Raw genomic sequence first — 108,339 nt, 5'->3', positions numbered from 1 at the left:
AGGTGCGTGCAGCGGTTCTTAGACAGCTCCACTCTCGCAACAGGAGGCCTTCACCTGTCAGCGAGTCACGCAACAACGTCCCTGGACATCACAACTAGGGGGACCGCAGCGGGCCCGGACCCGGCGGTCCACACCGCACCGGGCACCACCTCAGCGGGCTGCGCCGTCCTCACCGACCAGGCGCCGGTGCGCGGCGGCCAGGCGGATGAAGCCCTCCACGTCCAGCGCCTCGCCTCGGGTCCGCGGGTCGATGCCGGCGGCCACCAGCGCCGCCTCGGCGGCCTGCGCCGAGCCCGCCCAGCCCGCGAGCGCGGCGCGCAGGGTCTTGCGCCGCTGGGCGAACGCGGCGTCCACGCAGGAGAAGACCTCCTCACGCCGCACGCCCACGGCCGCCTCGTCCCGCGGGGCCACGTCGATGCGGGCGAGCCCGGAGTCCACGTTGGGCGCCGGCCAGAACACGTTGCGGCCGATGCGGCCGGCCAGCCGCGTGGGGCCGTACCAGGCGCACTTGACGCTGGGCACGCCGTACACCTTGGAACCCGGTGCGGCGGCCATGCGCTCGGCCACCTCCAGCTGCACCATCACCAGCACGGTCCGCAGGCTGGGGAAGCGCTCCAGGAAGGTGAGCACCACCGGCACGGCGATGTTGTACGGCAGGTTGGCCACCAGTGCCGTGGGCGCGGGGCCGGGCAGCTCCGTCACCTGCAGCGCGTCGTCGTGCACCACGCGCAGGTCGGCAGCGCGGTCGGGCGCCATCGCGGCCACGGTGCCGGGCAGCGCCTCGGCCAGGCGCGGGTCCACCTCCACGCAGGTCAGCGAGGCCACCGACGGCAGCAGCGCGAGGGTCAGCGAGCCCAGACCGGGCCCCACCTCCACCACGTGGTCCTGCGCGCCCACCCCGCTGGACCGCACGATGCGGCGCACGGTGCCCTTGTCGATGACGAAGTTCTGCCCCCACTGCTTGGTGGGGCTCACACCGAACCGGTCAGCCAGCTCGCGGATCTGGGCGGGGCCCAGCAGGCCCTCGTCGGGCGCCTCCACCGGCACCGTCCCCTCGGGCTGCGGGGTGGTCACCACGGCCCGTACACCCGCTCGGAGTTCTCCGAGATCGCCTGGCACAGCTCGGGCACGGACACGTTGAGTGTGCTGGCCATGGTGCGCACCGTGAGCGGCACCAGGTAGGGCGCGTTGGGGGCGCCGCGGTGGGGGTGCGGCGTGAGGTACGGCGCGTCGGTCTCCACCAGCAGGTTCTCCAGCGGCACCACGGCCAGGGCGTCGCGCAGGTCGCGAGCGTTCTTGAAGGTCACCGTGCCGGCGAAGCTCAGCATGTAGCCGCGCTCCACGCACTCCCGCGCCATGGAGATGTCGCCGCTGAAGCAGTGCAGCACCGTCCTGTCCGGCGCCCCCTCCTCGGCCAGGATGCGCAGCACGTCCTCGTGCGCGTCGCGGTCGTGGATCTGCAGCGCGAGCCCCAGCTCCTTGGCCCTGTCGATGTGCCAGCGGAAGCCCTCGGCCTGCACCGCGCGCCCCTCCGGCGGGGTGCGGAAGTAGTCCAGCCCGGTCTCCCCCACCACCCGGATCCGGTCGCCGCGCAGGAGCCGGTCGATCTCCTCCAGCGCCGACTCCAGCTCACCGCGCTCGGCGAGCACCGGCACCTCGTTGGGGTGCAGCGCCACGCCACCCAGCACCTCGGGGTGGCGGGTCACCACCTCGGCGGTCACCCGCGCGGACTCCAGCTCGCACCCGATCTGCACCAGGCGGTCCACGCCCACGGCCCGGGCGGCCTCGATGACGCCGCGCACGCCGCCACCGGCCCCCTCGCCGCCCATGACCACACCGTCCCGCTCGATGTCGACGTGCGTGTGGTTGTCCACCACCGGGATCGGCAGCGGCTCGGGCAGCGGCGGGGCCTCGGTGCGCCGGGGGCTGGTGTGCGGCACTCAGCGCTCCCCGGTGGGGCCCTCGGCCGGGGCCGAGGTGGTCAGCTCGCGCTCGCGCTGCACGGCCTCGTCGTCGAGCTTGCGGAAGATCGGCGTCGGCTTGGCCACCGGGGCGCCCACCACCACGTCGCGTGGCTCCCAGCGCACCCCCGTGGTGTAGTCGCCGGTGATCACCGGGTAGACGCGCGAGGGGTCGTCCAGGTCGGTCACCTCGTCGATGCGGGGCAGCGGCGCGACGGTGGCCCCGCCACCCAGCGCGGCCTCCACCTCGTTGGCCGAGTGCGGCAGGAAGGGCGCCAGCATCGTGTTGAGGTCGGTGACGGCCTGGGCACAGGTCCACAGCACGGTGGCCAGGCGCTCGCGCTGGTCCTCGCCCTTGAGCTTGAACGGCTCGGTGGTCGAGATGTACGCGTTGGCCTCGCCCACCAAGCGCATCGCCTCGGCCAGGGCCTGGCGGTTGCGGAAGCGCTCGAGCAGCTGCCCCACGGTCGCGAACCCGCCGCGCACGGCATCGAGCAGGGCGCGGTCCTCGTCCTGCAGCTCCGCGGGCGCCGGCACCTCGCCGAAGTTCTTGGCGATCATCGAGGCGGTGCGGTTGACCAGATTGCCCCAGCCGGCCACGAGCTCACCGTTGGTGCGGCGCGCGAACTCCTCCCACGAGAAGTCCGCGTCACTGGTCTCCGGCGCCACGGCCGAGAGGTAGTAGCGGATGGCGTCGGGCTGCTGGCGCTCCAGCACGTCGCGCACGTAGATGACGTGCCCGCGGGAGGTGGAGAACTGGCGACCCTCGAGCGTCATGAACTCCGAGGAAACCACCGCGGTGGGCAGGTTGAGCTCGCCGAACGGCCCCGGCTCCCCGCCCTTGCTGCCCTGCCCGTTGTGGGCGAGCAGCTCGGCCGGCCAGATCTGGGAGTGGAAGACGATGTTGTCCTTGCCCATGAAGTAGGCGCTGACGGCCTCGGGGTCGTTCCACCAGGCGCGCCACGCCTCGGGGTCACCGCTGCGGCGGGCCCACTCGATGGAGGCGCTCAGGTAGCCGATGACGGCGTCGAACCACACGTACAGGCGCTTGGGAGCGTCCTCCCAGCCCTCCAGCGGCACCTTGATGCCCCAGTCGATGTCGCGCGTCATGGCGCGGGGACGGATCTCCTTGAGGATGTTGCGGGAGAACGCGATGACGTTGGGGCGCCACGCACCGGAGGCCTCGCGGCCCTCGAGCCACTCCCCCAGCGCCTCAGCCAGGGCGGGCAGGTCGAGCAGGAAGTGGTTGGTCTCGACGAACTCCGGGGTCTCGCCGTTGATGCGCGAGCGCGGGTCGACCAGGTCGGCCGGGTCGAGCTGGTTGCCGCAGTTGTCGCACTGGTCGCCGCGGGCGGAGGTGTCGCCGCAGATCGGGCAGGTGCCCTCGATGTAGCGGTCCGGCAGGGTGCGGCCCGTGGACGGGCTGATGGCGCCCAGCTGGGTCTGCTCCACGAAGTAGCCGTTGTCGTGCACGGCCGTGAACATCTGCCGCACGACCTCGTGGTGGTTCACCGTGGTGGTGCGGGTGAACAGGTCGTAGGACAGGCCCAGGGCGGTGAGGTCCTCGCAGATGGCCCGGTTGTTCTCGTCGACGAACTCCTGCGGCGTCTTCCCCGCGGCCTCGGCCTGCACGAGGATGGGCGTGCCGTGCTCGTCGGTGCCGGAGACCATGAGCACGTCGTGTCCGGCCATGCGCATGTAGCGCGAGTAGACGTCCGAGGGCACCCCGAAGCCGGCGACGTGGCCGAGGTGGCGGGGACCGTTGGCGTAGGGCCAGGCGACGGCCGAGAGAACCTTGCTCATGGCGCCCGAGTCTACGAGGCGAAGGGCGCGTACTCCCGGTGCGGGCGGCGACGACCCGACAGGCGCTTGAACCGTCGCCAGAGGGACCACACGATCCACCCCAGCACCACCAGCACCACGAGCACGAACAGCGGCGCGAAGACCGCCACCACGCTCAGCGACACCGCGGCCACGTCCTCGGCGAGGGAGACCACCGGCGTGCCCACGCCCACGGTACTGGCGTTGACCGCCGGGCGCGCGGCCGCCTTGCCGGAGTGCACGATGCCGGCCACCACGATGCCCGCGATGACGCCCACCCACGGGTGCTCCGCCATCCACTGCGAGTTGTCCAGGCTCTCGGCGGCGGAGGTGGCGGCGAAGACCAGCCCACCGGTCATCGGCCGGATGAAGGTGCCCACCGCGTCGTTGACGTGGTCCACCACCGCCACCTTGTCCACGGTGACCTCCACCAGGAGCAGCACCGCCGCGCCCACGATGGCCCACCAGGACTCGATCCAGGCGAAGGAGGGCGGCAGCGTGACGAAGGTGGTGAAGCGGGCCAGACAGGCCACGATGAGGAAGGGGATGTAGGCGTTGAAGCCCGCAGCGGCGGACAGGCCGAGGCCGGTGAGGGCTGCAAGCACGTGGGTCTCCTGAACGTGGTGGCGACGGGGGCACCTCTGTGCTCCGTGGGCGCCGCCCCCATGGAATCGCACCGGGGGACGCCGCCTTCCCCGCTTTGCCATTTCGTGCCCGGTTCGTTGCAGAGTTGTGACGTCGGGCGATGATGGGCGCATGACCTCCGGAGCCCTCGTCCTGGCCGCGACCCCCATCGGAGACCCGGCGGACGCCGCCCCGCGCCTCTCGACCGAGCTGGCCGGTGCCGACCTCGTGGCCGCCGAGGACACCCGTCGCACGCAGCGGCTGGCGGCCGCCCTGGGCGTCACCGTCTCGGCCCCGCTCGTGAGCTACCACGAGCACAACGAGGCCTCCCGCACCCCCGAGCTGGCCGACCGCATCGCCGCCGGGGACCGCGTGGTGCTCGTGACCGACGCCGGCATGCCCTCGGTGAGCGACCCCGGCTACCGGCTGGTGCAGGCCTGCGTGGAGCGCGACCTGGTGGTGACCTGCGTACCCGGGCCCAGCGCCGCCCTCATGGCGCTGGCGGTCTCCGGGCTGCCGGTGGACCGCTTCTGCTTCGAGGGTTTCCTGCCGCGCAAGGCCGGCCCCCGCGTCGCCGCCCTGCGGGAGCTCGCCGAGGAGCGCCGCACGATGCTCTTCTTCGAGGCACCCCACCGGCTGGCCGACACCCTGGGTGCCATGGCCGAGGCCTTCGGTGCCGACCGCCCGGCCGCCGTCTGCCGCGAGCTCACCAAGACCTACGAGGAGGTGCGGCGCGGGCCGGTGGCCGAGCTGGCGCAGTGGGCCGTCGAGGGGGCCCGCGGCGAGATCACAGTGGTGGTGCAGGGCGCGGCGGCCCGCGCGGCCGACCCCGAGCAGGCCGCCGCACAGGTGCAGGAGCTGGTGGCCCAGGGGGTGCGCCTCAAGGACGCGTGCAAGCAGGTGGCGGCGGCCACCGGGCTGCCCTCCCGCGCGCTCTACGAGGCAGCGCTCACCGCATCGGACTGAACTCACCGCCTCGGGCCGAGGGGTACGGCCCCCGCCCGGCCCACGCGAAGGGGCCCCGTCCACCGGTGCGGTGGACGGGGCCCCTTCGGGCGCTGCGGGTCAGCGCTGCTTGCGGTCCCAGTGACGGAAGCCCGCCGCCACGGCCGACTCCTCGTCGGCGAACCAGACCTCGGCGCGGGTGTTGGCGTAGCCCGGGCTGTCCTCGGTGTGGAACAGGCCCGAGTCGGCGTTGCCCTTGATGGCCCAGCCCTCGGGGCCGGAGCCGTCCTCGGCGGGGAGCGCCGAACCGGGGCCGTAGGGCGAGTCGGCGTCGGCCGCGTCCTCGCCGTCGACCACCGGGATGGCCTGGGTGTGGTCGGACGCGCCGGTCACCGGCTGCACGTCGTCGTCCAGGTCGTCCTCGCCCAGCGGGTGGGCGCCGGCGCCCTCCTCGTCGTGGACGTCGACCCGGTCGGCGTCGGCGTCGGCCTCGACCAGCTCGGCGTCCTCGTCGTGGACCTCGTCGGCCACCACGGCGTCCTCGTCGTCACCCAGGGCGTGGGCACCGTCGGTCTCGGCGTCGACCAGGTCGACCTCGTCCTCGCGGACGTCGTCCCGCTCGGTGTAGAAGCCGCGACGGTCCGCCTCGGCGTCCTCGTCCACCTCGATGCGGTCGGCGTCGTCGTCGACCTCCACCTCGTCCTCGTCGTCCACACCCAGGGAGGCCAGGTGGGCGTCGTACTCACTCGCCGGGATCACCCGCGTGACCGTGCGCACGGACCACAGCCAGGTGACCAGGGCGCCCAGCGCGAAGGCCAGGAGCATCAGCAGCCAGTTCACTCGTCGTCTCCGATCTCACGTGCGCCGGGAAGGTCGGCGAAGGCGGCCTCCTCGGAATCCGCCGGGACGGTCATGCCCACGACCACGTACATCGCCAGCGCGCCGACGACGAACGCCACGAGGTACCAGAGCCACTCCATCAGGAATTCACCCATCGGTCCTCTCCTCTCACTTCACCTGGATGGTGACGCGACGGTTCTTGGCCCGCCCGTCCTCGGTCTTGTTGCTCGCGACGGGCTGCGACGCGGCCGCGTTCTTCTGCTCGATGCGGCTGTTGTCCACACCGGCCACCACGAGGGCCTGCGCGACCTTCTCGGCGCGGTAGGCGCTGAGCTTCTCGTTCACGTCGCCCCCGACGTTGTCGGTGTGCCCGATGACCACGACGTCGAAGTCGCAGCCGGCCAGCTTGGCACCGATCTGGCCCGCGGCCAGAGCGGAGTCGCCGTACAGGGCGTCGCTGCTGGACGGGAAGCGGATCGGGTTGGCCGCGTTGACGCGGTCCATCGAGACCTTGGCGTTCTCACAGGTGAGGTCGCCGATGGCGGACACCGGGGCCGGGCCGGACGGGCTCGGCTTCGGGGTGGTCGGCTCGGGCTTCGGGGCCTCGCTGGTGGGCGACGGCTCCGGGGCGGAGGACTCGGTGGGCTCGGACGTGCTCGGCTTCGCGGTGGGCGACGGCTCGGCCGGCTTGCTGGACTCGGTCGGCTCCGAGGCACTGGGCTCCGGGGCCTCGCTCGAGGACTGCGACGGGCTCGGCTCGGCGGGCTTGCTCGACGCGGCCGGCTCCGACGGGCTCGGCTCGGCCGGGGCCGGCTTGCCGCCGACGGTCAGCTCGTTGGTGATCCTGGCGTCCGGGTAGACGGTGGCGAACTCCTTGGCCACGGTCTTGCGGGCGGCCTCGTCGGCGACCTCGCCGGAGAGCGTCAGGGCGGAGGCGTCACCGGACACCGTGAGGCCCTCGCCACCGGCCTTCAGCGCGTTGGTCAGCGCACCCAGCTGGGCGCCCTCCACCAGCGGCGCCTTCTCGTCCACGGACACCTGAGCGTCCACGGTGCGGCCCTCGTTGGCGTCCTCGACGGCCTTGACGAGCGCGTCCTTGTCGGACTCGCTCGGGGCGGAGGCCGTGAAGGTGACCTTGTCCTTGTCGCCCTCGTAGGAGACCGAGTCGGCCGCCACGGCGTCGCCGGAGTCCTGCACCGAGGAGGAGGTCTCGGCCGCGGTGGTGGTCTTCTCCTCCGCCGGCTCGTCACCGCCCTTGTCGAGCAGGCTGCCCAGCAGGGCCAGCAGCAGCGGGATGGCCAGCAGCGCCAGCCACCACCACCCACCCAGTCCACGGCGGTAGCGGCGGGAGACCTCGTACCACTCCTCACCCCCGTCGTCGACCGCGTCGTAGCGGTCGACCTCGTCACCGTCGCGGGCATCGAGGTGGTCGCCCTCGCCCCACTTGTCACTCATGAGTGCTCCTTCGTCCGCCGTGCTGGGAGTGGCCGGTCTCGTCCCCCGCGGCGGCCCGGGGGACAGAAGTCCTGGGCAGAGGATATCCGCTGCACCCCACGCTTCCGGGGCGGGCGCGACGGCGGTTCGCCACGCCCTCGCGGCCCCGTCCCGGGCGGCTCGGCCCGGCCCGCGTGCGCGGTTTGTGAACTTGGTGGCGCAGACTGCTCCGTGGCCCCACCCCCGATCCGAGGACGTCCATGCACCGCATCACCCGATCCCCCCGCTGGGCCCTCCCGGCCGTGGCCCCGGTGCTGCTGGCCGCCTGCTCCGGCGCCGACGAGGTCCCGCAGTCCCACGGCGCGGAGACGAGCACCAGCGCCCCCTCCGCCTCCGGCGTCGGCCAGGCCGAGGCGGCCGGGGGCGACCACGCCTCGACGGAGCCCGAGCCGCAGGTCCTCGACTGCCTCGGCGAGGGCACGATGGTGCGCCCGCCCACCCTCAGCCTCGACTGCCAGGACACCAACGCCACCCTGAGCAAGCTGCAGTGGGCGGAGTGGGACGCCCGGAGCGCCAAGGGCACCGGGGAGTTCAGCGTGAACAACTGCCAGCCCAACTGTGCCGAGGGGACCCTGGAGAGCTATCAGGTGGAGGTGGAGGCCCCCGAGGTGAAGACCTCCGAGGCCGGCAGCGTCTACACCTCGATCGTGGTCCACTTCGTGGACGGGCGGCCGCTGGGCTCCACCTCGCAGGAGACCTACGAGCTGCCCCACTGAGCGTCGGCGGCCTGGAAGCGCAGCACCGTGCGCGCCCCGCCGGTGCGGGCCCGGTCGAACTCCACCGTCGCCCCCATCGTGGCCGCCTGCTTGGAGATGATGGTCAGGCCGAGCCCGGTGCCCTTGCTCGCCCCGCTGCCGTGGAAGCGCTGCGGGCCGTGCTCGAGGATCTCCGCGGGGTAGCCGTCCCCGAAGTCGTCCACCACCACCGCGCGGCGCACCACGGTGATCACGCAGTGACCGCCCCCGTGGCGCTGCACGTTGACCAGCAGGTTGGCCATGATCCGCTCGAAGCGCCGCGGGTCGATGAGGACCTGCTGCGGCGACTCGCCCCGCAGCTCCACCCGCTCGCACGGGGCGGAGACCGCCAGGAAGCGCACCGTGCGGTCCACCACCTCGCCGAGGTCGTGCTCCTCCAGGGTGGCCACCTCCGACCCGCTCTCCAGCCGGGAGACCTCCAGCAGGTCCTCCACCAGGCGCCGCAGCCGGCCCACCTGCGTGCGCACCAACGTGGCCGGGCGCCCCTCGGGGAGCAGCTCGACGGCACTCACGAGCCCCGTCACCGGGGTGCGCAGCTCGTGCGCCACGTCCGCCGTGAAGGCGCGCTCTGCCGCCAGGCGGCTCTGCAGGGTCACCGCGAGGGTGTCCACGGCCCGGGTGAGCGCGGCCACCTCGTCACGTCCGCCGGTGTCCGTGCGGGCCGTGGTGTCCCCCTCTGCCATGGCCGTGGCGGCCGTGGCCGCGCTGCGGAGCCGGCTCGAGAGGGCGTTGCCGAGCGTCCAGGCCGCCGCCGCGGAGATGGCCGAGGCCAGCGCCAGGGAGAGCAGCAGGGTCCGCAGCCGCTCGGCGTCCTGCTGGCGCAGCATGTCGTCGTCCAGCTGCACGGTGAGCAGCACGTCCTTGCCGAGCCGCTCGGTGGCCCACATCGTGTCGCCGTCGTAGTAGCTCCGCCGCTCCCCCTGCTCCATGCCCTGCACGAGCTCCCGGGGCGGCACGTCCGGGTCGGCCGTGGCACCGCGGCGCACACGCCCGTCCAGCCGGTAGGAGGCGCTCACCGTGTCGAGCCGGCTCACGGCCTGCTGGCGCAGGTTCTCACGCGCGGCGTCCGAGGCCTGCGAGGCCAGGAGCACCCCCAGGCCGGCGCTGGTGACCATCGAGACCAGCAGCACCGCCAGTACGATCCGGGTCCGGATGGAGTCACGCCAGCGGGTGCCCCCCAGTCGCTGGTCCCGACGAGCGCTGCGGCCGCTCACCCGCATCGGGCCGGTCACCGCCGCGTCGAGGCGGTGGGTGGGGATGCCGCCGGTGCGGCGCCTGGGGGCCTCGGGGTCCCCGGAACGGTCCGGGCTCACGCATCCACCAGCTTGTAGCCCGCTCCGCGGACGGTGACGATGCGCTCGGCGCCGATCTTGCGGCGCAGGCGCTGCACGGTGACCTCCACGACGTGGGTGTCACCCCACGAGCCGATGTCCCACACCATCTCCAGCAGCTGGTGGCGCGAGAGCACCCGGCCGCGGTGGTCCAGCAGCACCTCCAGCAGGCGGAACTCGGTGGCGCTCAGGCTGATGGTCTCCCCGGCCTTCTGCACCACCATTCCGTCGCGGTTCACCGTCAGGTCCGCCACCCGGATGGTGGTGGTCGTCGGCTCGGTCGGCACGGTGTCCACCCGGCGCAGCACCGCGCGGAGGCGGGCGGCCAGCACCTCGCCGTCGAAGGGCTTGGTCACGTAGTCGTCCACGCCCACCTGGAAGCCGGCGAGCTGGTCGTGCGGCAGGTCGCGCGCGGTGAGCAGCACGATGGGCAGGTCGGAGTCCTCCCGCACCTTGCGAGCGAACGTGATGCCGTCCATGCGCGGCATCATCACGTCCACCACCGCCACGTCGAAGCGCTCACGGCGCAGCGCGTCCAGGCCGTCCACGCCGTCGGCGGCCGTGGACACGGAGAACCCCTGGCGCTCCAGCACCAGGGCGGTCGTCTCTCGGAGCATCTCGTCGTCCTCGACCAGCAGGACGTGGACGTTCTGGTTCACGGTCACGGGGCCACAGTAGGAGGCGGGCGTGCTCACGCGAAAGTTGTGAACGTCCTGTGAGCAACGCGTGCGAGACGTGAGATGTGGCCGGGTTTGTATGGGACACATCGAGAGCGAGGGACACGTTCTCGGCCGCCGGCCTTCTGGAGGAACGCCGGAGCGGCACACAAGGGACAGGGAGCCACCGTACTGAGGGGTCCGGTGGCTCCCTCTCTTGTGCCCCTCGACCGGGTGGGGGAGCACGTACGGTGGGGGGCGTGAACTTCGAGAAGGTCGTCTTCGGTTTCTTCGTGCTCCTGGCCGCCACCCTCAACCTGGGTTACGTGACGGGGGACATCAGCGATCCCGACCTGCACAACTCCTACGAGCTCTACGCCGCCCTCGTGGTCAACCTCGTGGCCGCCGTGCTCAAGCTGGGCGACCGCACCCACGTGGGCGCGGTGCACCTGGCCGCCAGCCTCGTCTCCTGCCTGCAGCTGCTCGCCGCCACCGCCGTCTGGGTGTGGATCGACCAGGGCCGGGACGCCCCCATCGACGCGCAGGCCATGTCGTCCGTGGTGTCGCTGGCCATCGGCGCGCTGCTGGCCAACCTCGTCTCGCTGGTGATCCTCGTCATCGAGACCGTGAACTACCGCGGCCGCTGAGGTCCACCCCGTGGTCAACCCCCTGACGCGGATGACCGCCCACCACCGGGCGGCCCGCCCCGAGTCCCGCCGCCGCCGCGAGGTGGAGGTGCCCGTGGACGACCAGGCGCGGGAGGTGGTCAACGCCACCCTGCGCGGCCTGCGCGCACCGCTGCTCATGATCGTGGCCGTGTTCACCTTCTGCGTGGTGGGCCTCTCGCTCATGCCCGGCGTGGACGCCGACGGCAACCCGCACCGGCTCTCACTGTTCGACGCGTTCTACGTCATGAGCTACACGGCCACCACCATCGGCTACGGCGAGGTGCCCAACGAGTTCACCATCCCCCAGCGCATGTGGGTGGCCGGGTCGATCTTCGCCTCGGTGTTCACCTGGACCTACGCGGTGACCGCGATGTTCTACACGCTCACCGCCCCCGGCTTCCGCGAGGCCACCTCCGAGCTGCGGCTCATGCGCTCGCTGCGCCGCACGCGCGACCCGTTCTACATCGTGGTGGGGCACGGCCAGGCCGGCACGGGCGTGGTCGAGGGCCTCGTGGCGATCGAGCGCGACGTGGTGGTGGTGGACGGCGACGCCGAGCGGCTCGAGCGGATGGCGATGGGGCGCCGCGGCGGACGCGTGCTGGCCCTGCACGGCGACGCCCGCAAGGTGACCACCCTCGGCACCGCCGGGCTGGGCAGCCCGTGGTGCCACGGCGTACTGGCCATGACCGAGGACGACGAGACCAACCTCGCCATCGTCATGACCGTCAACCTGCTGCGCCCGGACGTGCCCGTCATCGCCCGGTCGACCAGCCGGGTCATGGCCGACCGGATGCAGGACTTCTTCCCGGAGCACGTCATCAACCCGCTGGACGAGTTCGGCACCTACCTGACGATGCAGCTGCGCAAGCCGTCGGTGCACCGCCTCGCCACCTGGCTCATGAGCCCTCCGGGCACCGAGCTGGAGGAGCCCCGGGAGCGGCTCGACGACGGGCCGTGGGTCGTGGTGAGCGACGGCGAGTTCGGCGAGGAGGTGAGCCGCGACCTCACGCGGGCCGGGCTGGAGGTGCGCGACGCGCGCCCCACCGGGGAGCTGGTGGACCTGCACGACGTGACCGGTGTGGTGGTGGGCGCCGAGAGCGACATCGTGAACCTCTCGGTGGCCGCCCGGGTGCGCGAGGCCAACCCGGACTGCTTCCTGGTGCTGCGGCAGAAGACGCTGGGCCGCCGCTCCACCGTGAAGGCCTTCGCCCCCGACGCCACCTTCCACCCGGCCGAGCTCATCTCCCGGGAGGCGCTGGCCTACCTGGTGAGCCCCAACTACTGGCACTTCGTGCGCAAGGTGATGGAGCGCGACGAGGAGTGGGGGGCCCGGGTGCTGGAGGACCTGCAGGCGCGCGTGGGCACGCAGACCCCGCAGGCCGCACGGCTGGACGTCACCGAGGAGAACGCCCCCGCCCTGGTGCGCTGGCTGGAGGGCGGGCACATCACCCTGGAGCAGCTGCTGACCCACCCCGAGAGCGGGGAACCGCTGGAGGTCTACCCGGCCGTGCACGGCCGCGGCCGGGAGCGCACCGCGGCCCCCGCCCCCGGCACCTCGCTGCACCTGGGCGACTCGTTGCTGGTGCTCGGCACGGCCGAGGGCCTGGGCGAGCTCACCTCCACGCTGTACAGCGACGCGGACGTGGAGAAGCTGGCCACGGGCGTGCACGTGCCGCACACGTGGGTGTTCCGCGCGCTGCGGGGCCGCCGGACCACCCCGCACCACACCCTGCCCAAGGGCGTGCGCCGGCGCCGGTCGCGCCTGGACGACCGCGACGACATCCGCCGCCTGGGGCGCTGAGGCTCAGCCGACCGGGGTCACCAGGCCGTCCGGCACCGCGCGCAGCCTCGCCCCCGCCGGGTCACGCCCCGCCCGCGGTACCGGCCGCCCTCGTCGTGGTCCGCGACACATCGACGGCGCAGTACCGTGCCGCGCCGGGGTGGGTCCGGCGGCGCGGACCGGACCGGCGGGACCGGCGCGTCCAGCAACCGGGGCTGACTCAGGGGCGCAGGAGGCACCACTCCGCCACACCCGTGGGCCCCGTGCGGTGGATGAGCTCCTTGCGCCGCCCGGTGTCGGTGAAACCCCGCTTGCCGTAGTACGCGATCGCCCGCTCGTTGCCCTCGAGCACCCACAGGTAGGCGGGCCCCATCGGGAGGGCTGCGGTCAGCAGGCGGTCGGCCAGGCCCGTGCCGTGCCAGGCCGGGTCCAGGTTGAGCGCCCACAGCTCCCTCGGCGCCGGGGGGTCGTCGTCACGGGGCGGGCCCACGGAGATGAAACCCAGCACGTGACCGTCCTGCTGGCGTGCCACTCGGGTGTCCGCGACCGGGGGTGGGCCGTTGCTGCCCAGTGGGTGGGCGGCACCGGTGGGGCCCTCGTCCGCGAGGCGCTGCGCGGCCTCCCGCCACCGGGCGGCCCCGGCGACGGGGTCGAGGGAGTCCAGCACCGCATCGGGGAGGAGTCCGGTGTAGGTCGCGCGCCAGATCATCCCGTGCACCCGGGCGAGGGACTCCACATCGGCCAGCCGCAGCCGATCAACCTCCACCTCGCCCACCGCCGGACTGCCGCGCTCCTGGTCCATGGCCCGATGGTGCCACCCCCCCTGCCGCGGCGTCAGGCCGGGGTGGCCAGGGGCGCGGGCACCGAGCGGAGCAGCTCGGCGAGCTCCGGCATGAGGTCGGCCTGCACCGAGGAGGCGTGCCACGCCAGCACGATGTCCCGATGGGGTGCTGGCGCGGTGAACTCGACCGTCGCCACTCCCCCGGGGCCGCCGGGGCGGTCGACCGCCATGCGGGGCATGAGGGTCACCCCGACCCCGGAGGCCACCATGTGCCGCAGGGTCTCCAGGGAGGTGGCGCGGAAGCCGTCCATCTCCACCGCGCCGGAGGAGCGGCAGACGTCGAGCGCCTGGTCCCGCAGGCAGTGGCCGTCCTCCAGCAGGAGCACCGACTCGTCGCCCAGCACGGAGGGGTCCACCGTCTCCTGCCCGGCCAGCGGGTGGTCCAGCGGCACGGCCAGCAGGAAGTCCTCACGGAAGAGGGGCTCCACCGCCAGTCCGGGGTCGGTCAGCGGGCCGGCGAGCACCACCGCATCGAGGGTGCCCTCCCGGAGCTGCCGCATGAGGTCCGGCGTGCGCTCCTCCACCAGCAGCAGGTTGAGCTCCGGGAGGGCCTCGCGGATGCCGGGCACCACGTGCGGCAGCAGGTACGGCGCGAGGGTGGGGAAGATGCCCAGCCGCAGCGAGCCGGCCCGGGGGTCGCGGGCCTGCTCGGCGATGCGCCGGATGGCGTCGCCGTGCCCGAGCATGCGCCGTGCCCGGCCGGCGATCTGCTCGCCGGCCGGGGTGAGGCGCGTGGTGCGGCCCGCACGCTCCACGAGCGCGCAGCCCAGGGCCGCCTCCAGCTTCTTGACCTGCGTGCTCAGCGTGGGCTGGCTGACACCGCAGGCCTCCGCGGCGCGACCGAAGCTGCCGTGGTCGCCCAGGGCGACCAGGTACTCGAGGTCGCGCAGGTTCACGACGAGGCGTCCGCGGTGTCGGCCACGTCGGTGGGCTCGGCGTCGGCATCGACCACCTTGGTGCGCGCCGCGGTGTCCTCCGCGTCGCCCTGGCTGGGCGCGGAGGTGCGGATGAGGTGGTCGAAGGCGCTCAACGAGGCGGTGGAGCCCGAGCCGAAGGCCACGACGATCTGCTTGTACGGGGTGGTGGCCACGTCGCCGGCGGCGAACACGCCCGGCACGTTGGTGGCACCCCGCTCGTCGATGACGACCTCGCCGCGGTCGGTCAGCTCGATGCCGGAGTCCTTGAGGAAGGCCGAGTTGGGCACCAGGCCGATCTGCACGAACACGCCCTCGAGATCGAGCTGCTGGGCCTCGCCGGTCTCGCGGAGCTCGTACCTCAGGCCGGTCACGCGGGAGCCGTCGCCGACGACCTCCTGGGTGGCCGCACCGAGCACGATGTCCACGTTGGGCAGGGAGCGCAGCTTGTCCTGCAGCACCTGGTCGGCGCGCATGGAGTCCATGAACTCCAGCACCGTGACGTGGCCGACGATGCCCGCCAGGTCGATGGCGGCCTCCACACCGGAGTTGCCGCCGCCGATGACGGCGACGCGCTTGCCCTTGAACAGCGGGCCGTCGCAGTGCGGGCAGAAGGTGACGCCCTTGTTGCGGTACTCCTCCTCGCCCGGCACACCCATGGTGCGCCAGGAGGCACCGGTGGCGATGACCAGCGAGCGGGTGCGCAGGGTGGCGCCGGAGGCGAACTCCACGCTGTGGTGACCGCCCTCGGTCCCGGCGGTGGTGACGCCGATGGCCACCTGGGACTTCACGAGGTCGACCTCGTAGTCGTTGACGTGGCGCTCCAGCGCGGCCGAGAGCTGGGGCCCCTCGGTGTGGGAGGTGCCCGAGAGGTTCTCGATGGACATGGTGTCGTTCACCTGGCCACCCATGCGCTCGGCCACCAGGCCGGTGCGGATGCCCTTGCGGGCGGCGTAGATGGCGGCCGTGGCGCCGGCCGGGCCGCCGCCGAGCACGAGCACCTCGTAGGGGTCGGCCTCGGAGAGGCGGTCCGCGGCGGCCTGCGCGGCGTCGTCGTCGATGCGCTCGACGATCTCCTCCAGGGTCATGCGGCCGGAGCCGAAGTCCTCGCCGTCGAGGAAGACGGTGGGCACGGCCATGACGCCGCGCTCGTCGGCCTCGTCGGGGAAGGCCGAGCCGTCGATGGCGGTGTGCGTGATGCCCGGGTTGAGCGTGGCCATGAGGTCCAGCGCCTGCACCACGTCGGGGCAGTTCTGGCAGGACTGGCTGAAGAAGGTCTCGAAGTGGTGCTCGCCGCGGATGTTCCGGACCTGCTCGATGGTGGCGGCGGCGGCCTTGGACGGGTGGCCACCGATGTTGAGCAGGGCGAGCACCAGCGAGGTGAACTCGTGGCCCATCGGCAGGCCGGAGAAGGTCACGGCCGCGGCGTGGTCGTCGGCGGCGCGGATGGTGAACGAGGGGGTGCGCTGCGCGCGCTCGTCGCCCTCGGCCTCACGGGCGGTGACGAGCTCGGACATCTCCGCGATCTCGGCGCACAGCTCGAGGGTCTCGCGGGTGGTGGCGTCGGTGGCGTCGGCCTCGACGGTGGTGAGCAGCTCGACCGGACGCTTCAGGTTGTCCAGGAGCTGACGGAGCTGGGTGGCGAGGTTCTTCTCGAGCACGGGGTCCTCCAGGGGTGCGTGGCGTGGCGTGGCGGGGACGAGGGCGCAGGGGCGGGTGCACCGCATCGGGTGCGGGTGGTGGGTGCACCGACGGCGGCCGACCGGCACCTGGCCGGCCCGACCGCCGTCGGGTCAGGGGTCGACGCCGTCAGGCGCCGAGGGCGGTGTCGCCGATCAGATCTTGCCGACGAGGTCCAGCGAGGGCTCCAGGGTCTCGGCGCCCTCCTCCCACTTGGCCGGGCAGACCTGGCCGGGGTTGTTGCGCACGTACTGGGCGGCCTTGACCTTGCGGACCAGCTCGGCGGCGTTGCGGCCGATGCCCTCGGAGGTCACCTCGGTGAACTGGATGACGCCGTCGGGGTCCACCAGGAAGGTGCCGCGGTTGGCGACGCCCTCGTCCTGGCGCAGGATCTCGAAGTTGTTGGCCAGCAGGTGGGTGGGGTCACCCAGCATCGGGTAGGTCACCTTGCCGACGGTCTCGGAGGAGCCGTGCCAGGCCTTGTGGGTGAAGTGGGTGTCGGTGGAGACACCGAAGACCTCGACGCCGAGCTTCTGCAGCTCCTCGTAGTGGTCGGCCAGGTCACCCAGCTCGGTGGGGCACACGAAGGTGAAGTCGGCCGGGTAGAAGAAGAAGATGGCCCACTTGCCCTGGATGTCGGCGTCCGAGTAGTCCTTGAACTCACCGTTCACGAAACCGGTGGCCTGGAAGGGCTTGATGGTGGTGTTGATCAGCGACATGCGTGCTCCCTCGTTGCGTTGTTGACGTCTGGGGGGTGCAGCCGACGTTCCCGACTGCGATAGCCACTGTATATGAGTCGGACGGTTTTGCATAGTCGACACCTATACCACCCCCCCACCCCCCGACCCCACCCCAGCGGCCCGTTGAGTCGTCGCTCCTCGGGGTCAACTCCCCCCATCGGCCCCAAGAGTCGACGACTCAACGGGAGGGGGGGTCAACGGGCAGCCACGCTCACTCCCCCGGCAGGGCGTGGACGATGTCGGTGACCAGACGGGCAGCGGCCTTGGCGGTGCGCGAGTCCACGTCCACCGACGGGTTGTACTCGGCCACGTCCACCACGCGAAGCTTCCCGGAGGCCGCCAGGCGGCGCACGACGGCGCTGCACACCCGCATCGGCACGCCGTAGGCCGCCGGCGCGCTCACACCGGGCGCGATGTCGGCGGGCAGCACGTCGAGGTCGATCTCCAGGTGCACGTGGTCCGCGCGGGCGAGCACCTTGTCCACCGCGGCCACGGCGGCCTCCTCGGTGGAGTCCACGTCGAGCAGCCAGGTGGCACCCAGCGAGCGCGCGGCGTCGAACAGGACGGCGGTGTTGCTCGACTCGGCGATGCCGATGACGGTGTAGTCCAGCCCGCGGCCGGCCCCCTGCTCGGCCTGCGCCATCTGCAGGAAGGGGGTGCCGCTGCTGGGCTCGGGGGCCTCGCGCAGGTCGAAGTGCGCGTCCAGGTTGACCACGGCGGTGCGGCCCATCGCCTCGGGGGTGCCGTAGCGCTGGGAGCGCGCGCGGCCCAGGTAGCAGCCCCACGCGGTCTCGTGGCCACCGCCGAGCACGACGGTGAGGTCGTCGGCGTCGAGCGAGGCGGCGATGGCGGTACCCACGGCCTCGTGACCGGATTCGAGGTCACGCCCCTCGTAGCCGGTGTCGCCGTGGTCGGTCAGCGCGAAGGGCCTGTGGGCGGCCATGCCGGCCAGGGCGCCGCGCAGCAGCGGCGGGGCCTCGGCCGCACCCTGGCGGCCCTTGTTGCGGCGCACGCCCTCGTCACTGGCGAAGCCGACCACGCCCACGCGCGGGCCGCCGTCCGTCGCCCCGGCCGCGACGTGGTGCCAGCGGCGGTGCTCGGGGCCGGGGCCGTCGTCGCGGCCGGTCCAGGGAGCGGGGGCGGAGGACTGCGAGGCGTCGGTGGTCATGGGGCCATTGTGGCGCGACCGGGCGGGGCGACCGCCAGCCGGCGAGGACCCTCCCATGTACTTAGGCAGTCTTACTATGAGATAGCCTCACTACCATGCGACACGGCCCCGAGGACCTCGCCACCGCCCACGCCCTGCGCGGCGCCCTGCGCGAGGTGGTGGTGATGATGCGCGGCCTCGACCACACCGAGGCACTCAGCACCTCCCAATCCACCGCGCTCACCGCCCTGCGCGAGGGGCCGCGCACCATGGGCGAGCTCGCCCGCATCGGGGGCATGCGCCTGCCCAGTGCCACGTCGATGGTGCGGCGCCTGGCCGATGCCGGGTACGTCACCCGCACCCGCGACGAGGCCGACCAGCGCGTGCAGCGCGTGCACCTCACCGAGGAGGGACGCGCCGCCCTGGCAGCCAGCGACGAGCGCCGCGCCGCCTACCTGGCCGATGCCATGGCCACCCTCAGCGCCACCGAGCGGGAGGCACTGGCCGCCGCGGCACCCGCCCTGCAGGCGCTGGCCGCCGCGGCCGAGCGCCCCTGAGCCTCGCCCACCGAGGAACCCGTCCCACCGAGAGGAGACCCGTGCCCACAGCCACCCACCACCCCTCCGCCGAGGAGGTCGCCGCCGCCGAGCGCACCTCGATGCTGCGCCAGCCGCCCGCCGTGTGGGCCACCGCCCTGGCCAGCGTGTTCGCCTTCATGGGCATCGGCCTGGTGGACCCGATCCTGCCCGCCATCGCGGAGAACCTGGACGCCACGCACTCGCAGGTCTCGCTGCTGTTCACCAGCTACTTCGCCCTCACCGCGGTGATGATGCTGGTGACCGGCTGGTTGAGCTCCCGCATCGGCGGGAAGCGAACGCTCCTGCTGGGCCTGGCCCTGGTGGCCGTCTTCGCCGCCCTGTCCGGCACCTCCTCGACGGTGGACCAGCTGGTGGGTTTCCGGGCCGGGTGGGGCCTGGGCAACGCCCTGTTCGTGGCCACCGCGCTGGCCGTCATCGTGGCCGTGGCCAGCGGTGGGTCGAGCGTCGCGATCATCCTCTACGAGGCCGCGCTGGGCGCTGGCCTCTCACTGGGCCCCCTCCTGGGCGCGGTGCTGGGCGGCTGGCACTGGCGGGCCCCCTTCTTCGGCACGGCCGTGCTGATGACGGCGGCCTTCGTGGCGCTGCTCGTGCTGCTGCCCGACCTGCCTCGCCCGGCGCAGCGCACGCGGCTGTCCGACCCCCTACGCGCCCTGGGACACGGCGGGCTGCGCATCGTCTCCACCAGCGGGGCGCTCTACTACTACGGCTTCTTCACGGTGCTGGCGTTCGTGCCGTTCGTGCTGGACGCGGGCCCGTACACGATCGGCGCGGTGTTCTTCGGGTGGGGCTTGGCGCTGGCCCTCACGTCGGTCTTCCTGGCCCCGGTGCTGCAGGCGCGGTGGGGCACGGCGCGCACGCTCGTCACGGTGCTGGTGCTGCTGGCCGCGGACCTCGGCGTGACGGCCGCGGCCGCAGCCGGTGGCTCCCGGGCGGTCGTCATCGCGTGCACCGTGGCCGCCGGCGCCCTCCTGGGCGTGAACAACACGCTCTACACCGAGCTGGCCATGGAGGTCTCCGACGCCCCGCGTCCGGTGGCCTCGGCGGGCTACAACTGCGTGCGCTGGATGGGCGGCGTGGTGGCCCCGTACGTCTCCACCCTCGTGGCCGAGCGGGCCGGCGTGGCCTGGCCGTTCGTCATCGCGGCGGTCGTGGTGCTGGTGGCGGCGGGGCTCATCGGCCGCGGGGCGCGGTGGATCGGCGGGCACGAACCGGCGGTCGTCTGACGGGTCAGGCCTCTCGCAGGTCGGCGGTGTCGGTGTGCCAGGCCGCGGCGAGGGCCTCGAGGTCCACGCGGTGGTCGGCGATGCGGCATCCCAGCCCGTTGGGCTTCCAGACGATGCCCTCGTCGGCCCAGTGCTCGGCGGCCCGCGGGCGCAGGTGCGGCGGGAGGTCCCCGTCGGAGTTGGTGACCCGCCACCAGCTCACGAGGTGCCCGTGGTGGGCCATCACCGCGCCGACCTGTCGGGGCCCGGCCCCCACGATGCGGCCGACCTCGCCGTAGGCCACCACCCGCCCCGCGGGCACCAGCTCCACGCAGCGCAGCACCTTCTCCACCAGCAGCTCGTCCACGGCGGCAGCCTGCCACGGGGTGGGGCGCCTTCGACGGGACGGCACCGGGCCGGGGCTGGGCCGCCCGCACGCGAAAACCCACCCGGCACGGGAAAGGTGCTGGCCGCACGGGATGTTTCCCGGGTGACCAGCACCTTTCGCATGCGGCCGGAGGTTTCCCGTGCGCGCAGATGAGGCGGTGCGATCGGGCCGCGGTGAGGCCGGGGCGGCACGCGTCGCCGGGCGGCGCGATCGGGCCGTGGGACCGTCGCGCAGCGACTCAGGCCGCGGGGCGGGCGGCGCGATCGCGCAGCATCATCACGGCCCACACCACCAGGCCCCCGACGGACAGCGCAGCCCCGGCCCACCCGGTGGAGTGCCAACCCCACCCGGCCGCGAGCGCCGCCCCCGCCACGGCCGGCCCCAGCGCGTTGGCCGCGTTGAAGGCCGCATGGTTCATGGCCGCCGCCATGGTCTGCGCCTCACCGGCCACGTGCATGAGCCGCGTCTGCAGCGGCACCACGAGCCCGCCGCCGAAGCCCACCACGGCCACCGAGAGCAGCATCAGCCACCAGTGGTCCACCGTGAGCGAGTAGACCAACGTGGCCACCCCGATGAACGCCTGGAAGGCGCCGGCCACGGGCAGCAGCCGCCCGGCGGGGGTGCGCCCGGCCGCGAGGTTGCCCAGGATGCCGCCCACGCCGTAGGCCATGAGTACCAGCGGGATGCCCCAAGCGGGCGCGTCGGTGTTCTCCAGCAGGGTGGCCGAGAGGAACGAGTACACGGCGAACATGCCACCGAACCCGATGGCGCCCATGGCCAGGGTGAGCAGCACGTCCGGGTTGCGCAGTGCGTTGAGCTCGTGGAACGAGGTGCCGCCCGAGCGCCCGCCGCCCGGCGGCACGAGACGCCAGAGCACGGCCGCCAGGAGCAGCCCACCCACGGCCACCAGGGCGAACGGCAGCCGCCAGGTGGTGGCCTGCCCGATGACGCTCACGGTGGGCACGCCCACCACGGTGGCCACCGTCAGGCCCATCATCACCCAGGCCACGGCCTGCGCCGCCCGCTCACGCCCCATGGCGGTGGCCGCCACCAGCTGGGCGATGCCGAACAGCGCACCGTGCGGCAGACCGGCCAGGAAGCGGGCGCCGACGAGCAACGGCATCGAGGGGGCGAGGGCGGCCAGCAGGTTGCCGGTGGCGAACATGCCCAGCAGCACCACCAGCGCGCGGCGACGCTCCCAGCCGCCCATGACCACCGAGAGCACGGGGGCACCCACCACCACCCCCAGCGCGTAGGCGCTCACCGCCCGCGACGCCTGGGGCTCGGTGACGCCGAACTCCCGCGCGTAGAAGGGCAGCAGGGTCATGGCGGCGAACTCCGTGAGCCCGATACCGAAGGTAGCCGCCGCGAGCCAGAGCACGAGCGTGCGGGCGCTGGTGCGCAGGTGGGCGGAGGGGGCGGCGGGGTGGGCAGACACGGGCACGCTCGGACCAACCGAGGGTCCGGGCGTGCCATTCCGCCGCGGTGGGGCGGGGTGGGTCACACCGTCGGGCGCGACCGCTGGGGTCGGGTCGCTCAGGCGGCGTCGTCGCCGGAGAGGGAGACCTGCAGGTTGTTGCCCTGCACGTACTCGCCGGGCAGGTCCATGCCGGCGTCCTTGAAGGTCATGATCTGCGGCTCGGCGCCGAAGGCCTCACCGTAGAAGCGCATGGCCTCCTCGGCGTTGCCGTCGAAGGTGATGTACGGGTTGGGCTTGGTGGCCGCGGGGCCCTCCTGAGAGAGACTGGATGTCAACGGCGTTCACGCCAGGACCCGCACCGTGCGGCGACAGGCCCCCGGAGCGTGACGCGCCACCCACTTCTGCGAGGGGGATGGAGCCGCCTCAGAGGTCCTGCCCGAGGACCCGCGCCCGCTCCAGGTAGGGCGCCGCCTCGGCGTCGCGCCCCTGCCGCTCCAGCGAACGGGCCAGCAGCACCGCGGCATAGGAGTCCTCGGGCCGCTCGGCCAGCATCTCCCGGGCCATGTTCTCCGCCCGCGTGAGCTGCGCGGAGTGGAAGTACGCGCGCGCCAGCAGCAGCCGCACCTCGGCCAGGCCGTGCACCGCGTCGGCCGTTCCCAGCAGGGTCTCTGCCTCCACGGCGGCCTCGCGGTAGAGCTTCTGCTCGAAGAGGAACTGCGCCCGGCGGAAGCGCTCGTAGTCGTCCAGCTCGGTCATCGGCGCTCCAGCAGGCTCTGCATCCTGCGGGTGATGAAGTCGGCCGCCCACCGCGGGGCGATGCGGCTCGCACGGTCCACGAACCTCGCGTCCTTCCCGATGACCACGCGGAAGGCCCCCTCCTCCAGGGCGCGCAGGATCGCCTCGGCCGCGTCGGGTGCGCTGGTGCGGGGGAAGGACGACGCCTCGGCCGCCGCGGGGTCGTCCGCCGCCGCCCCCACGGACACCCCGGAGTTGTCCGCGATGCCGGTCTCCACCGCCCCGGGGAAGGCGACGGTCACCGCCACCGGCCCGTCCTTGAGCTCGCAGTACAGCGCCTCGGTGAACAACTTCACCGCCGCCTTGCTCGCGCCGTACGCGGCCTGCCCCGGCACCGGGGTGAGCGCCCCCATGCTCGAGACGTTGAGCACCGCCGCCTCGGGGCGGGCCTGCAGGTGCGGCAGGAAGGCCTGGCAGGTGTTGACCACGCCCCAGAAGTTCACGTCCACCACGCGCCGCACGTCCTCGACGGCCAGCTCCCCGACGGTGACGAACGGCTGGATGACGCCGGCCACGTTGAGCAGGCCGTCCACCGCGCCGTGCTCGGCCACCACGGCCTCGGGCAGCGCCTCCACGGCAGCCCGGTCGGTGACGTCCACGGCGTGGGTGCTCAGGAACTCCCCGGCCCCCTCGTTCACCGCCTCGGCGCGCGTGGCGGCCAGCCCCTCGGCGGAGCGGTCGACCGCGGCCACGCGGGCACCGGCGCGCAGCAGCCCCAGCACCACCTCGCGGCCGATGCCGTCACCGCCGCCGGTGACGGCGAACACCTTTCCCTCGAGCTGCATCTCAGTCCTCCGTCCCGTGGTCGGTCCGCCACCAGGTGTGGAAGGGGGTGACGGGGGTGGTGCGCTTGTGCCGCGAGGTGCGCCACTTCTGCTCGATGCGCTCGGCCACCTCGGCGGGCACCTCCTCGCCCTGCAGGTAGGCGTCGATGTGCGCGTAGGTCAGGCCCAGCTCGTGCTCGTCGGAGCGCAGCGGCTGGTCGTCGAGCAGGTCGGCCGTCGGCTCCTTGGCCCACAGCTGCTCCGGCGCGCCCAGGTGGCGGGCGATCTCGCGGTTCTGCCCCTTGTCGAGCCCGTACAGCGGCAGCACGTCGGCCCCGCCGTCGCCGAACTTCGTGAAGAACCCGGTGACGGACTCCGCGCCGTGGTCGGTGCCGATCACCAGCATCCGCCGCTCCCCCGCGATGGCGTACTGCGCCACCATGCGCAGGCGGGCCTTGACGTTGCCCTTGGAGAAGTCGCTGACCTGGCTGCCCAGCGCGCGGGCGTACTCGGCCTCGAAGGCGTCGGTGGCCGCCCCGATGTCGAAGGTGACCTCCTCGTCGGCGGCCACGAAGCGCATCGCCTCAGCGGCGTCGGCCTCGTCGGCCTGCACGTGGTGCGGCAGGCGCACGGCCACGAACACGGCCTCGCCGCCCTGCTCCCGGTGGCGCTCGGCTGCGAGCTGTGCCAACCGACCGGCCAGCGTGGAGTCCACCCCGCCGGAGATGCCGAGCACGAAGCCCTTCGTGCCCGTGGCCTGCAGGTAGTCGCGCAGGAACTCGACGCGGCGCTCCACCTCGCGCGCCGGGTCGATGGAGGGCTTGACGCCCATCTCGTCGATGATCACTCGCTGGAGATCGCGCATGAGGCCACCCTACGGCCGCAGGTGCGCCATGATGGCCACATGGCCCAGACCTTCCAGGTGACCCGTTCCGTCGAGATCTCCGCCTCCCCCGAGGAGGTGTTCCCGTACCTCAACGACCTGCACCTGTGGCAGCAGTGGTCGCCCTGGGAGGAGGTGGACCCCGACCTGCGCCGCTGCTACTCCGACCCGGCCAACGGCGTGGGCGCCACCTACGCGTGGGAGGGCAACCGCAAGGCCGGCAAGGGCGAGATGGAGATCACCCACTCCGAGGTGGGGCGCGTCAGCCTGGACCTGCGCTTCGAGAAGCCCTTCCGCGCCGACAACCAGGTGGCGTTCACCCTGGCCCCCACCGCAGTGGGCACGCTGGTGACGTGGACGATGACGGGCACCCGCGGCCGCGTCATGGCCCTGGTCAACAAGGTGGCCGACTTCGACGCGATGATCGGCAGGGACTTCGAGAAGGGCCTGGGGCGCCTGAAGCGCGCCGTCGAGACCCGCCTCTGACGCCGTCTCCGGGGCCCTGCGCCCCCCCACGCACGAGGGGGACCCACCGGGTGGTGGGTCCCCCTCGTGCGTGGGCCGGCGGGTGCTCAGAGGTCCATGAACTTGGGCAGGAAGACGGCCAGCACGGAGGCGATCACGGCCACGTAGTTGACCACCACGACCACCCAGGTCCACTCGCGGAAGAAGTGGCGCACCCCCTCGGACCCCGGCAGGAGACCGCGGGAGACCAGGGCGCCGGTGAGGCCCCAGAACATCGGGATGGTGGCCGCCCAGCAGACCATGCAGTAGATGCAGAGCTTCTCGATGTCGAACAGCGCCTGCGACCACAGCCACACGAGGAAGACCCCAGCCAGGGCCACCCCCACCCAGGTGGCCACCCAGTACCAGCGGGCGTAGCGGGCGCCGGCGAGCAGGCCCGTGCCGATGGCCACGACCAACGCGTAGCCCACGATGCCCAGCAACGGGTTGGGGAAGCCGAACAGCGCGGCCTGCGGGGTGGCCATGACGCTGCCGCAGCTGACCAGGGGGTTGATGTCGCACGAGGTGGAGGCGAACGGGTTCTCGTAGAGGTGCACCCGTTCGAGCACCAGGACGGCCGCTCCCACCCAGCCCACCAGGCCGGTGGTGGTCAGCAACCAGCCGAGCGCCCGGTCGGTGGCCCAGCGGGGGGTGGTCACGACGGCGCCGGCGTGGTCACCCTCGGTGTCGAGGCGTTCGCTCACGGCAGGATCCCTTCGTCACGTGGCCGCGGATCGGCTTCCGCGGCCTGCTCATTGTGCGCCACCGCACACCCAGCGGACCGGGCGGGGCGGATGGGACCTACCTGCCGTCGCGAGTGAGGTTCGCCTACCCTTCGCCCTATGAGCCAGACCGCGATGCACGAGATCCCCGCCGCCACCGCGTCCCCCGCCCCGCGGGCCGCCGGCGCACCGCACCACCTGCCGGCCGTGGCGTCCCTGTACGTCACCCAGTACCTCGGGGTGGGCTTCCTCTCCACCGGGCTGCTCGGCATCGCCCGGCAGCAGGGGCTCACCCTCACCGACCTGGCGCTCATCACCCAGCTGGGCATGGTGTGGGCGCTCAAGTTCCTCTGGGCCCCGGCCGTGGACCGCTGGGCCCCACCCGGCCGCCGCGGGCACTACCGCCGCTGGGTGATGTGGACCCAGCCGCTGGTGGTGCTGGGCATCCTGGCCATGCTGCCCTTCGGTCACCTCGGCACCGGCCTCGGCGGGCTCGGCGTGGTGGTGGGCCTCTACCTGCTGGTCTCGGCCACGCAGGACGTGGCCGTGGACGCCCTGGCTGCCCGGCTCTTCGCCTCGGAGGGCCGGGGCCGCGTGAACGGCGTGGTGGTGGGCGCGCAGTGGCTGGGCACCCTCGTGGGCGGCGGTCTCGTGGTGGTGGTCTACGACCAGTTCGGCTGGACGCCGGCCGTGCTGCTGCTGGCCGCCGCGGCGGCCTTGCCCTACCTGTGGCTCCCGCGGCTCGACGAGGCCGACGGCCACCACACCGCTCCCCCGCAGCCCCTCCCCCTCGCCTCGCAGGCCGTGGGCGTGTTCCGCCAGCCGGGCGCCGTCCTGTGGGGGCTCGTGACCGTGCCGCTGCTCCACATCGGCATCGGGGGCGCGTACTTCCTGCTGCAGCCCGCCCTGGTCGATGCCGGGTGGTCGCTCAGCCGGGTGGGCGTGGTGCTCTCGGTGGTGGTGGCCGCCCCGGCGATGCTGGCGGGACTGGCCTCCGGCCACCTGCTGGACCGCTGGGGGCGCCGGCCGATGCTGCTGCTCACCGGGGTGGGCGGCGCGCTCTCGCTGCTGCCCCTGTTGCCGCTGGCCGCCGGGCAGGCCCCGCTGGGAGGCACGGTGGTCGCGCTCACGGGCTTCGTGGTGCTCAACGCCGTGGCCAACGCGCTCGTCTACACGGTGAACATGGACCTCGCGCGCCCCGACAGCGCCGGCGGCGACGTCACCCTGCTGGCCTCGCTGGCCATGGTCGTGTACTTCGTGGGCGGCGGCTTCCTGCTGGCCCTGGCCGACTCCCTCGGCTACACCGCCGTGCTGGGGCTCGCGGGCGCGTTCTACGTGGCCGCCACCGTGAGCGGGCTGCTCTTCCTGCGCCGCCGCCCGGACGTGGCCACCGCCCGCGCAGACTGACCCCGCACCCCATCGACCGGCCGGCCCGCCCCGACCAGCCCTCCCTCCCCCGGACAGCACGACGCCCGGCCCCCTGGGGGACCGGGCGTCGTCGGTGTGGGGACGGCTCAGCGCAGGCCGGTGGGGTGGGCGCCGTCGGTGCCGGTCACGACCGCCTCGCCCTGCCCCTTGCGGAAGCGGCCCTCGACGCGGTCCACCCAGAAGTCGGCATTGCTGATGCCGACCTCCCGCGGGTCGAACTGCGGGTCGCGGCCCTCCTTGAGCTGGCGCTGGTAGTCCTTGAGCGCCTTCACCGCCGGCCCCTGCAGGATGAGGATGGCGATGATGTTGAGCCACGCCATGAGGCCCACACCGATGTCACCCAGCGTCCACGCGTCAGCGGCCGACTGCACGGCGCCGTAGGCGGTGGCCAGCAGGATGACCAGCTGCACCAGGCGCACGGCCACGGCCCGCGCCATCGGGCTGGCGTTGCGGAACAGGTAGGTCATGTTCGTCTCGGCCATGTAGTAGTAGGCCACGATCGTGGTGAACGCGAAGAACAGCAGCGCGATGGCCACGAACGAACCACCCAGCCCGTGGAAGACGGTGTCCAGTGCGGCCTGCGTGTAGCTCGGGCCGGCTGCCGCACCGTGCACCTCGGCGGGGCCCTCGAGGAGCAGCGCCTCACCGTTCTTCTCGTCGAAGACCTCGTACATGCCCGTGGACAGGATCATGAACGCGGTGGCCGAGCAGACGAACAGGGTGTCGATGTAGACGGCGAAGGCCTGCACCAGACCCTGCTTGGCCGGGTGGGAGACCTCGGCCGCCGCGGCGGCGTGCGGGCCCGTGCCCTGACCGGCCTCGTTGGAGTAGATGCCGCGCTTCACGCCCCAGGCGATGGTGGCACCCAGGATGCCGCCGAGCGCCGAGTCCATGCCGAAGGCGCTGGAGAACACCAGCTTGAGCACGCCGGGCACCTCGGAGATGTTGACGACCAGCACGATGAGCGCCAGCACGATGTAGCCCACGGCCATGAACGGCACCACCATGGAGGCGAAGGTGGCGATGCGCTTGATGCCGCCGACCACGATGAAGGCCAGCGCGATGACCACGATGATGGCCACCCACAGCGGGTCCACGCCCCAGGCGCTGTTCATCGCCTCGGCGATGCCGTTGGACTGCACGCCCGGCATGAACAGGCCCATGGCCAGCACCGAGACGATGGCGAAGAGGATGCCGTACCAGCGCTGCCCCAGGCCCTTCTCGATGTAGTAGGCCGGGCCACCGCGGTACTCGCCGGAGTCGTCGCGCTCCTTGTAGATCTGGCCCAGCGTGGACTCGATGAACGAGGTGGAGGCGCCGAGGAAGGCCACCATCCACATCCAGAACACGGCGCCCGGGCCACCCATGGCGATGGCGGTGGCCACACCGGCGATGTTTCCGGTACCCACGCGGCCGGACAGCGAGATGGCCAGCGCCTGGAAGGACGAGACGCCCGAGTCGGACTCCTCGCCGTGCAGGATCTCGTGGGCCATGCGGCCGAGGAGTCGGATCTGCGGGAAGACCAGGCGGACGGAGAAGTAGAGGCCGGCGGCGAGGCAGAGCCAGACCAGCCACTGGGACCAGACGATGTCGTAGATCGCCGTCAGGGTTTCGGACATGGGGAACCTTTCGGAGGACAGCCGGGTGGGCTGGGTCTCCCCGAACGCTAGGCGCCCACCGGGGCCAGTGCGATGACCGTTCGACAACGGATCTGCAACGATTCGGCAAAGGGAGCCGACCGGGCCCCGTGACCGCGAAGGAGGCGACATGCGCATCGGCGTGCCGACAGAGGTGAAGAACAACGAGTTCCGGGTGGGGATGACCCCGGTGGGCGTGCGCGAGCTGACGCAGCGCGGGCACGAGGTGCTGGTGCAGGCCGGTGCCGGCCTGGGCAGCGCCGTCACCGACGAGGAGTACGCGGCCCAGGGTGCCCGCATCGTGGAGTCCGCGGACGACGTGTGGGGCGAGGCCGAGATGGTGGTCAAGGTCAAGGAGCCGGTGGCCGAGGAGTACCACCGCCTGCGCGACGGCCTGACCCTGTTCACCTACCTGCACCTGGCCGCCGAGCCGGAGCTCACGAAGGCGCTGCTCGAGGCGGGCACCACCTCCATCGCGTACGAGACCGTGCAGCGCACCGACCGCTCGCTGCCGCTGCTCTACCCCATGAGCGAGGTGGCCGGCTGCCTCGCGCCGCAGGTGGGCGCGGCCTCCCTGCTCAAGGCCCGCGGCGGACGCGGCGTGCTCATGGGCGGCGTCGGCGGCGTGGCCGGGGCCAAGGTGGCCGTGCTGGGTGCCGGCACCGCGGGGCAGAACGCGGCCAACATCGCGATGGGGATGGGCGCCGACGTCACGCTGCTCGACATCGACCTGGAGAAGCTCCGCATGAGCTTCTGGCGCTACGGCAACCGGGTGCACGGCATCGCCAGCTCCGCGTTGGCCATCGAGGAGGCCGTGACCCGGGCCGACCTGGTGATCGGCTCGGTGCTCATCCCCGGTGCGGCGGCGCCCAAGCTGGTGACCAATGACCTCGTGGCCCAGATGAAGCCCGGCTCGGTGCTGGTGGACATCGCCATCGACCAGGGCGGCTGCTTCGAGGACTCCCACCCCACCACGCACGACGACCCCACCTTCGAGGTGCACGACTCGGTGTTCTACTGCGTGGCCAACATGCCCGGCGCCGTGCCGGTGACCTCCACGCAGGCGCTCACCAACGCGACCCTGCCGTACACACTGCGTCTGGCCGATGCCGGGTGGCGCGACGCGCTGCGGGCCGACGAGGCGCTGGCCAAGGGCCTGTCCACGCACGGCGGGACGCTGTACTCGGCGCCGGTGGGTGAGGCGCTGGGCATCGAGAGCCAGGACGTGGCCGCGGCGCTGGCCGGCTGAGGCGGGGCGCCGCGGGCGGGTCAGCTCGCGCCGCGCAAAGGTCCGCCTGTGGTCCGGAGGTCCGGGTTTCCGGACGCACCTCTGGACCACAGGCGGATCTCTGCGTGTGGGCGAGGCTGGCGCGAACTCACCCCCGGGCCGCCACCGGCCGGTCGCCTCGGGTTCACGGCACGTTCTCCCCGGCCACCTACCGTGCCGGCGTCCCGCACCCCTCACCCAGGAGACGCCGTGTCCCACACCCCTGCCCTCTCCCGCCGCGCCGCCCTCGCGATGGGTGGCACCGCAGCCCTCGCCGCGGCCGCCCCGGCACACGCCGCCAAGCCGACCACCCTGCGGGTGCTGGCCATGAACATCTGGTTCGGCGGCACCGCCGTGCCCGGTGGACGCGCGCTCGTGGCCGAGGCCATCCGCCGCACCAAGGCCGACGTCGTCCTGCTCTCGGAGTCCGGCGACGCCACCGCCGACCTCGCCGCCACCCTCTCGGCCGGCGGCCAGCGCTGGCACCACGCCTCCAGCTCCGACACCGGAGTGCTCTCGCGCTTCCCCATCGTGGACAGCGCGGTGATGCCCTTCGTCACCAAGGCCGTGATCGACCTCGGCGGCCGACAGGTGGCCGCATACGCCGCACACCTGGAGTACCGCTGGTACGCCACCTACCTGCCCCGCGGCTACGGCGCGGGCGTGCCCAGCGGCCCCTACTCCGGCTGGGACCTGCTGCCCGGCGGGCCCGTGACCGATGCCGGGACCGTGCTGGACGTGAACGCCGCCTCGGGCCGCCCGCAGGTGATCGCCGACGTCATCGCCGACGCGAAGGCCGAGCAGGCCCGCCGCCGTGCCGTGCTCATCGGTGGCGACTTCAACGAGCCGTCCCTGCTGGACTGGACCCGCGCCGCCGCGACCACGCAGGACCACCAGGGCCTGGTGGTGCCGTGGCAGTCCACCGCCCTGCTGCGCGAGGCCGGCTACGTGGACGCCTACCGCGCCATGTACCCGAACCCGGTCACCCACCCGGGCACCACGTGGCCCATCAGCAACGAGGCCGTGGGCACCGACCAGCTCACCTGGGCTCCCGAGGCCGACGAGCGCGACCGCATCGACTACGTGTTCGCCTCCCCCACTGCCGGGCTGCGCCTGCTCGATGCCGGACGCGTGGGCACCGGGCGCACCATCGTGCGCAACCAGCGCGTGGCCGAGCGCACCGACGACTACCGCGCCCTGTTCAGCGACTGGCCCACCGACCACCAGGCGGTGCTGGCCACCTACCGCGTGGCCGGGGCGCCTGCACGCGGCTGACGGGCGCGAACGCACACAGATCCGCCTGCGACCCAGATGTCCGGGTTCCCGGGCGCACCTCTGAACCGCAGGCGGATCTCTGCGTGTGGGGCGGCGGCGTGGTTCCGGCAACCCGGCGCGGGCCCCCCGTCTTTTCGCCCGGGAAAAGCGGTCGTGACGGCCGGCCGGTGGCCGGTACGGTCCGGGCATGCCGCACCTGGAGGTCCACGACATCGAGTACTGGCTGCCGGACGGGCGGCCGCTGCTGGGGGCGTCTCGTTCCGGGTGGGGGACCGGCAGCGGGTGGCTCTGGTGGGGCCCAACGGCACGGGCAAGACGACGCTGCTGCGCATCATCTCCGGCGAGCTGGCCGCGGAGGGCAACGTCACCGCATCGGGCAGCGTGGCGCTGATGCCGCAGTTCATCGGGCGGGTGCGGGACGAGTCGACCGTGCGGGACCTGCTGGTGCGCTCGGCGCCGCCGCGGATCCGGGCAGCGGCCGAGGCCGTGGACGCCGCCGAGCTGCGCCTCATGGAGACCGACGACGAACCGGCCCAGATGGCGTACGCCCAGGCGCTGGCGGACTGGGGCGACGCCGGCGGGTACGACTACGAGACCCAGATGTGGGACGAGGTGGCCCAGGCCGCGCTCGGCGTGACCTTCGAGCGGGCGCAGAACCGGGCGGCCGCCACCCTCTCCGGGGGTGAGCAGAAGCGGCTCGTGCTGGAGGCGCTGCTCCGCGGACCGGCCGAGATCCTGCTGCTCGACGAGCCGGACAACTACCTCGACGTGCCGGGCAAGCGCTGGCTGGAGGAGCGGCTGGCCGGGTGCGGCAAGTCGGTGCTGCTCATCAGCCACGACCGCGAGCTGCTCAGCCAGGTGGCCACCCACGTGGTGACCCTGGAGCCGCACGCCGCCGGGGCCAGCGCGTGGACGCACGCCGGGTCGTTCAGCGGCTGGCACGAGGCCCGCGAGGCGCGCAACGCCGCCCTGGAGGAGCGCCTGCGCCGGTGGGAGGAGGAGCACGCCAAGCTCAAGGCGCTGGTGCTGCGGCTCAAGGTGAAGGCCGAGTACAACGACGGCATGGCGCCCCGGTACCGCGCGGCACAGACGCGCCTGGCGAAGTTCGAGGAGGCCGGACCGCCGGAGAAGCTCGCCGCCACGCAGAACGTGCGCATGCGGCTGCGCGGTGGGCGCACGGCCAAGCGCGCCGTGGTGACCGAGGGGCTGGAGCTGCGGGTGCCGGCGCTCGAGGGTGGTGGCGCCGCGACGCTCATGGAGCCGTTCGACCTGGAGGTGTGGTTCGGCGAGCGCGTGGCGGTGCTGGGGTCCAACGGGTCGGGCAAGAGCCACTTCCTGCGCCTGCTGGCCGGTGGCGGGTCCGACCCCGAGCCCGAACACCGCCCGGTGGGCGACGTGGCCCCGCCGCCGGTGGACCACCGGGGCGTGGCCCGGCTGGGCTCCCGGGTGCGCCCCGGCTGGTTCGCCCAGACCCAGGACCACCCGGCGCTGACGGGGCGGACCCCACAGCGACCTCCGCACCCGTCGGCACGGCGAACTCCGCACCGGTGCCGAACTCAGGCCGCCGAGCACCCACTTCCGCACCGGTGCTGAACTCGACTGTCGAGATCGGCACCGGTGCGGTTCTCACGGCCGGGTGACGTCCGAGATCGGCACCGGTGCGGAGTTCGTGGCCGGCGATGCTCGAGATCTGCACCGGTGCGGAGCTCGCCGGACCGTCAGCCCCAGAGGGCGTGGAAGTGGTGCACCGGCCCCGGCCCGGCCCCCACGTCGAGGGCGTCCGCGTGCTCCAGCGCGGCCGTCAGGTAAGCCTTGGCGTCGGCCACCGCATCGGTCCAGCCCGCCCGCTGCGGGCGCAACGCGGCTACCGCCGAGGAGAGCGTGCATCCCGTGCCGTGGGTGTTGCGCGTGGCCACCCGAGGAGCGGTGAACTCCTCCGCCCCACCCGGCCCGGCCAGCACGTCGGTGCTCGCGGCGCCGTCCACGTGGCCGCCCTTGAGCAGCACCCGCGCCCCCAGCCGCTCGTGCAGCGCGGCAGCCATCGCCCGCTGTCCGGCCAGGTCGCGCGGCGGTTCGGCCCCGGCGAGCACCCCCGCCTCGGGACCGTTGGGCGTCACAAGGTCCACCATCGCAACCAGCCGGCGCACGGCCTCCACCGCGTCGGCGTCCAGCAGCCGTGATCCGGCCGTGCTCACCATCACCGGGTCGAGCACCACGGGGCAGTCCAGCCGGCGCACCACGTCGGCCACCGCATCGGCCACCGACGCCGTGCCGAGCATCCCGATCTTCACCGCGTCCACCCGCACGTCCTCCAGCAGCGTGGCCAGCTGGTCGGTGACGAACCCCGCCGGCACGGGGTGTATGCCGGTGACCCCGCGGGTGCTCTGCGCCGTGAGCGAGGTGAGCACCGCGCAGCCGTAGGCCCCCAGGGCACTGAAGGTCTTGAGGTCGGCCTGCACACCCGCCCCGCCGGAGGGGTCCGAGCCCGCGACGGTGAGCACCACCGGCACGCGCGCGCTCCCCGCCCCTGCCGGGCCCCCGTGCGCGCTCACCGCCACAGCTCCCGGAACTCGCGTGCGGCCGCGGCCACGTCCGGCGCCGCGCACAGCGCCCGCACCACCGCCACGCCCTCGGCCCCGCACCCACGCAGCTCGCCGATGTTCTGCGGGGTGATGCCGCCGATGGCCACGCCCGGAAGCTGGCTCGCCGCCCGCATCGCACGGGCCCCCTCCGGCCCGATGGCGGGATCGTGCGCCACCTTGGTGGGTGTGGGCCACACCGGGCCGATGCCGATGTAGTCCACCGTGCCCGGCGGCAGGGCGCTGGCGGCACGGGCCTGCTCCACCGAGTGCGTGGACAGCCCGACGAGCACGTCCGGCCCCACCTCCTCGCGGGTCTGCACCGGCGGGGTGTCGGTCTGGCCGATGTGCACCCCCTGCGCCCCGATGGCGTGCACCAGGTGGGCGCGGTCGTCCACCAGCAGCGGCACTCCGGTGCCCTCGAGCACCTCGCGGATCTCCTGCCCCAGGCGCACGAACGCGACGTCGTCGAGGCGCTTCTCGCGCAGCTGCACGATGGTGACGCCGCCGGCCACCGCATCGCGCACCACGGCGGGCACGCCACGCGCGCCGCAGCGGGCGGTGTCGGTGACGAGGTAGAGCGTGAGGTCCAATGCGGGGCGGCCGGGCACCGACGGGCGCGTGGGGGCGGGTGTGGCCGCGGGGTGCGGGGCCGGCTGGGCAGGGTGGTTCACGATGACGTCCCTCCGCTCGCGTGAACGAGATCAGGTTCCACGGGTGTGTTCTCAGCCCCGGTGGGGCACCCCGCGTCGTCGGCCACCCTAGGTGGTGGGGCGTCCCGCCCTCGGGTGGGTGTGTGGCCGGGGCGGGGCCGGGGCGGCACCCCTCCGGACGTGCTCACCTCCGGAAAGCTTTCAGATCCACCGCGCCGTCGTGGTGGTTCTGAAAGCTTTCCGGAGGGTGGGGCGGCGGAACCCGGAGGTCTGCACGGAACCCGGAGGTCTGAGGCCGCTCGGGTGGGTCTGCTGCGGAGGTGGGCCCCATCGCCCCGCCGCACGGGAAAGGTGGCGCGGCACGGGAAGGGACGCCCCCGCACGGGAAGCTTCGCGTGCGGCCAGCACCTTTCGCGTGCGCAGTGAGTTTTCGCGTGCGACGGGCGGTGCGATGGGGGACGCGGCGGGGCGATGAGGCGAGGATGCCGGAGGGCGTGGGCGGGGCGATGCCGGAGCGGCCTTCCCCGCCCAGGCCCAACGACGTCCCCCCTCACGCCTGGCGGGCGCCGCGCATCATCCACGCGTGGTTGGCCCGCAGCACCGCCCGCGCACCGGGCACCCACAGCGCGTGCCGCAGCACCGGGTGCGCCAGCCGGCACCGCTGCCGCCACACGATGCGGCTGCCCCCGCCGCACGCCACCACGCGCACCTCGATCGTCCCCACCAGGTCGCCCGCGGACCGGGCCACCAGCCGGCGCCCCACCGGGTCCTCCACCACCCGCCGCAGCGAGAACCGCAGGGGCACCGGCAGCAGGCTGCGCACCACCATCGAGCCCGCGCCGTCCCCGGTCCGCCGCGCCGCCCGCGCCTGCGGCCACCACCCCGGGAAGCCCTCCGGAACCGCCCACCGCGCGTACACCGCTGCCGGAGCGCCGGGTTCGGTCCACGAGTGGGTGAACACGAAGGGGCGGTCGGCAGGGCGGGGCACGTGCCCCATCGTGGTCCACGCACCGCGGCGCTCCCGCGTGCGGCCCCGACACCCCGACAGGCATGATGGCCCTGCGGACCCGGCACACCGCCGGCCCACCCGCCGCACACCACGGAGGTCACCATGAGTCTCGAGTCCGGCCTGCACGCGCGCTTCTCCCAGGCGTTCGCCGACGTGGCGGACACGGTGACCGACTGGGACGCCCCCACCCCGGTCAAGGAGTGGACCGCCGGCGACGTCGTGGAGCACCTCATCGACTGGTACGAGTCCGTGCTGGAGAACTGGGTGGACATGGACCTGCCCGACCGCGACCCGCAGGCCGACCCCGCCACCGCCTGGCGCCAGCGCGCCGCCGACGTGCAGGAGCTGCTCGACGACAGCGAGCGCTCCACCATCGTGCTGGACGAGGGCCCGTTCGCCGGCCAGACGATCGCCGAGATGACCGGCGACCTGTACGTCTCGGACATCTACATGCACACCTGGGACCTGGCCCGCGCCGCCGGCGTGGAGCCCGACCTGGACGCCGACTACGCCGAGCAGATGCTGCAGGGCATGGAGCCCATCGAGCAGATGCTGCGCCAGTCCGGCCAGTACGGCCCGGCGGTGGAGACCGAGAGCGAGGACCCGGTGGAGCGCCTCATGGCCTTCATCGGCCGCGACCCGCAGTGGCGCCGCCCGGGTGCCCCGGAGGGTGGCGCCAGCCCGATGTGACCCGGGCGATCGCGCCCCGCCCCCTCGGGCAGGATGGCCCCGTGCCCGCCTGGACCCGCCGCGCCCCCGCACCGCACTTCCGCACCGCCACCGACCGGGCGGTGCGCCAGTTCGGCCTGTACACGCTGTTCTCGGTGGCGATCGTGCTGGTCACTTTCCTGTTCCTGGGCGGCGCGGTGCTGTGGGTGGCCCTGCCCGCGCTGCGCTGGCTGACCCTGCCCTCGGTGCTGCTGATGCTGGTGTGCTCGGTGTGGATGGCGCGCGAGGCCCTGCCCCTCCAGGACGAGGGCGATCTCGCCGGCCCGCCGTGGGCCGCGGTGGCCGGCACCGTGGCCGCGGGCACCGTGCTCACCGCCGTCCCCGCCTGGGCGGCCGAGGAGCCCCGCATCCTGCCGATGATGGGCTACACGGCCATGTCGGTGGCGATGATGCTGGGCCTGGCCGTCCGCTGGCGGCTGGCCGGCACGCTCGCGTGCGTGCCGGCCCTGGCCGCGTGCCTGACCCTGGCCGTCCGCGACCTGCGCCTGGTGCCCATGTCGGCCGTGGGCCTGGGAATCGGCCTGGGAACGGGGCTCTTCATCGGGTACTGCAGCGCGTGGGCCATGAGCGTGGTGCGCGCGCAGGCCCGCCACCACCGGGTGGCCGCCGACCTGGCGGTGGCCGAGGAGCGGCTGCGCTTCAGCCGCGACCTCCACGACGTGCTGGGCCGCACCCTCTCGGTGGTGGCCCTCAAGAGCGAGCTGGCCGGGGAGCTGGCGCGGCGGGGCGACGGGGAGGCCGCCGCCGCGGAGACCGACGCCGTGCGCTGCCTCGCACAGGAGGCCGCGGACGACCTCCGGGGCGTGGTGCGTGGCTACCGCCGCATGGACCCGGCCGCCGAGCTCGAGGGCGCGGTGGCCCTGCTGCGCTCGTCCGGGGCCGAGGTGCACGTCGAGGGCGCCGAGCACGTGGAGCACCACCCCGGCTGGCCGCCGGCCACCTCCGAGGCCGTGGGCTGGGTGCTGCGCGAGGGCGTCACCAACGTGCTGCGCCACTCCGACGCCCGCACCGTGCACCTGGCCGTGCGCCCCGGCCCCACCGACGTGGCCCTGGAGCTGGTGAACGACCGCCCCCGGCAGGCCCCCACCGGCCCCGATGCGGGGAGCCGCCCCCGGGGCACGGGGCTGGCCGGCCTGCGCGAGCGGCTCCGCCAGGCCGGCGGGCACCTGGCGACCCACCCCACCGCCGACAGGTTCACCCTCGTGGCGACCCTGCCCACCGACGCACCACCCACGCCTGCCCCGTCCCCCCAGGAGACCCGATGACCCCCGACGCCACCGGCACCACCCCGGCCCGCACCCGCGTGCTGCTGGTGGAGGACGAGACCCTCATCCGCGAGGCGCTGGCCTCCCTGCTGGCCCTCGAGGAGGACCTCGAGGTGGTGGGTCGTGCCGGCTCGGTGGCCGAGGCCCAGGCGGTGCTGCGCTCCACCGAGGTGGACGTGGCCCTGCTGGACCTGCAGCTCCCGGACGGCGACGGCATCGACCTGGCCGTGCACCTGGCCCAGGTGCACGCGCAGGCGGCGAGCCTCGTCATCACCAGCCACGGGCGACCGGGGTACCTCAAGCGCGCTCTGGAGAACGGGGTGCGCGGGTTCCTGCCCAAGACCGTGGGACGCCGCGCGCTCACCGAGGCCGTGCGCACGCTGGCCACCGGCGGGCGGTACGTGGACCAGGAGCTCGCCGCCGACGCCCTGGCCGCGGGCGCCTCGCCCCTGAGCGCCCGGGAGGCCGATGTGCTGGAGCTCTCCGCCGATGCGGCCCCGGTGGAGGAGATCGCCGAGCGGGCGCACCTCTCCCCCGGCACGGTGCGCAACTACCTCTCGGCGGCGGTCACCAAGACCGGCACGGCCAACCGGCACGAGGCCGCGCGGGTGGCCCGCGCCAAGGGGTGGATCTGAGGGGTCCCGGCTCGATGCGGGGGCACGGGCCGACGAGGGGACCGAGCCGGTGCGGGTGGCCCGCATGACGTCCGTCATGCCGCGGCGGTGACGCCTCCCCGGCATCCGGTGCACGGGCTCACGGGTGGGTGGCCGGTGGCGGCCCGAGGCTGGAGCCACCACCGAGACACCAGGAGGCCACCGTGCTGGACGCACTGCAGAACTTCACCGAGGGCCTGCCGCCCGCCCTCCAGTGGGCCGGCGTCGCGCTCGTGAGCGCCATCCCGTTCGTGGAGAGCTACTTCGGCTCCACCATCGGCGTGCTGGCGGGGCTGCACCCCGCCGTGGCCGTCGCCGCCGCCGTGGTGGGAAACGTCGTCTCGATGCTGCTCTTCGTGACCCTGGCCGGCACGGGCCGCGCCCTGGCCACCTCCGGCGCCGAGGAGGAGTCACCCCGCCGGCGCCGCTTCCGCCGGGCCTTCGACCGCTGGGGCGTGCCGGGTGTCTCGCTGCTGGGCCAGACCATGCTGCCCAGCCAGATCACCTCCGCCCTCATGGTGGGCCTGGGCGCCGACCGCCGCGCCGTCATCGGCTGGCAGTGCGTGAGCATCGTGCTGTGGGGCGTGCTCTTCGGCGCCCTGGCCAGCCAGGGCGTGCAGCTGCTGCGCTGAGACGGGTCAGGCGCGGCGGGCCGTGGCCAGGAAGGTCGGGTAGTCGCCATCCGGCTTGGTCACGGCCACACCGTCGACCACCGTCACCCGCTCGAACCCGGCGTCGGCCAGCCAGAGGCTGAACTGCTCGCGGTCGAACCCGTCGTGGCCGTGGAAGTCGTCCACCTGGGCGTGGAAGGAACCGTCCGGGTCGGTGTCCAGGTCGAGCACCGCGAGGTGGCCGCCCTCGGCGAGGAGGTCGTGCAGGGCGCCGAGCACCGGCGGCACCTCGACCAGGTGATGCAGCACCAGGCTGCAGACCACCACGTCGAAGCGCTCGCAGGGCACGGCATCGTGGGCGAGGTCGAGCTCGAGCACGCGGGTGCCGGCGGGCAGGTCGCCCTCGGCCACCTTGGCGCGCATCACCGCGAGCATGCCCGCCGAGGCGTCGGCCAAGGTCACCCGGCCCACGTGGTCGGCCAGGGCAGCGGCCACCAGCCCGGTGCCAGCGCCGTACTCCAGCAGCCGCTCGTCGCCGCGCAGGTCGAGCGCGTCGACCACGGCACCGGCCACGGCGGCCGCCTCCTCGCGCTTGCCGGGGGTGCCGTCCCAGGTGGCCGCGCGGTCGTCGAAGTGGCTGCCGTGGTGGGCGGGGTCGTGGTGCGGGTGCTCGGGCACGGAGGTCTCCTGGCCGGTGGGTGCGCGACGGGTGAGGTTCCCCGTCACCATCCGGAGTATGCCGCGAGATCGGCCGGGTCCACCTCGCCACGGGCCGCGGCGTCGAGCGCGTCGAGCAGCCGGTCGAGTGCGAGGTCCAGCTCCTCCTCGCCGATGGTGAGCGGCGGCGTGATCTCCAGGACGTTGTCGCGCACCGGGTAGGCCACCACTCCATGGCCCCAGCCGGCGAAGCTCGTGGTCGCCGCGAGCGCCGCATCGGGATCCGTGGACCCGGCCTCCACCAGCTCCACCCCGAGCAGCAGGCCACGGCCACGGACGTCGCCGACCCGGGCCGCCCCGGGCCGGCCCGAGGCGAGGTAGTCGTTCAGTCGCGCACGTGCCCGGTCCCCGAGGGCCACGGCCCGCGCGGCCAGCTCCCCGTCGGCGAGGGCGGCGAGGACAGCCCGCGCGGCGGCGCAGCACACGGGGTTGCCCACCGTGGTCATGAGCGCACTGGCCACCGGCGTGCCCAGCGCGGCGGTCGGGCCGACGGTCGCCGAGACCGGCAGCCCGTTGCCCAGCGCCTTGCCCAGGGTCACCAGGTCGGCCTCCACCTGCTCGTGGCGGTGGGCCAGCAGGTGGCCGGTGCGGCCCATCCCCGCCTTCACCTCGTCGACCACCAGCAGGGTGCCGAACTCGTCGCACAGGGCACGCAGCCCGGGCAGGAACCCGTCCGGTGGCACCACCACGCCACCGTCGCACTGGATGGGCTCCACCATCACCGCGGCCACGTCACCGGCGGACAACGCCTCCCGCACCTCCGACAAGGTCGCGGCAAGGAGGTCCCCCTCGCACCAGGGCCGGTAGGGGTCGGGGTAGGGCACGAGCACCAACCCGTCCTCGGCCGGCACCCCGGCCTCCACGTGCACGCCCGAGACGCCCCGCGACCGCCCGATGCCGCCGTGGTACCCGCCGCGGAAGGCCACGATGCGCTCGCGTCCGGTGGCGTGACGGGCGGCGGCCACGGCCATGTCGTTGGCGTCTGAGCCGGCGTGCCCCAGGTAGACCTGCCGGTCCTCGCCCCGCGTGGGCACGACCGCGAGCAGCTCCCGGGCCAGCAGCACGGCATCGGGGTGCGTGCCCGAGAGCAGCGACCCACCCGCCGGGGCGCGGACGGCCCGGGACACGGCATCGGCCACGCCCGGGTGGCCCAGCCCCAGACCGGTCGCGGTCCAGCTGGCGCTGAGGTCCAGCACCTGGCGCCCCTCCGGGGTGGTGAGCACGGCACCCTGCCCGGAGGCCGCCACCTGCGGGAAGAAGCGCAGCTTCTCCACCCCGGCCAGCAGCCGCTCGTCCTGGGCGTACCACGCGGCATCGGTCGTCGGGGCGGCCATCACGCCCCCAGCCGCTGGACGGCCCCGAGGTAGCCGGCCACCATCGCCCGGGCCACGTCACGCACCGCCTCGTCCGTGGGCAGGAAGGCCGGGGTGTGCAGCTGCGGGGGCTCGTCGTGGCCCTCCACGCGCACGCCCACGAAGGACATCACCGCCGGCACCTGCTCCCCCAGGTAGGAGAAGTCGTCGGCCCCCAGGGAGCGCATCGGCTCCGTGGGCTCGATGCCGGCACGCACCAGCCAGGCGTCCATGTGCTCCACGAGCTGCACGTCGTTGTCGAGCACCGGCTCCCCGGGCACCACACGCACCTCGGCCGTGGTGCCGAACACCTCGGCCTGCGCCGCCACGGCCCGCTGCACCTCGCGCAGCACCACCTGCCGGTCGGTCGCGTCGGTGGTGCGGAGCGTGGCCAGCACCACGGCCCGGGAGGGCAGTACGTTGGCGCTCGCCGCACCGGCCTGCACGTGCCCCACCGAGAGGGTGGCCGGCCGCATCGGGGACACGTGCCGCCGCACCACCTCCTGCAGCGCCAGCAGCGTGTGGGCCAGCGCGGCCACCGGGTCGGACGCTCGATGCGGGTAGGCCCCGTGGCCGCCCTGACCGGTGATGGTGATGTGCAGCTCGTCGGCCGCCGCGTTCACGACGCCCCCACCGGTGGCCACCTGTCCGGGCGGCACCGCCGGGTGCACGTGGGCCCCGACGGCGGCGGCCACTCCCAGGCGCTCCAGCTCACCGGACTCCACCGCATCACGCGCTCCGGACGGGTAGGTCTCCTCGCGTGGCTGCAGGAAGGGCACCAGGCCCAGGGGGAGGTCGAGGCCCCGGGCGGCACGCACCACGGCCACCAGGGCGGCCAGGTGGACGTCGTGTCCGCAGGCGTGCATGGCCCCGTTCGAGGCCGCGAAGGCAGCCCCCGTCTCCTCGGCCAGTGGCAGGGCGTCGAGCTCCCCGCGCACGAGGACGGCCGGCCCCTCCTGCGGGCCGATGCGCCCGATGCGCCCCACGTCGGCCAGGCGCGCCATGGGGATGCCGAGGGCCTCCTCCACCAGGCGGGCGGTGTCCTCCTCCTCCCCGGAGACGCGCGGGTCGGCGTGCACGCGGTGGCGCAGCTCCACGGCATCGGGCAGGTGGTCCTCCAGGGCGCTCGTCCAGCGCTCCTGCAGGTCCTCCAGCCCCGGCAGGGCAGTGGCGGTCGGGTGGGCGGCGTCAGTCATGCAGTCACCCTCCGGTGGTGGGGTTCTCGAGGCGGTACAGGCGGCGGGCGTTCTCCGATCCCACCATGCGGGCCACGCGCAGTTGCTCCTCGGTGGGCCAGCCGGCGGTCCTCCCCCACTCGCTCAGGGCCTGTCCGAGGCCTCGGCGGAAGAGCAGGGCCCCGAGATGGTAGAGCTCGGCGGCCCCGAACGCGTCGGAGGAGAACAGGGCCTTGTGGAACGGGGTGAGCTCCAGCGACTCGGCGACCACCTGCGGCGACTGGGCGCCGGTGAAGTTCACCGCCAGCCCCACGTCGCAGTACACGTGCTCGAAGACGTGGGCCAGGTAGCCGGCCTCACGGTGGTAGGGGTAGCAGTGCAGCAGGGCGAAACGCACCCCCGTCCCCCGGGTCCGGCGGAACAGCTCGGTCATGAGCAGGGGGTTGCACCGGTGGAGGTCCACGTCCGGGTCGCCGTACCCCACGTGCACCTGCACCACCGCCTGGCGGTCCACCGCCTCCCACCAGCCGAAGCGGACGAGCACCGGGTCGGTGAGCCGCAGTGGCCCCTCCGCACACCGGGTCCAGGCGGCCACGGCGGCCACCACCTCGTCGTCGGTGGGACGCTCGGGGTCGAGGTCGAGCCCGCCCCGGTACGCCGCGATGGTCTTGACCCCCACCGCGGTACGCAGGGCGTCGTCGAGCGCCGCCCGGTAGGCCGCCGGGAAGTCCGCCGGCTCCACGCGGGCGGCCACCTGCTCGGCGATCACCTCCAGACGCACCACCTCGGCGTGGCCGGCGCCGGTCACCTCCGCCATCTGCTCGGGCGTGAGGATCTCATCGGATCGGTGCCCGGTCTCGATGACGTAGGTCCCGATGCCGGCCGCGCGCAGCAGGCGACGGTTCACCTCGGCCGCCCCCAGGTCGGCCCGCCGCGCCACGTAGTCCTCCGGGACGGCGAACGGGGGCAGGTCGAGCACCGGTGCGCACTCGCGCCGCACCGCGAAGCCCAGCTGCGTGTCGAAGAAGGTGGTGCCGGCCGGGGCCGGGGCGTCGGACTCCGTGAGGAGGTCCTCCATCCCGGCCCGGTCCAGGTCGGTGGTCACCACGCCGTGGCAGTGGTGGTCCACCAGCTCCAGGGCGCCCAGGTCCAGTGCCTCAGTAGACACGGGCGTACCACTCACAGGTCTCGGTGTCGCTCAGGGAGGACACCTCCGCGAGCTCCTCGCGCTTGATGCGCAGGAAGGTCTCCACCAGGTCCGGGTCGAACCAGCCGCGCACCTCCTCGTCGGCCTCGAACAGCTGCAGCGCCTCCTCGAGGGAGTGGGGGAACTCCGGGATGCCGTCGGCACCGTCGGTGAGGTCCACCTCTCCCTCCCGCACCCGGGCGGGCTCGGTCTGCTGGCGCAGGCCCTCGAGGCCGGCGCGCAGGACGACGCCGAGTAGCAGCCACGGGTTGGCCCCCACGTCACCGCCACGGAACTCGAAGTGCAGCTGCGGCTCGGGGTCCCGTCCGTCGATCTCCACCGTGGGGCACAGGCGCAGCAGGGCCTCCCGGTTGTGCAGGCCCAGGAAGATGCCGGCCGAGGCCCACTGGTGGGGACGCAGGCGCAGGTAGGAGGCCGAGAGCGGCGCGAACAGCGCGGCCAGCGAGCGGGCACGCTCCAGGATGCCGCCGGCGAAGCGGCCGCCGAACTCCGACAGGCGCCCGGGGCGGGAGTCGTCGAAGAACACGTTGCGCCCCTGCGCGTCGCTCAGGCTGAAGTGCACGTGCACGCCGTTGCCGGACTCCCCGGGGATCAGCATCGGGGTGAACGAGGCACGGCGCCCGGCCGAGGCGAACACGTCGCGCACCAGGTCGCGCACCACGATGGCGCGGTCCGCCGCCGCCACGGGGTCGGTGGGCTTCATGGTGACCTCGTACTGGTGCAGGCCGTACTCGGGCAGCCAGTTCTCCGGCTCCAGCCCGGAAGCCTGCATCGCGGTGACCACGCGCGACCCGAGCGGTTCGGCGGCCCGGTAGGAGCGCCACGAGAAGGGGTGGTGGGTGTCAGTGGCGTCGCGGTCCATGAACTCGTGCTCGAAGGAGGCCTTGACGGTGACGCCGAACTCCTCCTGCAGGGCCGCCACCGTGTCCCGTAGGAAGGTGCGCGGACAGCAGCCCCACGGCTCACCGGTGGTGGTGATGACGTCGGCGAACACGATGGTGGTGTCGGGCTTCCCGGGCACACCCCGCAGGGGGTAGCTCGCCGCACGGTCGGGGCGCAGGCGCAGGTCCCCGGTGGACCCGAACGGGATTTTCTCGGCGATGTGGCCACCGGTGCCGATGCCCAGGTTCGCGGGCACCCAGCCGGTGGTGTCCTTCTCCCCCAGGTTGGCCGAGGGGAGTGCGCGTCCCTTGGTGACGGCGGTGAGGTCGCTCGTGGCCACGAAGGTGAGCGGGGTGAGGTCGTCGGTGGTCGGGCACTGCGGGTTCTCGCACATGGTGTTCACTCCAGGTCCTCGGCCGTCAGCCGGGCGCCGATGCGCTCGGCCAGACGGGGCTTGGCGAAGATGACGACGGCGCCCAGCAGGCACCAGGCCCCTGCGATCCAGGGGAAGTAGGTGTACGGGGCCTCCTGGCCGGTGACCTGCACGAGGTACACGTAGCCGAGGTAGGCCAGGCCCAGCACGGGCACGAGGGCCTCCCACCGCGCGATGCCGGAGCCCGGACGGAAGGCGTGGCGCAGCACGCCCACCGAGGTCATGCCGTAGGCGACGACCATGCACAGGGTGGCGATGGTGGCGTACCAGTAGTAGACCTCCACCGGCCCGCCCCGGAGCCCGGCGAGCAGGAACACCAGCGCCAGCGTGGTGCCGACGACCGTCGCCGTGGCCACGGTGGGGACCCCGGTGCGGGCGTCGGTGCGGGCCAGCACGGAGGGGCCGAAGCCGTCGCGGGCCAGGGCGAACAGCAGCCGTGCGGCGGCGGCCACCGAGCTGAGCAGGGAGGCGAGCGCCACGAGGAACGCCACCACCGAGATGAGCACGGCGAACCAGCGCCCGAGGTAGCTGGCCCCCAGGTCGGTAAGGGTGGAGCTGGCACCGGCGAAGGCCTCCTGGCCGGCGGCGTCGGTGCCGTAGCCGATGGTCTGGGCGAACATCACGAAGGTGTAGAGCACGCCGGCCAGCACCACGGCACCGAGCAGGGCCCGCGGGATGGTGCGCTTGGGGTCGCGGGACTCCTCGGCCAGCGAGGTCCCGGACTCGAAGCCGGCCCACGAGAGGAAGCCGAACACCGAGGCGGTCATGACCGCGTTCCACGAGTTCTCGCCCGGCGTGAGGGTGCTCAGGTCCACCCCGGTGGAGACCGGGGCGGAGCCGGAGGCCACCTTGGCCACGATGACCACGGCGAGCACCACCATCGCGAGGATCCCGGCCATGCCGATGACGAGCAGGGTGCGGGTGGTGACCGTGGACTCGCGCAGGTTGAGCACCAGGGTCAGCGCGGCCACTGCGATGGCCACGAGGAGCCAGCCCCAGAACGGCATGGTCACCCCGAACTGCTCCAGCATCGCCTCGAAGAAGACGGCACAGGCACCGGCGATGCAGGCGGCGAAGAAGAGGTAGGTGCCCAGAAGGGCGAACCCGCCGAAGAAGCCTGCGCGCGGACCGAGGGTCACCCCGGAGAGGGCGTAGACGCTGCCGGCGTGCGTGAAGTGGCGCGTCAGGCGCACGAAGGCGTAGGCCACCAGCAGGGTGCCCACGAAGGAGACGAGGAAGGTGAAGGGCACGGCGGTGCCGACGAGGCCCGCGATGCCGATGCCGTTGAGGGACATGGCCATGACCGGCCCCATGAACCCGACGGAGAGGGCTGCGACCTCCCAGACGCCCAGGCCACGGCCGCCGGCGCCGAGCTGCGGCTCGTCGGGCCCCGCCACGCGTGCGGGATCGGTGTGAGTGCTCATGTCGCCATGAAACAGATCACACACATCGACCGTCAAGAGGTCGTTACGAAATGTTTATTAGCCAGCCGTCTCCGCGCCGCCAGCGGGTCCGGTGCTGGCCTCCTGGGGCGCCAGTGCCGAGGGCGTGTGCGGGTCCAGCTGGCTGCGCACCTCCTCGAGGCGTTCCACCCGCAGACGCCCCTCCTCGGCCAGACGCTCGGTCACCGCGGTCACCACGGCCTCCACCAGCGCCATGGCCGGCACCAACGAGTCGAAGGGCGACGGGGACTCCACCCGGGTGGGCAGAACGGCCTCCGCCAGCTCGGCCACGGGCGAGAGCCACGGGTCGGTGAACAGCACGACACGGACCCCGGCGGACCGGGCCAGCTCGGCGAGCTGGACGGTGCTGGGGTCGTGACGACGGAAGTCGAAGACCACGAGGACGTCGTGCTCGTCGGCGTCCCCCACCAGCGCGACGCGCGAGAACTCGTCCGCCGGCACGGCCCGCACCCCGGGGCGCAGCCACTGCAGGTGCGCCACCAGGTAGTCGCTCAGGACGTGGCTGAAGCGACCGCCCACCACGTGCACGCGGGCGCGCGGGTCGGTGAGGACCTCCAGGGCCCGCTCGAACTCGCTCGGCGGCACCTCGTGGAAGGACTCGCGCACCCGGGCGGTGTAGACGTCCGCCGCCCAGGGCAGGAAGGCGCCCCCCTCGGGCACGTCCCGCCCCTCGGCGTACTGCTCCACGGGCGAGCCCATGCGATCCTGCACCTCGCGCATGAGCGCGCGCTGGAAGGCCGGGTACCCGTCGTACCCGAGCCGCCCCACGAAACGCACCACGGTGGGGGCGCTCACGCCGGCCCGGGACGCGAGGGCGGCGACGGTCTCGAGCCCCGCCATCGGGTAGAGCGCGAGGAGCGCACGCCCCACCTTGCGCTCACCCGCGCTCAGGTCGCCGAGGCCGGCCCGCGTGCGCTCGGCGACGGTGAGACCCTCCGCCGCGAGCGCCGCCTCCCTCGGCGACCCCGCACTCACTTGCCGGAGCCGTCCAGGTCCTGCCCGTCCTGCGTGGACGGGAACTCGTCGATGGCGCGCACGGCCTCGGTGAACTCCACCTCGACGTCGCGGCGGCGGTCCAGGTGGATGCCGGCGATCATGCAGCGCACGGACCCACCGGCCAGCTCGATGGTGGGGATGTCCACGGCCACGATGCGGCAGGACTCCTCGATGGCGGCCACCTGCGCGTCGGTCAGCGAGCGGCGGGCACGGCCCGACATCGCCATGATGCGCTGCGGCCTGCCGTCGGTGTCCTTGCCCATGAGCTCGATGGCGTTGCCGGCGAACTCGCGCACCTGCTCCTCGGTGATCTCCACGATCTTGCGGCCGTTCACCGTGAGGCGCTCGCCCACGGCCCAGCGACGCTTCTCGTCCTTGATCATGTCCAGGGCGAACAGGGCCACGTCCGTGCCGATGGTGGCGATGACGTTGGTGTGGTACACCGGCACGCCGTCGGAGTCCACGGCGTCGAAGGCCATGGGCTCGTAGCCGAAGTCGGCGCAGAAGCGCTCCAGCACCATCTCGTCGGCGCGGTGGCTGCGCGCGGTGTAGGCCACGCGCGAGACGTGGTCGAGCACCATCGCGCCGGTGCCCTCGAGGAAGATGCCGTCGGGCTCCAGGCCGGAGTAGTCCACGATCGTCTGCACGCGGTAGGTGCTCTTGAGCATCTCCAGCACGTCGGCGCGGCGCTCGAGGCGGCGGTTGGAGGCGTACATCGGGTAGACGGCCACGTAGCCGCCGGCGTGGGTGGAGACCCAGTTGTTGGGGAACACGCTGTCGGGGCGGGTGAGCTCGTCGTCCTCGAAGACGTGCACGGTCACGCCGGCCTCGCGCAGCGCCTCGGCCAGGGCGTCCATCTCGGCGATGGCCTGCTGCGACACGGTGGCGGCGTCGGTGCCCTCGGCCACCTCGGACTGGAACGCGTTGTCGGCGGCGGTCGAGGGGTTGGGGGTGAAGTTCAGGGCGCGGACGAGGATGACGCTGGAGGGGGCCTGTGCACTCATGGGGTCAAATCTACCGGTGCTCCCGACCGTGCCCCGCCCCCCACGGACAGGCCGTGCCTCAGTCGGCCAGCAGGTCGGCGTACTGCGGCTCGTCCCGCATGAGGTGGCGCACGTAGGAGCAGTCCGGGCGCACGGTGCGGCCGGCCTCGCGCGCGGCCTCGAGGGCGGCCCCCACCACGGCCCGCGCCACCCCCTGGCCACGGTGCTCCGGCAGGGTCACGGTGTGCGGCATCACCTGCACGTCACCGTCCAGGTGGTACTCGGTGAAGCCGGCCAGCTCCCCGTCGACGTATCCCTCGAAGCGCTGCTCGGCGGTGTTCTGCCGCACGGTCACGGTCGGGTCAGTCATTGTCGCCTCCGGTGTCTCCCATGCGGGCTGCCGCGGCGCCCGCATCGGCCTCGTCCTGGTTGTCGGACCACTGCCACCCTGCCACCTCGGGCAGGTCCACCCCGTGCGCGTAGGCGTGGGCGCGGGCCTCCAGGCGCTTGTCCTCCATGCGCTGGCGCAGGCCGGCGTGGCGTGCGCGCAGCCCCGGCACGTGGTCGATGACGTCCATCACCAGGTGGTACCGGTCGAGGTCGTTGCGCATGAGCATGTCGAACGGCGTGGTGGTGGTGCCCTCCTCCCGGTAGCCGCGCACGTGGAAGTCCGACCCGGTGTCGTTGCGGTACACCAGCCGGTGGATGAGCCACGGGTAGCCGTGGTAGGCGAACACCACCGGGGTGCCCTCGGGGAACAGGGCCCGGAACTGGTCGCGGTCCATGCCGTGCGGGTGCTCGCCGGAGTCCTGCAGCCGCATCAGGTCCACCACGTTCACCACCCGCACCCTGAGCCCCGGCAGCTCGCGCTCCAGCAGGGTGGCCGCGGCCAGCACCTCCACGGTGGGGACGTCGCCGGCGCAGGCCAGCACCACGTCCGGCAGCTCGCCGTCGCGCACCGTGCCGGCCCACTCCCAGGTCCCGATGCCGCGCGTGCAGTGGGCGACCGCCTCCTCCATCGACAACCAGGTGGGCGTGGGCTGCTTGCCGGCCACCACCACGTTGACGTACTGCCGCGAGCGCAGGCAGTGGTCCATGGTGGACAGCAGGGTGTTGGCGTCCGGCGGCAGGTACACGCGGATGATCTCGGCCTTCTTGTTCACCACGTGGTCGATGAAGCCCGGGTCCTGGTGGGAGAAGCCGTTGTGGTCCTGCCGCCACACGTGCGAGCTGAGCAGGTAGGTGAGCGAGGCCAGCGGGCGCCGCCACTCGATGCCGTTGGTGACCTTGAGCCACTTGGCGTGCTGGTTGAACATCGAGTCCACGATGTGGATGAACGCCTCGTAGCTGCTCATGAGGCCGTGGCGGCCGGTGAGCAGGTAACCCTCCAGCCAGCCCTGGCACTGGTGCTCGCTGAGCACCTCCATGACCCGGCCCGACGGGCCGAGGGGCTCCCCGGCGTCGTTCGGGTGGTACTCCCCCATCCACTGCTTGGGGGTCACCTCGTAGACGTCCTGCAGGCGGTTCGACGCGGTCTCGTCCGGCCCGAACACACGGAAGTTCTGCAGGTTGGCGGCCACCACGTCGCGCAGCCAGGCCCCCATGCGGCGGGTGGGTTCCACCACCTCGGTGCCACGCTCCTCCACCGGGACGGCGTAGCGACGGAAGTCGGGCAGCTCCAGCTCCTGCAGCACCGCGCCACCGTTGGTCACCGGGTTGGCGGACATGCGGGCGGTGCCCTCCGGTGCGGTGGCGGCGATCTCCGGCAGCAGGGCGCCGTCGGCGTCGAACAGCTCCTCGGGGCGGTAGGAGCGCAGCCAGTCCTCCAGCACCCTCAGGTGCTCTGGGGTGTCGCGGGCGCTGGCCAGGGGCACCTGGTGGGAGCGCCAGTGGCCCTCGGTCTGCCTGCCGTCCACCTCGGCCGGGCCGGTCCAGCCCTTGGGGGTGCGGAAGACGATCATCGGCCAGGCCGGGCGGTGCGCCTGCGGCACGGAGCCCTCGGCGGCGGTGGGGTCCTGGCCCTGCTCGGCGCGCACCGCCGCATCGGCCTTGAAGCGGGCGATCATGTCGAGCGCCTCGTCGAGCACGGCTGCGAAGCGCTGGTGGATGCTGATCGGGTCCTCGTCGTCGAACCCGGCGGTGAAGAACAGCGGCGTGTGGCCGTACCCGGTCATGAGTGCGGCCAGCTCGTCCTCGGGGATGCGGGCGAGCACCGTGGGGTTGGCGATCTTGTAGCCGTTGAGGTGCAGCACCGGCAGCACCACCCCGTCGGTGTGCGGGTTGAGGAACTTGTTGGAGTGCCACGCGGTGGCCAGCGGACCGGTCTCGGCCTCGCCGTCACCCACCACGGTGAAGGCCAGCTGGTCGGGGTTGTCGAACACCGCCCCGTAGGCGTGGGAGAGCGCGTACCCCAGCTCGCCGCCCTCGTGGAGGGATCCGGGGACCTCCGGGGAGACGTGCGAGGGGATGCCGCCGGGAAAGCTGAACTGCTTGAACAGCCGCTGCAGGCCGGCCTCGTCGCGCGTGATGCCGGGGTAGGTCTCGGTGTACGTGCCCTCGAGGTAGGTGGAGGCCACCAAGCCCGGGCCGCCGTGGCCGGGGCCGGTCACGTAGAACGCGTTGAGCCCGCGCTGCCGGATGGCCCGGTTCATGTGCGCGTAGAGGAAGGTGAGCCCGGGCGTGGTGCCCCAGTGGCCCAGCAGGCGGGGCTTCACGTGGTCCTCGGTGAGCGGCTGGCGCAGCAGGGGGTTGTCGAGCAGGTAGATCTGCCCCACGGAGAGGTAGTTGGCGGCCCGCCACCACTGGTGGATCCGTGCGGCCTCCTCGGCCGTCAGCGGGGTGGAGGGCCGGTCGGGCCAGGCGGTCGGTGCGGTCACAGCGGCTCCTCGAGGGTGGTGTCGCTCACCGGGCGCCGGCGGTCCCCGGGCCCGCTCGCCACGCTAGCCACCCCAGCCGGCCCGGCGCACCTCGGCACCCCTGTCCAACCCCTTGGCCAACTCCTGACCGCCGCTTGGTCCGTGCTCGAGGGACGCGGGGCCACCATGCGAGGACCCCCTCACCCCCCCTTGGAGGACACCATGCGTCGCACCCTCGCGCTCACCACCCTCGTCGCCCTGGCCGCCACCTGCGCACCGGCCGCCACCGCCGCCCCCGATGCCGGGTCGCCCGCTGCGCCCGACCTGCGCCCGCGCGTGGCCGCCACCGCCGACGGCGGGCTCTCGGACGACCACCGCTCGCGCACCCGCATCCAGCTCAAGCTCGCCGAGGGCACCTCACCCGACGCGCTGGCCGGCACCCTGGCCGCCGCCGGGGACGACGCCGTCTCCTCGCTGGCCGCCGCGGGCACGCTGCGCGACCTCCGCCCGATGGTGGACCGCCCCGCCGCGGACCTGCGCGCCCTGAAGGCCACCGCCGAGCGGCGCTCGGGGGACCAGCAGGCCGACATGTCCCTGTGGATGCTGGCCGAGGTGGACGCCGCCGACATGGACCGCGTCCTGGCCGAGCTCGACGCGGACCCGGCCGTGGAGGTGGCCATGGCCCAGCCGCTGCCGACCGCGGAGCCGCTGGCCGGTCCGCAGAAGGTGGCCGCCACCCCGCTGGCCGCGTTGCGCGCCGACGGCGCCGACCCGGTGAACCCGCTGGCCACCCCGGACTTCACCGACCGCCAGGCCTACCGGGGCCCGGCCGCCGAGCAGGGCGTGGAGGCCGTCGCGGCGGCCGAGCAGCCCGGTGGCGACGGGGCCAACGTGGCGGTCGCCGACATCGAGTACAACTGGCACCGCAACCACGAGGACCTCACGCAGCTGGCCCGCGAGGGCGCGCTCTTGGCCGTCGGCACCCCGGACCCGTCCTACGGCCCCCACGGCACCGCCGTGATGGGCGAGATCGTCGGGGACGACAACGGCGGCGGGGTCACCGGCATCGCGCCGGCGGCCACGCCGTTCATGTCCAACGCCATCAGTCTGGAGAACGGGTGGGCGCCGGGCGCCGCCATCGCCCTGGCCGCCGAGACGCTGGAGGCCGGCGACGTGATCCTGCTGGAGCTGCAGGTGAACGGGTGCGGCGGCGGGTACGCCCCGGTGGAGCTGGACCCGGCCTCGTACGACGCCATCAGGACCGCGACGGCCAAGGGCATCCACGTGGTGGAGGCCGCCGGCAACGGCACCCAGAACCTGGACGACCCCTGCTACGGCGGGGAGACCTTCCCCGACGGCAAGGGTGACTCCGGCGCCATCATCGTGGGCGCCGGGGCCGGGTCGCGCTCGGGCCGCACGCCCGGCTCGCGCCTGGACTTCAGCACCTACGGCTCGCGCGTGAACGTGCAGGGATGGGGCGAGACCGTCACCAGCGCCGGTTACGGCGACCTGTACGGCAGCGACGAGAACACGCACTACACGGACGGCTTCTCCGGCACCTCCTCGGCCTCCCCCATCGTCACCGGGGCGGTGGCGCAGATCTCGTCCATCGCGCAGGAGAGGGGTGTGGAGCTCACCCCGGCGCAGATGCGCGACCTGGTCGTGGAGACCGGCACCCCGCAGCCCGAGGGCGACGCCGGCCACATCGGCCCGCTGCCCAACGTGGTCAAGGCCGTGGAGGCCATGGGGTCCGGCGTCGCCGAGTGATGCCACCCCACCCGGGGGCCGCACCGTCGCCCCCGGGTGGGGAGCACACTGGGGGCATGACGACCCTCCACGACTTCACGGCCACCACCATCGACGGGCAGGAGCGCTCGCTGGGCGACTACGCCGGACAGCTGGTGCTGGTGGTGAACACCGCCAGCGAGTGCGGCCTGACGCCCCAGTACGAGGACCTGCAGAACCTCTACGCCGAGCACGCAGGTGCCGGGTTCGTGGTGCTCGGGTTCCCGTGCAACCAGTTCGGCGCCCAGGAGCCCGGCACGGAGGCGGAGATCTCCGGGTTCTGCCAGAAGAACTACGGCGTGACCTTCCCGATGTTCGCCAAGGTGGACGTCAACGGTGACGAGGCCCACCCGCTGTTCGCCTGGCTGCGCGAGGAGTCCGGCGGCGAGGAGGTCGAGTGGAACTTCGCCAAGTTCCTCGTGGACGGCGAGGGCAAGCTCGTGAAGCGCTACTCCCCGCGCACCACCCCCGCCGAGATGGGCGGCGACGTCTTGCGACTGCTCGAGATCGGCCTCTGAGGCGCTACACTTCGCCGACCGCGGCCACTCCCGGAGGCGGCAACCACCCCGCGTCCGAACGGAGTCCGCGCATGCCCACGTCCACCCTGCCCTCCCGCACCCGTCGCAGCCCGCGCGTCCTCGTGACGGCGGCGGCAGCCCTGGCCGTCATCAGCAGCGGCCTGGTGCCTGCCACCGCCTCGACCGGTACCGCCGGCGCGTACTCCGCCCCGCTGCGCACGGCCGTCCGCAACCTGCCGGTCGCCCACGAGAACAACGCCGGGTACGACCGGGACCGCTTCTTCGGAGAGTGGCGTGACGCCAACGGGGACTGCCAGAACACCCGCCACGAGGTGCTCGTCCAGGAGTCCCGCATCACCCCCACGTACTCCAGCCGTCGCTGCACGGTGAAGGCCGGCAGGTGGGTGACCAGCTGGGACAACAGGACCCACCGGTACCCCTCCACGGTGCAGATCGACCACACGGTGCCGGTGGCCGAGGCCTGGGGCTCCGGCGCACGTCGCTGGACCCAGACCCGCCGCAAGGCCTTCCACAACGACCTCGGCGACAAGCGGTCGCTGAACGCCCAGACCACCTCACTCAACCGCGCCAAGAGCGCCAAGGGCCCCGAGGCGTGGATGCCCCGCGCCAACCGCTGCCGCTACGTGCAGGAGTGGGTGGCCGTGAAGATCCGCTGGCGCCTCACCGTGGACCCCGCCGAGAAGGCCGCGCTCACCCGCCTGGCCTCGCAGTGCTCCAACGTGACCCTGCGCGTCAACCGCGTCTGACCCCGCCGCCGTGCCCCGAGTCCCCTCCGGCGCGGCGTTCAGCAGGCTCGCCGCACGTCGGTGTGGGGGGGAGTGGTCGCCCGTGAACAGCAACGCTTCCCCCAGGTCCTGCGCAGTGGTGTACGCAAAGCAGTCACCCAGGTTGAGCCCGGCGGGATGACCGCTTCCCCAACCGATGTCCCGGAAGGCGGCACGGGCGGCACGCGCCTGCGCAGGCGTGAACGGCACCACCTCGATGCCGAGTGCGTCCAGCAACTCGTCGACCACCCCGGATGCCCTCTAGCCTCGGGCCATGAGCAGCGCACGAGGGACCTTGGAGTGGACGCCGCTGGCCGACGGGCTGGACCTGGTGGCACCCCCGGTGGCCGAGGCCGCCCGCGCCGGCCACGTGCCGGGCGCCGAGGTGGTGGGCATCGACGCCGACCTGGCCGACACCGCTGCCTTCTGCGAGGCCTACGCGGTGACCCCCGAGGCGTCGGCCAATTGCGTGGTGGTGGAGGGTCGTCGCGGGGAGAGAACCACAATGGCAGCGGTGATGGTGCTGGCCACCGACCGCGCGGACGTCAACAGGACCGTCCGCAAGCACCTGGGCGTGCGCCGCATCTCGTTCGCCGACCAGACCGCCACGGAGTCCGCCACCGGCATGACCTCCGGTGGCATCACCCCGGTGGGCCTGCCCGCCGACTGGCCGATCCTCGTGGACGAGCGCGTGGCCGCCGCCGAGGCCGTGGTCATCGGCGGCGGTGTGCGAGGCGCCAAGTTGCTGGTGCCCGGCGCGGAGCTGGCCGCCCTGCCGGGCGCCGAGGTGCTGGACCTCGTCGTCCCCGGCTGACCCCGGCGGCCGGCCACCACTCAACGGTCGACGACCCGTCGTCGTTCCTGACCAGATCCTGACCGAATCTTGGGCCGCGATCGAGGTCGCCGTTGCCACGATGTGGGCTCCACACACCCTCACCCCCCTCCCGAGGAGAGCCCCATGAACCGATCCGTGGCCATCGCACTCGCCGCGGCCCTCGCCACCACCGTTACCCCGTCCGCCCTGGCGGCTCCGGCCACCGTGCACGCCGACGGCCACACCCCACCCTCCACGAGCAGCACCCCCGCCACCAGCGCCACCCACCGCACCACGCTCGAGCCCCGGACGGTCGCCTCCTCGAGCACCCCGGTGGCCCGCACCGGGCAGTCGCGCACCCGCATCCAGTTCAAGCTGGCCGAGGGCACTTCCACCACCCAGCGCACGAGCGCCCTGGCCGCCGAGGGGCCGGGCGTCGTCTCCCGCCTGACCCGCAGTGGCGCGCTGCGTGACGTGCGCCCGATGGTGGACGCCCCCGCCTCCTCGCTGCGCTCCCTCAAGGCCACGGCCGAGCAGCGCTCCGGCGCGGAGCAGGCCGACATGTCGCTGTGGATGGTGGCCCGCGTGGACGCCGGTTCCCGCGACGAGGTGCTGCGCCGCCTGCAGGCCGACCCCGCCGTGGAGGCGGCCATGCCGCAGCCCCTGCCGGTGACGCCGCCCGAGGCGATGGCGGCCGCCGCCCCCGCCGTTGCCTCCCCCGAGGCCGTGTTCCGCAAGGATGGCCGCAGCCCCGTCAACATGCTGGCCACCGCGGACTTCAGCGGCCGCCAGACCTACCGCGGCCCGGCATCCCAGCAGGGCATCGAGGCCCTGGCCGTCAACAAGCTGCCTGGCGGCAAGGGCGAGAACGTGGCCGTCTCCGACGTGGAGTTCGGCTGGACCATGAACCACGAGGACCTCTCCCAGCTGGCCCGCAGCGGCGCCCTCATCGCCACCGGCACGCCGTCGTTCAGCTACCCCGAGCACGGCACCGCCGTGATGGGTGAGGTCATCGGCGACGAGAACGGCTCCGGCGTCACTGGCATCGCCCCCAAGGCCACCGGGTACGTGGCCAACGCAGTGAGCCGCGAGTACGGCTTCTCCGCCGGGGCGGCCATCACCCGCTCGGCACAGAAGCTCCAGGCCGGCGACGTGATCCTCCTGGAGCAGCAGCTCACCGGCTGTGGTGGCGGCTTCGCCCCCGTGGAGATCGACCCCGCCGCCTACGACGCCATCCGCACCGCCGTGGCCAAGGGCATCCACGTGGTGGAGGCCGCTGGCAACGGCGCCCAGAACCTGGACTCCTCCTGCTACGGCGGCACCGCCTTCCCCGGCGGCCGTGGCGACTCCGGCGCCATCATCGTCGGCGCGGGCGCCAGCTCCCGCTCCGGCCGGGTGCCGGGCTCGCGCCTCAGCTACTCCACCTACGGCTCGCGCGTCAACGTGCAGGGCTGGGGCGAGATGGTCACCACCACCGGTTACGGCGACCTGCAGGGCGGCTACGCCAGCACCCAGTACACGGACGTGTTCTCCGGCACCTCCTCGGCCTCCCCCATCGTGACCGGCGCCGTGGCCCTGGTCTCCTCCGTGGCCCAGCAGAAGGGCGTCTCGCTCACGCCGGCGCAGATGCGCTCCCTCCTGGTGAGGACCGGCACGCCGCAGCAGGGCTCCAGCGGCCACATCGGCCCGTTGCCCAACGTGCTCGCGGCGGTCAACAGCCTGGGCGAGGGCACCGACCCCGGCACCGACCCCGACCCGGAGCCCACCGGCTGCACGGGCCTGGCCTCCACCACCGGCGCCCTCTCCGGCCAGGGAGACCGCGACATCCTGCCCAACGGGTCGTGGTTCCGGACCACGTCGGTCTCCACGCAGCACGCCTGCCTGAAGGCCGACGGCGAGTTCGCCCTGTACCTGCAGAAGTGGAACGGCGCCAGCTGGGACTACGTGGCCAAGTCCACCAGCCGCACCGGCACCGAGGAGATCACCTACTCCGCCGGCGCCGGCTACTACCGCTGGATGGTCTACTCCTGGGCCGGCAGCGGCAACTACAGCCTGCTGGCCACCGGCCTCTGAACAGCCCCTCCCGCCGATGCCGGGGCCCGGGTCGCGTGACCCGGGCCCCGTCACGCGCCTCGCCCTACGCCCCGTCCTCGAGCCGGCGCCGCTGCTGGCGCGCCGCTGCCCGGTCACCGGGGCGGCCGCGCTCCTCGAGGTGGGCCGACACCCGCTGGCGGTGCTCGGCCGGCTTCTCGTCGTCGTACTTGAACTTGGCCACCACCTCGCGCACGGGCAGCCGCAGCGCGGTGATGGCGGGCAGCATCCGGGCGTAGGGGCCGCCCTCGGCGGTCACCGGGGCGCTGCCTCCCTCGGGCTGCAGGTCGGCGAACTGGTGGGTGAGCACCTCGGCCTTCCCGGCCGGGTCGTCCACCACCTGCACGCCGCAGCGGAACTGCACGCTGGCGTAGTAGCTGGTGGGCACGCCGTGCTCGGGCGGAACGTCCGGCGCCGCCCGCCACGGACCGGGCACGTAGGCCACCGCCCCGGTCACCACGAAGCGCACCTCGCCGTGCTCCTCCAGGTGCTCGAACACCGGGTTGACGCGGGCCAGGTGCAGCACGAGCTCGTCGCGCGGCCCGTCCTCCCCCTCGATGCCGGTGAGCAGCGTGGCGTGGGTGGGCACCACCACCGGGGCGCCGGCCGGGTCGGCGTTGTTCACGGCGAGCACGCCGAACAGCTCGGGGCCGTCCAGCCACTCGCGCCACTCGGCCTCGTCGCGGGCGGCGTCCTGCGGGAAGACGAGCATCAGGCCTCCCGGTCCGCGGCCGGCAGCACGCGCGTGGCCACGCGCACCTCGTCGCCGAGGGTGCGCAGGTGGTCGGCCAGCTCGTCCACGGCCGCTGCGAGCGCGGCATCGTCCACCGGACCCAGGGCGTCGAGGATGAACACCGCCCGGCGGGTGCCCTCGCGCAGCGCGGTGCGGGGGCCCTGGCGCCAGTTCCAGCGGCGGCAGGTGACGCCCTCGTCGTCGCGCCACACCACCTCGCCGGGGGGGTTCTCCACCACCTCCTCGCCGGCGGACATCACGCTGAACGACTCGTCACCGGTGGCGACCACCAGCTGCGCACCACCCACGTAGTGGTCGAGGTCCTCGCCGCCCAGCGGGATGCCGTGCAGCACCGAGACCGCGTTGTACACGTCGGTGAGGCGGTTGACCCGGGGCAGGCCGTCGCCGGCGGCGCGGCGCAACAGGGCCTCCAGGCTGTTGCGGGTGCGCTGCGGCTTGGCGCCGAACGCCCGGTAGGCCTCCCGCCAGGCGGCCACGTGCGGCAGCTCCTCCACCGGCGTCTCGTCCAGCAGGGTGGTGGCGTGCTCCTCGGCACGGCGCAGCAGGGCCTCGCTCGCCTCGTCCGAGGGACGGGGCTCGATGCCGTCGACGGCCAGCAGCGCCACCCGGTAGTCGGGGCGCAGGGCCAGCACGTCGCCGTGGACGGTGCAGGTGTCGAGGAAGGTGTCCACGTCAGTGGTCATGGCCCGGATTCTCCTCCACCGCCGTGCTGCTGCGGTAGGCGCCCGGCAGCAGGTCCGCCACCTGCACGGAGACCGGTTCTCCCCCATCGGGTCCGGGGACCAGGACGCGGCAGCCGGGGTGGTGGTCCACGAGCACCTGCCGGTCGCGCCCGCAGGGGGCCAGCACGCCGCGGCCCAGGTCACCCACGGCCACGATGGCGGCCACCCGCCGCGCACCGTTGGCCCGCGCGGCGCCCAGCGCCACGAGCTCGGCGCACGGCCCGCCGGTGAAGTGGTACAGGTTCACGCCGATGTGCACACGGCCCTCGCCATCGAGCACCGCGGCACCCACGGTGTGCAGGCCGTCGGCCTCGGGGGTGGTGCGGTCGGTGGCGGCGTCGATGGTGCGGGTGGCGGCAGCCAGCAGCTCCTGCTCGGCCGCGTCCAGGGGACGGGCGCTGGGGAAGGGGGTGCCGGCAACCGGCGACGGGGTCCCGGTGGTCACGCTCAGAGCGCCATCATCCCGGTGGGTCGGCCCAGGCGGGCCATGAGCTGCTCGGTGGGAGTGGCGTTCGCGGCGGCCTCCACCGGCGGGTCGAAGTGCGGGTTGTCCTCGCGCCCCTCGCCCATCGCGTCGGTGACGCCGCTGGCGTAGGCCAGGAGCGGCTCGTCGAGCTGCAGACGGCTGCCCACCGACCGCTCGAGGTCCCAGCTGTGCACGATGGCGTCGACCACCACCAGCGGCAGGACGTGGCCGAGCGGCATCTCGCCGTAGGGGGTGCGGCAGGCCGCGTCCAGGTCGGCCTCGGGCAGCAGCTCGCGCACCCGGTCGGCCTCGGCACGCAGGGACGTGGCCGCCGCGGCGGCGTCCTCGGCGTGGAAGGCCGCCGGGTCCACCGGCACGGAGTCCACGTCCCCGCCCTCGAGCAGGACGACGGCCTTGCGCACGGAGCTGGTCACGTGGGCGACGAGGTCGCGCACGGTCCAGTCGCGCAGGTTCGAGCGACGTCGGAGGTCCCCGTCGGAGAGGCCCTCCACGGTCCGGGTGAGCAGGTCCAGGGCCTGCGGGGCCACGGTGCGCACGTCATCGGTCATGACCCCAGCCTAGGCACACCGCGGCGCGAGGGAGCCTGCTCGCCAGAGGGAAAACGAAGCCTTTCATGGGGCTTCCCTGACCCGGGCCGCGCTACCTTCGCAAGGCGCGAGAACAACGCTCCCCCACTCGTTTCCAGAGATCGGAGAACTCCCGTGACCACCACCTCGCGCGGCCCCCGCCGCTTCCTCGCCCTCGGACCGGTGACGGCCGGCACCCTGCTGCTCACCGCCCTGGCCCCGATGACGGCCACTGCCGGCAGCACCGAGTACAGCGCCCCGCTCACCCAGGCGGTGGAGGAGCTGCCCGTGGCCGCCGAGGACAACGCCGGCTACGACCGCAAGAAGCACTTCGGCTCCTGGAAGGACGAGGACGGCGACTGCCAGAACGCCCGCGCCGAGGTGCTCATCGAGGAGAGCAGCACCGAGGTCACCTTCACCAACGAGAAGGAGTGCACGGTGGACGGCGGCACGTGGACCACCACCTGGGACGGCAGGGTGCACCGCAAGGCCTCCGAGACGCAGATCGACCACACCGTGCCGCTCCACGAGGCGTGGGGCTCCGGGGCCCAGGAGTGGGAGGACACCCGCCGCAAGGCCTACGCCAACGACCTCGGCGACGAGCGCCTCCTCACCGCGCAGACCAGCGCGCTGAACACCGAGAAGGGCTCCAAGGGTCCCGAGGAGTGGCTGCCGCCGAAGGACCAGTGCACCTACGTGGCCGACTGGACCGCCATGAAGGTGCGCTGGGGCCTCACGGTGGACGAGACGGAGAAGGCGAAGATGACCGAGATGGCGGCCTCCTGCCCGGAGACCACCATCACCGTCACCGTCGTCTGACGGGCGCCTGCCCGGGCCCGCCCGCGCGGGCCCGGGCACGGCTCACCGCCGCGGGATGTTGCGCATGTTGGAACGGGCCATCGAGACGACCTCGCCCACCCCGCCGTTGAGCACGATCTTGCTCATGGCGGTGGCGAAGCCGAACACCTGGTCACTGGTGATCTTGGGCGGCAGTGAGAGCGCGTTCGGGTCGGTGACCACGTCCACCAGACTCGGCCCGCGGTGGGCCAGGGCCTCGCGGTAGGCGGCCTCCAGCTCCCGCGGGTCCTCCACGCGCCAGGTGCGCCACCCCATCGCGCCGGCGATGGCCGCGTAGTCCGTGGCCGGCACGTCCGTGCCGAAGCTGGGCAGCTCGTCCACGAGCATCTCGAGCTTCACCATGCCCAGCGTGGAGTTGTTGAAGACCACCGCCGTCATCGGCAGGTCGTAGGCCACCGGCGTGAGCAGGTCGCCCAGCAGCATCGAAAGGCCGCCGTCTCCGCACATGGCCACCACCTGACGCTCCCGGTCGGCCAGCTGGGCGCCGATGGCGTGCGGCAGCGCGTTGGCCATGGACCCGTGCAGGAACGAGGCGATGAGGCGCCGCGTGCCCAGCGGACGCACGTAGCGGGCGCTCCACACGTTGCACATGCCGGTGTCCGCGGTGACCACGGCGTCGTCGTCCATGAGCTGGTCCAGCAGGTCGGCGGCGTACTCCGGGTGCACGGGCTTCATGTCGAGCACGTCGTGGGTGTAGGCGCCCACCGACTTGGTCATGAGCCGCTCGTGCTTCTCGAGCATCTTCTCCAGGAAGCTGCGGTCGGTCTTGCGCTGCAGCAGCGGCAGCACGGCCTCGATGACGGAGCGCACGTCGCCCTGGACCGGCAGGTCCACGTCCGTGCGGCGGCCGATGACGGCGGCGTCGGTGTCCACCTGCACGGTGCGGGTGCCGGGGAGGAACTGGTCGTAGGGGAAGTCCGTACCGAGCATGACCAGCAGGTCGGCGTCCTCGATGCCGGCCGCGGCCGCGCCGTAGCCGAGCAGGCCGGTCATGCCCACGTCGAAGGGGTTGTCGAACTGGATGGCGTCCTTGCCGCGCAGCGAGTGGCCCACCGGGGCGGCCAGGGTGTCGGCCAGCTGCATCACCTCGGCGTGGGCGCCGCGCACTCCCTCGCCGCAGAACAGGGCCACCTTCTCGGCGCGGTTGAGCTCGTCGGCCAGCTCCCGCACGGCGTCCACGGTGGGCACCGTGACGCCCCGGCGCACCGGCACGTACCGGGGTGCCTCGGCCGCCACGTCGAGGTCGGCGATGTCGCCGGGGAGGCTCACCACCGAGACGCTCCGGTTCTGCACGGCGTGGCGGATGGCGGCGTGCACCACCCGCGGCGCCTGCTCGGCGGTGGAGACCAGCTCGCAGTAGTCCGAGCAGTCGGTGAACACGCGGTCGGGGTGGGTCTCCTGGAAGTAGCCCTGACCGATCTGGCTGCTGGGGATGTGGCTGGCCAGCGCCAGCACGGGCGCCCCGGAGCGGTGCGCGTCGTAGAGACCGTTCACCAGGTGGGTGTTGCCCGGGCCGCAGGAGCCGGCGCACACCGCGAGCCTCCCGGTCACCTGGGCCTCGGCGGCCGCCGCGAAGGCGCCCACCTCCTCGTGCCGCACGTGCACCCAGTCGATGCCGCCCTTGGCGGCACCCCCGGTGCGGCGCACCGCATCGACGATGGGGTTGAGGCTGTCGCCCACCACCCCGTAGATCCTGTTGACGCCCGCTTCCACGAGCTGCTGGACGAGCTGTTCCGCGACGTTCTTGGCCATGCGGTCACCGTATTGCGAGAACCCTCGTGCGGCCAGCCAGCGGCCGCACCGACGACTGGACCCCGGCGCCAGGGGGCACCGGGGTCCAGGAGGTCGTCGGGTCAGCAGGCGGCGGACTTGATGTCGTCCTTGGTGCTCCGGTCCTTGTAGGTGCAGGTGTCGAGCACCGCGCCCTTGGGGCCCTTGAGCGTGATCGTGTCGCCGGTGTTGTTCCACACGTAGGAGGTCTTGCCCCAGTAGCGCAGCGTGGTGGAACGCACACCCGCGGTGTTGGTGCCCCGGCCGGTCATGATGCGAACCGTCCCCTTGGCCGGCACCACGGTGGTGGGCAGCCTGTAGGTGAAGCCCATCGCGTCGCGCACCGTGTAACCGGTGATGGTGCGCCGCACGCTGGTGTTGTTGCGCAGCACCACGTACTCGGCGTTGAGGCTGGCGTTGGAGTAGTCGTCGCGCTTGGCCCCGTAGGAGTCGTACACGATCTGCGAGATGGAGACGGGAGGCAGTGCCTCGGCGGCCGGTGCGGAGGTGAGCACGGTGGGGGCAGCGAGAGCGGCCGCGAGCAGGCCCCCCACCAGACGTGCGTGACGGTTCACCCTCCCAGTGTGCCGCATCGGCGTCCGGCTCTCAGCGCAGGACCACCTCACCAGGACTGGGGCAATCCTCAGGCTTCCTTGGTCCGGGCCTGACTGCCCGGCAGACACGATGAGGGCCCCCTTTCAGATCGCACACTGGCCCGAGGAGAGCCCATGTCCCGCTTCCTGACCACCGCCGTCGCGGCCGCCATGGCCGGTGCGCTGAGCGTGCCCGTCGCCGCCGGCGCCACCCAGCACCGTTCCGAGGCCGAGCTCACACCGCGCCTCGCCGCATCGGCCGACTCGGCCCCCTCCGCCCTGCACCCGACGGAGGGCCGCTCGGCCACCCGCATCCAGGTGAAGCTCGCCGAGGGCTCGTCCTCCGCGCTGCGCACCGCCGCGCTCTCCGGCGAGGGCGACTCCCGCGTGGCCGCCCTGAACCGCTCCGGCACCCTGCGTGACGTGCGTCCGATGGTGGACGCCCCCGCCTCCTCGCTGAGGGCCCTCAAGGCCACCGCGGAGCAGCGCTCCGGCGACGAGCAGGCCGACATGTCGCTGTGGCTGGTGGCCGAGGTGGCCCCCGGTGAGATGGCCGACACCCTGGCCCAGCTGAACGCCGACCCGGCCGTGGAGGTGGCCATGGCCGCCCCACTGCCGGTGCAGCCGCCGCGCGCCGGTACGTCGCCGGCCACCCCGCTGGCCGCCCTGCGCGCCGACGCCACCGACCCGGTGAACCCGCTGGCCACCCCGGACTTCACCGACCGCCAGAGCTACCGCGGCCCGGCCTCCGAGCAGGGCATCGAGGCCCTGGCGGCGCACGAGATGCCCGGCGGCAAGGGCAAGAACGTGGCCGTGGCCGACGTGGAGTTCGGCTGGACCATGGACCACGAGGACCTCACCCAGCTGGCCCGGGAGGACGCCCTCATCGCCAACGGCACCCCCTCGTACAGCTACCCCGAGCACGGCACCGCCGTGATGGGCGAGATCATCGGCGACGCCAACGAGTTCGGCGTCACCGGCATCGCGCCGGAGGCCACCGGGTACGTGGCCAACGCCGTCAGCAGTGAGGCCGGCTTCACCCCCGGCGCCGCCATCGCCGGGGCCGCCGAGGTGCTCGAGCCCGGCGACGTGATCCTCCTCGAGCAGCAGCTCACCGGTGGCCGCGGCGGCTTCGCCCCCGTGGAGATCGACCCCGCCGCCTACGACGCCATCAAGACCGCCGTCGCCAAGGGCATCCACGTGGTGGAGGCCGCCGGCAACGGCGCCCAGGACCTCGACGACCCCTGCTACGGCGGCGAGGGCTTCCCCGACGGCAAGGGCGACTCCGGCGCCATCATCGTCGGCGCGGGCGCCAGCTCCCGCAGCGGCCGGACGCCCGGCGAGGTCCTGAGCTACTCCACCTACGGCTCGCGTGTGAACGTGCAGGGCTGGGGCGAGATGGTGGCCAGCGCCGGGTACGGCGACCTGCAGGGCGGCTACGCCAGCACCCAGTACACGGACGTGTTCTCCGGCACCTCCTCGGCCTCCCCCATCGTGACCGGTGCCGTGGCCCTGGTCTCCTCCATCGCGCAGGAGAAGGGCGTGGAGCTCGACCCGGCCGCCATGCGCACACTGCTCATGGAGACCGGCACCCCGCAGGCCGGGAACGACAGCGCGCACATCGGGCCGCTGCCCAACGTGGTCAAGGCCGTCGAGGGACTGGGTTCCGGCTCCGCCGAGTGACCCGATGGCGAAGGGGCCGCTCCCGGTGGAGCGGCCCCTTCGCACGTCGGGGATCTCCCCGCACGGGAAAGGCGTCGGGCACACCGGAAGTTTCCGGTGTGCCCGACGCCTTTCCCGTGCCGAGCGCGGTTGCGCGTGCGCCCGCGCGGCTCAGCAGGGGCTGCGGTACACGAAGCCCTGCTCGGCCGGGGCGCACACGAACTGCTCGTAGCGCTTGTCGCCGTCCACGTGCACCTTGAGGAAGCTCAGGATGCGGCCCTGGATGACCTTGTTGTCCACCAGACCCGCCCAGTGCGTGCCCGCCAGGTCGGTGAACAGGCCCTTGGTCTCCGAGCCGATCGACTCGTGGATCGGCACCGCGTACTCACCGGCCGGGGCCACGTTGTCGATCCCCCCGGCGATGGTGAGCGACGGCTCGCTCACGCCCTTGAATCCCTCCTGCGCCCACGGGTGGATCGGCACCACAGCGTCCTGCTCGGACTCCTGCGCGGCGTAGAGGACGCCGCCGCCACCCATCGAGTGGCCCACCAGGGCCGTGCGCTCGGCATCGAGCAGCGGGGCCATGTCGGCGTCCGCCGCGAGCGCCTTCTGCGCACCCAGCGCCGCCTTGCCACGGGCCTGCGGCTGGCTCATGACGGTGGGGGCCTCGGCCATGAGCACCACGAACCCGTGGGAGGCCAGGCGCTTGGCCACGAACTCCATCGCCGACCCGGGCTCGGTGAACCCGGGCATGGTCACCACGCCGCCGAAGGTCTCCCCCTCGGCGCCGTTGGAGGGGTGGAACACCGTGCCGCCGTAGAAGTCCGCGTCCGGGGCGGCCTCCAGCTTCTTGCTGGCCACCTCGTAGGGGCCGTCCACGCCGACCGAGTCCTTGGTCGGGGCCGGGCCGTGCTCGGCGGCGGGCTGCACCTCCTGGGCCGAGAACGCGGCCGGCGCGACCGGGCCGGCGGTCGCGGGGGCGGCCAGGCCGAGGGCCAGACCGGCGGCGAGGACGGTGGTGCGGGTCAGAGAACGCATCATCTGCTCCTGTTGTTGAGGGGAGCCCCCACGCTAGGGAGAGCAGGTGACGCGGCCCCCTCCTGCGGGTCAAGGAGCGGTCAGGAGTCCGTACGGGTTGCCGGCAGGCGCAGCTCGTCGTCGGCCAGGGCGTCCACGTCGGCCGGGTCGTGGGTCACCAGGAGCACCGGGCAGGCCAGGCGCTCGAGGGTGGCACGCAGCCAGGTGCGCACCTCGCCGCGGGCGGTGGTGTCCAGGGCGGAGAGGGGCTCGTCGAGCAGGAGGGCGACGGGGTCGGTGGCCAGCGCCCGGGCCACGGCCACCCGCTGGGACTGCCCACCGGACAACTCGGCCGGGCGTCGGGCGGCCAGGTGCTCGATGCCGAGCTCCGCCAGCACCGCATCGGCCCGGGCCTCGGCGGCGCGGCGCCCGGCCCCGCGGACGCTCGGCCCGAAGGCGACGTTCTGCCGCACGGAGAGGTGCCCGAACAGCCGGTGGTCCTGGAAGACCACCCCCGCCCGGCGGCGCTCCGGCGGCACGAAGGTCCCGGTTGCGGCGTCGTCCCACACCCGGCCGGCGCAGCGCACGTGGCCGGACGCCACGGCATCGAGCCCGGCGACGGCCCGCAGCAGCGAGGTCTTGCCCACCCCGTTGGGGCCGAGCACGGCCAGGGCACGCCCGGGCCGCACGGCGCAGGCCACGCTCAGGTCCAGCGTGCCGCGGCGGATGCGGGCGTCCACCTCGAGCGCGGGCGTGGCGCCCGTCATCGGGGCAGCCCCGGCGTCCAGCGGTCCCGCAGCAGCACCAGCACGGTCACGCACACCGCCAGCAGCACGAGGCTCAGGGCCACGGCGGCGGGCGGGTCGGTCTCGAAGGCGCGGTAGACGGCGCTCGGCATGGTCTGGGTGACGCCCGGGAGATTGCCGGCGAAGGTCACCGTGGCGCCGAACTCCCCCAGCGCCCGGGCCCACCCGAGCACGGCCCCGGCCGCGATGCTGGGCCCCAGCGCCGGCAGGGTGACGCGGCGGAAGGTGGTGAGCGGCCCGGCCCCCAGGGTGGCGGCGGCCTCCTCCAGGGCGGTGCCGGTGGAGCGCAGTGCCCCCTCCACGGTGACCACCAGGAAGGGCAGCGCCACGAAGGTCTGCGCCAGGACCACGGCGGTGGCGGTGAAGGGCACCTGCCAGCCGGTGGCCTCGTACAGCCAGCGGCCCACCAGGCCGGTGCGGCCGTAGGCCAGGAGGAGCGCCACACCGCCGACCACCGGGGGCAGCACCATGGGCAGGGTCACCACGGCGCGCAGCAGGCGCACGGCGGCGGCACGCGCGGGGCCCGTCGGGCCGCCGGGGTGGGCGTCGGCCCGGGCGAGCACCCACGCCAGCGGCACCCCCATCGCCAGGCAGAGCAGGGTCGACACGCTGGCCGTCACCAGGGAGAGGCGCAGCGCGTCGAGCACGGCGGGGCGGGCCAGCAGGGCGGGCAGGTCGCGCCACGGGGCGAGCACCACCATCGCCACGAGGGGGGTGAGCAGCAGGAGCGCGCCCACCGCGGCGGGCAGTGCGAGCGCCACCGGGGGCCGACGGCGGGCGCGGGCGGGACGGTCGGCGCGGTCGGGGGTCACGGGGTGGTGAACCCCGCCTCGCGCAGCACGGCCCGGCCGCGGTCTGACTGCACGGCATCGACGAACGCCCGGGCCAGGGCGGGATTGGCGGCGTCGGACACCACCGCCAAGGGGTAGTCGGTGGTGGGCGCCTCCGGCAGGGGCACCTCGTCCACGGCGGACCCCGCGGCGCGCACGTCCGTCACGTAGACCAGCCCCGCGTCCACCTCGCCGAGGCGCACCTTGGCGAGGGTGGCCTTGACGTCGCGCTCCTGGGTGACCGGGTGGAGCGTGGTGCCGGTGGCGTCGGCAAGCTGCTGGGCTGCCGCACCGCAGGGCACCTCGGGCAGGCAGGTCGCCAGGCGCACGTCCTCGCGGGCCAGGTCCTCCACGCCGTCGATGCCGGCGGGGTTGCCCCGCGGCACGGCGATGGTGAGGCGGTTGCGCGCCACCACGGCGGGTTCCTCCACCGCACCGGCCTGCACCGCGGCGTCCATGGTGGTGGCCGAGGCGGTGGCGAGCACGTCGGCCGGGGCACCCTGGGTGACCTGCGTGACCAGCGCCGAGGAACCACCGAAGCTCAGGCGCACGTCGGTGCCGGGGTGGTCGCGCTCCACGTCGGCGGCGATCTGCTCGAACGCCTCGGTGAGCGACGCGGCGGCCAGCACGGTCACCTGACCGGTCGGCTCCCCCTCGGCCGGCGCGCCCTCCTCGGTCCCGGGGCCCGGTGCGCCACAGGCGCCGAGGGCCAGGGCAGCCACCACCGCGAGCGCGCCGGTCGGAACTCCCGCACGGCGCAGGAGGGGGCGGGGTCGGGTACGCATGGCCCGACTGTACGGGCGGGCGTTCCGGGTCCACTCGGCGCAGGGGTGTCCTGTCGCGACCGGTGCCCCGGGTTGAGGCGCCCCGAGTCGCCAGACCCGGGGGGTTTCTCCGGTTCGCCGGGGTGAGGTCACGTCGTGGACGGCGTCACCCCCGGACAGGCGGCGTCACCCCCGGGTGCGCACACGGCGAGGGGCCACCGTCGGGTGACGGTGGCCCCTCGCGACGGGGTTGCCGGCGGCTCAGCAGGGGGACTTGTAGGTGAAGCCCTTCTCGGCCGGGGCGCACACGAACTGCTCGTAGCGCGTGTCACCGTCCACGTGCAGCTTGACGAAGCTGAGGATGCGGCCCTGGATGACCTTGTTGTCCACGAGCCCGGCCCAGTGGGTGCCCGCCAGGTCGGTGAACAGGCCCTTGGTCTCCGAGCCGATCGAGGCGTAAATGGGCAGCGTGTACTCCACCATCGGGGCCACGTTGTCGAGCAGGCCGCCGATCGTCAGGGTGGGCTCCTTGACCAGCGGGAAGATGGTCTGGGCCCAGGGGTGGATCGGGATGACAGCGTCCTGCTCGGACATGGCCGCGGCGTGCAGGACCCCGCCACCACCCATCGAGTGGCCCACCAGGGCGGTGCGCTCGGTGTCCATGATCGGGGCCAGGTCCGCGTCGGCGTGCAGCACCTTCTGGGCCGAGAGGACCGCCTGGGCGCGGACCAGCGGGATGCTGAACGGCGTGAGGGCCTCGGCCCGCATCACCACGAAGCCGTGGGAGGCCAGACGCTTGGCCACCAGGTCCATCACGGCACCGGGCTCGAGGAAGCCGGGCATGGTCACGACGGTGCCGTAGGTCTCGCCCTTGCCGGCGTCGGCCGGGTAGTAGATCGTGCCGCCGTAGAAGGACCGCTTCAGGTCGATCGGGGCCTTCTTGCTGGCCACCTTGTACGGACCGTCCACGCCGATGGACTCCTTGGTGGGGGCCGGGCCGTGCTCGACGGAGGCGCTGGCGGCGGGCTGGGCCTGGTCGGCGGTGGCGGCGGTGGCGGCCGGGGCGCCCAGGGCCAGGGTGAGTCCGGCAGCCAGGGCGGTGAGGCGGGTGCGTGCGCGCATCATGTGCTCCTTGTGCGTGAGGGGGGAGGAGGGGTGCCGCCACAGTAGGCGCAACACGCGTGCCGAGTACCCCCATCAGGTCAAGGAACGGTCAGGACTTGGCATGAAGACGGCGCGTCGCCGCGGTCCCCTATGATCGCCGGCAATGAGCCACCACCACGACCACCTGCCCCACGGCGCTGGTACCCACCGTGGGCGGCTCGCCGTGGTCCTGGGCATCACCGCCACGGTCCTCGTGACCGAGCTGGTGGGCGCCTGGGTCTCGGGGTCGGTGGCCCTGCTGGCCGATGCCGGGCACATGCTCACCGACCTCGCCGGCCTGGTCATGGCCTTGGTGGCCGCCCAGCTGGCCCGCCGCCCCGCCACCCCGGAGCGCACCTGGGGCTGGCTGCGCGCGGAGGTGCTCGGCGCCGGCGCGCAGGCCCTGCTGCTGCTCGTGGTGGGCGTGGTGGTGCTGGTCGAGGCCGTGCAGCACCTCGTCTCGCCCGAGCCCGTGGCCCCCGGGGCGATGCTCGTGTTCGGCGCCGTCGGCCTGGTGGGCAACGTCATCGGCCTGCTCGTGCTCGCCGGGGCCCGGGAGGCCAACCTGAATCTCCGGGCCGCCTTCCTGGAGGTGTTCAACGACGCACTCGGGTCGGTGGCCGTGCTCGCCGCGGCCCTCGCGGTGCGGTGGACCGGTTGGGAGCGCGCCGACGCCGTGGCCTCGCTGGTGATCGTGGCCCTCATCGTGCCGCGCACGCTGGTGCTGCTGCGGCAGGTGCTGCGCGTGCTCCTGGAGGCCACGCCCGGCGGCCTGGACCTGGACGAGGTGCGCGCCCACATCGAGGACCTGCCGCACGTCCGCGAGGTGCACGACCTGCACGCCAGCCAGGTGGCCACGGGCGTCCCGGTGCTCACCGCGCACGTGGTGGCCGACGAGTCCTGCTTCCACGACGGCCACATGACCGGCCTGCTCGACCGGGTGCAGGAGTGCCTCCGGGAGGACTTCGGCATCACGCACTCCACCGTGCAGTTCGAACCCCCGGCGCACGCCGGGCACGAGGTCGACGTGCACGCCTGACGGGGGCGCGCGTCAGGAGGGCGCGCCCAGCACCAGCGCGATGCCCGAGCGCTGGCTCTGCCCGCACTTGCGCAGCACCGACCCCACGTGCGTCTTCACCGTCTTCTCGCTGATGACGAGGCGCTCGGCGATCTGCGCGTTCGTGAGCTGCTCGGAGACGATCAGCTCGGCCACCTCGGCCTCGCGTGGGGTCAGGGGCGACAGCGGGCCGGGCGGGGCCGGCGGCGTCTCGGTGGCCAGTGTGGCCATGCGGGCCTCCAGGAGCTCGCAGAGGCCCACCACCTCCCGCACCCGCTCGGCCACCCCGGCACCGCCGAGGTCGTCGAGCCCCTCCAGCCCGGTGCGCATCCGCCCCACGAGGGCGGTGAGGTCGTGCAGCTGGTCCACGAGGTCGCCCGGGTCGGGCGCCAGCTCGGGGAAGGCACGGTGCAACTCGGTGTCCCGGGGGTCGGTCAGGTCGTGGCCCTCGCGGCCCAGCATCACCGCCAGCGCCTCCACCACGCGCACGTGCTGGTCGGTGAACACGCGCGGCCGCAGGGCGTGGGCGGCCAGCACGCCACGGACCTCGCGCGCCGGGGAGAGGATGGGGGCGCACACGGCGTCACGGGTGGGCTCCCCGGCATCGCCGAACGGGAGGGCCTCCCCCAGCAGGGCCCCCGCGTCCTGGCCGAACACGTACGAGCGCTGGTGGTCACGCACCCACTCGGTGACCGACCCGGGCGGGGAGTCCATCACGTCCGGCCCCTCCAGGCGGTCGCCCTCGATGACGAAGGGCACCACCACGTGGTCCTCGTGGAAGAAGGCGATGACGAGGGCGTCCGTGGGGGTGAGGGTGCGCACGGCGTGGTGCACGCACCGGTACCGGTCCCGCGCCCGGTCGGGTCCGAGCACGGCGAGCCGCCGGGCAGTGCGACGCAGAGCACGGCTCGTCGTCTCGTCCAGGGCCTGGGTGCCGTGCTCGCTGCGCGTCTCGCCGTCCACGGGGGCACCGTACTGAGCCTCGACCACGCGCCGGGCCGCCCCCTCGTCCGTGGAGGGGAGCGGCCCGGCGGGGAGGGACGCGCGATCAACCGGCGCGGCGGGGTGAGGGGTCAGTCGACCACCACGGCGCCGTAGCCGTACACGTCGTGGAACTGGTTGGTCCAGTCGGCACCCACCGAGTGCGGCTCGTTGGCGTCGGGCCCGGACAGCGGGTCGAGCACGGTGTACTTGCCGGAGTCCTTGTCGTACCCGGCCAGCACCACCCAGTGCGAGACCGACTCGGAGGTGGCCAGGTCCTCCTGCCAGTACTTGCCGGCCACCTGGGCGTCACCGAGCACCATCACCGTCTTGCCCTCCCGGGCGGCGGCCTCGGCCTCGTCGGCGGTGGCCACCCAGTGGGTGTCGAAGCCGTAGGCGGCGAAGCCGTTGCGCACCTGCTCGACGTTGGTGTTGCCCGTGGGTGCGGCCCCCATCGTGGCGCGCATGTCGCGCACGGCCTCGGTGGGGTCGGCCGGGTCGCCGCTCCACTTCTCCGGGGTGACGCCCCGGTCGAACAGCGACATGAGCAGCGACACCGGACCGCAGTCGTACCAGGTGCTCACCTGGCTGTTGGCCTGGCGGATGGGCACCAGCTTGCCGGCAGCGGCGTCGACGGAGAAGGGCGAGGCGGTGGCGGCCGGCTGGCTCGGGGCCGCGGCTGCGACCTGCTCGGCGGGGGCCTGTGCCGGGGCGGCCTGGGTGGGGGCGCCGGCGCCCAGCACGAGGGCGCTGCAGGCGGCCAGCCCGGCCAGCGAGGTGGTGAAGCGGGTGTGGGTGTTCATGGTCCTGTCCTCTCGATCGCGGGGTGCGGATCGGCGGGCGGTTGCCTGCCACGGCCTCGACGGTGCCGCACCCGGCGCGGGCGCACCATCGGTCGCGGACCGAGATCTGGACGGCAGGGTCTTAGGACCCTGCCGGTGGACCGCTACCGTCGGCGGCCGAACCGCCGCCGCCGAGCCACCTGGAGGGAGGTCCCCATGCCCACCACGGACGCACGACACCCCGGGCTGATCGCGACCGTCGGGATCCTGCTGGTGGCGGGCCTGGCCGGCCTCGAGGCGACCATCGCCTTCGAGACCTACGCGGTCACCACCTCCCTGCCCTCGGTGGTCGACGCGCTGGCCGCCCCGGCGTGGTACTCAGCCGCCTTCGCGGCCACGCTCATCACCTCCGTGACCGGCATGGTGCTGGCGGGCCCCTGGTGCGACCGCGTCGGCGCCCGGCCACCCCTGCTCACGGCGATCGCCCTGTTCGTCACCGGGGTGCTGATGTGCGCGCTCGCCGGCCACATCGGCGTCTTCGTGCTGGGGCGACTCGTGCAGGGCGTGGGCGTGGGCATGGCCGCGGTGACGGTCTACGCCATCGCCTCGGCCACCGTCCCGCAGGAGCACCACCCGGCGCTGTTCGGGGTGGTCAACGCGGCCTGGGTGGTCCCCTCGCTGGCGGGTCCGGTGGTGTCCGGGCTGCTCACCGAGCACCTCGGGTGGCGCTGGGTCTACGGCAGCGTGGCGGTGGTCGCCGTGCTCTCGGCGGTGGGCCTGCTGGTGGGGCTGCACGGGCGGGACACCCGGCCCGCCGGGGACCAGGACGTCCGGATCCCGTGGGGCTGGGCCGTCGCCGCATCGGCCGCCGTGCTGGCCATGAGCGTCGCGGGCGGCAGCCGGGCCGGGTGGGGCCTGCTGGCGCTGGGGCTCTCGTTCGTCGCGGTGCTGGCCGTCCTGACGCGCCTGCTCCCCGCCGGGACGCTGCGGGGCCGCCACGGTGTGCCCCGACTCGTGGCGTTGCGGAGCCTGCTGGCGGCGTCGGCCTACACCACGGAGACGTACGTGCCCCTGTTCCTCCAGCGCGACCGGGGCGTCCCCATCGTGGTCTCCGGTCTGGCCCTGGCCGGCTCGGCCGTGGGGTGGGCGGTGGGCGCCTGGTGGCAGAGCCGCCACAGCCGGTCCGCCACCGCCTCGATGGTGCCGGCCGCCCTGCTGGTGCTCTGCGGCCCCGTGGCCACGGGCGTGGTGATCGCCACCGGGTGGCCGTGGTGGCCCGTCTCGGTGGGGGTGGCGCTGGCGGGGCTCGGCATGGGCGTGGCCTACCCGCAGATCTCCTCGCAGGCCCTGGCGCTGAGCCCGCGGCGGGAGCACGGCCGGGTCGGGTCGAGCCTCCAGCTGGGCGAGGCCTGCGCCGTGGCCGCCACGCTCGCCCTCGGCGGGGCGGCGCAGGCACATCTGGACCACGGGTTGGCCTGGACCTACGTGGGCCTAGCCGGCATCGGCGCGCTGGCGGCGCTTGTGGCGCGCGGCGCCCGGGAGAGCGCGGCCTGAGGCAGCGAGGCTGCGTGGCAGGCTGCAGGCATGCCCCGACCGCTCAGCATCCCGCTCGAGGAGGGGCGCCGCGCCTTCCTCGAGGCCCTCCGCACCTTCCGGGCCGGGTGCGAGTCGCTCGACGACCTCGCCCTGCTGGCCCCGAGCCGGGCCCAGGGCTGGTCGCGCCTCGACTGCATCGTGCACGTGCGCACGGGGCTGCAGGAGATGCTCGCCGGGTCTCGCGCCGACACCGACACCCCGGCGGACACCGACGCCGCCTCGTACTGGACCGCCTTCGCCGCGCAGGAGGCCGACGACCCCGTGCCCGGGATCTTCGTGACGCGCCGCACGGCATCGGCGTACACCCGCCCGCGCCAAGCGCTGCAGCACCTCGACGAGGTGTGCGCCGGGTGGGAGCACCACGCGCCTGCTCTGCCCGACGGGCGGATGTCCTTCCAGGGTCTGGTGCTCACCACCGGGGACTTCCTGGCCACGTGGGCCGTGGAGCTCGTCGTGCACCAGCTCGACCTCGACCTGCCGGCCGGTGCACCGCCCCCGGCCGCCAGCGCGATGCGGATCGCCCGCCGTACCGTCGACGCCCTGGGGACCGCCCCCGCCGGCGAGGCCGACGACGCCAAGGCCGTGCTGGCCGGCTTCGGACGCTGACCGGGGCTCACGGCAGCGGGGTCCGCCCACCGGTTCTGTGGACGGACCCCACGTGCGCGGCTCAGGCCTGGGGGCCGGCCCAGCCCTCGGGCACCACGCCCTGGCGCACGCGCTGCGGGTGGTCGCCCACGGCCACACTGCCCACCTTCTGGCCGGTGGCGAAGTCGATGGCGGTCACCGAATCGGCCCCGGACTCCGAGACGATGCAGCGCGCACCGTCGTTGCTCACCGTGGCCCAGTACGGCTTGCTGGTGGGCACCAGCGGGCCGTGCTCCAGCGTCTGGCGGTCCACCACGGTGGCGTAGTCGTCCATGGTGCCGGCCACGCACAGCTGGGTGCCGTCGGGCTTCATGGTGATGCCGTGGTGGCGCGAGTCGTTCACCCACGCGCTGCGGTCGGCGGGGGTGGTGGGGTTCTTCGGCAGCTCCACGCGGCGGGTGATGCGGTCGGCCTGCACGTCGTACTCCAGGAAGCCGTTGAAGTAGCTCACCTGGAAGTACGCCTTGTCGAACTCCGGCGTGAACGCGATGGGTCGCACGGCGTCGGAGAGCTCCGCGTGGCCGGCGGCGTCCAGGCGGTCGCGCATGTCGATGGTGCGCACCGGCTGGAAGGTCTCGGTGTCCGTGACGGTGATGTAGCGCTTGCCCTTGAGCAGGTCGTTGCGCTGCTGGTCCGGGGCGTCGCTCTTGTTCTCCACGTTGCCGATGGCCATGGTCCACAGCTGCTTGCCGTCGGGGCTGAACACGTTCTCGTGCGGGCGGTCACCGGTCCTGACCTTGCCCTGCACCTTCCCGGTGGCCATGTCCAGCACGTGCACCAGGTTGGCACTGGAGTCCGAGACGGCGACGCGCGAGCCGTCGGGCGAGAGGGCCATGTGGTCGGCACGGAAGCCGGTCAGCTTGTAGCGCCAGGCGATCTTGCCGGTGACGGTGTCGATGGAGACGACGTCGCGGAAGCTCGGGCGGGAGACCACCACGTGGCGGCCGTCCTTGGCGGAGTACACGTCGTCCACGAGCTGGTCGTGGCCCTCGCCCGCGGTGTGGCGGATGTAGAGGAACACCGGCCAGTGGATGGGGTTGAACGCGATCTCGGTGAGGCGCTGGTGGTAGTCCGGCACGGCGTTGATGCGGCCGAGGCGGCGCATCTGCCCCTCGTCCTCCACCACATCGATGGTGCCGTCCCAGTTGTTGCCCACGAAGAGCACGTCCTCGAGCCCACCGGCGGCGGCCGCGCTGGTCGACGCGGTGGACCCACCGGCATCGGGGCCGGCGGCGGTGGCGAGGGTGGTGGGCGCCACCACAGTGGTGGCGGCGAGGCCGGCGACGGCCAGGCGGGTCAGGGTGCGGGGGCTGCGGGTGCGCGCGGACACGGTTCCTCCGAGGGGTGAGGCGCAGGGTGGGACGGGCCCAAGGTAGCCAGCACCCGAGTACCCGGCACAACCTGTCCCGGGATCCATACGGATTCCTGACCATCACGCACACTGGGGGCGTGACGCAGCACCCGGCTCCCACCCCATCGACCCCCGACGGCACCCCCGTGCCCCACCCGGCCGAGCGGTCGGTGCAGCTCTCCACCAGCGGGGTCCGCGCACGCCTGGCCCCCGCCGAGCACGGGAGCGGCTGGGAGCTGTTCGTGGGGGAGCACGTGCAGAGCCACGTGGACCCTGCCGACCCGCTCGAGGTGCGCTACGAGTACCTGCGGCGCATGGCCAACGTGCTCGATGCCGTGGCACACCCCGGTGCGCCGCTGCGGGTGCTGCACCTGGGCGCCGGGGCGCTCACCCTGCCGCGGTACGTGCAGGCCACACGACCCGGGTCGGCGCAGGTGGTGGTGGACATCGACCGCGAGCTGGTCTCATTCGTCACCGAGACCCTGCCGCTGCCCGCCGGCACCGACCTGGAGGTGGTGGTGGGCGACGCCCGCGATGCCGTGGGCCAACTGGTGGCCGCCGGGGAGCAGTTCGCCGTGGTGGTGGTGGACCTGCCCACCGACACTGAGGCGTGCGCCCACCTGGCCGGGCCGGACTTCCACCTCGAGCTGCTGGACCTGCTCGATACCCAGGGGTTGCTCATGACCAACATCGGCACCGAGGACGGGCTGGACTTCCTGGCCGACCAGCTGGAGGTGCTCGACGAGGCCGCCACCACCGAGGGGCACGACGGCGTGTGGACCCTGGCCGACTCCGGGATGCTGGAGCGTCGCACGGCAGGCAACGCGGTACTGGTGGTGGGCCCGCTCGGGGACGGGGTGCGCGAGGCGCTGGTGGCCGCCGGGCCCCACCCGGGCGTGGTGCTGGACCCGGCGGGTTCGCGCGAGCTGACGGAGGCGCTCCGCGACTGAGGAGCGTCGTCCGGGGTGATGTGGTTCACTGACCGCGCCGACCCCAACCCGAGGATCACAGTACTCCAAAACGCTCGTCGCACAAGTCTTTACGCTTTCCTTACCGTGGCCGTCACCGGCCTGACCGCGCCCGCCGCCACTGCGGAATCGGTGGCCGAGGACCGCCGGGAGGCACCCCGCCCCGATGCGGTGGCCCGCCAGCACGGCGTGGACGCCCGGCACGGCGCGCCGATGGGGTGGCGCCTCCGGGACGGCCACGACGCCGCCGGCCCGGCAGCCCCGCAGACCGCCCCGGCCGACCCCTTCCGCGCCGAGGCTGCGGTCCCCGGCATGGACGTCAGCGGCCACACGGTGGGCAACGACTGGAAGACCTGGCACGGCAACGGCATCGAGTTCGCGTACATCAAGGCCAGCGAGGGCGACTACCTGCTCAACACCAAGTTCGCCGAGCAGTGGACCGGCGCCACACAGGAGGGCGTGGTGCGCGGCTCGTACCACTTCGCCAACCCCAAGGTGACGGACGGCGCCACCCAGGCCGACTACTTCATCGAGCACGGTGGCGGGTGGACGCCGGACGACCGCACCCTGCCGGGAGCCCTCGACATCGAGTGGAACCCCTACGAGGGCAACGACTGCTACGACAGGACCCCCGCGGAACTGCAGCAGTTCGTGGCCGACTTCGTGGGCCGCTACCAGGAGCGCACCGGCACGCGGCCGATCATCTACACCGCCCGCAGCTGGTGGGATCAGTGCATGGGCAGCAGCCCCTCGTGGCGCTCCACGCCGCTGTGGATCGCCCGCTGGACCGACTCCCCGGGACCGCTGCCGGACGCGTGGAAGGGCGTCGAGCACACCATCTGGCAGAACGCCGCGTGGGAGGAGCTCGGGTACGACACCGACCTGTTCAACGGCGACCTGACGGCGCTCAAGGCGTTCGCCACGAACGGCGCCTGAGGGGCCGGCCGGTCAGCCGGGGATGCCCGCCACCGGCGTGAGCACTTGGTGGCTCATGCCCTCCGGGTCGAGGATCGGCACCGCGCGCTCGATGCGGGAGCGCACCGCTGGCAGCTGCAGCGAGGCCTGGTGGTGCTCGGCCGACTCCCACACCTCGGTGACCCACACGGCATCGGGGTCCTCCGGGTCGGAAGCGACGAGGTAGAGCAGGTTGCCCGGCATCGGCTCGGCGCCGCCCTGCTCGGAGAGGATGGCCAGCAGGTCGGCGCCGTGGCCCGGGACGGTGCGCAGGCACCCGTGGAACATCACCTTCATGGGCGCCATCCTGCCCGATGCGGGGGGGGGCATGGCCCCGGACGGCGTTTGACCCTGCCGGAGGCCGCTCCCTAACCTTGCCCACCGCCGACCGGGCCCACGGCGGCATCGACGGTGACGCGCCACGGCGCGGGAGAGGAGGCGGCCATGCAGGCCTGCAGCGCGGTGCGCGCGACCTTCCCCCGCATCCCCCTGCGCACCCACGGCTGGCGGTGACCCCCTCGGGGTCCGTCGTGCCCGCGTGCGCCCCGCACCGCCACGAAGAGAGACCCCCATGCACCCCGTGACCGAACAGGACATCCGCACGTCCTTCGTCAACGCCTCCAGGCGCGAGGCCACCCAGGCGATCCTCCCCGAGCTCGACACCGTCGACTGGGAGTCGCTGGACTACCTCGGCTGGACGGACGCCAAGCGACCGAACCGGTCCTACGTCGTCCTGCATCTGGACAGCGTCGTCACCTCCATCCTGCTGCGACCCGCTTCCGGCACACCCACGCGCCGCAAGGCCATCTGCGTGTGGTGCCAGGACATCGAGGCCACGGAGAACGTCCGGATGGTGGTGGCCTCGCTGGCCGGCGCCGCCGGGCGCCGCGGCGCCACCGTGGGCGTACTGGCCTGCACCGACTTCTCGTGCTCGCGCAACGTACGGCGGGCGCCGACGGTCAGCGAGGTCGGTGACCGGGCCACCCCGGAGGAGAAGGAGTTCTGGACCGAGCTGCGCATCGAGGGCCTGCGGGACCGCATCGCGAAGTTCGCGCGGCGCATCCAGCGGGACGCCTAAGGCGCACCGAACCGCGGCAGGGCCGGGCGGGGCAGATGGCCCCCGCCCGGCCCCGCGGCCTGCCCGTCAGAAGCCCTGGGCCATGTCCTTGAACCGGCTGAAGTGACCCTGGAACGCCACAGTGATGGTGTCCGTCGGGCCGTTTCGGTGCTTGGCCACGATGAAATCCGCCTCACCCGCCCGGGGTGACTCCTTCTCGTAGGCCTCCTCGCGGTGCAGGAGGATCACCATGTCGGCGTCCTGCTCGATGCTGTTGTGGACGGCGATGCCGTTGGCGACGAAGTTGTGCGCTCCGGCCACGGTGGCGTCGAAGACAGGCTCGACGCCCTCCAACTCGACGGATCGCACCTCGTCCCACAGCACGTCGTTGGACGCCACGAGGTCGAGCTCGGCCAAGTCCAGTACCTGAGCCACGCGGGCCAGTCGCTCACGGGACGGAGCGCTCTTGTACAGCGCCGATCCGCAGTACTGGGTTCCGAGCTCGGCTTGGAAGGCACGGGTGGTCATGCCCTTCTCCTGCATGGCTACCCGCACGTCGTCCCAGACCTCACGCGGGACGGTGTCGACGTTGGTGTTCGCGGTGAGACCCCGCAGGATCTCCAGGAGTTGCGTTGCCGCCTCTCCCCGCTGACCGTGGACGCCGATCTCCTGCAGGAAGCGACGCTGGCTGTTGGTCCCGGAGATGTCCAGCGTGTAGCCCGGTCGGTAGTCACCCTTTGAGGTGGTGCGGATCCGCGAGGAGATCCCGAAACGCAGAAGCAGACGCGAGACGCCGTCCACAAGTTCTCTGGACGTCGAGGCATAGTAGACGCGACCCCCACGGCCACCCCTCGTGACGGTCACCGACCCGTCCGTGGCCCAGAGGTGGCGCAGGAACAAGGAGATCTGCTCCTTGGGCAGCGAGTACACACCCTCGGGGACGAACTTCTCGTGGCTCCGCGCACCGAACAGGCCCATCTCGTCGAGCCACGCCGCGATGGGGTTCCGCTTGCCATGGGTCAGGCGGTACGGCGCGGGGAGCCGCAAGGAGGTGCACCGCGCGGCTTCGTGGTCGTCACGCACCGCTGTGATCCCGAAGTGCTGCGCCGCCTCCGTCACGGCCGCGAGATTTGCCTCGTCGACGCTCGCATACCGAATCGGCTGACGCCGGACGAACGACCCGTCCCCGATGAGGTGGGCCAGCATGACGACCTCCGCCGCGGTCCACGGGGTGCACTGCTCCGGCGCCGGGACGTGCCGTGGCACGGCGAGCCGGTCACCCGGGCGCAAATCCTCCAGGGCGGTCCAGCCCCGGTAGGTGCGGAACGGGTGGTTCGCGGTCGCCCGCAGCGTCTTGCCGGACGTGGTGGTGAGGCGGAAGACCGGCTTGATGCCCGTCGGGAAGACGTGCGTGAGGTGGCGACGCACGTACCGCATGGAGTCGTCCAGGGCCCAGACCGGCACGTCCCGGGCACCACTCACCATCAGCTCGCCCAGGGTGACCTCGGCCCCGGTGTCCGCCCGGAGCACCCGCGTGTCGGCCGTGAGGCAGCCCGACTCACGCAGGTCACTCATCTGCGGCTTCTTGTCCGTGCGCTGCTCGGGTCCACGGTTCAGCTGCGAGATGGCGATGACCGGCACCTCGAGCTCCTTGGCCAGCAGCTTGAGCGCACGGGAGAACTCCGAGACCTCCTGCTGGCGGCTCTCCACCTTCTTGCCGGAGGTCATGAGCTGCAGGTAGTCGATGACCACGAGCTTGAGGTTGTGCTGCTGCTTGAGGCGCCGCGCCTTGGCCCGGATCTCCATGAGCGACAGGTTGGGGCTATCGTCGATGAACAGCGGGGCCACGCTGAGCCGCCCCTGGGTCTCGGCGATCTTTGCCCAGTCACCCTCGTCCACGTCGCCCTTGCGGAGCTTCTGCAGCTGGATGGACGCCTCGGCCGAGAGCATGCGCATGACGATCTCGGTCTTGCTCATCTCCAGGGAGAAGATGCACGACGCCAGGCCGTGCTCGATGCTGGCCGACCGGCAGATGTCCAGGCCGAGCGTCGACTTTCCCATGGCGGGTCGGGCGGCCACGACGATCATCTGCCCGCCGTGCAGGCCGTTGGTGAGGCGGTCGAGGTCGGCGAACCCGGTGGGCACGCCCACCATCTCGCCGGAGCTGCCGGCGGCGTGCTCGATCTCGTCGACGGTGGCGTCGAAGATCTCGCCGATGACCTGGTAGTCCTCCGCGCCACGCTTGTCGGAGACCGCGTACACCTCGGCCTGGGCGGCGTTGACGACGTCCTCGACCTCGCCCCCGCCCTGCCCGTAGCCCATCTGCACGATGCGGGTGCCGGCCTCCACGAGGCGGCGCAGGATGGCGCGCTCGGCCACGATCTCGGCGTAGTAGCCGGCGTTGGCCGCCGTGGGCACGGCCTGCATCAGCTGGTGCAGGTAGGCCTGCCCGCCGGCGCGCTGCAGGTTGCCGCGCTTGGTGAGCTCGTCAGCCACGGTGATGGCGTCGGCCGGCTCGCCCCGGCCGAACAGGTCGAGGATCGCCTCGTGGATGAGCTCGTGGGCCGGACGGTAGTAGTCCGCCCCGCGCACCACCTCGAGCACGTCGGCGATGGCGTCCTTGCTCAGCAGCATGCCGCCCAGCACGGAACGCTCGGCATCCACGTCCTGCGGGGGCATCCGGTCCATGCCCGGGCCGTCGTCCGGCGGCGGCTCGTACTCGTGATCGCTCATGTGCTCTCCCACTCCTCGAAGCGCCCTCGTCGGTCCCCGGCCTGCGCGCGCGTGCACACGGTAGGCCCCACCACCGACAGCCCCAAACGGCCCTGTGGACAGTCTGTGGAGACCGGTGTGGACCGATGGTGTGCCTCTCCCCACAGGCTGTGGACGAGCCTGTGGGGAAGCCGGTGGGCAACACGCCCGGGCGCCCGGCGAAGGGGCCTCTGACCTGCGCAGACGCCGTCCACCGCGTGTGCGTGGAAAGTCGTGGACGAGATGGGCCCGCACCGCGTCCCCCACAGTCCGCGGCACGCGGTGCGACCACCCGTCACCCCGTCCACAGGCCGCAGGATCCCGCTGTTGAAGGAGCCGGGGTGCTGCACCAGACTGGGCATCTGGCCCCGACCGGCGGGGCCGTCGAGAAGGAGGAACCATGACGGACGCCCCGAAGAACGACGAGCTCGACCCGGCACAGCTGCTCGGCGACGGCGGCGCTGACGGTGCTGCCGGCGATGGCGCCGCCGGTGACGGCGGTGCTGACGGCGCCGCGGGTGACGGCGGTGCCGACGGCGCGGCCGGTGACGGCGGTGCCGACGGCGCGGCCGGTGACGGTGCCGCCGGCGACGGCGGTGCGGATGGCGCTGCCGGCGACGGCGGTGCCGATGGTGGCGCGGGTGACGGCGGTGCCGACGCCGGCGCCGACAGCGGTGCCCACGGCCCGGCCGACGGTGGCGCCGCGGTCTGAGTGAGCACCCCACCTGCCGGGACCGCCCCGGCCTCCCAGGACCGCCCCGCACTGCGCCGGCTCCTCCACACGGACCCGACAGACTTCGCGGGGCGGTCCTGGGGCACCCACCCCCTCCACGTCACCGCCGCCGAACGCGGTGGTGACGACTTCGCCGACCTCTTCTCCCTCGAGGCCGTCGACGAGCTGCTGACGCACCGCGCCCTGCGCACCCCCTTCCTGCGTATGGCCAAGGAGGGGCAGACCCTCCCCGAGTCGCGCTTCACCCGCGGCGGGGGCACCGGCGCGGGGGCCTCCGACCAGGTGGACGAGGACCGGGTGCGTTCCCTGTTCGCCGGCGGCTCCACCATCGTGCTGCAGGGGCTGCACCGCACCTGGCCGCCGATCGCGGAGTTCGCCCGCCGTCTCGGCGAGGACCTGCGTCACCCGGTTCAGGTGAACGCCTACGTCACGCCCTCGCAGAACCAGGGTTTCTCCGCCCACTACGACGTGCACGACGTGTTCGTCCTGCAGGTCCACGGCACCAAGCACTGGACCCTCCACGAGCCCGTCATCGAGCACCCGCTGCGCGACCAGCCGTGGGACACCGTGCGCGAGCAGGTCGCCCACCGCACCGCGCACGAGGACCCCGTGGTCGACACCGTCCTGGAGCCCGGTGACGTGCTCTACCTGCCCCGCGGCACCATCCACGCCGCGGCGGCCCTCGGCGGCATCAGCGCCCACCTGACCATCGGGGTCCACACCTGGACTCCCGACCACATCGCCGGCGCCGCCCTGGAGGCGGCCCGCGCGCGCCTGCGCCAAGAACCCGCCCTGCGTGCCAACCTGCCGCTGGGGGCCCGCCCCGACGACGCCGCCGTCGTCGGCCCCACGCTGGAGCAGCTGCGCGGCGCCCTGCACGAGGCGATCGACTCCCTCGATGCCGCGGCGCTCGCCCGGGCGTTCCGCACCCAGGTGCGGGCCACCCGGCGCCCGGACCCCGCGCCCCCGCTGGCCCAGCTGGCAGCCGCCGAGGGGCTCGGCACGGCCAGCACCGTCGCCCTGCGCGGTGGGCTGGAGCTCGGGGACGACCCCGCTCGCCCCGACCGTCTGCACACCCGACTGGGCTGGTTCGACCTGGACGAGGACGCCCGCGCGGTGGTGACCGCGCTGCAGGACGGCCCGCACCGCACCGACGCCCTCCCCGCCCCGCTGACTGTGGTGCAGGACCTCGTGCGCCGGGGCCTGGTGGAGGTGCAGCCGTGAGCCCCTCCCCCGCCTTCCGCTGCTCCGACGGCGCCCGCGAGCGCGGCGACACGATGGTGGGCACCGCCCCGCCGGCGCGACGCTGGTTCCTGGTGGAGCAGAACGGTGACTGGGGCCGTAGCGCTTGGGAGGGCCTCGACTGCTACGACCGCGCCAAGGAGGAGCTCCGAGCCCGCCTGGAGTCCGCCGGCGCCCGCCTGATGCTGATCCGCCGCCCGGGGGCACGCCCCGAGCCCGGTCACCCCACGCGCCGGTTCTGCTTGGTGGACACCGACCGCCCGCGCCCCCTGCTCTGGGGGACTGCGCACAGCGACGGTGACCTGGTGCGGGCCGTGGAGTCGTTCGGCACCTGGCCCGATGCGGAGGCGACCGTGCCGCAGGCCGGCGAACCCGGCATCGTCATGGTCTGCACGCACGGGCTGAAGGACGTGTGCTGCGCGATCCGCGGCCGGCCGGTGGCCGCTGCGCTGGCCGAGGAGTGGCCCGAGGCGGTGTGGGAGTGCACCCACACCGGCGGCGACCGGTTCGCCGCCAACGTGGTGCTGTTGCCCGACGGGGCGATCTACGGCGGCAGCGACCCCGCATCGGCCACCGCCGACCTGCGCGCCCACCTCGCCAGCGCCGTGGACCCCACCCGCCTGCGGGGCCGCTGTGGGCTGACCCCGCCCGCCCAGGCGGCCGTCGCCGCATCGATGCGGGAACTCGGCCCGATGGGGTGGGGCGAGGTGGTCGTGACCGGCCAGTCGGGCAGCGAGGAGGCCTGGCAGGTGGATCTGGTGGTGCGTGGTGAGCCCGTGCAGGTCACCGGCCACACCGTGACCACCGAGCCGCACCAGCTGACCTGTCGCGCTGCCGGTCCTGCCCCGATGCGCCTGCCGGTGGTCAAGGACGTCCGCGCCAGCTGAGGACACCCACGGCGCCGGTCAGGCCCGAGCCACCCGTCCCGACCCGTCACCCCCGAGAGCCAGGAGGACACGATGCCGAAGACCGGCAAGGACGACCACGCGAAGGGCAGCGAGATCCCCGACACCTTGGAGCGCTCTGACCAGAAGGCCCAGGACACCTTCGCCAAGGCCTACGACTCCGCGGTGGAGCAGTACGACGACGAGTCCCGCGCCGCCCGGACGGCCTGGGCCGCGGTGAAGCAGACCCACGAGAAGGTCGGCGACCACTGGGAGCCCAAGCCCGAGAACGGCCCCTCGGACGAGGCCTCCGAGGAGGGCGGCCCGGACCCGCAGGGCGACACCGCCGGCGGTGTGGACGCCAACGCCTCCAAGGAGCACCTCTACGAGCTGGCCCAGGAGCTGGACGTCGAGGGCCGGTCCGACATGACCAAGGACGAGCTGGTCGAGGCACTGCAGAAGGCCAGCGAGCGCGAGACCCGCAAGGCCCGCGAGGACTGACGGGGTGCCCCCCCGAGCCCCGCCGGACGGCCTGCGGGCGCTCAGCCTTGGCCGACCGCCCGCAGGCGCTGCGCATGGGTCTGCAGGCCCGCGCCCATCTGCACCGCCCCCAGGGCCCCGGCCAGGCCGAACCCCTCGCCCATGTTGGCGTAGACGGCCTCCCGCGAGCCCGGTCCGGCCACGTAGGTCTCGTGCCACACGCCCACGTCGCCGTCCTGGGCCAGGGCGCGGAACCGACGCCACGGCTCCAGGTGCGGCCCCTCGGCGTCCGCCGCGAAGCGCTGCAGGTGCTCCGGGCTGCGCCAGTAGCTCAGCAGGATCGTGGTGCGGCCGAACCACTGGTGGTGTCCCAACATCCCGGCCTCGGGCGTGCTCGACAGGTACCTCAGCATGCGCGGCATGGCCATCACCACGGGCCCCCATCGGCGCACCTGCAGCGGGCTGTTGACGCGCATGCCGATGAGGAAGAACGTGACCTCCCCCTCGGGCGATGCGGTGTAGCGCGTGAACCTCGTGGACATGACCCACCCTTTTCATGACGCCGTTTTGTAACACCGTTAGTGAACCACCTCGCGGGTAGGCTCGTCCAGTGGCCAGACCCCGTGTGCACGACGACGCGCTCCGCGACCGCCTCGTGGCGGCAGCCGCGCGCACCCTCACCGAGGAGGGCTCGGCCGCGCTCTCCCTGCGACGCCTGGCCACCCGGTGCGGCACCTCCACCGCTGCCGTCTACACCCTCTTCGGAGGGAAGGACGAGCTCCTCGAGGCCGTGCGCGAGGCCGCCGTCAGCAGCTTCAGCGCGGCCCAGCACGCCATCGGCACCACCGACGACCCCGAGGCGGACCTGCGACGCCTGGGCCACGCCTACCGCGACTGGGCCCTAGGGCACCCCGACCTCTACGCGGTGATGTTCGACGCGCCGCCGCAGGGCGCCAGCCCGGCGGGGTCGTGGCTGGAGTTCGAGGGCATCGCCCCCCTCGTGGAGGCCGTGCGGCGTGTCCTGCCCACGTCACGCGCGGCCGAGCTGCCGGCCGCCGTCCTCAGCCTGTGGGCCGGGGTGCACGGGTACGTGGCCCTGGAGCTCGGGTCGTGCGCCGGACTCCCCGCCAAGGCCCGCGAGACCGCGTTCTCCCGGCAGCTCGACATCCTGCAGGCCGCCTGGGGCAGCAGCTCCTCGGCGGCCTGAGAGGTCCCCGCACAGCACGGGCAACGGACGATCCACTTCAGTCGGGCAGGTCGATCCCGGTGTGCCGGAGCCAGGCCAGCACGGCCTGCACGCGCCGGTGGTGGTCCCCCTCGCTGAGTCCGAGCTTCGCGAACAACCGCTGCGTGTGCTTCTCCACCGCCCCCTCGGTGACCACCAGCTCCTCGGCGATGCCGGCATTCGTGCGCCCGGCAGCCATGAGCTCGAGCACGTCCCGCTCCCGCGGGGTCAGGGTGGCCACCGGGTCGGCGACGGGCCGACGCCCGAGCAGCTGGCGGACGACGTCCGGGTCGAGCACCGTCCCCCCGGCAGCCACCTGCTGCAGGGACTCACCGAGCATCCGCAGGTCGGCCACGCGGTCCTTCAGCAGGTAGCCGATGCCGGAGGCGTCCTCGGCGAGCAGCTCGTCCACGTACCCGGCCACCACGTACTGGCTGAGGACGAGCACGCGCGCCGAGTGGTCGGCCCGCCGCACGGCGAGCGTGGCGCGCAACCCCTCGTCGGTGTGGGTGGGCGGCATGCGTACGTCGACGATGCCGAGGTCGGGCCGGTGCTCGGCCATCGCGGCGACGAAGGCGTCACCGTCGCCGACGCCGGCCACCACCTGGTGGCCGGCGTCGGCGAGGATGAGCTGCAACCCCTCCCGCAGGAGGACCGAGTCGTCGGCCACGACGACCCGCAGCGACGGGGACGTGCTCACGGCAGGGGCACCTCCGCGGTGATCCGGGTGGGGCCGCCGACCGGAGAGTCGACGGTGAGTCGACCGTAGACCCCCTCCAGGCGCTGGGCCAGCCCGGCCAGACCATGGCCCGATGCGGGGTCCGCGCCGCCCCGTCCGTCGTCGGCCACCGTGAGCCCGACCCACCCGTCACGCTGGCCGATGCTCACGCGCACGTGCTGGGCGTCGGCGTGCTTGGCCGCGTTGGCCAGGGCCTCGCTGGCGGCGTAGTAGAGGGCGGTCTCGAGGTGCTCGGGCAGGCGCCGCTCCAGCCTGCCAGTCACCGCGACCGGCAGGGGGTGGCTGACGGCGCGCTCCCGGACGGCCTCGACCAGGCCGCGGTCGACGAGCACCGGCGGGGCGATGCCGCGCGACAGCTGGCGCAGCTCCCCGAGGGTGTCCCGGGTCAGACGGCTCGCGTCGTCCAGCATCCGGCCTGCACGCTGCGGGTCGGCGTCCACGGCCGCTCGGGCCCGGGCGAGGTCCATCTGCAGCCGCACGAGCTGCTGCTGAGGGCCGTCGTGCAGGTCGCGCTCCAGCCGCTGCAGACCGCTGAGCTCGGCCTGCTGCGAGGCCCGGTGGGCCCGACGGGAGGCAGCAAGGTTGTCCTGGGTGGCCCGGCCGGAGAGCAGGACGGCGGCCGCGTGGCCCTGGACCGGGGCGATCCAGCGGCAGACGGCCCACAGGAGCAGCGCACCCGCAGCGCCAAGGCCCAGGTTGACCAGGAGGTCCGGCCAGAAGCCTCCGGTCCCGAAGAGGTCCTCGGCGGAGGACCGGTACCCGTCCAGCCTGCGGAGGAACGGGAGCCACAGCGGCGCGGTGACACCGGACAGCGCCAGGCCGCCGGACGTCACCACCAGGGTGAAGGTCAGCAGGGAGGCCAGGAACCCGACCAGGGCCCAGACGACGTCGAGCCAGAGCTGGGGGTGCAGGACGTGCTCGCGGAGGTCGCGGGCGTCCCGCAGCGGGGCGGGGTACGGGGGCTCCTCGGTACGGATCCCGAGGAGACCACCCAGCGCCCCGCGCTCCACGCGGGCCAGGGCGCGCAGGGCCATCCCGGTCCCCGGCAGGAGGAGAGGCGCCAGGAGGATGCTGAGGCTCCCGCTCACCCCGATGGCGGCCACGCAGAAGGCGGCGACGGTGAGGGGCAGGTCGAGCAGGAGGTAGAGCGCGCTACGGGCCGTGCGGGAGAGCTCGCGGCGCAGCGGGCCGGTCGTGTGCAGATCATCTACAGCCGTTCCCGCCACGGCCATCGGATCGGTGGGGTTCAGGTGGGCTGGTGCGGTGCGTCCGTTCATGTCTCCACCCTCGTGATCTCCGGCGTCGAGCGACATCCTGCCAGCCGGCCGGATCGCTGTCGGGCTGGCCCGACGGCGACCCGGCGGGCCCGGTCCACGGTCTGTCTGCGACACTCCGCGCGTGACCAGCCCGGAGCCCACGTCCTCGACCCCGGACCAGACCACGGGCCCTGAGGGCGCCGGGCCGCGCGAGATCCTCGCGCTGGCGGTGCCGGCGTTCTTCGCCCTCATCGCCGAACCGCTGTTCCTGCTGCTGGACACCGCCATGGTGGGACGCGTCTCCACCGAGGCGCTGGCCGGCATGGGCGTGGCCACGGCCGCGCTGGGCACGGCGGTGGGCATGTTCGTCTTCCTGGCCTACGGCACCACCGCCGTGGTCTCGCGGCGGATGGGGGCCGGCAACACGCGTGGCGCCCTGGCCGCCGGCGTGGACGGCGTGTGGCTGGCGCTGCTGCTCGGCGGTGTGACGGCGGCACTCACCGCGGCGCTCGCCGCGCCGCTGGCGGGCCTCTTCGGGGCGTCCGGCCCGGCCACGGGACAGGCCGCCACCTACCTGCGCATCTCGGCCCTCGGCATCCCACCGATGCTGGTGGTGCTGGCGGTCACGGGGGTGCTGCGCGGCCTGCAGGACACCCGCTCGCCGCTCGTGGCGGCCACGCTCGGCTTCGCGGCCAACGCGGCGCTCAACGCCTGGCTGATCTTCGGCATGGGCTGGGGCATCGCCGGGGCGGCCACCGGCACCGTCATCGCGCAGACGGGCATGGCGGCCGGCCTGCTGTGGCTCCTCGGCCGGCACGTGCGGCGCCATGCCGCGCCCACCGCGTTCACGCCGGCCGGGGTGCTCACCGCGGCCCTCGGCGGGGTCCCGCTGCTGGTGCGCACCCTGGCGCTGCGCGGGGTCATCCTGCTCACCACGTGGCTCGCGGCCGGGCTGGGCGACGTGCCCCTGGCGGCCCACCAGGTGGCCATGACCGTCTGGGGATTCCTGGCCTTTGCCCTGGACGCGCTGGCCATCGCCGCCCAGGCGCTCACCGGCAAGGCGCTGGGCGCCGGGGACACCAGGGGTACCCGCGCCATGACCCGTCTGATGACCTGGTGGGGCGTGTGGTTCGGCGTGGTCACCGGGGTGCTGCTGGTGGCGCTGGCGGGCGTGCTGCCGGCACTGTTCACCGACGACCCGGCCGTTCAGGAGGCGCTGTCAGCCGGGTTGCTGGTGGCCGGGCTGGTGCAGCCCGTGGCGGGGGTGGTGTTCGTGCTCGACGGGGTGCTCATCGGCGCCGGCGACGCCCGCTGGCTGGCGTGGGCACAGACCGCGGTGCTGGTGGCCTACCTGCCCGTGGTGTGGCTGGTGCGCGAGGCCGTGCCCGCCGGCACCTCGGCCCCCTCGGCCATGGTCTGGCTCTGGTGCGCCTTCGCCGCCTTCATGGTCCTGCGTGGGGCGGCCCTGGTGTGGCGTGCTCGCGGCACGGCGTGGATGGTCACCGGAGAGTAGCCGCGGCCGGGTGCGGGGCAGGTGCGATGCTGGAGGTACCACCCGGTCCCCGACACCCGAGGACGCCCATGGCCACGTTCGTCCGCCGTCACCCACTGGTCTCCTTCGTCGCGCTGGCCTACCTCAGCTCGTGGCTGATCTGGAGCCCTTGGTGGCTGTCGGCCAGTGGCCTGGACGTCCTGCCATGGCAGCCCACGCTGAGTCAGGTCGCCGGCATCAACCAGCTGGGCATGTTCGCCGGGCCCTTCGCGGCCGCGCTGCTGGTGACCTGGGCGGCCGAGGGACGGTCCGCCGTGGGTCGCCTCCTCGGGCGACTTCTCCAGTGGCGCGCGCACCCCGGCTGGTACCTGGTGGCGCTCGCGGCGATCCCGGTGGCCACGGCCGTGGGCTATTTCCTCACCCCCGCGGACGGCCTCCAGGCCCCCGGCGGAACGGCCGCCACGCTCACGCTGCTGGCCAGCAGCTTCGTGGTCTACCTGATGGGCGGACCGCTGCAGGAGGAGATCGGCTGGCGGGGCGTGGCCCTCCCCCGCCTCCAGTCACGGCTCGCCCCTCTACCGAGTGCGCTGGTGCTGGGCGTCATCCACTGCCTGTGGCACGCCCCGCTCTTCCTCACCACCGAGTGGGACACCGCCCGACACGAGCCCAGCCAGCTCCTGGCCTACCTGCTGCTGGTGGTGAGCCTGTCAGTGGTGCTGTGCTGGGTGCACGACGGCTCCGGAGGCTCCCTCCTGCTGGCGGTACTGGGGCACAACGCCCTCAACTGGGCGCTCCTGGTGGCGGGCACGCTCACCGGTCGGGAGGTCGAGAGCACCTGGCCGGCCGCTCTGGGCCTGGGGGTGCTGGCGCTGTTCGTCGCCTTGGGGACCCACGGCCGCCTCGGACACACGGAGCGCACCCGCAGCACCAGCAGTACCGAGCGCCGGGGCGGCGCCACCGCCCGACTCAGCCCTCGGCGCGGTGCTCCCGCGGCACCCACCGGGCGAACGCCGCCGAGGCGCCGAACCCGAACCCGGCGGCCGTGAGCACCGCGGTCGTCAGACCCGCCACCGCCGTGACCCCCGACAGGACCACCGGACCGGTGGCCGCCCCCGCATCGGCCAGGGTGCGAAACACCGCGAGGAAGGACGGCCTACCCACCCGCGGTGCCACGTCGCCCGACAGGGTCATGACGATGCCGGACCCCAACCCGTTGCCCAGGCCGATGACGACCGCAGCCAGGGCCAGGGGCGCCGCCGAGTCAGCGAATGCCACCAGTGCGATGCCCAGGCCCAGGATCGCCATGGACGGGATGGCGTTGGCCCGCCGGGAGACCCGGTCCATGAGCACACCGGCCGGGTAGAACACCAGCGTCTCCAGCAGGCCGGCCAGGCCCACCACCAGCGCGATGACCGAGTCATCCACCCCGATGTGGTGCCCCCACAACGGCATCACCACCGTCCGCGAGCTCCGGGCCGCAGCGCACAGCACCACCCCGAACCCGAGGGTGGCGAAGAGCCTCCAGTGCGCCCGCACCACACCCCGCAGCGGTGGGGGTCGGGTGTCGCTGCAGTGGGACTCCCCCGGCAGGGCCGGCAGGCGCAGGGTGAGCCCCACCAAGGCCAGCACCAGCACCAGAGACAGCCCCACCGGCCCGCGGATGCCCACGGCCCAGATGGTCCCGGCGCCCAGCACCGGGCCGACGAAGAACCCGATGCGGGCCATGCCTCCCAGCGTGGACATGGCCCGGGCCAGCATCTGCCGCGGGAACGCCGAGGTGAGGTAGCTCTGCCGCGCCAGCATGAACACGCTGCTGGAGACCCCCAGGAGGGCGACGCCCAGGGTCAGGAGCACCAGCGATGACGTGGTCAGCACCACCGCCAGCGACACCACCGCCAGCCCTGCGGCCGCCGTCATGGCACGCCGCTCACCGACCCGTTCGGTCGCCAGGCCGGCGGGGATGCCCACCAACATGGCCGCGACCCCCTGCACGGAGACCACCAGCGCCGCCTGTCCGGCCGGCGCACCCAGCCGCAGCGCGATGAGGGGGATCACCGGCTGCACGGCGGCGAACGCCACCGACCAGAGCACCATCGGCCCGTAGGCCGAGACCGCGAGCTGCCCGAGGGTGGGGCCTCCGTCGGTGACCGGGGTGTCCCAGCGTGTCCTCACCCGGTCCCCCGTCGCGCGTGGCCCGGGGAGGCGTCGCCCCATCGCTGCGCGAGGAGCCGGGCGGGCGCCACGTTGGTGGGCAGCCACGGGTGGGCGGCCACCTCGCGCCAGGCCAGCCAACGCACCGCGTCGTGGGAGGGATCCGGCGCCGATGCGGGGTCCGGCACCACACGCCCGGCCGCGTCGCGCGGCAGATCGCCCACCCCCTCGGGGCCGGCGCCGGCCACGCCGGTGACGACCGCGAGGAACAGGCGCAGCTCGAGCCGGTCGTTGATGGGCCAGGCCCCGCCCGCCGGGGGCACCAGCTCGTCGCCCAGGCGCACCTCGATGCCGAGCTCCTCGGCCAGCTCGCGGCGCAGGGCCTGCCCGGGCGCCTCCCCCGCATCGACCTTGCCGCCGGGGAACTCCCACAGCGGCACCTCGCCGGTGGCACCGGGGATGGGGGCCAGGTCGCGCTCCGCCGCCCGGTGGGCCGCGAGCACGGCGGTGGGGTGCGCGAGGTCGTCCACGATCACCGCACCCACCACCAGTCGCATGGCCGCAGGCTAGCCCGCCGAGGACGGGGCCCCGCCAGCCTCCACCTCCGCGGCCGCATCCGCACCCGCAGCCCCACCCCCCCGTTGAGTCGTCGTTCCTCGGGGTCGACTGGCCCGTTTCACCCCCGGAAGCGACGACTCAACGGGGGGGTGGGCGGGGCGGGGGGGGGCAACGAGGGTGGGTGGCGTAGGAGTGGGAGGGCGCCCGGGGGCCGGGCACGACGGAGCGGGCCCGCCCCTCTGGACGAGCCCGCTCACGTCATCGCGTCACCCCGGTGCGGGGGCGGTACCTCACCAGGTGAACGCCGTGCCCGGGTCCTGCAGCAGCGCGGCCACGTCGGCCAGGTAGCGCGAGCCCAGGTCACCGTCCACGAGGCGGTGGTCGAAGCTCAGCGCCAGCTCGGTCACCCAGCGCGGCTCGATGGTCTCGTTGCCGTCGCGGTCGGTGACCACCCACGGGCGACGGTTCACCGCGCCGAAGCACAGGATGGCCGCCTCGCCGGAGTTGAGGATCGGCGTGCCCGAGTCCACCCCGAAGACACCCACGTTGGTGATGGTGATGGTGCCGCCGGACATGTCGGCCGGGGACGTCTTCCCGGCACGCGCCGTGGACACCAGGTCGCCCAGCGCGCCGCCGAGCTCCACCAGCGACTTCTCCTGCGCACCCTTGATGTTGGGCACGATGAGGCCACGCGGGGTCGCCGCGGCGATGCCCAGGTTCACGTCGTGGTACTGCACGATCTCCTGGTTGGCCTCGTCCCACTTGGCGTTGATCTCCGGGTTGCGCCGGGCAGCCAGCACCACGGCCTTGGCCACGAGCAGCAGCGGGGTGACCTTGACGTCCTTGAACGCGCGGTCGCCCTTGAGCTTCTCGACCATCTCCATCATGGCGCTGACGTCCACGGTGATGAACTCCGTGACGTGCGGGGCGGTGAAGGCGCTGTTCACCATGGCCTGCGCGGTCATCTTGCGCACGCCCTTGACCGGGGTGCGGGTCTCCCGCTCGCCGGCGGCGACCGGGGCGGCAGCCGCGGCGGCCTCGGGGGCCTGGGCAGCCGCGGGGGCGGCCGCAGCGGCCGGAGCCGCCTGGGCCCCGCCCTGACCGCCACCGGCCAGCGCCTGCTCCACGTCCTGGCGCGTGATGATGCCGTTCGGCCCGGTGGGCGTGACGGTCCGCAGGTCGATGCCGTTGTCCTTGGCGAACTTGCGCACCGGCGGCTTGGCCTTGGGGCGCGAACCGCCGGAGGCCGCGTGGCCCACGGACTCGTGCACCGGCTGGGCCGTGCGGGCCGAGGCCTGCGTCGGCTCGGCCACCTGACGCTGGCCGTAGGCGCCCTCGCCGGGCACCTCGGGCATGCGCTCACCGGACGGCGCCGGGGCGCCACCCTTGCGGCGGCGGCGCGAGGTGGCACCGGCCACCGCGCCGTAGCCCACCAGGTTGGCCACGCGCTCCTCGCCGTCAGCCTCACCCGCGGGGGCCTCGGCAGAGTCGGCACCCCCGTCGGCCGGGGCCGCGGCGGCGGGCGCACCGGCACCGGTGCGGATGGCGATGATCGCCTCACCCACCGGGACCTCCTGGCCCTCCTCGGCCAGGATCGCCTCGACCGTGCCGGCGAACGGGATCGGCAGCTCCACCAGCGACTTGGCGGTCTCCACCTCGACGACGACGTCGTTGACCTTGACCTGGTCGCCGACCTTCACCTTCCAGGAGACGATCTCGGCCTCCGTCAGGCCCTCGCCGGGGTCCGGGAGCACGTAGTGCTCCACGCCCCCACCGGAGGCGGCACCGCCGGCGGCCGGGGCCGACGGTGCGGGCGCCTCGGCAACGGCGGGCGCCCCACCGGCATCGGCGGCACCCATGGACGAGGCACCACCGGCCGGCGCGGCGGACCCACCGCCCTCACCGTCCTCGATGGCGATGATCGGCGCGCCGACCTCCACCTCGTCACCCTCCTGGGCCAGCAGCTCCACCACGGTGCCGGCGAACGGCACGGGCAGCTCCACCAGCGACTTGGCGGTCTCCACCTCGACGACGACGTCGTTGACCTTGACCTGGTCGCCGACCTTCACCTTCCAGGAGACGATCTCGGCCTCGGTCAGACCCTCACCGGGGTCCGGAAGCACGTAGTGCTGAATGGTCATGTGCGTTGCTCCCTCCGGCGCGTCAGTGCGCCAGGACCTCGTCGACGTGGAACAGGATGCGGTCCAGGTTGGGGAGGTACTCCTCCTCGTAGCGGCTGGGCGGGTAGGGGATGTTGTACCCACCGCAGCGCGCCACCGGCGCCTCCAGCTCGTAGAAGCACTTCTCCGTGATCTGCGCGGCGATCTCCGAGCCCATGCCCAGGAAGGTGGGCGCCTCGTGCACCACCACCACGCGACCGGTCTTGCGCACGGACTCCAGCACCGGGCCGAGGTCCAGCGGGTTGAGCGTGCGCAGGTTGATGACCTCCAGCGAGCGGCCCTCCTGCTCGGCCGCGGCGGCGGCCTGCATGCAGGTCTTCACCATGGGGCCATAGGTCACCACGGTGACGTCGCTGCCCTGGCGCACCACCTGCGAGGCGTGCAGCGGCAGCGCGGCCTCGCCATCGGTGGCGAAGTCGACCTCGCCCTTCTCGTGGTAGCGGCGCTTGGGCTCGTAGAAGACCACCGGGTCGTCGGACTTGATGGCCTGCTGCATCATCCAGTAACCGTCCTCCGGAGTGGCCGCACAGACCACCTTGAGGCCCGCGGTGTGCGCGAAGTAGGCCTCGTTGGACTCGCTGTGGTGCTCCACGGCACCGATGCCGCCGCCGAACGGGATGCGGATGACGATCGGCATCTTCAGGTGGCCCAGCGAGCGGGCGTGCATCTTGGACACCTGGCTGACGATGTGGTCGAAGGCCGGGTACACGAAGCCGTCGAACTGGATCTCCACCACCGGGCGGTAGCCGCGCAGGGCCAGGCCCACGGCGGACCCGACGATGCCGGACTCGGCCAGCGGGGTGTCGATGACCCGCTCCTCGCCGAACTCGTCCACCAGGCCCTCGGTGATGCGGAACACGCCACCCAGGCGGCCGATGTCCTCGCCGAGCATGACCACCTTGGGGTCGTCCTGCATGGCCTTGCGCATGCCGGCGTTGAGTGCCTTCGCCAGCGTCATCTTCTTGGCGCTCATGGTGCTCAGTTCCCTTCGAAGCCGGCGTGGTACTCGACGAACGCCCGACCCTCGTCGGTCAGCGGGGCGTGCTCGCCGGAGTAGGTGTGGTCGAACATGGTGGCCAGCTCGGGGTCCGGCATGGTCTGGCAGGCCTTGCGCACGCGCGCGGCCAGCTCGTCGGCCTCGGCGTCCACTGCGGCGAAGTACTCGTCGTCCCCGACCCCGCGGGCCACCATGTGCTTCTTCAGGCGGTCGATGGGGTCCTTGGCCTTCCACGCCTGCACGTGCGCGTCGTCGCGGTACTTGGTGGGGTCGTCGGAGGTGGTGTGCGCACCCATGCGGTAGGTGAACGCCTCCACCAGCACCGGGCCCTTGCCGGAGCGGGCGTGGTCGAGCGCCCACGCGCCCACCGCCATCGAGGCCAGGACGTCGTTGCCGTCCACGCGGACGCCCGGGAAGCCGAAGCCGGCGGCGCGCTTGTACGGCTCGATGATGAAGTTGCGGTGCGTGGGCTCGGAGATGGCCCACTGGTTGTTCTGCACGAAGAACACGCACGGCGACTTGGCGACGGCCGCGAAGACCATGGCCTCGTTGTAGTCGCCCTGCGAGGTGCCGCCGTCACCGGTGCAGGCCACCACGGCGGTGTCCACGGTGTCGTCGCCGGTGGCCCAGGCGCCGTCCAGCTGCACGCCGCGCGCGTAGCCGGTGGCGTGCAGCATCTGGTTGCCGATGACGATGGTGTACAGGTGGAAGTTGTTCTCCTTGGAGTCCCAGCCACCGTGGTTGATGCCGCGGAACATGCCCAGCAGGTTCTCCGGCGGGACGCCCTTGGTCCACGCCAGACCGTGCTCGCGGTAGCCCGGGAACACGTAGTCCTGCGGCTTGAGCGCACGGCCCAGACCCACCTGCGCGGCCTCCTGGCCCAGCAGGCTCGGCCACAGGCCCAGCTCGCCCTGGCGCTGCAGCGCGAAGCCCTCGGCGTCCACGCGGCGCACCAGCACCATGTCGCGGTAGAGCGCCTTGAGGAACTCGTCGTCCACGCCCTGCAGGTAGTGGGCGTACGGCGCGTTCAGCTCGGTCTCGACGCGCTCCCCCTCGGGGGTCAGGAACTGCACCATCTCCGGGCCGCCGTCGGTGATGTCCACCGGGGTCCCGGCGGTCTCGGCGGCGGCACGCGCCTCCGGCGACTGTGCGGCCGGGGCGGCACCCTCGGGGGCCCGTGCCGCGCTGTCCTGGAGGGCGTCCTCCGGGATCGGGGCGTTCTGGTCGCTCACGATGTCTCCTCGTTCGGTACTGGGCGCCGTCACGGCGCGCACCGCCTCACCCGTGGGATCGAACGGGCGGGCTTGTGGCTCAGGTCACGCTACTACGGGGGCCGGGGCCGTCGGACCCGGGTGGGCACCGGACGGCCCCGGCCGTGACGCGCTCAGGCGTTCCGCTCGCGGAAGGCGCGGGCGACCTCCAAGAAGCGCGCGTTCGCCTCGTCCTCGCCGATGGTGACGCGCACGCCCTCGCCGGCGAAGGGGCGCACCACGAGGCCCTGCGCGGCGGCGGCCTCGGCGAAGTCCACGGTCTGCTCGCCCAGCGGCAGCCACACGAAGTTGCCCTGTGCGTCGGGGATCCCCCAGCCCTGCTCGCGCAGGCCGTCCACCACCACGCGGCGCTGGTCCTTGAGATGTGCCACGCGCTCGTCGAGCTCGTCCATGGCGGCGTAGCTGGCCACGACGGCGTCCTGCGCCAGCTGGCTCACGCCGAAGGGCACGGCGGCCTTGCGCAGCGCCTCGGCCACGCGGGGGCTGGCGATGGCGTAGCCCACGCGCAGGCCCGCCAGGCCGTAGGCCTTGGAGAAGGTGCGCAGCACCACCACGTTGGGGTGGGCGCGCTGCACGGCCAGGGCGTCCGGCACGTCCTCGGCGTCGGTGAACTCCAGGTAGGCCTCGTCGATGACCACCAGCACGTCCTTCGGCACGGCGGCGAGGAACTCCTCGAGCTCGCCGGTGCGGACCGTGGGGCCGGTGGGGTTGTTGGGCGTGCAGACGATCACCAGGCGGGTGCGCTCGGTGACCGCCTCCGCCATCGCGGGCAGGTCGTGGCGGGCCTCGGCGTCCACCGGCACCTGCACGCTCCTCGCGCCGGCCAGGCCGATGACGATGGGGTAGGCCTCGAACGAGCGCCAGGCGTAGACCACCTCGTCGCCGGGCTCGCAGGTGATCTGCACGAGCTGCTGGAGCAGGCCCACCGAGCCCGTGCCCACGGCCACGTTCTCCGGCTGGGTGCCGCAGTTGTCGGCGATGGCCTCCAGCAGGCGGGTGGCGCCCATGTCCGGGTAGCGGTGGAAGCTCTGGGCGGCGTCGGCCACGGCCCGGGCCACCGACGGCAGCGGCGGGTAGGGGTTTTCGTTGGAGCTGATCTTGTAGCTCGTCAGGCCCTCCACCGCGGGGGCGGGCTTGCCGGGCTTGTAGGCCGGCAGCGCGTCGAGGGCGTCACGGAGACGCACCTGGTCGGTGGTGAAGGTGGCCTGGTCGGTGGGGTCGCTCATGGGGGTCAATCTAACGTCGCCCAGGTCACACCCGGACCGCGGTGGTGGGAGGCTGGGGGGCATGGCCGACCTGCTGCTCAAGACCGTCGTCAACGGTGCCGCCCTGTGGGTGGCCGCCCTGCTCGTGCCCGGCATCGCGCTGGGCGACCCCTCGGAACCGCTCGGCTCCCGCCTGGTGACCGTCCTGCTGGTGGCGCTGGTGTTCGGCGTCATCAACGCCCTGGTGAAGCCAGTGGTGAAGTTCTTCAGCTTCCCGTTCATCGTGCTGACCCTGGGATTGTTCACCTTCGTGGTGAACGCGCTGATGCTGCAGCTGCTCTCCTGGGCGGCCGGCGGGCTGGGCCTGGACTTCCACGTGGACCGCTTCTTCTGGAGCGCCGTGATCGGGGCCGTGGTGGTGACGGTGGTGGCCATGCTGCTCGAGGCCGTGGTGCCCGACGCGGAGTCCGACCGGCACACGCTGCGGCGGTACTGACCGGCCGAGGCGGGGCGGCGCGCTGGCCCGGACGCTGCACCGGGGGTCTGCCCGGATCGGGAGCTCTGGTGGGGCGCCGGGAGACGGGCCGGTCCGCAACCGAGGCACGTCGCGTTCACCGACCGGCAACGATTCCGTCACCCGCTCATCACCGTGAAAGCACCTCTGCCACCTAGCGTCCCGCGCATGCCCCCCACCCTCACCCGCCGTACCCTGCTCACCGCCTCCACCGCCGGCGCCACACTGGCCGGCCTCACCACCGCCTCGGGGGCCACGGCCCTCGGACAGGACGTGACCCCCGCCCACCGCCCCCTGCGCGGCAACCCGTTCACCCTCGGGGTGGCCTCGGGCGACCCCGCCCCCGACGGCATGGTGCTGTGGACCCGCCTGGCAACCGACCCCCTGGCCGAGGACGGGCTCGGCGGCATGCCGGCCCGCACCGTCCCCGTGCAGTGGCAGGTGGCCACCGACGCGCGCATGCGCCACGTGGTGGCACGCGGCACGGAGCTGGCCCGCCCCACCGGCGCCCACTCGGTGCACGTGGAGCTGCACGGGCTGCGTCCCGGCCGCGAGTACTTCTACCGCTTCCGCGCCGGCCGCCACCTCTCGGAGGTGGGGCGCACCCGGACCGCCCCCGCCCCCGGCGAGATGCCCGCGGCGCTGGCCATGGCCTTTGCCAGCTGCGCGCAGTACGAGCACGGCTGGTTCACCGCCTACCGGCGACTGGCCGAGGACCAGCCGGACCTGGTGCTGCACCTGGGCGACTACCAGTACGAGTACACCGCGGGCGACTACGTGGCCCCCGGCGGCAACGTCCGCGACCACCTGGGCCCGGAGACGGTCACCCTCGCCGGCTACCGCCAGCGCCACGCCCAGTACAAGACGGACCCCGACCTGCAGGCCGCCCACCTGGTGGCGCCGTGGCTGGTCGTGTGGGACGACCACGAGGTGGACAACAACTGGGCCGACGAGGTGCACGAGAAGCCCGAGATCCCGCAGCCGGACTTCCTGGCCCGCCGCGCCGCGGCGATGCAGGCCTACTACGAGAACATGCCGCTGCGCCGCCGGCAGATGCCTCGCGGCATCGACACCCTGCTGTACCGCAGGGTGCAGTGGGGACAGTTGGCGAACTTCCACATGATGGACACCCGCCAGTACCGCGACGACCAGGCCTGCGGCGACGGCTGGGACACCAACTGCACCGAGCGCCTGGACCCGGCCCGCACCCTCACCGGCGACGAGCAGGAGGCCTGGCTGCTGGGCAACCTGCGCCGCTCCTCCCAGCGGTGGGACGTGCTGGGCCAGCAGGTGTTCTTCGCCGAGCGCGACGGAAAGGTGGAGCCCGAGCTGGAGCACCACTCCAACGACGGCTGGGACGGCTACGTCGGCTCGCGCGACCGCATCACCCGCGGGTGGGTGGACGCCGGGGTGCGCAACCCGGTGGTGCTCACCGGTGACGTGCACCGCCACTGGGCGGCCGACGTGTTGGCGGACTTCGAGGGCGAGGGCGCCGAGGCCGAGCGCGTGGTGGGCGCTGAGCTGGTGTGCTCCTCCATCACCTCCGGCGGCGACGGTGACGCCACGAAGACCGACCCGATCCTGGGGTGGAACGACCACCTGCGCTACTACAAGGACCTGCGCGGGTACGTGCGCACCACCATCACCCCCGAGGCCATGACGGCGGACTTCCGCGTGCTGGCCGACGTCTCCTCCGGGACGGCCGAGGCCCGCACGGACGTGAGCTTCCGCATCAACGACGGCGTGCCGGGCCTCGAGGCGGTGACGCCCCGGGGCTGAGGACTGGAGCCCAGCGGACCGGGCGCTGCACCGGGGGCACGCAGGAGCCCACTTTGCGAAGCGTTCTCAGGAGGGCCTATTCTCCGCCCATGCGAACGATTCTCACACATCCGCGCCGTCTGGGCCTGGCCCTCTCCGTCTGCCTCGCCGGCGCCACCGCCCTGACCGCCTGCGGCACCGAGGAGTCCGGCGGCGACACCTCGGCCAGCACCTCGGGCAGCGAGACCGGGACCGCCGGGGAGGGCGCCTCCCCGGCGAGCGCCGAGGAGAGCCACGACCACGAGGGCGAGGAGTCCCACGACCACGGCGACGACGCGAAGGCCGCCGAGCCGACCGAGACCGCGGGCGCCCAGCCCCGCATCGCCTACACGTACGACGGCGGCGTGCAGGTGCTCGACGCGACCACGCTGGAGCCCGTGGGCAAGCCGCTGGAGGCCGAGGGCTTCGTGCGCCTCAACGACATGGGCGACGGCCGCCACCTCGCGCTCTCCGAGGGCAACCACTGGCAGGTGCTCGACCTGGGCGTGTGGAGCCAGCCCCACGGGGACCACTCGCACAGCTACGCCAAGGACCCGGTGCGTACCGACATCGCCATCGAGGGTGAACACCCCGGACACGTGACCTTCGACGACGGCCGTGTGCTCACCTGGGCCGACGGCACCGGCACCGTCAAGGAGTTCACGGCCGAGTCGCTGCTGGCCGGGGTCACTCCCAAGACCAAGGACTGGACCGCCGAGCACGCCCACCACGGCGTGGCCGTGCCCACCCACGACGGCGGCATGCTCGTGACCGTGGGCACCGAGGACGAACGGAACGGCGTCATGGCGCTGGACGCCGACGGCAAGAAGCTGGCCGAGTACGACAACTGCCCGGGCGTGCACGGCGAGGCCGAGGTCAAGGGCGGCGTGGTGTTCGGCTGCGAGAACGGCGCGGTCATCTGGGACGGCAAGCGCTTCAAGCCGGTGGACGGGCCCGGCGACTACTCGCGCGTGGGCACCATCAAGGGCTCGGCCAAGAGCCCGGTGGCCTTCCACGACCTCGAGGTGCAGAAGGACGCCGAGTTCGAGCGCCCGGAGCAGGTGGCGATGACGGACGTGCGCACCGGCACGATGCGGACCGTGGACCTGGGCACCTCGTACTGGTTCCGCTCGCTGGGGCGCGCGTCCGACGGCGACGGCCTGGTGCTGGGCTACGACGGCGCGCTGCACCGCATCGACACCGAGACCGGCAAGGTCACGGACAAGCTGCCGGTGATCAAGGCGTGGAAGGAGAACGAGGACTGGCAGAAGCCCGGCCCGGCGCTCCACGTCATGGGCGACACCGCGTGGGTGACCGAGCCGGCCACCCAGAAGGTGCACCGCATCGACCTGAAGGCGTGGAAGGTCACCAAGTCCGCCACGCTGGAGCACGTGCCCAACGAGCTCAACGGTGTGGACGCCGAGGTGCCGGAGTTCGCCGTCGAGGAGGGGCACGGTGACCACGGCCACGAGGGTCACGACCACGAGGGCCACGACCACGGCGAGGGTCACGACCACGAGGGCCACGACCACGGCGAGGGTCACGACCACGACCACGAGCACGACCACGGCGAGGGTCACGACCACGACCACGAGCACGACCACTCCGAGGAGAGCGGCCACGAGGGCCACAGCCACTGAGGCCCGCTCCACCACATCGGGGGTGGGTCCGGTTCACCCGGGGTGACGTACGCCGTGGGCGGCGTCGACCCCGACCAACCGGACCCACCCCTTCTTGGGCGCCGTCACCCGGCGGCGGCGTCACCTCGCTCCCGCCGCGTCACGGCATCCGTGCTGCCTCCCGGTCGAGCACCTCGTCCACGCGCCCGTCCTCGATGGCGCGCACCACGCCCCGCACGGCCGGCTCCACCTGGTCGTACATGGCCGTGAAAGCCGGGGCGTCCTGGCCGTACGGGTCCGGCACGGCCTGCGCGCCGTCCCGCTCGGCCCCCGGCGCGAACGCCCCGAGCATCACCACTCGCCGCGCCGCCTCGGCATCGGGCGACAGGGCGCGGACGTCGCGCAGGTTGGACTCGTCCATCACCAGCACCAGGTCGGCCTCGGCCACCTCCCGCGCACCCAGCTGGCGGGCCACCGTGTCGAAGACGTAGCCGCGGCGCTCCCCCTCGGCCCGGCTCAGGTGGTACGGCTCCTCCCCCACGTGCCAGCCACCGGTTCCCGCGGAGGTCACCTCCACGTCCTCGATGCCGGCCGCACGCAGCTCGTGCACGAGCACGGCCTCGGCAGCGGGCGAGCGGCAGATGTTGCCCAGGCAGACGACCTCGATGCGCATGGCCCCACCCTCGCACGGACGGTGGCAGGCTGAGCGCGTGAGCAACCCCGACCCGCACCCCAGCGAGACCACCTGCGGCCCCGACGACGCCGACTGCCCGGTCGTCCTGGCCCCGCGCGAGGTGCCCCTGGGCGGGCCGCGCGCCATGACCGTGCGGCGCACCCTGCCCGCCCGCGAGCGCTCCCTCATCGGGGCGTGGTGCTTCCTGGACCACTACGGGCCGGACGACGTGCGCGAGACCGGCGGCATGGACGTCACGCGCCACCCGCACACCGGGCTGGCCACCGTGTCCTGGCTGTTCACCGGCGAGATCGACCACCTCGACTCCACCGGCGGGCAGGCGCGGGTGCGCCCGGGGCTGCTGGTGCGGCAGCGGGCAGGGCGGCAGGTGCTGTACGTGCGCACCGAGCTGGGCGACCGCCTGGCCGGGTGACCTCAGGGGAGGAGGTCCCGGTACAGATCACCGCCTGTGGTCCGGAAATCCGCCCCACGGGGCGTACCTCTGGACCGGAGACGGGCATCTGGGGCGGGCCGGCCGAGGCCGGGGCGGGTCTCAGGGGAGGGTCCACCACAGGGCGAGGCCGAGACAGGTCAGGCACACCATCCCGAACAGCGCCACCCACACCCCGCCGGGGACGCCGGTGAGGTCGGCCAGCTGGTCGGCGTCGTCGGTGCCGCGCCGGCCGCGCCGCCGGGCCCGCGCGCGCCCCTCCTGCAGCGAGAGCACAGCCCGCGGCGCGGCCAGCAGCAGCCCCCACACGGTCACGTGCGCCGCAGCGGTGACGAGCCACCCCGGCGCCCACCAGGAGAGCGCCCCCACCACGCCGCCGAGTCCGACGACCACCAGGGCGCCGTACCCGTTGCGGACGAGGGGCAGCATCGCCACGCACAGGCCCACCAGCACCCACAGCCAGGCCGCCGCGTGGCCCGCACCCAGCACGGCCGCCCCCGCCAGCCCCAGCAACGCCGGTGCCGGGTATCCGGCCGCCAGCGTGGCCACCATGCCGGGCCCGCGCGGCCGCCCGCGCGAGACGGTCACCCCCGAGGTGTCGCGATGCAGGGTGATGCCCGACAGCCGGCGCCCCACCAGCAGCGCCACCACGGCGTGCGCGGCCTCGTGCACCACCGTCACCAGGTGCCGCGCCAGGTGGTGGCCGGTCGGGCTCCACGTGATGGCGAACGCCAGCCCCACCAGCGCCAGCGCGGCCACGGGGTGCAGCGGCGGCTGGGTGGCGGTCACGCGGGCCCACAGCTCGTGCATCACCGGCGCAGGGTGTCACGCCGGGCTGGGACCCGCGGGGCGCCCCGTTAAGGTGACCGCGCCCACACGGCATCGGGCCCCCTGGTGCCGCCACCCACCTGGAGGACCCGTGGAGAACACGCGCGACGTGGAGTCCGGCATCCACACCGACTTCCGTGCCGAGATGAGCTACGGCAGCTACCTGGACCTGGACCGGCTGCTCTCCGCCCAGCACCCCGTGAGTCGGCCCGAGCACCACGACGAGATGCTCTTCATCATCCAGCACCAGACCTCCGAGCTGTGGCTGAAGCTCGTCCTGCACGAGATCCGCTCGGCCATGGAGCTGCTGGCCGCCGACGAGATGCGCATGTCGCTCAAGCGCATCGCGCGCGTGAAGCACATCCAGAAGACGCTCACCGAGCAGTGGAGCGTGCTGGCCACCCTCACCCCCAGCGAGTACATGGAGTTCCGCGACTTCCTGGGCCACGCCAGCGGCTTCCAGTCGTTCCAGTACCGCGCCGTGGAGTTCGCCCTGGGCAACAAGAACGCCGCCATGCTGCCGGTGCACGAGGCCAACCCCGAGGCCCACGCCCTGCTCACTGAGCTGCTCGCGACCCCCAGCCTGTACGACGAGTTCCTCCGCTGCCTGGCCCGGCGCGGGTACGCCGTGCCGCAGCGGGTGCTGGAGCGGGACGTGACGGTGGCCCACAGGGAGGACCCGGAGCTGACCAAGGTCTTCACCGAGATCTATGAGAACGCCGACGCGCACTGGGACGTCTACGAGGCGTGCGAGGAGCTGGTGGACCTGGAGGACAACTTCCAGCTCTGGCGCTTCCGGCACCTCAAGACGGTGCAGCGCGTGATCGGCATGAAGACCGGGACCGGCGGGTCCTCCGGCGTGGGCTTCCTGCAGCGGGCACTGGACCTCACCTTCTTCCCCGAGCTGTTCAGCGTCCGAACCGAGGTCTGAGCCCTACCGCGTTTCAGTGCAGAGCACGTCCCCCCCGGGGGAAGATCGCGAGGCACGGCAGCCTCTACCTTGGCCGTACGACCACCACATTCAGGGGGGACCATGATCAAGCGCACCTCGATCGCTACTGCCACAGTCAGTCTGTTGTCGGCGCTGCTTATCACTACAGAGGACGATCCGGGGCCCACCTCCACGCCCCCCGAAGAAACGGCACTCGTAGCCGCAACCACCGCACCAGAGAGCCCCGAACACGAGTTCAATGCCCGGCTCGCCGAGTGGTTGCAGGAGAACGGTGACGTCTATTCCACCGCCGAGATCACATCGCCTTCCTCGGCCGAGGTCATCCTGACCGCTGGGGGCCGCTCACGCGACACCTCGCTCCTCACCAGCACGCCGGGCATGACCGTGTCCATCCGCTACAGCGGCACCATGACACAAGACCAGATGACCCAACACCAACTCGCTGCCATGTCGGCAACCGGCTCCGAGTACACCGAGTCCCACCCCGAATCCGGGATCATCGACGTCTATGTGCCCCATGCGGACAACGCCCTCCACGGGGCACTGTCCGCGACCACTTCCCTGCAGGCGGAGGGTCTTTCGATCCGGGTCATCGAAGACCCGACCGTCACCACGCAACCGGAGCACTCCTTCAAAGGAGGGGGAGCCCTCAACGATGGGAACTGCACCGCGGGGTGGGCGATCAAGAACGTGTTCGGCTCCCGCCAGGGCATCGTGACTGCCGACCACTGCACCGGCATGAGCAGGTCCACCTTCTCCCCTGCCGGGATCCTCCCCGGCTACGGCGCATTTCTCGCCCTGTGACCATGTCGACGACATGCGCGATCAGCCGAGCGATCGTGGCGGCCGCCCTTGCGGCCACCACCCTCACCGCGTGCACAGGCACGTCGGACGGCTCTGACACCACCAGACCACCGTCCACGGACGCCCCTCCGAGCACCCCGCCGGCGCACTCGGCACCCACCCCCGGCACGCCGGACGCGTTCCTGCCGAGCTCGACAGCTGAGGGCGGCATCCTCTTCCATGAGATGCCCGCAGAGGGAAACGACCTGCGCATGTCTGGCCTGTTCGACCTCCGCGACGGGTGCCTCACCGGTATCGACCCGGACACCGGCACGCGGTATCCGGTCTCGCTCCTGGCGGGCTCCACGGTGGAGGACGACCGCGTCTCGATGCCGGACGGGAGCTCGATCGAGATCGGCGTGCCCTTCCACAGTTCCGGCGTGGAGATCGACGACGAGGCGCCCACCGGCGAGGCGCCGGCGGACGGGGCCACCCCCTCCAGCACGAGAACTCCTGTCGCCCGCATGGGGCTCCTCGACGATGCCGACGGGTACGCGCAGAAGTGCGGATTGGACCAGGCCGAGGTCAGCCGCTTCCTGTGGGTGCACGGAGACCTCACGCCCGCCACCGGTGCGAGTCGCTCCTCGGGCTGAGAACCCTCGCGCTCCATGCCGTGGACGATCGTCCACGGCCCGCTCGCCAGCCGGAGCAGACACGCACATGCACATGTGTAGGTTTGGTGCATGAGCGTGATGGAGCACCGGATGCAGCTGCTGCTCGATGCCGACCGGCTCGAGCGGCTCCGGCAGCGCGCCCGGGAGCGCGGGGTGTCGGTGGCGGCCGTGGTGCGCGACGCCATCGACGCGTCCTTCGAGGACGACGCCGCAGCCCGCCGCGCGCAGGCCGGCCGGCGCCTGCTTCAGCTCGCATCCGAGGCCGAACCCGTCACCGACGAGCCCGAGCGCGTGGACCTGCGCCACGAGGCGATGGACGCCGAGCTCCTCGAGAAGGCGTCCCGCTGGTGAACCGCCACCTCCTCGACGCCTCCACGCTGCTGCTGGCGGTGGGCGCTGAGCACCCCCTCAAGAACGTGTGCCAGCAGTGGCTCCTGGCCGGTGAGGACCAGCACGTACGGCTGGAGGCGAGCGTCGAGGTGGGCCAGGAGTACCTGTTCCACCGCACGCGTCGTGTGGGGGCCACCCAGGCCGCCCGCGAGTTCGAGGCGCTGGAGGAGCTGGTCGTCTGGCACCCGTTCGACCAAGAGATCCTGCGCCGCACGGCCACCCTGGTGGCGACCGGCACCATCGGCGGGCGCGATGCGGTGCACGCGGCCACCGCGCTGGCCGCCGGGTTCACCGAGATCGTCTCGGCCGACCGTGACTTCGACCGCGTGCCCGGCCTGACCCGCCGCGCCCCCGACGACCTGCCCACCGCCTGAGGAGGCCCCGATGAGCACCCTGACCACCCCCGATGCCGTGCGCGCCCGCGCCGCGGAGCTGGACGCCGCCGACCCGCTGGCCGGCTACCGCGAGCGCTTCGTGCCGATGGGCGAGGGACGCGGCGCCGAGGCCGGAGAGGTGCTGGCCTACCTGGACGGCAACTCCCTGGGACGGCCGCTGAAGGCCGCCGGCGAAGCGCTGGACCGCATCGTGCGCGAGGCCTGGGGCACCCGGCTCATCCGCTCCTGGGACGAGCAGTGGATGGACCTCCCGCTGCGCCTGGGCGACCGCGTGGGCGAGGTGGCCCTGGGAGCCGCGCCCGGACAGGTGGTGGTGGCCGACTCCACCACCGTGATGATCTACAAGTTCCTGCGGGCCGGCCTGGAGGCCGCCCGGACGGCCGATCCGGCACGTCGCCAGATCGTCGTGGACACCGAGAACTTTCCCACCGACCGGTACATCGCCGAGGGGATCGCCGCCGAGTGCGATGCCGAGCTGGTGTGGATCGAGCCCGACCCCGCCACCGGCGTGACCGTCGACGAGGTGCGCGAGGCCGTCGGGCCGGCCACCGCGGTGGTGCTGCTGAGCCACGTGGCCTACAAGTCGGCGTGGATCGCGGACCTGCCCGGCATCACCCGCGCGGTGCACGAGGCCGGCGCGCTGGTGCTGTGGGACCTGTGCCACTCGGCCGGGGTGATCCCGGTGGACCTGGACGCCCACGAGGTGGACCTGGCCGTGGGCTGCACCTACAAGTACCTCAACGGTGGGCCCGGCGCCCCGGCCTTCGGGTACGTGGCGGCCAGGCACCAGGCGTCCATGCGCCAGCCGATCCAGGGGTGGATGGGGCACGCCGAGCCGTTCAGGATGGGCCCCGGCTACGAGCCCTCGCCCGGCATGCGGCGCTTCATCTCCGGCACGCCGCCGGTGCTGGGCATGGTGCCGCTGGGCGAGATGGTGGAGCTGCTGGCCGAGGCCGGGATGCCCGCGGTGACGGCCAAGGCCGCGGACCTCACCGCCTTCGTGGTGGAGGTGGCCGAAGGACTGCTGGCCCGCCACGGGGTGCGCGTGGACTCCCCTGCCGACCCGGCGCGGCGCGGCGGCCACATCACGCTGGGGCACCCGGACTCGCGGGAGCTCACCGCGCGCCTGTGGGAGGCCGGGGTGGTACCAGACTTCCGCAACCCGGACGGCATCCGCATCGGCATGTCGCCGCTGAGCACGTCGTTCGCCGAAGTGGCCGAGGGGCTCCTGGTCCTCGACGGGCTGCTCGCCGGGCGCGGCTGAGCGGGCGCGGGGGTGGGCGCCATCGGGCGCCCCACCCCCGCTGGGGTCAACCGTTCACGAGCACCATGGCTCGATCCGGCACCACAGCGATGTCGACGGTAGCCGCCCGCCCATCGCACTCAAGGCGAAGTGTCACGGAATCAACAGCATCGCCTGGCTCGGCCCCCACCACGCCCGCGGGGATCGTCATCTCAGAAGACCTGTGCTGGCTGCTCTTCCAGTCGTCGGCCAAGTCGCAGTCACCATCGGGGAAGGAGAAGTGGTCCGCATAGAAGCGGACCGCCGCGTCGTCGTCGGTTTGCTCGGGAGCACTGCCGACCACCAGGCCTCGAGTGGCGTCACCGTCGCCGCGCTCCACTCGGTGGAAGAACGCCGCGGCCGTGGCCACACTGTCCCCCTCACGCGGGTCCGGAGAACCCACGCCAGCACAACCCGCCACAGGCATGGGCAGACATGTCACCACGGAGAGAAGAGTCCATCTTCTCAGCTGCACGAGAACCGCCTCCTGAGATCAAGGGTTGCACTTGTTTTGAGCTTGACGCCACCAACTCACATACCGACGCCAAGATTCCAGGTTGTAGTCCGGCTCCCAGTGGGTAGGACCCCCGAAGAACACATGGCAGTAGTGCTGCTCACGGATAGTTCCCGTGTACCAACCCGCTCGACCACCCAGCTGGGAGCGGACCTCATCCCGGTGATAGCCGAAGGTGGCGCGCCCAGTCCACGCCCGCCCCCAGGGCGTCACGAAGGCATTGACGGCTCTTCGGAGTTGAGCGTGGGTGCTTGGGGGTAGGGGTCGAGGTCCCGGGCATGATCTGAGGACTTCTACCCCCTCG

General features: G+C 73.2%; 107 protein-coding genes, 3 pseudogenes and 1 riboswitch. Of the genes and pseudogenes, 45 read left to right on the top strand and 65 right to left on the bottom strand.

Annotation, left to right across the window (positions count from 1 at the left end):
* Positions 1-150: 150 nt before the first annotated feature.
* Genes rsmA through CYJ76_RS06175 form a run of 4 tightly spaced genes read right to left on the bottom strand, consistent with a single transcriptional unit; the run spans position 151 to position 4,387 of the window.
* Positions 151-1,074, bottom strand: coding sequence for a 16S rRNA (adenine(1518)-N(6)/adenine(1519)-N(6))-dimethyltransferase RsmA (gene rsmA / locus CYJ76_RS06190; protein ID WP_238138170.1), 924 nt, complete (start codon positions 1,072-1,074; stop codon positions 151-153).
* Positions 1,071-1,940 (bottom strand): TatD family hydrolase, encoded by an 870-nt coding sequence (locus CYJ76_RS06185; RefSeq protein ID WP_070704126.1) that lies wholly within the window; start codon positions 1,938-1,940, stop codon positions 1,071-1,073. The genes rsmA and CYJ76_RS06185 overlap by 4 nt, the downstream gene beginning before the upstream one ends.
* Positions 1,941-3,764 carry a methionine--tRNA ligase gene (gene metG / locus CYJ76_RS06180; RefSeq protein ID WP_101849545.1) on the bottom strand — a complete coding sequence of 608 codons (1,824 nt, stop codon included), beginning with the start codon at positions 3,762-3,764 and terminating at the stop codon, positions 1,941-1,943.
* Between the two features lie 11 nt (positions 3,765-3,775).
* Positions 3,776-4,387 (bottom strand): DUF4126 domain-containing protein, encoded by a 612-nt coding sequence (locus tag CYJ76_RS06175; protein ID WP_101849544.1) that lies wholly within the window; start codon positions 4,385-4,387, stop codon positions 3,776-3,778.
* A gap of 151 nt (positions 4,388-4,538) precedes the next feature.
* Here CYJ76_RS06175 and rsmI point away from each other — a divergent pair, with 151 nt between their 5' ends.
* On the top strand, positions 4,539-5,372 hold the full coding sequence (gene rsmI, locus CYJ76_RS06170) for a 16S rRNA (cytidine(1402)-2'-O)-methyltransferase (protein WP_101849543.1): 834 nt from the start codon (positions 4,539-4,541) through the stop codon (positions 5,370-5,372).
* A gap of 99 nt (positions 5,373-5,471) precedes the next feature.
* Here rsmI and arfC read toward each other — a convergent pair whose 3' ends face one another.
* Genes arfC through arfA form a run of 3 tightly spaced genes read right to left on the bottom strand, consistent with a single transcriptional unit; the run spans position 5,472 to position 7,646 of the window.
* Positions 5,472-6,191 (bottom strand): channel accessory protein ArfC, sunset domain variant, encoded by a 720-nt coding sequence (arfC, locus tag CYJ76_RS06165; RefSeq protein WP_070705113.1) that lies wholly within the window; start codon positions 6,189-6,191, stop codon positions 5,472-5,474.
* Positions 6,188-6,346, bottom strand: coding sequence for a channel accessory protein ArfB (arfB, locus tag CYJ76_RS12430; RefSeq protein ID WP_168168452.1), 159 nt, complete (start codon positions 6,344-6,346; stop codon positions 6,188-6,190). Before arfB ends, arfC begins: the two co-directional genes overlap by 4 nt.
* 13 nt (positions 6,347-6,359) lie before the next feature.
* Entirely contained in the window at positions 6,360-7,646 is a 1,287-nt protein-coding gene (gene arfA, locus CYJ76_RS06160) for a channel-forming protein ArfA/OmpATb (RefSeq protein ID WP_070705112.1), read from the bottom strand.
* A gap of 239 nt (positions 7,647-7,885) precedes the next feature.
* Between arfA and CYJ76_RS06155 the strand changes: the two genes are divergently transcribed.
* Entirely contained in the window at positions 7,886-8,401 is a 516-nt protein-coding gene (locus CYJ76_RS06155) for a hypothetical protein (protein WP_070705111.1), read from the top strand.
* Here CYJ76_RS06155 and CYJ76_RS06150 read toward each other — a convergent pair.
* Both CYJ76_RS06150 and CYJ76_RS06145 read right to left on the bottom strand, forming a co-directional pair.
* Entirely contained in the window at positions 8,383-9,753 is a 1,371-nt protein-coding gene (locus CYJ76_RS06150; RefSeq protein ID WP_083323536.1) for a sensor histidine kinase, read from the bottom strand. The two genes, CYJ76_RS06155 and CYJ76_RS06150, sit on opposite strands and share 19 nt — an antisense overlap.
* Entirely contained in the window at positions 9,750-10,466 is a 717-nt protein-coding gene (locus CYJ76_RS06145) for a response regulator transcription factor (protein WP_237769762.1), read from the bottom strand. The genes CYJ76_RS06150 and CYJ76_RS06145 overlap by 4 nt, the downstream gene beginning before the upstream one ends.
* Before the next feature lie 221 nt (positions 10,467-10,687).
* On the opposite strand from CYJ76_RS06145, the gene CYJ76_RS06140 reads away from it, so the two are divergent.
* A complete protein-coding gene (locus CYJ76_RS06140; RefSeq protein WP_070705110.1) occupies positions 10,688-11,074 on the top strand; it encodes a DUF6394 family protein in 387 nt (128 codons plus the stop codon).
* 10 nt (positions 11,075-11,084) lie between these two features.
* Positions 11,085-12,896 (top strand): NAD-binding protein, encoded by a 1,812-nt coding sequence (locus CYJ76_RS06135; protein ID WP_144043043.1) that lies wholly within the window; start codon positions 11,085-11,087, stop codon positions 12,894-12,896.
* 199 nt (positions 12,897-13,095) lie between these two features.
* On the opposite strand, the gene CYJ76_RS06130 is transcribed toward CYJ76_RS06135, so the two are convergent.
* The 5 genes from CYJ76_RS06130 to hutG all read right to left on the bottom strand — a co-directional run bounded on the left by CYJ76_RS06130 (position 13,096) and on the right by hutG (position 18,218).
* Complete coding sequence (locus CYJ76_RS06130) at positions 13,096-13,677, bottom strand: GNAT family N-acetyltransferase (protein ID WP_070705108.1); 582 nt, start codon at positions 13,675-13,677, stop codon at positions 13,096-13,098.
* A 32-nt stretch (positions 13,678-13,709) separates the two neighbouring features.
* On the bottom strand, positions 13,710-14,612 hold the full coding sequence (locus CYJ76_RS06125; RefSeq protein WP_101849541.1) for a LysR substrate-binding domain-containing protein: 903 nt from the start codon (positions 14,610-14,612) through the stop codon (positions 13,710-13,712).
* The gene (gene ahpF / locus CYJ76_RS06120) at positions 14,609-16,291 is read right to left on the bottom strand and encodes an alkyl hydroperoxide reductase subunit F (RefSeq protein WP_101849540.1); all 1,683 of its coding nucleotides are present in this window, start codon (positions 16,289-16,291) and stop codon (positions 14,609-14,611) included. Before ahpF ends, CYJ76_RS06125 begins: the two co-directional genes overlap by 4 nt.
* A 174-nt stretch (positions 16,292-16,465) precedes the next feature.
* The gene (gene ahpC, locus CYJ76_RS06115) at positions 16,466-17,029 is read right to left on the bottom strand and encodes an alkyl hydroperoxide reductase subunit C (protein ID WP_070703888.1); all 564 of its coding nucleotides are present in this window, start codon (positions 17,027-17,029) and stop codon (positions 16,466-16,468) included.
* Positions 17,030-17,261: 232 nt separating this feature from the next.
* Positions 17,262-18,218 (bottom strand): formimidoylglutamase, encoded by a 957-nt coding sequence (gene hutG, locus CYJ76_RS06110; protein WP_070703886.1) that lies wholly within the window; start codon positions 18,216-18,218, stop codon positions 17,262-17,264.
* A 95-nt stretch (positions 18,219-18,313) separates the two neighbouring features.
* Between hutG and CYJ76_RS06105 the strand changes: the two genes are divergently transcribed.
* Both CYJ76_RS06105 and CYJ76_RS06100 read left to right on the top strand, forming a co-directional pair.
* Positions 18,314-18,754, top strand: coding sequence for a MarR family transcriptional regulator (locus CYJ76_RS06105; RefSeq protein ID WP_101849539.1), 441 nt, complete (start codon positions 18,314-18,316; stop codon positions 18,752-18,754).
* Positions 18,755-18,855: 101 nt separating this feature from the next.
* Entirely contained in the window at positions 18,856-20,019 is a 1,164-nt protein-coding gene (locus tag CYJ76_RS06100; RefSeq protein ID WP_083323451.1) for an MFS transporter, read from the top strand.
* 4 nt (positions 20,020-20,023) lie between these two features.
* Here the strand turns inward: CYJ76_RS06100 and CYJ76_RS06095 are convergent, their stop codons facing one another.
* From CYJ76_RS06095 to nadE, 6 genes are all read right to left on the bottom strand, one after another.
* Entirely contained in the window at positions 20,024-20,365 is a 342-nt protein-coding gene (locus CYJ76_RS06095; protein WP_101849538.1) for an MGMT family protein, read from the bottom strand.
* Between the two features lie 259 nt (positions 20,366-20,624).
* Complete coding sequence (locus CYJ76_RS06090; RefSeq protein WP_238138169.1) at positions 20,625-21,824, bottom strand: MFS transporter; 1,200 nt, start codon at positions 21,822-21,824, stop codon at positions 20,625-20,627.
* A gap of 98 nt (positions 21,825-21,922) precedes the next feature.
* Positions 21,923-22,141, bottom strand: coding sequence for a VOC family protein (locus CYJ76_RS06085; protein WP_101849537.1), 219 nt, complete (start codon positions 22,139-22,141; stop codon positions 21,923-21,925).
* Positions 22,142-22,229: 88 nt separating this feature from the next.
* On the bottom strand, positions 22,230-22,562 hold the full coding sequence (locus CYJ76_RS06080) for a tetratricopeptide repeat protein (protein WP_070705214.1): 333 nt from the start codon (positions 22,560-22,562) through the stop codon (positions 22,230-22,232).
* The gene (locus CYJ76_RS06075) at positions 22,559-23,386 is read right to left on the bottom strand and encodes an SDR family NAD(P)-dependent oxidoreductase (protein ID WP_101849536.1); all 828 of its coding nucleotides are present in this window, start codon (positions 23,384-23,386) and stop codon (positions 22,559-22,561) included. The genes CYJ76_RS06080 and CYJ76_RS06075 overlap by 4 nt, the downstream gene beginning before the upstream one ends.
* Before the next feature lies 1 nt (position 23,387).
* The gene (nadE, locus tag CYJ76_RS06070) at positions 23,388-24,230 is read right to left on the bottom strand and encodes an ammonia-dependent NAD(+) synthetase (RefSeq protein WP_101849535.1); all 843 of its coding nucleotides are present in this window, start codon (positions 24,228-24,230) and stop codon (positions 23,388-23,390) included.
* Positions 24,231-24,269: 39 nt separating this feature from the next.
* Between nadE and CYJ76_RS06065 the strand changes: the two genes are divergently transcribed.
* A complete protein-coding gene (locus tag CYJ76_RS06065) occupies positions 24,270-24,734 on the top strand; it encodes an SRPBCC family protein (protein ID WP_101849534.1) in 465 nt (154 codons plus the stop codon).
* A gap of 86 nt (positions 24,735-24,820) precedes the next feature.
* Here the strand turns inward: CYJ76_RS06065 and CYJ76_RS06060 are convergent, their stop codons facing one another.
* Positions 24,821-25,456, bottom strand: a complete 636-nt coding sequence (locus CYJ76_RS06060; protein WP_238138168.1) for a vitamin K epoxide reductase family protein — start codon at positions 25,454-25,456, stop codon at positions 24,821-24,823.
* A 138-nt stretch (positions 25,457-25,594) separates the two neighbouring features.
* Here CYJ76_RS06060 and CYJ76_RS06055 point away from each other — a divergent pair, with 138 nt between their 5' ends.
* Positions 25,595-26,881, top strand: coding sequence for an MFS transporter (locus tag CYJ76_RS06055; protein ID WP_144043042.1), 1,287 nt, complete (start codon positions 25,595-25,597; stop codon positions 26,879-26,881).
* 107 nt (positions 26,882-26,988) lie between these two features.
* Here the strand turns inward: CYJ76_RS06055 and CYJ76_RS06045 are convergent, their stop codons facing one another.
* Positions 26,989-28,521: an alanine/glycine:cation symporter family protein gene (locus CYJ76_RS06045; RefSeq protein ID WP_101849533.1), complete on the bottom strand. Its 1,533-nt coding sequence runs from the start codon at positions 28,519-28,521 to the stop codon at positions 26,989-26,991.
* A 148-nt stretch (positions 28,522-28,669) separates the two neighbouring features.
* Between CYJ76_RS06045 and ald the strand changes: the two genes are divergently transcribed.
* The 3 genes and pseudogenes from ald to CYJ76_RS06030 form a co-directional block, all read left to right on the top strand.
* A complete protein-coding gene (ald, locus tag CYJ76_RS06040) occupies positions 28,670-29,788 on the top strand; it encodes an alanine dehydrogenase (RefSeq protein ID WP_070705220.1) in 1,119 nt (372 codons plus the stop codon).
* Between the two features lie 228 nt (positions 29,789-30,016).
* The gene (locus CYJ76_RS06035) at positions 30,017-31,081 is read left to right on the top strand and encodes an endonuclease/exonuclease/phosphatase family protein (protein ID WP_238138167.1); all 1,065 of its coding nucleotides are present in this window, start codon (positions 30,017-30,019) and stop codon (positions 31,079-31,081) included.
* A 187-nt stretch (positions 31,082-31,268) separates the two neighbouring features.
* Positions 31,269-32,647 (top strand): annotated as a pseudogene (locus CYJ76_RS06030) (ATP-binding cassette domain-containing protein); the annotation flags it as partial.
* Positions 32,648-32,799: 152 nt separating this feature from the next.
* Here CYJ76_RS06030 and thiD read toward each other — a convergent pair.
* The 3 genes from thiD to CYJ76_RS06015 form a co-directional block, all read right to left on the bottom strand.
* Positions 32,800-33,633: a bifunctional hydroxymethylpyrimidine kinase/phosphomethylpyrimidine kinase gene (gene thiD, locus CYJ76_RS06025; RefSeq protein ID WP_238138166.1), complete on the bottom strand. Its 834-nt coding sequence runs from the start codon at positions 33,631-33,633 to the stop codon at positions 32,800-32,802.
* Complete coding sequence (thiE, locus tag CYJ76_RS06020; RefSeq protein ID WP_238138165.1) at positions 33,630-34,334, bottom strand: thiamine phosphate synthase; 705 nt, start codon at positions 34,332-34,334, stop codon at positions 33,630-33,632. The genes thiD and thiE overlap by 4 nt, the downstream gene beginning before the upstream one ends.
* A riboswitch (TPP riboswitch) is annotated at positions 34,325-34,417 on the bottom strand. (Overlaps the previous gene by 10 nt.)
* 446 nt (positions 34,418-34,863) lie before the next feature.
* A complete protein-coding gene (locus CYJ76_RS06015) occupies positions 34,864-35,301 on the bottom strand; it encodes an SRPBCC family protein (protein ID WP_141495056.1) in 438 nt (145 codons plus the stop codon).
* A 123-nt stretch (positions 35,302-35,424) separates the two neighbouring features.
* On the opposite strand from CYJ76_RS06015, the gene CYJ76_RS06010 reads away from it, so the two are divergent.
* The 4 genes from CYJ76_RS06010 to CYJ76_RS05995 all read left to right on the top strand — a co-directional run bounded on the left by CYJ76_RS06010 (position 35,425) and on the right by CYJ76_RS05995 (position 38,601).
* Positions 35,425-36,012, top strand: coding sequence for a maleylpyruvate isomerase family mycothiol-dependent enzyme (locus CYJ76_RS06010; RefSeq protein ID WP_101849531.1), 588 nt, complete (start codon positions 35,425-35,427; stop codon positions 36,010-36,012).
* A gap of 41 nt (positions 36,013-36,053) precedes the next feature.
* Positions 36,054-37,316, top strand: a complete 1,263-nt coding sequence (locus CYJ76_RS06005; RefSeq protein ID WP_101849530.1) for a sensor histidine kinase — start codon at positions 36,054-36,056, stop codon at positions 37,314-37,316.
* Positions 37,313-37,951: a response regulator transcription factor gene (locus tag CYJ76_RS06000; protein WP_101849529.1), complete on the top strand. Its 639-nt coding sequence runs from the start codon at positions 37,313-37,315 to the stop codon at positions 37,949-37,951. The genes CYJ76_RS06005 and CYJ76_RS06000 overlap by 4 nt, the downstream gene beginning before the upstream one ends.
* 182 nt (positions 37,952-38,133) lie before the next feature.
* Positions 38,134-38,601: a hypothetical protein gene (locus tag CYJ76_RS05995; RefSeq protein ID WP_101849528.1), complete on the top strand. Its 468-nt coding sequence runs from the start codon at positions 38,134-38,136 to the stop codon at positions 38,599-38,601.
* 6 nt (positions 38,602-38,607) lie between these two features.
* Here the strand turns inward: CYJ76_RS05995 and CYJ76_RS05990 are convergent, their stop codons facing one another.
* The 10 genes from CYJ76_RS05990 to CYJ76_RS05945 are packed head-to-tail and all read right to left on the bottom strand — an operon-like array spanning position 38,608 to position 50,664.
* Complete coding sequence (locus CYJ76_RS05990) at positions 38,608-39,306, bottom strand: class I SAM-dependent DNA methyltransferase (RefSeq protein WP_238138164.1); 699 nt, start codon at positions 39,304-39,306, stop codon at positions 38,608-38,610.
* Complete coding sequence (locus CYJ76_RS05985; protein WP_101849559.1) at positions 39,303-40,631, bottom strand: aspartate aminotransferase family protein; 1,329 nt, start codon at positions 40,629-40,631, stop codon at positions 39,303-39,305. The genes CYJ76_RS05990 and CYJ76_RS05985 overlap by 4 nt, the downstream gene beginning before the upstream one ends.
* Positions 40,631-41,845 carry a M20 metallopeptidase family protein gene (locus tag CYJ76_RS05980; RefSeq protein ID WP_202820459.1) on the bottom strand — a complete coding sequence of 405 codons (1,215 nt, stop codon included), beginning with the start codon at positions 41,843-41,845 and terminating at the stop codon, positions 40,631-40,633. Before CYJ76_RS05980 ends, CYJ76_RS05985 begins: the two co-directional genes overlap by 1 nt.
* A 4-nt stretch (positions 41,846-41,849) precedes the next feature.
* On the bottom strand, positions 41,850-42,992 hold the full coding sequence (locus tag CYJ76_RS05975) for an amidohydrolase family protein (RefSeq protein ID WP_238138163.1): 1,143 nt from the start codon (positions 42,990-42,992) through the stop codon (positions 41,850-41,852).
* Positions 42,982-44,307, bottom strand: coding sequence for a type I glutamate--ammonia ligase (locus tag CYJ76_RS05970; RefSeq protein WP_101849556.1), 1,326 nt, complete (start codon positions 44,305-44,307; stop codon positions 42,982-42,984). The genes CYJ76_RS05975 and CYJ76_RS05970 overlap by 11 nt, the downstream gene beginning before the upstream one ends.
* Positions 44,308-44,312: 5 nt before the next feature.
* Complete coding sequence (locus CYJ76_RS05965; protein WP_101849526.1) at positions 44,313-45,770, bottom strand: APC family permease; 1,458 nt, start codon at positions 45,768-45,770, stop codon at positions 44,313-44,315.
* Positions 45,771-45,827: 57 nt separating this feature from the next.
* On the bottom strand, positions 45,828-46,784 hold the full coding sequence (locus CYJ76_RS05960; protein ID WP_101849525.1) for a MurR/RpiR family transcriptional regulator: 957 nt from the start codon (positions 46,782-46,784) through the stop codon (positions 45,828-45,830).
* On the bottom strand, positions 46,781-47,809 hold the full coding sequence (ctlX, locus tag CYJ76_RS05955) for a citrulline utilization hydrolase CtlX (protein WP_070703396.1): 1,029 nt from the start codon (positions 47,807-47,809) through the stop codon (positions 46,781-46,783). The genes CYJ76_RS05960 and ctlX overlap by 4 nt, the downstream gene beginning before the upstream one ends.
* Before the next feature lie 58 nt (positions 47,810-47,867).
* The gene (locus tag CYJ76_RS05950) at positions 47,868-48,158 is read right to left on the bottom strand and encodes a GNAT family N-acetyltransferase (RefSeq protein ID WP_070703395.1); all 291 of its coding nucleotides are present in this window, start codon (positions 48,156-48,158) and stop codon (positions 47,868-47,870) included.
* Complete coding sequence (locus CYJ76_RS05945) at positions 48,151-50,664, bottom strand: phosphoketolase family protein (RefSeq protein WP_101849524.1); 2,514 nt, start codon at positions 50,662-50,664, stop codon at positions 48,151-48,153. Before CYJ76_RS05945 ends, CYJ76_RS05950 begins: the two co-directional genes overlap by 8 nt.
* Before the next feature lie 201 nt (positions 50,665-50,865).
* On the opposite strand from CYJ76_RS05945, the gene CYJ76_RS05940 reads away from it, so the two are divergent.
* The 3 genes from CYJ76_RS05940 (at position 50,866) to CYJ76_RS05930 (ending at position 53,713) form a co-directional block, all read left to right on the top strand.
* Positions 50,866-52,410, top strand: a complete 1,545-nt coding sequence (locus CYJ76_RS05940; RefSeq protein ID WP_101849523.1) for a S8 family serine peptidase — start codon at positions 50,866-50,868, stop codon at positions 52,408-52,410.
* A gap of 56 nt (positions 52,411-52,466) precedes the next feature.
* Positions 52,467-52,946, top strand: a complete 480-nt coding sequence (locus tag CYJ76_RS05935) for a glutathione peroxidase (protein WP_101849522.1) — start codon at positions 52,467-52,469, stop codon at positions 52,944-52,946.
* A gap of 71 nt (positions 52,947-53,017) precedes the next feature.
* The gene (locus CYJ76_RS05930; RefSeq protein WP_083323633.1) at positions 53,018-53,713 is read left to right on the top strand and encodes an HNH endonuclease family protein; all 696 of its coding nucleotides are present in this window, start codon (positions 53,018-53,020) and stop codon (positions 53,711-53,713) included.
* Between the two features lie 129 nt (positions 53,714-53,842).
* Here the strand turns inward: CYJ76_RS05930 and CYJ76_RS13195 are convergent.
* Positions 53,843-53,941, bottom strand: a pseudogene (locus CYJ76_RS13195) (type II toxin-antitoxin system VapC family toxin); the annotation flags it as partial.
* 64 nt (positions 53,942-54,005) lie between these two features.
* Here CYJ76_RS13195 and CYJ76_RS05925 point away from each other — a divergent pair.
* Both CYJ76_RS05925 and CYJ76_RS05920 read left to right on the top strand, forming a co-directional pair.
* A complete protein-coding gene (locus CYJ76_RS05925) occupies positions 54,006-54,545 on the top strand; it encodes a YbaK/EbsC family protein (RefSeq protein ID WP_070705536.1) in 540 nt (179 codons plus the stop codon).
* 144 nt (positions 54,546-54,689) lie between these two features.
* A complete protein-coding gene (locus CYJ76_RS05920; protein ID WP_101849521.1) occupies positions 54,690-56,618 on the top strand; it encodes a S8 family serine peptidase in 1,929 nt (642 codons plus the stop codon).
* A 64-nt stretch (positions 56,619-56,682) separates the two neighbouring features.
* Here the strand turns inward: CYJ76_RS05920 and CYJ76_RS05915 are convergent, their stop codons facing one another.
* From CYJ76_RS05915 to CYJ76_RS05900, 4 genes are read right to left on the bottom strand one after another with little or no spacing between them, the layout of a single operon-like run.
* Positions 56,683-57,348 carry an FMN-binding negative transcriptional regulator gene (locus tag CYJ76_RS05915; protein WP_101849520.1) on the bottom strand — a complete coding sequence of 222 codons (666 nt, stop codon included), beginning with the start codon at positions 57,346-57,348 and terminating at the stop codon, positions 56,683-56,685.
* A complete protein-coding gene (locus CYJ76_RS05910; protein ID WP_101849519.1) occupies positions 57,348-58,073 on the bottom strand; it encodes a B3/B4 domain-containing protein in 726 nt (241 codons plus the stop codon). Before CYJ76_RS05910 ends, CYJ76_RS05915 begins: the two co-directional genes overlap by 1 nt.
* Positions 58,063-58,557, bottom strand: coding sequence for a cytidine deaminase family protein (locus CYJ76_RS05905; RefSeq protein ID WP_101849518.1), 495 nt, complete (start codon positions 58,555-58,557; stop codon positions 58,063-58,065). Before CYJ76_RS05905 ends, CYJ76_RS05910 begins: the two co-directional genes overlap by 11 nt.
* A gap of 2 nt (positions 58,558-58,559) precedes the next feature.
* Positions 58,560-59,147: a TIGR03086 family metal-binding protein gene (locus CYJ76_RS05900; RefSeq protein WP_101849517.1), complete on the bottom strand. Its 588-nt coding sequence runs from the start codon at positions 59,145-59,147 to the stop codon at positions 58,560-58,562.
* A 153-nt stretch (positions 59,148-59,300) separates the two neighbouring features.
* On the opposite strand from CYJ76_RS05900, the gene CYJ76_RS05895 reads away from it, so the two are divergent.
* Positions 59,301-59,984, top strand: a complete 684-nt coding sequence (locus CYJ76_RS05895; RefSeq protein ID WP_238138162.1) for an HNH endonuclease family protein — start codon at positions 59,301-59,303, stop codon at positions 59,982-59,984.
* Between the two features lie 42 nt (positions 59,985-60,026).
* Here the strand turns inward: CYJ76_RS05895 and CYJ76_RS05890 are convergent, their stop codons facing one another.
* Positions 60,027-61,775, bottom strand: coding sequence for a pyruvate dehydrogenase (locus tag CYJ76_RS05890; RefSeq protein WP_101849516.1), 1,749 nt, complete (start codon positions 61,773-61,775; stop codon positions 60,027-60,029).
* A gap of 101 nt (positions 61,776-61,876) precedes the next feature.
* Entirely contained in the window at positions 61,877-62,368 is a 492-nt protein-coding gene (locus tag CYJ76_RS05885) for a lamin tail domain-containing protein (RefSeq protein WP_180802227.1), read from the bottom strand.
* A gap of 153 nt (positions 62,369-62,521) precedes the next feature.
* On the opposite strand from CYJ76_RS05885, the gene CYJ76_RS05880 reads away from it, so the two are divergent.
* Entirely contained in the window at positions 62,522-64,069 is a 1,548-nt protein-coding gene (locus tag CYJ76_RS05880; protein WP_101849514.1) for a S8 family serine peptidase, read from the top strand.
* A 150-nt stretch (positions 64,070-64,219) separates the two neighbouring features.
* Here the strand turns inward: CYJ76_RS05880 and CYJ76_RS05875 are convergent, their stop codons facing one another.
* From CYJ76_RS05875 to CYJ76_RS05855, 5 genes are all read right to left on the bottom strand, one after another.
* Positions 64,220-65,086 carry a dienelactone hydrolase family protein gene (locus CYJ76_RS05875; RefSeq protein ID WP_070705826.1) on the bottom strand — a complete coding sequence of 289 codons (867 nt, stop codon included), beginning with the start codon at positions 65,084-65,086 and terminating at the stop codon, positions 64,220-64,222.
* Between the two features lie 80 nt (positions 65,087-65,166).
* Positions 65,167-65,832: an ATP-binding cassette domain-containing protein gene (locus CYJ76_RS05870; protein ID WP_070705827.1), complete on the bottom strand. Its 666-nt coding sequence runs from the start codon at positions 65,830-65,832 to the stop codon at positions 65,167-65,169.
* Positions 65,829-66,683 (bottom strand): ABC transporter permease, encoded by an 855-nt coding sequence (locus CYJ76_RS05865; protein ID WP_238138161.1) that lies wholly within the window; start codon positions 66,681-66,683, stop codon positions 65,829-65,831. The genes CYJ76_RS05870 and CYJ76_RS05865 overlap by 4 nt, the downstream gene beginning before the upstream one ends.
* Positions 66,680-67,486, bottom strand: a complete 807-nt coding sequence (modA, locus tag CYJ76_RS05860; RefSeq protein WP_070705739.1) for a molybdate ABC transporter substrate-binding protein — start codon at positions 67,484-67,486, stop codon at positions 66,680-66,682. The genes CYJ76_RS05865 and modA overlap by 4 nt, the downstream gene beginning before the upstream one ends.
* Before the next feature lie 240 nt (positions 67,487-67,726).
* Positions 67,727-68,587, bottom strand: coding sequence for a dienelactone hydrolase family protein (locus CYJ76_RS05855; RefSeq protein ID WP_144043041.1), 861 nt, complete (start codon positions 68,585-68,587; stop codon positions 67,727-67,729).
* A gap of 145 nt (positions 68,588-68,732) precedes the next feature.
* Between CYJ76_RS05855 and CYJ76_RS05850 the strand changes: the two genes are divergently transcribed.
* Positions 68,733-69,647 carry a cation diffusion facilitator family transporter gene (locus CYJ76_RS05850; RefSeq protein WP_070705741.1) on the top strand — a complete coding sequence of 305 codons (915 nt, stop codon included), beginning with the start codon at positions 68,733-68,735 and terminating at the stop codon, positions 69,645-69,647.
* Between the two features lie 12 nt (positions 69,648-69,659).
* Here CYJ76_RS05850 and CYJ76_RS12635 read toward each other — a convergent pair whose 3' ends face one another.
* Positions 69,660-70,628 (bottom strand): LuxR C-terminal-related transcriptional regulator, encoded by a 969-nt coding sequence (locus tag CYJ76_RS12635; RefSeq protein ID WP_202816741.1) that lies wholly within the window; start codon positions 70,626-70,628, stop codon positions 69,660-69,662.
* 110 nt (positions 70,629-70,738) lie between these two features.
* Positions 70,739-71,449, bottom strand: a complete 711-nt coding sequence (locus CYJ76_RS05840; RefSeq protein ID WP_070705743.1) for a hypothetical protein — start codon at positions 71,447-71,449, stop codon at positions 70,739-70,741.
* Between the two features lie 195 nt (positions 71,450-71,644).
* Here CYJ76_RS05840 and CYJ76_RS05835 point away from each other — a divergent pair, with 195 nt between their 5' ends.
* Both CYJ76_RS05835 and CYJ76_RS05830 read left to right on the top strand, forming a co-directional pair.
* Positions 71,645-72,982: an MFS transporter gene (locus CYJ76_RS05835; protein WP_101849511.1), complete on the top strand. Its 1,338-nt coding sequence runs from the start codon at positions 71,645-71,647 to the stop codon at positions 72,980-72,982.
* 30 nt (positions 72,983-73,012) lie between these two features.
* Positions 73,013-73,630 (top strand): maleylpyruvate isomerase N-terminal domain-containing protein, encoded by a 618-nt coding sequence (locus CYJ76_RS05830; RefSeq protein WP_070705745.1) that lies wholly within the window; start codon positions 73,013-73,015, stop codon positions 73,628-73,630.
* A 61-nt stretch (positions 73,631-73,691) separates the two neighbouring features.
* Here the strand turns inward: CYJ76_RS05830 and CYJ76_RS05825 are convergent, their stop codons facing one another.
* The gene (locus CYJ76_RS05825; protein ID WP_202820458.1) at positions 73,692-74,999 is read right to left on the bottom strand and encodes a YncE family protein; all 1,308 of its coding nucleotides are present in this window, start codon (positions 74,997-74,999) and stop codon (positions 73,692-73,694) included.
* Between the two features lie 119 nt (positions 75,000-75,118).
* Between CYJ76_RS05825 and CYJ76_RS05820 the strand changes: the two genes are divergently transcribed.
* Entirely contained in the window at positions 75,119-75,970 is an 852-nt protein-coding gene (locus tag CYJ76_RS05820) for a spermidine synthase (protein WP_238138160.1), read from the top strand.
* A 105-nt stretch (positions 75,971-76,075) separates the two neighbouring features.
* Complete coding sequence (locus CYJ76_RS05815; RefSeq protein WP_101849510.1) at positions 76,076-76,924, top strand: GH25 family lysozyme; 849 nt, start codon at positions 76,076-76,078, stop codon at positions 76,922-76,924.
* A gap of 12 nt (positions 76,925-76,936) precedes the next feature.
* Here CYJ76_RS05815 and CYJ76_RS05810 read toward each other — a convergent pair whose 3' ends face one another.
* Positions 76,937-77,239 (bottom strand): antibiotic biosynthesis monooxygenase family protein, encoded by a 303-nt coding sequence (locus CYJ76_RS05810; protein WP_202820457.1) that lies wholly within the window; start codon positions 77,237-77,239, stop codon positions 76,937-76,939.
* Positions 77,240-77,513: 274 nt separating this feature from the next.
* On the opposite strand from CYJ76_RS05810, the gene CYJ76_RS05805 reads away from it, so the two are divergent.
* Complete coding sequence (locus tag CYJ76_RS05805; RefSeq protein ID WP_070705747.1) at positions 77,514-78,020, top strand: FBP domain-containing protein; 507 nt, start codon at positions 77,514-77,516, stop codon at positions 78,018-78,020.
* A 66-nt stretch (positions 78,021-78,086) separates the two neighbouring features.
* Here CYJ76_RS05805 and CYJ76_RS05800 read toward each other — a convergent pair whose 3' ends face one another.
* Entirely contained in the window at positions 78,087-80,732 is a 2,646-nt protein-coding gene (locus CYJ76_RS05800; protein WP_101849509.1) for a replicative DNA helicase, read from the bottom strand.
* Between the two features lie 418 nt (positions 80,733-81,150).
* Here CYJ76_RS05800 and CYJ76_RS05795 point away from each other — a divergent pair, with 418 nt between their 5' ends.
* The 4 genes from CYJ76_RS05795 to CYJ76_RS05780 all read left to right on the top strand — a co-directional run bounded on the left by CYJ76_RS05795 (position 81,151) and on the right by CYJ76_RS05780 (position 84,110).
* A complete protein-coding gene (locus tag CYJ76_RS05795) occupies positions 81,151-81,462 on the top strand; it encodes a BatC protein (RefSeq protein ID WP_101849508.1) in 312 nt (103 codons plus the stop codon).
* Positions 81,463-82,707, top strand: a complete 1,245-nt coding sequence (locus tag CYJ76_RS05790) for a cupin domain-containing protein (protein ID WP_101849507.1) — start codon at positions 81,463-81,465, stop codon at positions 82,705-82,707. It abuts the gene before it with no gap.
* Positions 82,704-83,612 (top strand): sucrase ferredoxin, encoded by a 909-nt coding sequence (locus CYJ76_RS05785; RefSeq protein WP_070703445.1) that lies wholly within the window; start codon positions 82,704-82,706, stop codon positions 83,610-83,612. Before CYJ76_RS05790 ends, CYJ76_RS05785 begins: the two co-directional genes overlap by 4 nt.
* Before the next feature lie 72 nt (positions 83,613-83,684).
* Positions 83,685-84,110: a ChaB family protein gene (locus CYJ76_RS05780; RefSeq protein ID WP_070703444.1), complete on the top strand. Its 426-nt coding sequence runs from the start codon at positions 83,685-83,687 to the stop codon at positions 84,108-84,110.
* 41 nt (positions 84,111-84,151) lie between these two features.
* On the opposite strand, the gene CYJ76_RS05775 is transcribed toward CYJ76_RS05780, so the two are convergent.
* Positions 84,152-84,631, bottom strand: a complete 480-nt coding sequence (locus CYJ76_RS05775) for a DUF4188 domain-containing protein (RefSeq protein ID WP_101849506.1) — start codon at positions 84,629-84,631, stop codon at positions 84,152-84,154.
* Between the two features lie 68 nt (positions 84,632-84,699).
* Here CYJ76_RS05775 and CYJ76_RS05770 point away from each other — a divergent pair, with 68 nt between their 5' ends.
* Positions 84,700-85,296, top strand: a complete 597-nt coding sequence (locus tag CYJ76_RS05770) for a TetR/AcrR family transcriptional regulator (protein ID WP_070703442.1) — start codon at positions 84,700-84,702, stop codon at positions 85,294-85,296.
* Positions 85,297-85,333: 37 nt separating this feature from the next.
* On the opposite strand, the gene CYJ76_RS05765 is transcribed toward CYJ76_RS05770, so the two are convergent.
* The gene (locus CYJ76_RS05765; protein ID WP_238138159.1) at positions 85,334-86,014 is read right to left on the bottom strand and encodes a response regulator; all 681 of its coding nucleotides are present in this window, start codon (positions 86,012-86,014) and stop codon (positions 85,334-85,336) included.
* Complete coding sequence (locus CYJ76_RS12195; RefSeq protein WP_180802226.1) at positions 86,011-87,330, bottom strand: sensor histidine kinase; 1,320 nt, start codon at positions 87,328-87,330, stop codon at positions 86,011-86,013. Before CYJ76_RS12195 ends, CYJ76_RS05765 begins: the two co-directional genes overlap by 4 nt.
* Before the next feature lie 121 nt (positions 87,331-87,451).
* On the opposite strand from CYJ76_RS12195, the gene CYJ76_RS05755 reads away from it, so the two are divergent.
* Together CYJ76_RS05755 and CYJ76_RS05750 are read left to right on the top strand one after the other, a co-directional pair.
* Positions 87,452-88,822, top strand: coding sequence for an MATE family efflux transporter (locus CYJ76_RS05755; protein WP_238138158.1), 1,371 nt, complete (start codon positions 87,452-87,454; stop codon positions 88,820-88,822).
* A gap of 68 nt (positions 88,823-88,890) precedes the next feature.
* A complete protein-coding gene (locus CYJ76_RS05750) occupies positions 88,891-89,847 on the top strand; it encodes a type II CAAX endopeptidase family protein (RefSeq protein WP_070703440.1) in 957 nt (318 codons plus the stop codon).
* Here the strand turns inward: CYJ76_RS05750 and CYJ76_RS05745 are convergent.
* From CYJ76_RS05745 to hisC, 6 genes are all read right to left on the bottom strand, one after another.
* Entirely contained in the window at positions 89,768-90,973 is a 1,206-nt protein-coding gene (locus tag CYJ76_RS05745; RefSeq protein ID WP_180802225.1) for an MFS transporter, read from the bottom strand. The two genes, CYJ76_RS05750 and CYJ76_RS05745, sit on opposite strands and share 80 nt — an antisense overlap.
* Positions 90,970-91,509 carry an NUDIX domain-containing protein gene (locus tag CYJ76_RS05740; RefSeq protein ID WP_101849503.1) on the bottom strand — a complete coding sequence of 180 codons (540 nt, stop codon included), beginning with the start codon at positions 91,507-91,509 and terminating at the stop codon, positions 90,970-90,972. The genes CYJ76_RS05745 and CYJ76_RS05740 overlap by 4 nt, the downstream gene beginning before the upstream one ends.
* A 291-nt stretch (positions 91,510-91,800) precedes the next feature.
* Entirely contained in the window at positions 91,801-93,651 is a 1,851-nt protein-coding gene (locus tag CYJ76_RS05735) for a 2-oxo acid dehydrogenase subunit E2 (RefSeq protein ID WP_101849502.1), read from the bottom strand.
* Between the two features lie 22 nt (positions 93,652-93,673).
* The gene (locus tag CYJ76_RS05730) at positions 93,674-94,663 is read right to left on the bottom strand and encodes an alpha-ketoacid dehydrogenase subunit beta (protein WP_101849501.1); all 990 of its coding nucleotides are present in this window, start codon (positions 94,661-94,663) and stop codon (positions 93,674-93,676) included.
* A gap of 5 nt (positions 94,664-94,668) precedes the next feature.
* Positions 94,669-95,763, bottom strand: a complete 1,095-nt coding sequence (pdhA, locus tag CYJ76_RS05725; protein WP_180802228.1) for a pyruvate dehydrogenase (acetyl-transferring) E1 component subunit alpha — start codon at positions 95,761-95,763, stop codon at positions 94,669-94,671.
* A 308-nt stretch (positions 95,764-96,071) separates the two neighbouring features.
* On the bottom strand, positions 96,072-97,184 hold the full coding sequence (gene hisC / locus CYJ76_RS05720) for a histidinol-phosphate transaminase (protein WP_101849499.1): 1,113 nt from the start codon (positions 97,182-97,184) through the stop codon (positions 96,072-96,074).
* Between the two features lie 61 nt (positions 97,185-97,245).
* On the opposite strand from hisC, the gene CYJ76_RS05715 reads away from it, so the two are divergent.
* From CYJ76_RS05715 to CYJ76_RS05705, 3 genes are all read left to right on the top strand, one after another.
* Complete coding sequence (locus tag CYJ76_RS05715) at positions 97,246-97,659, top strand: phage holin family protein (RefSeq protein WP_101849498.1); 414 nt, start codon at positions 97,246-97,248, stop codon at positions 97,657-97,659.
* Between the two features lie 186 nt (positions 97,660-97,845).
* Entirely contained in the window at positions 97,846-99,456 is a 1,611-nt protein-coding gene (locus tag CYJ76_RS05710; RefSeq protein WP_101849497.1) for an alkaline phosphatase D family protein, read from the top strand.
* An 89-nt stretch (positions 99,457-99,545) separates the two neighbouring features.
* The gene (locus CYJ76_RS05705) at positions 99,546-101,114 is read left to right on the top strand and encodes a hypothetical protein (protein ID WP_101849496.1); all 1,569 of its coding nucleotides are present in this window, start codon (positions 99,546-99,548) and stop codon (positions 101,112-101,114) included.
* A gap of 139 nt (positions 101,115-101,253) precedes the next feature.
* On the opposite strand, the gene CYJ76_RS05700 is transcribed toward CYJ76_RS05705, so the two are convergent.
* A complete protein-coding gene (locus CYJ76_RS05700; protein ID WP_070705245.1) occupies positions 101,254-101,766 on the bottom strand; it encodes a low molecular weight protein-tyrosine-phosphatase in 513 nt (170 codons plus the stop codon).
* Between the two features lie 37 nt (positions 101,767-101,803).
* Here CYJ76_RS05700 and CYJ76_RS12835 point away from each other — a divergent pair.
* Positions 101,804-102,163 (top strand): annotated as a pseudogene (locus CYJ76_RS12835) (pirin family protein); the annotation flags it as partial.
* A 156-nt stretch (positions 102,164-102,319) separates the two neighbouring features.
* Here CYJ76_RS12835 and CYJ76_RS05690 read toward each other — a convergent pair.
* Complete coding sequence (locus tag CYJ76_RS05690; RefSeq protein WP_238138157.1) at positions 102,320-103,027, bottom strand: M50 family metallopeptidase; 708 nt, start codon at positions 103,025-103,027, stop codon at positions 102,320-102,322.
* Positions 103,028-103,136: 109 nt separating this feature from the next.
* Between CYJ76_RS05690 and kynA the strand changes: the two genes are divergently transcribed.
* From kynA to CYJ76_RS05660, 6 genes are all read left to right on the top strand, one after another.
* Positions 103,137-103,976: a tryptophan 2,3-dioxygenase gene (kynA, locus tag CYJ76_RS05685; protein WP_101849494.1), complete on the top strand. Its 840-nt coding sequence runs from the start codon at positions 103,137-103,139 to the stop codon at positions 103,974-103,976.
* A gap of 102 nt (positions 103,977-104,078) precedes the next feature.
* Positions 104,079-104,801: a hypothetical protein gene (locus CYJ76_RS05680; protein ID WP_070705248.1), complete on the top strand. Its 723-nt coding sequence runs from the start codon at positions 104,079-104,081 to the stop codon at positions 104,799-104,801.
* Between the two features lie 224 nt (positions 104,802-105,025).
* Entirely contained in the window at positions 105,026-105,433 is a 408-nt protein-coding gene (locus CYJ76_RS12190; protein WP_141762029.1) for a hypothetical protein, read from the top strand.
* A 90-nt stretch (positions 105,434-105,523) separates the two neighbouring features.
* Complete coding sequence (locus tag CYJ76_RS05670) at positions 105,524-105,805, top strand: ribbon-helix-helix protein, CopG family (protein ID WP_202820456.1); 282 nt, start codon at positions 105,524-105,526, stop codon at positions 105,803-105,805.
* Positions 105,802-106,218, top strand: a complete 417-nt coding sequence (locus tag CYJ76_RS05665; protein WP_101849492.1) for a type II toxin-antitoxin system VapC family toxin — start codon at positions 105,802-105,804, stop codon at positions 106,216-106,218. The genes CYJ76_RS05670 and CYJ76_RS05665 overlap by 4 nt, the downstream gene beginning before the upstream one ends.
* Before the next feature lie 10 nt (positions 106,219-106,228).
* Positions 106,229-107,503, top strand: a complete 1,275-nt coding sequence (locus CYJ76_RS05660; RefSeq protein ID WP_101849491.1) for a kynureninase — start codon at positions 106,229-106,231, stop codon at positions 107,501-107,503.
* Positions 107,504-107,549: 46 nt separating this feature from the next.
* Here CYJ76_RS05660 and CYJ76_RS05655 read toward each other — a convergent pair whose 3' ends face one another.
* Together CYJ76_RS05655 and CYJ76_RS13190 are read right to left on the bottom strand one after the other, a co-directional pair.
* The gene (locus CYJ76_RS05655; RefSeq protein ID WP_101849490.1) at positions 107,550-107,891 is read right to left on the bottom strand and encodes a hypothetical protein; all 342 of its coding nucleotides are present in this window, start codon (positions 107,889-107,891) and stop codon (positions 107,550-107,552) included.
* A gap of 123 nt (positions 107,892-108,014) precedes the next feature.
* Positions 108,015-108,339: DUF2599 domain-containing protein (locus CYJ76_RS13190; protein WP_144043039.1), on the bottom strand; the 325-nt coding region annotated here is incomplete at its 5' end.

It is taken from the genome of Kytococcus schroeteri (assembly GCF_002847825.1).
In the GTDB taxonomy this organism is placed as follows: Bacteria; Actinomycetota; Actinomycetes; order Actinomycetales; family Dermatophilaceae; genus Kytococcus; species Kytococcus schroeteri.
The sequence above is the reverse complement of the archived record's forward strand: the minus strand, read 5'-3'. Positions and strand labels throughout refer to the sequence as shown.

Excerpts from the sequence above, each read along its gene's own strand:
- metG (WP_101849545.1), bottom strand. The coding sequence starts at position 3,764 with ATGAGCAAGGTTCTCTCGGCCGTCGCCTGGCCCTACGCCAACGGTCCC.
- rsmI (WP_101849543.1), top strand. The coding sequence starts at position 4,539 with ATGACCTCCGGAGCCCTCGTCCTGGCCGCGACCCCCATCGGAGACCCG.
- arfB (WP_168168452.1), bottom strand. The coding sequence starts at position 6,346 with ATGGGTGAATTCCTGATGGAGTGGCTCTGGTACCTCGTGGCGTTCGTC.
- arfA (WP_070705112.1), bottom strand. The coding sequence starts at position 7,646 with ATGAGTGACAAGTGGGGCGAGGGCGACCACCTCGATGCCCGCGACGGT.
- CYJ76_RS06155 (WP_070705111.1), top strand. The coding sequence starts at position 7,886 with ATGCACCGCATCACCCGATCCCCCCGCTGGGCCCTCCCGGCCGTGGCC.
- CYJ76_RS06130 (WP_070705108.1), bottom strand. The coding sequence starts at position 13,677 with ATGGACCAGGAGCGCGGCAGTCCGGCGGTGGGCGAGGTGGAGGTTGAT.
- ahpC (WP_070703888.1), bottom strand. The coding sequence starts at position 17,029 with ATGTCGCTGATCAACACCACCATCAAGCCCTTCCAGGCCACCGGTTTC.
- hutG (WP_070703886.1), bottom strand. The coding sequence starts at position 18,218 with ATGACCACCGACGCCTCGCAGTCCTCCGCCCCCGCTCCCTGGACCGGC.
- CYJ76_RS06105 (WP_101849539.1), top strand. The coding sequence starts at position 18,314 with ATGCGACACGGCCCCGAGGACCTCGCCACCGCCCACGCCCTGCGCGGC.
- CYJ76_RS06100 (WP_083323451.1), top strand. The coding sequence starts at position 18,856 with ATGCTGCGCCAGCCGCCCGCCGTGTGGGCCACCGCCCTGGCCAGCGTG.
- CYJ76_RS06080 (WP_070705214.1), bottom strand. The coding sequence starts at position 22,562 with ATGACCGAGCTGGACGACTACGAGCGCTTCCGCCGGGCGCAGTTCCTC.
- CYJ76_RS06075 (WP_101849536.1), bottom strand. The coding sequence starts at position 23,386 with ATGCAGCTCGAGGGAAAGGTGTTCGCCGTCACCGGCGGCGGTGACGGC.
- nadE (WP_101849535.1), bottom strand. The coding sequence starts at position 24,230 with ATGCGCGATCTCCAGCGAGTGATCATCGACGAGATGGGCGTCAAGCCC.
- CYJ76_RS06065 (WP_101849534.1), top strand. The coding sequence starts at position 24,270 with ATGGCCCAGACCTTCCAGGTGACCCGTTCCGTCGAGATCTCCGCCTCC.
- CYJ76_RS06055 (WP_144043042.1), top strand. The coding sequence starts at position 25,595 with ATGAGCCAGACCGCGATGCACGAGATCCCCGCCGCCACCGCGTCCCCC.
- CYJ76_RS06045 (WP_101849533.1), bottom strand. The coding sequence starts at position 28,521 with ATGTCCGAAACCCTGACGGCGATCTACGACATCGTCTGGTCCCAGTGG.
- ald (WP_070705220.1), top strand. The coding sequence starts at position 28,670 with ATGCGCATCGGCGTGCCGACAGAGGTGAAGAACAACGAGTTCCGGGTG.
- CYJ76_RS06010 (WP_101849531.1), top strand. The coding sequence starts at position 35,425 with ATGAGTCTCGAGTCCGGCCTGCACGCGCGCTTCTCCCAGGCGTTCGCC.
- CYJ76_RS06000 (WP_101849529.1), top strand. The coding sequence starts at position 37,313 with ATGACCCCCGACGCCACCGGCACCACCCCGGCCCGCACCCGCGTGCTG.
- CYJ76_RS05985 (WP_101849559.1), bottom strand. The coding sequence starts at position 40,631 with ATGGCCGCCCCGACGACCGATGCCGCGTGGTACGCCCAGGACGAGCGG.
- CYJ76_RS05980 (WP_202820459.1), bottom strand. The coding sequence starts at position 41,845 with ATGACTGACGCCGCCCACCCGACCGCCACTGCCCTGCCGGGGCTGGAG.
- CYJ76_RS05970 (WP_101849556.1), bottom strand. The coding sequence starts at position 44,307 with ATGTGCGAGAACCCGCAGTGCCCGACCACCGACGACCTCACCCCGCTC.
- CYJ76_RS05965 (WP_101849526.1), bottom strand. The coding sequence starts at position 45,770 with ATGAGCACTCACACCGATCCCGCACGCGTGGCGGGGCCCGACGAGCCG.
- ctlX (WP_070703396.1), bottom strand. The coding sequence starts at position 47,809 with ATGAGTGCACAGGCCCCCTCCAGCGTCATCCTCGTCCGCGCCCTGAAC.
- CYJ76_RS05950 (WP_070703395.1), bottom strand. The coding sequence starts at position 48,158 with ATGACTGACCCGACCGTGACCGTGCGGCAGAACACCGCCGAGCAGCGC.
- CYJ76_RS05940 (WP_101849523.1), top strand. The coding sequence starts at position 50,866 with ATGCGTCGCACCCTCGCGCTCACCACCCTCGTCGCCCTGGCCGCCACC.
- CYJ76_RS05935 (WP_101849522.1), top strand. The coding sequence starts at position 52,467 with ATGACGACCCTCCACGACTTCACGGCCACCACCATCGACGGGCAGGAG.
- CYJ76_RS05930 (WP_083323633.1), top strand. The coding sequence starts at position 53,018 with ATGCCCACGTCCACCCTGCCCTCCCGCACCCGTCGCAGCCCGCGCGTC.
- CYJ76_RS05925 (WP_070705536.1), top strand. The coding sequence starts at position 54,006 with ATGAGCAGCGCACGAGGGACCTTGGAGTGGACGCCGCTGGCCGACGGG.
- CYJ76_RS05920 (WP_101849521.1), top strand. The coding sequence starts at position 54,690 with ATGAACCGATCCGTGGCCATCGCACTCGCCGCGGCCCTCGCCACCACC.
- CYJ76_RS05915 (WP_101849520.1), bottom strand. The coding sequence starts at position 57,348 with ATGCTCGTCTTCCCGCAGGACGCCGCCCGCGACGAGGCCGAGTGGCGC.
- CYJ76_RS05910 (WP_101849519.1), bottom strand. The coding sequence starts at position 58,073 with ATGACCACTGACGTGGACACCTTCCTCGACACCTGCACCGTCCACGGC.
- CYJ76_RS05900 (WP_101849517.1), bottom strand. The coding sequence starts at position 59,147 with ATGACCGATGACGTGCGCACCGTGGCCCCGCAGGCCCTGGACCTGCTC.
- CYJ76_RS05890 (WP_101849516.1), bottom strand. The coding sequence starts at position 61,775 with ATGGCCAAGAACGTCGCGGAACAGCTCGTCCAGCAGCTCGTGGAAGCG.
- CYJ76_RS05880 (WP_101849514.1), top strand. The coding sequence starts at position 62,522 with ATGTCCCGCTTCCTGACCACCGCCGTCGCGGCCGCCATGGCCGGTGCG.
- CYJ76_RS05875 (WP_070705826.1), bottom strand. The coding sequence starts at position 65,086 with ATGCGTTCTCTGACCCGCACCACCGTCCTCGCCGCCGGTCTGGCCCTC.
- CYJ76_RS05870 (WP_070705827.1), bottom strand. The coding sequence starts at position 65,832 with ATGACGGGCGCCACGCCCGCGCTCGAGGTGGACGCCCGCATCCGCCGC.
- modA (WP_070705739.1), bottom strand. The coding sequence starts at position 67,486 with ATGCGTACCCGACCCCGCCCCCTCCTGCGCCGTGCGGGAGTTCCGACC.
- CYJ76_RS05855 (WP_144043041.1), bottom strand. The coding sequence starts at position 68,587 with ATGCGCGCACGCACCCGCCTCACCGCCCTGGCTGCCGGACTCACCCTG.
- CYJ76_RS05850 (WP_070705741.1), top strand. The coding sequence starts at position 68,733 with ATGAGCCACCACCACGACCACCTGCCCCACGGCGCTGGTACCCACCGT.
- CYJ76_RS05840 (WP_070705743.1), bottom strand. The coding sequence starts at position 71,449 with ATGAACACCCACACCCGCTTCACCACCTCGCTGGCCGGGCTGGCCGCC.
- CYJ76_RS05835 (WP_101849511.1), top strand. The coding sequence starts at position 71,645 with ATGCCCACCACGGACGCACGACACCCCGGGCTGATCGCGACCGTCGGG.
- CYJ76_RS05830 (WP_070705745.1), top strand. The coding sequence starts at position 73,013 with ATGCCCCGACCGCTCAGCATCCCGCTCGAGGAGGGGCGCCGCGCCTTC.
- CYJ76_RS05810 (WP_202820457.1), bottom strand. The coding sequence starts at position 77,239 with ATGAAGGTGATGTTCCACGGGTGCCTGCGCACCGTCCCGGGCCACGGC.
- CYJ76_RS05805 (WP_070705747.1), top strand. The coding sequence starts at position 77,514 with ATGCACCCCGTGACCGAACAGGACATCCGCACGTCCTTCGTCAACGCC.
- CYJ76_RS05800 (WP_101849509.1), bottom strand. The coding sequence starts at position 80,732 with ATGAGCGATCACGAGTACGAGCCGCCGCCGGACGACGGCCCGGGCATG.
- CYJ76_RS05795 (WP_101849508.1), top strand. The coding sequence starts at position 81,151 with ATGACGGACGCCCCGAAGAACGACGAGCTCGACCCGGCACAGCTGCTC.
- CYJ76_RS05780 (WP_070703444.1), top strand. The coding sequence starts at position 83,685 with ATGCCGAAGACCGGCAAGGACGACCACGCGAAGGGCAGCGAGATCCCC.
- CYJ76_RS05775 (WP_101849506.1), bottom strand. The coding sequence starts at position 84,631 with ATGTCCACGAGGTTCACGCGCTACACCGCATCGCCCGAGGGGGAGGTC.
- CYJ76_RS12195 (WP_180802226.1), bottom strand. The coding sequence starts at position 87,330 with ATGAACGGACGCACCGCACCAGCCCACCTGAACCCCACCGATCCGATG.
- CYJ76_RS05750 (WP_070703440.1), top strand. The coding sequence starts at position 88,891 with ATGGCCACGTTCGTCCGCCGTCACCCACTGGTCTCCTTCGTCGCGCTG.
- CYJ76_RS05740 (WP_101849503.1), bottom strand. The coding sequence starts at position 91,509 with ATGCGACTGGTGGTGGGTGCGGTGATCGTGGACGACCTCGCGCACCCC.
- CYJ76_RS05735 (WP_101849502.1), bottom strand. The coding sequence starts at position 93,651 with ATGACCATTCAGCACTACGTGCTTCCGGACCCCGGTGAGGGTCTGACC.
- CYJ76_RS05730 (WP_101849501.1), bottom strand. The coding sequence starts at position 94,663 with ATGAGCGCCAAGAAGATGACGCTGGCGAAGGCACTCAACGCCGGCATG.
- pdhA (WP_180802228.1), bottom strand. The coding sequence starts at position 95,763 with ATGGTGCAGTTCCTGACCCCCGAGGGGGAGCGCGTCGAGACCGAGCTG.
- hisC (WP_101849499.1), bottom strand. The coding sequence starts at position 97,184 with ATGAGCGACCCCACCGACCAGGCCACCTTCACCACCGACCAGGTGCGT.
- CYJ76_RS05715 (WP_101849498.1), top strand. The coding sequence starts at position 97,246 with ATGGCCGACCTGCTGCTCAAGACCGTCGTCAACGGTGCCGCCCTGTGG.
- CYJ76_RS05710 (WP_101849497.1), top strand. The coding sequence starts at position 97,846 with ATGCCCCCCACCCTCACCCGCCGTACCCTGCTCACCGCCTCCACCGCC.
- CYJ76_RS05705 (WP_101849496.1), top strand. The coding sequence starts at position 99,546 with ATGCGAACGATTCTCACACATCCGCGCCGTCTGGGCCTGGCCCTCTCC.
- CYJ76_RS05700 (WP_070705245.1), bottom strand. The coding sequence starts at position 101,766 with ATGCGCATCGAGGTCGTCTGCCTGGGCAACATCTGCCGCTCGCCCGCT.
- CYJ76_RS05690 (WP_238138157.1), bottom strand. The coding sequence starts at position 103,027 with ATGCACGAGCTGTGGGCCCGCGTGACCGCCACCCAGCCGCCGCTGCAC.
- CYJ76_RS05680 (WP_070705248.1), top strand. The coding sequence starts at position 104,079 with ATGATCAAGCGCACCTCGATCGCTACTGCCACAGTCAGTCTGTTGTCG.
- CYJ76_RS12190 (WP_141762029.1), top strand. The coding sequence starts at position 105,026 with ATGCCCGCAGAGGGAAACGACCTGCGCATGTCTGGCCTGTTCGACCTC.
- CYJ76_RS05670 (WP_202820456.1), top strand. The coding sequence starts at position 105,524 with ATGAGCGTGATGGAGCACCGGATGCAGCTGCTGCTCGATGCCGACCGG.
- CYJ76_RS05660 (WP_101849491.1), top strand. The coding sequence starts at position 106,229 with ATGAGCACCCTGACCACCCCCGATGCCGTGCGCGCCCGCGCCGCGGAG.